Consider the following 113,431-nt stretch of genomic DNA (forward strand, 5'->3'; position numbering starts at 1 on the left):
TGCAGGGATGTTTCTGTGGACGTTTCCGCTATGCATCTAGCGAAGAGAAATTTATACAATCATTCAAGGATTGATAGAGATTTATGATCACCATGACCTTCGAACAACTTCGCACATTTCTTTGGGTCGCGCGCCTTGGTGGCTTTAGAAAAGCTTCTGAAAGGCTGCATTTGTCTCAGCCCGCCGTTTCGACGAGGATATCCAATCTTGAAGACGAGTTGGCGGCCAAGCTGTTCGAGCGCGGCCCGGGTGAGCTTTTTCTGACCAAAAAGGGGCAACAGCTTTTGGGCTACGCCGAGCAGATGTTGTTCGTCGAAGAAGAAATTAAGCAGCGTGTCGCGAACCCTGCAGAGACCGAGGGCCTTTTCCGCCTCGGGGCCTCTGAGACGATCGCACAGGCTTGGCTTCCCTCGTTCATTCAGGCGTTCAGTGCGCAATTTCCGCGGGTCAATGTTGATCTGACTGTCGATATTTCATTGAACTTGCGGACTTCGATTCTGGAGCGCCGACTTGATCTGGCCTTTCTCATGGGGCCAGTGTCCGAGTTCTCAGTCAAGAACGTAGCGCTGCCTCGATTTGACTTGCATTGGTATAAGTCCAGCCAAATGGGGGATGTTGACCTCACTGAAACCCCTATCATATCTTACTCGAACAAGACCCGTCCCTACCGTGAATTAACGTCGGAATTGGCGCAGCGTGTCGGCCCCAAGAGCCGGGTTTTTTCCTCTGCGTCCTTATCGGCTAGTTTGAGGATGATCGCGGCAGGAATCGCCGTTGGGCCTTATCCGCGCGTTCTTGCCACGCCGCACCTTGAGGCCAATGAGGTTGTCGAGTTTGATCCCGGCTTCGTCCCGTCCGCCCTAGAGTTCACCGCATCCTATTTGGCAGAGCCACGGAGCTTTCTTGTTGAAAACAGTGCAGAAATTGCACGTGATGTCGCAACGGAATGGCACGCATCTCACCCAGAATAGGCATTTAAAATACCTATCATTACTGATATAAAATGATAATTTGAATGAATTTACCTCTTGTGAAACTGTTAAAGAACAGGATCGCGAGGAAGCCATGTCGTCTCAACAACCATCAGTTCAAGATGCACAACACTTAACCAGTCAAGAGATCCGCATGCGCATTCGCGCGCAAGCGTATGACACGCATACGTCTGGCTTGGCTCCAGGAAAGCTTCAGTGCAACCTTGCTTTACTCCCCGAGGTTTATGCACTGGACTTTCTGCGGTTCTGTCTGCGCAATCCCAAGCCTTGCCCCTTGGTCGGGGTGAGCGAAACGGGCGATCCAATGTTGCCGACCCTTGGTCGCGACATTGATATTCGCACGGATGTGCCGCGCTACCGTGTTTTTCGAAACGGCGCGTTCGAAGAAGAGGTTTTGGATATTTCCGGCCTTTGGTCTGATGACCTCGTGACCGTTGCCTTGGGGTGTTCGTTCACATTTGAAAATGCGCTCATGCGGGTGGGGATTCCCGTAAGGCATATTGAAACAGGTCGGAACGTCCCGATGTTCCGCACCAATATCGACCTTGTACCTGCCGGCCCGTTTAGCGGCCAGATGGTCGTCACGATGCGTCCTCTACCCGAGAACCTGATTGAGCAGGCAACAACAATCAGCGGCCGCTATCCTCAGGCGCATGGCGCGCCAATCGCTGTCGGCGACCCGGCCGCTATCGGTATCAAGAACCTCGATAAACCTGACTACGGTGATCCGGTCGAAGTTCGTTCAGGGGAAATCCCTGTGTATTGGGCTTGCGGAGTCACCCCGCAAAACGTCCTTAGAGCTGCAAAACTTCCAATCTGCATCACGCACGCCCCCGGACACATGCTGATCACCGATGTCGCGGAAGATGCAGAAACAACAATCTATCAACAAACCACCAACTAGGAGAGAAGACATGAAACGTACCCTTACACTGCTTGCCGCCACGACGGCGCTTGCCGGGCCAGCCTTAGCAGAAGATCTATCCGTCGTCGGCAGCTGGTCCAGCTTGCCACTGCACAACACATATGAAGCGCCCTTCTGGACAGAGACGCTCCCCGCGGCCGGAGATTTCAACGTTGAGCTGACAACGCACAATGCGATGGGCCTTGGCCTGTCTGAGATTTACCCGTTGCTGGGTCAGGGCGTGTATGATGTCGCTATGACAGTGGCAGACTACGCAGTGGGTGACGCGCCCGAGCTTGAGGGCCTTGATGTGCCGCTTTTGGCGCTCACTGCGGATGAGGCGCGCGCAATGGTCGATGCCGCCCGCCCCATGGTGTCCGAAATTTACCGTAACCGCTTTAACGCCGAAGTTCTGGCAATCGCGCCCTATCCGCCACAGGTTGTTTTTTGCAACGCCGAGATCAACAGCTTTGCAGACCTTGAAGGCCTCAAAGTCCGTGCCTCCGGCCGGATGACAGCCCTTTTCCTTGAGGCACTGGGCGCGGAAGGCGTAAGCGTCTCATTCGGTGAAGTCCCCGGTGCCTTGCAAACCGGTACAGTTGATTGCGCTGTCACTGGCGCTGGTTCAGGCTACTCGGCGGGCTGGTGGGAAGTCTCAACGCACCTCCTGCCAATCCCTCTGGGCGGTTGGGACCACGTTGTCACGGCGATGAACGCGGACAAATGGGACAGCCTGTCCGAGGCGGATCAGGCGACGATCCGTTCGCAAATCAGTTCGGGCTTTGAAGAGCCTGCATGGGCCAGCGCCCAAGATGCTTTGGTGAATGACATTGCGTGTCTGACCGGCAACGGCGACTGTCCTTCTGGTGAGGCGCGCAGCATGACGCTTGTCGAGATTTCGGACGCAGATTTTGAAAACGCGCGTGGGATTCTGATCGGTGAGGTTCTTCCCGATTGGGCCGAACGTGCAGGCGGTGATTGGGCAGACCGTTGGAATGCCTCTGTTGGTCAAGTCGTCGGCGTGACCATCGAATAATCCCAATCCAAACTAAAGGACGTAAGATATGGAACTGGCGTTGATAGATACGCTTCGGAAACTTAACCGTGCAATCGCTTTGATTGTCGGTCTGGGTCTTCTGGGAATGGCGGCGTTTGTCGTCGCGGATATCGCTCTGCGTCAGGTCCATGCGTCCTTTGGCGGATCAGAAGAGTTCGCGGGCTATGCGATGGCGCTCGTCAGCTCATGGGGTATGGCCTACGCTCTGTTGGAGCTTGGCCATATCCGCATCGACCTTATTCGCAGTCGCACGGGGCAGACCGCCCGTGCGCTTTTCGATCTGTTTTCCATGATTGTGATGTCTGGCGTTGTGGTCATGATCGCGGTCAAGTGCTGGCCTGTCGTGGAACGCGCAATAGACAACGGCAGCCGCGCCAACACGCCTATGGCGACGCCGCTTGCTTGGGTGCAAATCCCTTGGTTTGTGGGGTGGGTCTGGTTTGCCGTCATGACCTGTTTGGTCACGCTGGCTGCAATCAGTATGCTGGTACGCGGACGCGGCGTTGAGACGGAGGCTTTCGTCGGCGCATCTTCAGAGCAGGATAGCCTCTAATGATTACCTATGTTTCTGCTGGCCTGCTGGCCTTGCTCGCGGTGTCTATTCCTGTGGGGATCGTTCTCCTCCTGCTTGGCTTTGGCGTTGATCAGTTTTTCTCGAACTTTCCGCTTACCCGCGCTTTGGGGAACATGGTCTGGTCGTCCTCAAGCTCCGCAACGCTGATCGCCATTCCATTTTTCGTCCTCCTCGGCGAAGTGCTCGTCCGCTCGGGCGTTGCGACCCGCACCTATGCAGCACTCGACCGCTGGGTCAGTTGGTTGCCCGGGGGACTGGTGCATGCCAACGTCGCCACCGCCACGATGTTCTCGGCCACGTCGGGGTCATCGGTTGCAACTGCGGCAACGGTTGCGACTGTCGCTATGCCGCAAGCGGAAAAACTTGGATATGATCCAAAGTTGTTCTCGGGCGCAATCGCGGCGGGTGGTACCCTTGGCATCATGATCCCGCCGTCGATCAACCTGATCGTCTTTGGCTTCCTGACACAATCCTCCATCCCGCAACTATTTCTGGCGGGTCTGGTGCCCGGCCTGATCCTTGCGTTCTCATTTCTGATGGTCACGGCGATCATCTGCACGATCCGCCCTGATCTTGGTGGGCAACGGCGCGTCTTTCCATTGGCGCAAATGCTGCGCGCGCTGATCGATCTGGTCCCGATCCTGATCCTGTTCGGGCTGATCATCGGATCCATCTATCGCGGTTGGGCCACCCCGACAGAAGCCGCTGCGGTGGGCGTCGCAGGTGCCTTCCTGATCGCTGCCGCATTTGGTGGCGTGAACTGGATAATGCTGCGCGACAGCCTTCTGGGGACGATCAAAATCACCTCCATGATCATGCTGATTATCATTGGGGCGTCCTTCCTGAACTTCACCCTTTCCTCGGCGGGCCTCGGACGTGAGTTGACCAGCTTTATGGAGGGGCTGGGCCTTGGGCCGATCGGGTTCATTCTGGTTGTCGTGGTGTTGTACATTGTGTTGGGCTTTTTCATCGAAACATTGTCGCTGATGGTTGTTACGATCCCCATCATTGTCCCGATGGTTCTGGCACAGGGGTATGACGCGGTTTGGTTCGGCATCCTGATGATTGTCCTGATCGAAATGGCGCTGATCACACCGCCAGTGGGCCTCAACCTTTATGTCGTCCAAGGCGCGCGCAAATCCGGCAATATTGGCGAGGTGATGTTGGGTGCTGCACCCTATGCGCTTGTGATGCTGATCATGGCATTTGCGCTTATTGCCTTCCCCGAGATCGCGCTCTGGCTGCCAAGTTTGCTCGGCTAGCGTTTCGCCCATCAATTTTACTGAAAAAATGCGGCCCCGAGGGCTGCAAACAAAGGAGAACCGTCTCATGTGGCAATTTTGGGTAGATCGCGGCGGCACGTTCACGGACATCGTGGCAAAATCGCCAACGGGTGATCTGCGGACACATAAACTGCTGTCTGAGAACCCCGAAGTCTATCAGGACGCGGCGGTGCATGGCATTCGCGAAATTCTCGACCTGAAAGCAGACGCCACCGTGCCAATCGGCCTGATCGAAGCCGTTAAGATGGGCACAACCGTCGCCACCAACGCGCTCCTTGAGCGCAAGGGCGAAAAGACGGTGCTGTTCATCACCAAGGGCATGAAAGACCTGCTGCGAATTGGGTATCAGAACCGCCCGAAGCTCTTTGATCTCAATATTGTGCTGCCACAGCTGCTTTATGACGACGTTGTGGAGGTCGATGAACGTCTCGATGCGGACGGCAATATCGTCATAGCGCTAGACGCAACTGCGACCCGCGAAGCGCTTTCCCGCGCTTTTGGCAAAGGCTATCGATCCGTCGCTATTGCCTTGATGCATAGCTATCGCTTCCCGGATCATGAACAACGCCTCGGCGACATGGCCAAACAATCTGGGTTCACACAAATCTCGCTCAGTCATGAGGTCAGCCCCCTGATAAAGTTGGTCGGGCGTGGGGATACGGCAGTTGTCGATGCCTACTTGTCACCAATCCTGCGCCGATATGTTGACCAGGTTGCGAACGCTTTGGGCGCACATTCGGGCGGCTGCGAACGGCTGATGTTCATGCAATCCAACGGCGGACTTACCGACGCGCGCTTGTTTCACGGACGGGATGCGATCCTGTCCGGCCCGGCCGGGGGTGTTGTCGGTATGGTTCGCTCTGCTGGTGAGTTGGGCTATGAAAAGCTTATCGGTTTTGACATGGGCGGCACCTCGACGGATGTCTGCCATTACGCCGGTGAATTTGAACGCTCTTTTGAAACCGAAGTGGCCGGTGTGCGGATGCGCGCACCAATGATGTCGATTCATACTGTTGCGGCAGGTGGCGGGTCAATCCTGTCCTACCGCGATGGCCGCATGCAGGTGGGCCCCGAAAGCGCGGGGGCCAACCCTGGTCCGGCTGCTTACCGCCGTGGTGGCCCACTGACCGTGACCGATTGCAACGTGCTTTTGGGCAAATTGAACCCGGATCATTTCCCGCATGTGTTTGGCCCGAACGCCGATCAGCCGCTTGATATCGACGTTGTTTGCGAGAAGTTTGAGGCACTTGCTGCCCAGATCGGTGACGGCAAATCGCCACAAGACATCGCCGAAGGGTTCCTGCGCATTGCGGTTGAAAACATGGCGAACGCAATCAAAAAGATCAGCGTGCAGCGCGGCTATGACGTCACAAAATACACGATGAACTGCTTTGGTGGTGCGGGTGGTCAACATGCCTGCCTTGTTGCCGATGCTCTGGGGATGGAACGTGTTTTCATTCACCCTTTCGCAGGAGTTTTGTCGGCCTTTGGCATGGGGCTTGCCGATGTACGCGCCATGCGAGAGCGTCAGTTTGAAAAACCTCTGGACGACCTTGATGCCGCCGCTGCCTTAGCAACGTTAGCGGAAAGCGCCCGTGCGGAAGTAAGTGAACAGGGTATTAAACCCTCAGACATCGACATCCTGCAACGCGTCCAGATCCGGCCACGCGGCGCGCAACAAAGCCTCGAGGTCGCCTTCGGATCAGCCCCAGACATGGAAGCCGCTTTTGTTGACACGCACCAACAAAGGTTCGGCTTTGCGCCGGACACAAGCGATCTCATCATCGACGTGTTGGTGGTCGAAGCCGTTGGTCGGACCGGTGAACAGGTAAGCCTACCCGATACGCAAGGCGCGGGGTTAGATGAGACGACGGTAGCTGTCTGTTTCGATGGAACATGGCAAGACGTCTCGCTTGTTGACCGCACCACGCTGGCCCTTGGCCAAACCGTTGAAGGCCCCGCGATCCTGACAGAGCCCACCGGCACCAATGTGATTGAACCCGGCTGGCGCGCCACCTGTGCGGCGGGCGGTAACTTAGTCCTTGAACGTACCACAAAGGTCGCCCGCGCCGAGGCGAGCGGCACATCTGTTGATCCCGTCATGCTGGAGGTGTTCAACAACCTGTTCATGTCCATTGCCGAACAGATGGGGGCCACTCTCGCCAACACCGCTTATTCGGTGAACATCAAGGAACGCTACGATTTTTCTTGCGCGATCTTTGACCAAAACGGCGATCTGGTGGCCAATGCCCCGCATGTTCCTGTTCACCTCGGCTCCATGTCTGAAAGCGTCCGCACCGTTCTGCGAGAGAATGCAGGCAAGATCCGGCCCGGCGATGTGTTCATGATGAACAATCCCTTTAACGGTGGCACGCACTTGCCGGACGTGACGGTGATCACGCCCGTTTTTGATGCCACTGGTGACACCATCATCTACACTGTCGCCTCTCGTGGCCATCATGCCGACATCGGTGGAAAGACACCGGGGTCAGCGCCCCCAGACAGCCGGGTTATTGAGGAGGAAGGCGTGGTGATCGACAACTTCCTCCTCGTCGAGCAGGGGCAGTTGCGGGACCCCGAGACGCGTGATTTGCTTGCCTCTGGTACGTATCCTTGCCGCAATGTCGACCAGAACATGGCTGACTTAGCCGCACAGATCGCAGCGAATGCGACGGGCGTTGCAGAATTGCAGAAGATCACGACCCAGTTCGGAATTGAGGCCGTTCATGCCTATATGGGGCATGTTCAAGATAATGCCGAAGAAAGCGTTCGGCGTGTTCTGGACGTTTTGAAAGACTGCTCATTCAGCTATCCGATGGACGGCGGCGCGCAAATCAACGTGGCCATCACGGTCAACAAATCAAATCGCAGCGCGACGATTGATTTCACCGGCACTTCGCCACAAAGCCCGCTGAACTATAACGCGCCGCTTTCGATCTGCCGCGCTGTCGTCCTCTACGTGTTCCGCACACTTGTTGGCCGCGATATTCCGATGAACGAAGGCTGTCTTAAACCGTTGGAGTTGATTGTGCCCGAAGGGTCGATGATCAACCCCCGTGCCCCTGCCGCCGTAATATCTGGCAATACCGAGGTCAGCCAATCCATTGCGGATGCGCTTTACGGTGCACTTGGTGTGATTGCGGGCTCTCAGGGCACGATGAACAACTTTGTCTACGGCAATGACGTGTTCCAGAACTACGAGACCATTTGCGGCGGCACTGGGGCGGGTAACGGTTTTCACGGAACAAGCGCGGTCCATAGCCACATGACCAACACCCGCATGACAGACCCGGAAGTGCTTGAAACTCGTTTCCCTGTCCGTGTTGATGAATTCTCCATCCGACACGGCTCCGGCGGCGCAGGTGCGTTTGTTGGCGGTGATGGCATCGTGCGACGGTTGACCTTTAATGAGGCAATGACCGTCACAACGCTCAGCTCGCACCGCGTTGTCGCACCCCACGGGACACATGGCGGGTCCCCAGGTGCCACCGGTGAAAACGCCGTGCAGCGGTCAAATGGGGCGTTTGAGCTTCTGGAAGGAAACGACCAGGTAGCATTGGAGTCAGGCGATTCATTTATCATGAAAACACCCGGCGGCGGTGGTTTTGGGAAGGCAAACCTATGAAGTTTTATCACTCTGGCTCAGAAATAGACCTTACCGTTGAGCACCTCTACGTTGCCGGTTGGACTGGTCGAAATGCTGATGCAGTGCAGCATCATATCGACGAGCTTGCGGAGATCGGGGTGGCGCCGCCAAGCGAGGTGCCACTCTATTACCGCGTATCCAGCAGTCTTCTCGTTCATGCAAACACCATCGAAGTGCTTGGACCAGAAACATCGGGAGAGGTTGAACCGCTCATCATACAAAGTGCTGGTGCCTTGTGGCTCGGCTTAGCATCTGATCACACTGACCGCGGTTTGGAGGCATATTCAGTCGCGGCTTCAAAGCAGATTTGCGCAAAACCCGCGGCCAAGGACGTTTGGCGATTGTGCGAGGTCGATGCAGACTTGGACACCTTAATACTGCGCTGCTCAATCAAAGAAGACGGAAACTGGGTCAGCTATCAAGTGGGCGCTCTCTCAAACATCTTGCCGTTGCAAAAACTGATCAACGGCTCTGGCATGGGGGACAACTCAGCGATGCTCTGTGGGACGCTTGGGGCAATCGGTGGTGTTAGACCTTCGCATGCTTACAAAATGGAACTTGAAGATCCAAAGCGAAACCGGCGGATTACACTCGAATATTCTGTTCGTAAGCTGCCAACAGTTCTTTAGAAGAACCAGAAGTAGAACCCGCGCTATCAAGCCCAACATAGGCATAAGGCTTTGGTATAGGTCAACGCCAAGCTATCGAATGGCCACTTCGGTGACATTGGTTGCGTCGCAACGACAGGCTTGCTGCATGGGCGAGAGAGTGCTGCGTTAGCGAAGCATGAAAATCGGATGGCGGCTTCGTCCGCATCTTATCAGTTCGTGCACTGTGCAGCGAAAGATCATTTCGAGATCCATAGCGGTTGACCCGTTTTAACGGCCGTGTCGGTGCAATATCGTAAATCGCCAAACAAATATCGCTGCGACTGCGAACAAATGCGGCGTCAGCAGGTTTATCCCGCATACCCCACTTCTGCCTTTTGCGCAGCGAATGTTCGTGCCCCCCAGATCTCCGGATCGCTATTTGTTGAGCGGCAAGAATAGCCGCTAATCCCAGATGTGATTATAAGCTACGAGGTGCGGTCTAGGTGATGGCCCTCCTTCTCAAGTAAAATAACTGACGGGTCATTCGATTTCAGGAACCGCCCAAGTTGCCTCAAATCGGTGGAGCCGCACGATCGGTGATAAGCTGACGAGCGGTGACCCTTTCGCGGTGGATCATGTACAGCCCCGCGCCGACGATGATGACGATACCGGTGAGGGCGAGGGTGTTTGGAAAGTCGCTGAATACGAGATAGCCGAGCAAGGTTGCCACGGGCAGTTCTAGATATTGGAGCGGCGCAAGCGTGGCGGACGGCGCCAAAGACAGCGCATAGGTCATCATCATATGGCTCAGTGTGGCAAAAAAACCGACGCCAAATAGCCAGAGCCATGTGCTGCCTTTGGGCCAGACCAGATCTAGTAGCTCAGCTTCCGTGCCTTGGGCCAATAGTATGATGAGAAAGCAAAGCAGACTTGCGATCAGGCCGGTGTGGAATTGTAAAGTAACGGGATGCACCCGTCGTGATAGTCCGCGTGTGACCAAAATATAGAATGCAAACCCGACAGCTGTGCCCAGCGGAAATAGTGCCACCGGGCCAAAGGCAGCAAAGCTGGGCTGGATGACGAACAAGACACCCACAAAGCCGACCATAGCCGCTCCCACACGTCGCGGCCCTACATCTTCGCTGAACGAGAATTTACCAACCAGCAGCACGATGAAAGGAGCAATGAAGACGATCGCCAGTGCGTCAGCAAGCGGCATGACACGGATTGCCGCGATAAAGCAAAACGTGGAGGCGAGCAAAAGGGCCGCGCGCGAGCAGAGTGCCAGCCATTGGCTCCGAGCGACAGCTAACGATAGTCCCATGATCCAGACAAACGGCGCCATCAATACGCACTGCACGAGAAAGCGTGCAGCAGTGATTTGGCCCACTGGGATGCTGTCCGAGGCCAGCTTGGCCGCCACATCTAGGAGGGGCGCTGTGATGCAGAACCCCAACATTAGGGCGACACCGGCAAGGATGCGGTCGGTAGAGGCGGTGTAGGTGTTGGTACTGCTCATGAGTTGTCCACTGTATGTAATATCGCTCTACGGTCTATTCTTTTAGCGACGCTTGGATGTCGGCCATGGGAAGTTACTTGTGCTGCCAACGGGTCGATAATTGCGCGACCTAAACTTCATGAGCTTCGCGTCATATACACAGTTTCGGATTGGCGCGGTCTAGATCTCCCATTAGCGACCTTCCCAAGGTCGTGACACAGGCACTCCACCCATTACCTTAACCTCACGCATCATGTCCCCAGTTTTCAGGCCTTCCTGCACCCAGCCCAGCGCCTTAATCCAATCGCTATATCCCCGCCGCGCGGCCTCAATCTGCTCTTGGTGGGGAATGTAGGTCACAGGACAAGCTAACACCTCCACGGTCCGCCATTTCCCGCGGGTCAGAATCCGCTCTGTCCCAACCACCATGGTCGTAGCCCGCTCCCCATGCTGGTTGCGTTTGGTCTCAATGGGTACACATTGCGGGACGGCGCCCGGCATCCAGTCCGGCGTCAGCCCAGCGCGCGCGAGCTCTGCCACACGTATGGCCATACGTTTGCCGCCGAGATCATCCGGCATCCCAGAAACGGTCGCCGCAATGACCTCTGCGTCCTCGTGGGTGTAGTCGCCTGTCTTGTACCGGCCGCCGTCTACCTTGCAGCCGAGCACGGCGCGCTGCATGAGGACGTATTCGAGGCCAAAGCCATAGCCATGTTTGCGTTCGGGATCGGGTGGCTCTGGCAGCTCCAGCTGTGCGCATTCGGTGCGAAAGGCCCATTCCAGGGCCTGCTGCACGGTCATCGCACGCTTTGGGCGTCCACTGCGCGTTTGAGGCCCGACGCTACGAGACGAGGGCAGGACGTGCCCGTGCAACTTGCGATCATATCGGCTCATAGCACACCCCGCATCCGCAGCTGGTCATGGGTCACCAGTCCGCGCTCCAGCATGGCTTGGGACATGGCGTTGCTGATCATGCTGGGCGGGAGGTAGCCGTTGCCCTTCACCCGTTCAGCATAGAAGCTTGCGAGCTCGTCAATGCAGGGCGCTGGGCCAGAAGCTGCCGTTCCCCGCCGCGTTTTGCACTCTTGCCTCCTGGGCTTATCCGAAGCCGCTTTGGCCTGTGCCTTGCGCTGGGCGGCGCGCTGCATGAGCCGATCCAGCGCTTTGGGTCCGTCTGGCGGCTCGGGGTGTTCTTGCCTAGACGCCCCGGCGACCTCGAGGATTTCTTCCTCGTTCAGTCCGAGGTCTGCGTGCCAACGTCGAACATGCTCTCGAGGGGGCCAGCCCTGCCACCAGCCGGGAAGATGGCGGTTTGGGTCAAGGCCCAGCGCTGCCAGTAGCGCTTCAAAAAAACTCTCACCGAGAGTTGCAGGCGCTCGCGCGTCCTCCTCCTCCTTTACTGGTTTCCTTAAAGGTTCTCTTACAGGGTTACTGTCCAGATTTTGGACACGGGAAGAAGCATGTTCCGGACACGGGTCAGGGCCAAAATCGGACACGGCCTCGTGTGTGGATTGCGGACATGGGTCTAGGTTATCCACAGGGTTACCCCCAGGATTTGGTATGATTGGGGACCCCTCAGCCTCCGTTGAGCTCGTCTCTTTGTGGCCATGTCCTTTTTTCGGACGCGGGTACGCATGATCTTGCGTAAAGCCCGGCTCGAAGGCCAAAATATAGCGGGTCGGCATCTGCCGCTTGGTGCCAGGGTTTAGCCGCTGTACCCGGCGGATCAGCCCAACTCTTTCCAAGAGTGTAAGATGCCCATTCAACGTCGAGCGGCTGATCTCACAATCATGGGCCAGTCGTGCTTGCGTCGGGAAGCAGCCAAAGTCGGGATTGAACCGATCACAAAGATGCCAAAGCACGATCTTCGTGGTGGGCTTCAGCCCGCGCTGTTGGATGGCCCAGTTGGTGGCGGCATGGCTCATCGCGGAATCCTCCCAGCTGTTGCCGCCACGCGAGTTGTGAACCCGTGATCGACTAATGCGCCCAGCGCGTCGTCAAGAGAACGCACCAGCGCCCAGCCAAGGCCCTGTGCCACAACAGTATCCCGAAACGCCTCCTGTGCGGGGCTCAGCCGCCCTGTGGGGGACTTCAGTTCGAGAAACAGCACCCGGCCCTCACAGAGGACCACCAAGTCGGCAAATCCGGGATAGACGCCCATGCCGACGAGGATCGCTTGTCTGCGTGCGCCGCGCGGGCCAGCCTCCGTCACCTCATTGGCGCTGTGGTGAAGGATTGCGCCTTTAGGGAGCGCAAAGCGCAGAGCTGTCACAACGGCGCGCTGCAGGTCTGCTTCAGGCGTTCTACGCCGCTTCATGAGCGACCCTCCCCAGTAGAGAAGGGCGCAGGAAGCCGCCCTGGCGTCTTGGCATCAAGAACAACGAGAAGGATGCGGGCATCCTCGCGCTCCTCGAAGGTCTCACCATGTGCCACCAGCACGTTACAGGCCATTCGCACGAGGTAATCTGAATGGTGTGCGACATCCGCGATCACCATACGCGCCTCGCGCCGACGCTCATCGAGCCAATCCGCACGCACAGCAGTGCGCTTCTGTGTTTTGGTTTTGCCCATGTATCCCATCAGCGCCGCCCCCGTGAGCGTACAGGACGCTGGGTGTCCGGGCTTGGATCTTGTTCCTGCGCGTCAATCCAAGCGAGCACTGAGCTGCGGCGATAAAGGACCCGGCGTCCTGCCTTCACGCTGCTCGGTCCTTTGCGCTGTCTGTGCCATCGACCGAGCGTATCCTCGGTGACGCAGAGTTCCCGTGCCAGTTCAGCCCGGGTCATCCACTCGCTTAGGAGGGGGACAGGTGTAATTGAGGGGCTCGGAAGGGGATCTAGGGGTATGTCCATGGTCTGCTCCTGTTTGAGACTGCCGATGCGGGGCAGCGCCGTGTCGACGACAGAGCATGAGGGTAGGGGGTGGCAGGGAGGCAGAAGGTGGCGGAAGTCCCCGCCTAATTATGCCACCCCAATAAATATTGGTGTTTTGAGCAGTTTGATTAAGTCTCAAAATTGGGAGCTAAAGCGGCTCATAAGAGTCAAGAACAAAATGTGAACAAATACGGCAAAGTTCGTTTGTCGAATCGCCGGTTCATGCCCGATGTTCAAGCCGTTCCCCAAGTGGAAGCCGTCCAACGCAGTCAGGTGTCCTGGCCGTGTACGCGATTGGTTTGTCTAAATCTGGGGGCATTCAAGGGAGCTGGCGGCACTGGTTCTGCCAATGCGGCTGCAAGATTTAATGTGAAGGAACAGATATATGGGGCTACCAGAGCGGGTATTTTATACAGTGCAAGAAGTGTCGGTGCGGTGGGACTGCCGTTTGACGGATTTGGGCGGTTGGGCTGCCAAGAGTCACTTTGCTATTGTGACCACGATCGCGTCCCATCAAAGCCGCACCCAGCGCATTGATGGATTTGTTGCCATTCCAGTTGGAGATATCATGCCGCTTTTGAGGCAGGGTAGGCGAGCTTTGGTTGAGGTGCCGCTTGGCCGGGTGCGCCCCTTGGAGCAAGAGATATGGATCGAATTTGTGGCGGGCAGTGACGATACACCCAATGTGCATGTGGAAGACCTTTTGATCCTTGCAGAGGATGTCTATCGATTTGAAACAGAACATGATCTGTCGCGCCGACCAACAGCAGGGGTTGGTGCCCCCAAGCGATACGACTGGGAAAGTATGTATGCGGCGCAAATCATACGTATCCACAATGAAGGTATTCCGGAAAGCCAAACGGCCTGGGTAGCAGAGATCCAAGAGTGGTTTGCAAGTGAGGCAGGTGGGGTGGATGTGCCTGATGAGCGTACAATACGGCGACGTCTTGCGCCTATTTGGAAGGCTCTGAGCCAGACATAAGGTTTGGACGGTTCCAAAGCGAGTATGGTTGTTTGGGAGGGGTGGCGTAATTATGACAGGACTTCCGCCACCTTCCGCCTCCCTGTCCAAGAAGGTCGACGTTTAGCTTGATTGAGCGGCGCTTCTACGCGTCATGACAGCTAAACAGGAGATTGGACTATGAAACCAAGGGTAAAGCTTACCGAAAAGATCGTCCGAGATGCAGAGCCAATCCCAGGGCGTGACTATCAGATATTTGACGGGGAGCTGCGCGGGTTTGCTGTGTGCGTGTATCGTGGGGGAGGACGGGCGTTCACCATCGATTATCGGTATGCGGGGCGCCAACGCAGGATGACGCTGGGGCGCTGGCCGGATTGGTCCGTGGCCGCCGCACGCGAGCGGGCGAAGCTGCTCAGGCGCGAAGTCGATGCGGGTATTGATCCGCTGGCAGAACGGGGCGCTTTGCGTGAGGCTCCCCGGATCTGTGATTTGATTGCGCGCTATGAGGCAGAGCATTTGGTCCGCTTGGCACCAACCAATGCGGCGGATCAACGCTCAATGATGGCCAAGCTGATTGCCCCGGAATGGAACAACCGCCTCGTTGAAGACATTTCTAAATCAGATGTGGAGCACTTGCTGGCGAAGATTGCCAAAGGGCGCGCCCGCCCGTCCAAGACCAAGCCGAACAACCGGGCGCGTAAGCTGCAAGGCTCAAAGCCCACACCTATCCGTGCAAACCGCGTGGGCGAGGTGCTGCGCAAAATGTTTAACCTGGCCATAGAGTGGGAATGGCGCACAACCAACCCAGCCAATGGGTTCTATCGCCGGATTGAGAGCCCGCGTGAGCGGTTCTTGACCAAAGACGAGATCGAGCGGTTAGCTTCGGTTTTGGAGAGAGCCGAAGACCAGCGCGCGGCGGGGATTATCCGGCTTTGCATGTTGACGGGAGCACGCGTGGGAGAGGTGCGCCAGTCGCGGTTTGAGCAGTTTAATCTTGATCTCATGATCTGGTCCAAGCCTGCGGCTACGACAAAGCAACGCCGTGTGCACCGTGTGCCAATCTCAGCAGATGTGGCCGCACATGTTCGCCAACGTCAGCTGATTGTGCCCAAGGGCAACCCTTGGCTGTTTCCTGGTGATGTTCCCGGGCAGCCCGTCAAAGAGATACGCAGGTTCTGGACCCGCGTGCAGCGCGAAGCAGAACTGCCGGACGTGCGTATCCACGACCTGCGCCATACGTTCGCGTCGCTTCTTGTTAGTGGTGGCGCCTCGCTTGAGATGATTGGTAAGCTGCTCGGCCACACTCAAATGCGAACCACGCAGCGCTACGCACATCTATTGGATGCGCCCCTGAGGGCTGGGGTGGACGCCGTCGCTGAAGTCTTGCGCCCAAAGCCACGGTTGGTCCAAAGCTGACGTTCACTGCAGTATAAAATTGACGTCAATTTTTTCCGCTGCAGTTTCAACTGATCGCCACAACACAGACCTTAAATTTCCGAAAGCCAATAACCAAGAATATTTGAAATATTAATGATTTAATGTAAGCTGGGATCATTCATCTTTCTGCTTTAAAGGAGGAACAATATGTGCCGTTTATTTGTTGGGGCCGATCCCGATCTTTGGGCAAGCCAGACACGATCAATCCGCATGGATGGGATGGTGACAAGTGTTCGTCTCGAAAGTATGTTTTGGTCAATTCTTGAAGAAATTGCCGCAAAAGACGAATTGAATGTGCCCCAGCTTTTGCATCAACTGTACAATGAATCGATCGATGAAGGTCACGACCTTGGCAATTTCACGTCGTTTTTACGCGTCTGTTGCCTACGCTTTGCCGACTTACAGCTCAAGGGCCTTATCCCGACGTCCACCTCTGTCGGATTCGAAAGCCTGTCTTCAGATGAGATTTTGAAGCAAGAAGCTGAGATTCACCAAGATAGCAAATTGAAACGTGTGGCTACACGCAGGCAACACTGACCAATTTGCAAACCTCAAAATAAAGAAGCCCCGCTTGAAGGCGGGGCTTGCTTAATTTCATCGACGTCACATTAGAGATTGCCTGCTGACATCTCTCTTGCCAGGTGATCCGCTTGACGAATGGCCAACGCTACAATTGTGAGCGTTGGATTTTCGGCAGCGCCAGTTGTGAACTGTGATCCATCCGAGACGAATAGGTTCGCGATATCGTGCGTCTGTCCCCATCTGTTCACAACCCCATCACGCGCGTTCTCTGACATACGGTTCGTGCCAAGGTTGTGCGTGGATGGGTAAGGTGGCGTCGGGAATGTGCGTGTTGCGCCAACCGCATCATAGACTGCCTGCCCCTGCTTATAAGCATGGTTACGCATTGCGATATCATTTGGGTGATCATCAAAATGCACATTCACGACCGGCAATCCATGCTGATCCGTCACGTCAGTGTTGAGTGTGACGCGATTGGTTTCCTGTGGCATGTCTTCGCCTACAATCCACATCCCGGCCATGTTCTCATATTGATCAAGAGCCGTCGTAAACTCGCGACCCCAACCGCCCGGATCAAGGAATGCCGCCATGAACGGCAGGCCAAGTGCCAGTGTCTCAAGCTCATAGCCACCCACAAAACCACGCGATGGATCGTGGCGCGACTCATCCTGAATGATCCCAGCCATCGTTGTACCGCGCCACATTTTCACGGGCTTATCAAAGACCCCGTAAACCGATCCAGTCATATGGCGCATGTAGTTGCGCCCAACTTGACCGGAACTGTTCGCAAGGCCATCTGGGAACATAGATGACGCCGAGTTCAGCAACAAGCGCGGGCTTTCATATGAGTTGCCCGCAACGCAAACAACACGCGCCTTTTGCAACTGAAGGTTTCCGTCTTTGTCGAAATACTCGACACCCGTAACTTTGCCAGCCTCATTGTGAAGAATGCGCGCAACATGGCTCTCGGAACGCACTTCTAGGTTTCCGGTGGCTTCACCTTCCGGGATGTCGACGTAACCCGCAGACCACTTCGCGCCCCATTTGCACCCTTGGAAGCAGAACCCGGTCTGTTGGCACATCTGACGGTCGCGCTTGTCGTCCGAGTTGATGGCCATGCGTCCCGTGTGGACCTGTTCATATCCGAGCGCCCTGGCACCCGCTTCAAAGACTTTGTAGTTGTTGTTTCCGGGAAGACCCGGCCGATCGCCCGTGCGCGTCACACCCAGCTTGTCCTCAGCTTTTGTGTACCAAGGGTCCATTTCATCCGCATCGATCGGCCAATCCAATAAAGATGCGCCTTGAACATCGCCATAGTTTGTCTTGGCTTTCCACTCATGCTCTTGAAAACGCAGCGATGCGCCCGCCCAGTGTTGTGTGGTTCCGCCTACAGACTTCACGATCCAAGCTGGAAGGCCAGAAAAGTCCTTCGCAACGCGCCAGTCACCACTGGTTGTGCGGGGATCAAGCCAAGCGAGTTGACCAAAACTGTCCCACTCATCATTGATAAAGTCTTGCGGCAAATGCCGCCCGCCAGCCTCAAGCGCAACAACGCTAACGCCTTTCTGGGCAAGTTCGTTTGCTAGAACACCGCCGCCTGCGCCGGTGCCAATGATGACAACGACGCTGTCATCGGAAAGTTCAAAAGGTGCCGTCATGGTGCCGTCCTTCCCTTAAATCCAGTTGATGTCATCAAAGCCGCGCTCAAGGTAGCCACCTTGAGAAAAGGACTCACCTTCATACCCAAAAATGGTCCAGACCGCTTTTTGATTATACAGCCCCGTCACAAGGCCGCCCCGAATTTGCTGAAAGAACGGGCTGTCTTCCATAGCGCGCAGGACATCCACACGATCACGTTCCCATCCCATGGCGAGATAGCTTGCATGCCCTCTGCCTTGAGCGGCAGCGTTGAGAGCCGTAATCCCAGCTTCAATATCTTCGGCTGCTTCTTCTGTGTCATACCCCTTTACAGCCGCTACGTAATACTCATCACCCACTTGATCATGTGGATAGATGTCACGCGCCATTTGCATTAATGTTGCCATCGTTTCTGGGGCCAGCACCTTTGTTTCAACTGCCCAAGCAGCATTCGGAGCAGCTATAAAGCCAGTTCCAACTAGAACCGAGGCGCTCACTGCACTCGCTTGCTTGAGCAGGTCTCTGCGCGTCAGCGACTTCAGACCTTTTGATCTTGTCATTTTCTATTCCTCCCGTTTTTTGTTTTTTCCGGCGTTCTGCGGGCCGGGTCCGGCCATTTTCATTTGTAGCGGCCACCCCGCTGCAAGACTTCGATCTCGTAACCATCTGGGTCTACAACAAAGAAGAACCTCGCGATGGTCTTCCCATCCGGGGCAAAATCCACGATTTTCCGGGGGTTCAGACCAGCGGTTACGAACCGACCGTGTTCGGCATCAAGGTCATCTACCGAAACGGCAAAATGCCCGTACCCGTTGCCAAGATCGTATGGTTCGGTTTGATCTTTGTTGACTGTCAACTCGAGCTCAAAGTCGCTTTCTTCGTTCGCCAAATAGACTAACGTGAAAGCCTTGAAATCGAGTCTCTCTACTACGGTAAGGCCAAAAGCCTGATCGTAAAATTGAACTGAACGATCTTCATCCAGAACTCTGATCATTGAATGTATTGATTTTGCCAAAGTGCCACCCTACGCTCTACATCTAGCGTAAAAGCGTAACTTGTAGATTTCGAAAAAAGGTATTAGCGGAATACTACGGTAGCTTTTTTATACATGTTCTGGCGTCCAACAAGCGCGCAACCAAATGCAGTGTTTTTTGGAGATTAGCTTAGCCGTGGATGGCGTGTGCATTTGCCAAAGATGCTAAGAACGAAATGGCTCAAAACTGATCACAGTTTCGCGTCCTTCAGAGAAGTTCGTACGTATCGCAGCTTTGACCAGTTTGGGTTCTTTGACACTTTCGCAGCGTGGTTAACGAGCGACCAATTTAGGTCGTCTGCCTTTAGCTGCACGTGTCCCCAAGGTCAGCTATGCGGGACAAAGCGCTCTTTCGCTGCAGGTACGCCAATGGCCGTTTTCGGAATAACACCTTCGGCGAACAGGCCACAGCTGTCGTATCTGTAGTCCACAAAAAAACGATGGCTCCCTTGCATGATTACAAGTTTGTCTTTTCCGGCCGTTCGGTGCGCAAAAGCTGGCTTTCGCCGTTGGCACCGCTCATGCCGCCGGGTCATGAAATGAAACATAAACCTGCCGCCGACCACGCAAACTCCCGCTTGCTCTGAACCACCGGACCCGTTCACGCAACCATTTTTGCGGAATTGTCTACGGGCCCCTTTGATCGCTTAAAGAACACGTAATACAGCACCGGTGCGGCAACCATCGTCAGCAGGGATGCGAAGGCTAGTCCGCCCATAATGGTTGCGGCCATGGACTGGAAAAAAGCATCCCAAAGAAGCGGCAACATGCCGAGGATCGTCGTTGCCGCCGCAAGAAACACCGGCCGCAAGCGCGATGTCGAAGCGGTTACAATGGCGTCTTCCAGTGGCATGTCGGGGTCGGCCTTTCGTGTGAGGTCGATCTCTTCGACCAGCACGATCCCATTTTTGATCAACATGCCGGACAGCGACAAGAGGCCAAGAAGCGCGGTGAAGGTGAATGGCAAACCAGTGCCCAACAGTGCAAGGCTAACCCCGTTGACCGACATTGGCACCAATAGCCAGATGATAAGCGGCTGACGCAGAGCGTTGAACAGAAGAACGGTGATGAGCACCATAATGATAATGCTCATCGGGAGCTGGGAGCCGAGAGAGGCCTGCGCATCAGTTGAGCTTTCGTATTCGCCCCCCCATTCCATCGTATACCCATCCGGAATGGACATATCTTCAATGGTGGCGCGCACTTCGGCCAGAACTCCGGCTGCCGTCAGGTTGCGGGGGATATCGGCACCAACAGTGATGACATTCGCGCGGTCACGGCGAAATACCAACGTATCCTGCGGCTCGAACCTGAACCCGTCGATCGCCTGCGCCATCGGCACCAAAGTATCGTTGCTTTCGGAATAGATGACGTGGTCCATCAGCGACAGGCCCGCATCCGGCGCGGTGCGCAGAATGATCGGGATTTGGCGGTCGCCCTCACGAAACACGCCAGCCGCGGTGCCTTCGGTGGCGAACTGCAAGATGCTGGTGATGTCGGAGCGTGAAATGCCGGACTCCTGAGCACGGTCTCCGGCATAGATCGGGCGCAGCACCAGTTCTTTTTCACGCCAGTCATAACGGGGGGATATAATGTTGGGGGACGCGGCACTCAGCCGCTCAACGGCTTCGTCCGCCAGATCACGCAGGACCGCCGGATCAGCGCCGGAAAACCGCACTTCGATCGGGGCACCGCCACCGGGGCCGAATGCCAGACGTTTGACGCGGAATTCACCCTGCGGAACTGCTTCCACTGCAAAGGCCTCCAGCTCGTCCATTTCGGACTGGATCACGTCCAGCGTGGTGACGCGGACGATCAGGTGGCCATAGCTGGGGTTGGGGTCTTCGCTGTCGTAAGTCAGCATGAAACGCGACGCGCCCATACCGGAATAGGACGTCACGGCGATCACGTCGTCGCGTTCAACCAGCCAATTCTCCAGCGTTTGCATGTCGCTGGACGTCTGATCGATGCCGGCGCCTTGGGGCAGTTTATAGTTCACGAAATAGAGCGGCGTGTTGCTGTCAGGAAAGAACTGCTGCTTGATTTGGCCAAACATGGCATAACAAACCACCGTCGTGCCGATAAGTCCGACAAGAACCAGCCAGCGCAGTTTGAGGCTGGCACGCAGCAGACTGGCATAGCCGCGGAAGATGGCACCATCGTAGCCGCCGCTCGCGCCCTTTTCACCTTGGCGGAAAAAGTAGTGGCCCAGCAGCGGGGTAACGGTGATTGCCAGAACCCACGACGACATCAGCGAAATGGCAATGACGGCAAATAAAGAGAACAGGAATTCGCCCGTCGCATCGGGACTCAGGCCGATCCCGGCAAAGGCCATGATGCCGATGACCGTGGCCCCGAGAAGTGGGATTTGCGTCTTGCTGGCTGCCTCGGTCGAGGCTTCACGGGATGTCTGGCCGCGCTGCATATTGATCTGCATGCCTTCTGCGACGACGATGGCGTTATCCACCAGCATCCCCATCGCGATGATCAACGCGCCAAGCGAGATGCGTTCCATTTCAATGGAGCCAAGCGCCATGAAGAACAAAGTGCCGACGACGGTGAGTAATAGTGTTACCCCGACAACCACAGCCGCCCGCCAACCCATGAAAACGGCGAGCACGATGATCACGATGGCTACCGACATGGCGAGGTTCACAAGAAAGGAGTTCGAGGCTTCCTCGACGACGACGTGTTGTTGGTAGATGGGTTCGATCGTAATACCGACGGGGATGGATTGTTTTAGCAGTTCCAGTCTTGCGTCGACGGCATGGCCAACTTCGACGATGTTTTCTGTCGAAAGGCCCGCAACGCCAAGACTGAACGCTTCAACTCCATTGTGGCGGAGAATCAGATCGGGGTTGTCTTCGCGTCCACGGTAAACATCTGCGAAATCTGACAGGTTCACGATCTGCCCGCCAACACCAACGGAAAGCGCCGCAATGGCTGAAACACTGTCAGACCCGTCAGGGCGTTGAATAAGTGTGCGGCCTTCGGCGTCCTGAATAGACCCGCCTTCGACAATTTCATCGGCGTTGGCCAGCGCGGCCTGCATCATGGCAGGCGGAATGCCTAGCGATGTGGACAGCGCCAGATCGGGCTCAACATAGATGCGTTCGTTTGGTGCGCCGGAAATCACCGCATCGGCGACGCCCTCAACCGAGAGCACCTCTCGCCGTAAGAAATCAGCCAGATTATTGATTTCACGATCACTGAAGCCGGGCGCGGTGATCGCATAGTAGAGTCCATAAACATCGCCGAAACTGTCATTGACATAGGGCGCGGTTGCCCCGCTTGGTAACGCGGCCTCACTGACCCGATTGCGAAGTTTTGTCCAAATACTTGGCAGCTCGCTGCCGTCGTAATGATCTTCCATCTCCACGGTGATCCACGACAGCGCCGGTTGGTTCATGGTTTCGATCAGCTTGACCTCACCCATCTTTTGAATGGCTGATTCAATAGGCTCGGACACTTCCGTCGCGACTTCTTCTGCAGAGGCGCCGGGATATTGTGTGACAACAATAGCCACTTTGATCGTAAACGCAGGGTCTTCGAGCCGCCCGAGCGATGAGAACCCCCAGATGCCACCCAACAGACACATCAGGATTACGATCCAAGTGTAGATCGGATTAACAATAGAGAAACGAGCAACATCCATGATCGGCCCTTAGCCCCCGAAACCGGTGAAACGGCGTACGTCTTGGCCATCGACAAGTGTAGATGCGCCAACGGCGACAATCTCTTGCCCGACCTCTAGTCCGGACAGGATTTCGACCTCACCACTCTCGGTGGCAGCAATCTCAACGGGCGTATGTGTGACTGTGCCCTCGATGCCGCCCGTCGGAATGAACACCATAACGCTGGTGCTACCGTCATTGCCGATGACAATCGCGGACGCCGGAACGAGTATCGGGGCATCGTCGGCGAACAAGCTAGCCGTGACCTTGACTGACGATCCGGGCCAGACGGTCAAATCATTCTTTGGCGCCATGCCAAGCGTGATTGAATAGGTTTGGCCGACCGCAGCCGTTTCTGCGTTCACTTCCTTTACCGCGAGGGGGTACCGGTTCGGATTACCCGTAAACTCGGCGTAAATCTCGATGTTTGGGTCGCGGCCCGCTTGTTGAAACAAGGTCTCGGGCACTTCGATTTCGATCCGCAGATCGGACATGTCATGCAACCGCACAACCGGCATTCCGGCGCTCGTGGTTGAAAAATTCGGCACCAGACGTGAAGCGACCAGTGCCTCGAAAGGCGCGTGCAAGGTGGCTTGTTCCAGCGCGCGTTCAGCATTGCGCATCGCAACGCTGGCTAGTTCGACTTGCGTTTCGGCGTCCTGAACTGCGGTCTGGCTCACGGCGCTGCCTTCCAGTTGGCGATACCGGTCCAATGTGCGATTGGCCTGATCGCTATTAAGGCGGGCCTCTTCCAGGGCCAGCTCGAACGGGACAAGATCAAGGCTGGCAACCAAACCGCCTTTGGGCACATCAGCGCCTTCATCCACCGGGAAATCAATGATTTGCCCCGAAACCTGAAAGGCCAAATCCACGGTTTCCCGTGCGACGACATGGCCGAAGAAAGTACGGCTGAGACCAGACCCCGAGGCTTCAACGGTTTCAATTTTCACAATGGATGTCTGCGCTTCGCTTTGATGTGGCAACGCCAAGACAAAAGCGGTCGCAATACCTTGCACCACCAGCTTCAACCGTTTCATTTTGACCCTTTCATACCGCAACAGATGACTGGGCTTGGTTCCCGAGTTCAAAAACTAAACTAATCAGTTCAATCCAGCTCAGCAACCATGGATTTGGGCTTTGGGGATAAAGCCGTGTCATTTAGGCCATATGCCTTTTGATCCGCGTGGCTCGGCGACTTCTTTGGTTCTGTTTCGGGTGCAACGCGTTGGGACAACCGTCTGATCACAATTCTATCAAAACAGTCGTTTGTCCTTGAGGCAGCATCGGTCAAAATGGGCTCGTTCCGGGCATTCGCCGCATCCTTTTCAAATGACAGCTTCGGGCCGAAAGTGATCATGGTTAAAGGCATGGCCTTTCGGTTACCTCAACGCCACATCAACCTGTGAACACAGTTTTGGTGCTGTGTTTCTGACTGAATGCCGGTCAAAGCCCGCCAATATCAAGTTGAAAAGGTGGTGAGGTCAAAGGGTTGGTGGGTAAGGTGCTGAATTTAAATGGTTACTGAATTCGTCTGCCCTTGGGCTCATAACCTGAAGGTCGTAGGTTCAAATCCTACTCCCGCAACCAAAAATACCAAGCAATATCAAGATGTTAAACGCCACCTACGGGTGGCATTTTGCGTTGGCGAAAACCGCAATGGAAGCACTGTGGAAGCAGTAAACACAAACTCAAAGCTGTGCCCCCAACGCAACGCTTTGAAAGTCTGCGATAAATATATGCTAATCACGCGGTCCGTCCTGTGCCTGCAGACGGCTTGAAAACCTAATTCTTCATAAGCTCGAGCCCTCAACTATTATGCACAAAGTCCGAAGCGTCTGGAGAACAGAAACTCGGGAAAGAAGTCTACAAAGGAGCCGGGGGAGGTCGCGGACGATCTGATCATCCACGCGAGAAACATGCACTTACTTACCTGTTTGGTGGCTGTGCCAGGCATTGTCGCCGAGGCGGTTGCCTTGACTATTGTCCAGCCGAAACCCGTGAGAAACTAAGAGATGCCGATGGTGCTGATGCGGTATTGTTCCTAGCTCCGAATATACACCCGACGCTCAGCTGTAGATTATGAATTGTCTAACTGTGTAAGATAGGGACGGCGATTGGGTGATAGTCCCTAATGGCCACCTAGGCTTCTTCTCTATGTGAAGACGCAAACTTGGCAGTTAAATGCGCCTACTATTCAAGCCAACTTCAAGTTGCACCGGATCCAGAGAAATAGGCAACCAACAAGCCCTGTATCCCAAAAGTGTAGTATTCAGTGAGCGTGCGCATCCCGCGGAAATCGCTCAATCGCTGGAACTGTCACCAACCACTTCGTAAAGGCCGGAACGTGCCGTTCCTACGCGCCGTATCTTGCCCTCTTCAATGAGCTTCTGAAGCCCACGAAACAGGGTAGGATACGCAATCTCAGCCGTGAGTTTGTGCTTCTTAAGCTCAGCGAGGGAAGCGTGCTGACCGTCTTCAGAGAGCAGTTGCAAAGCATAATAAATATCTTTGCTATGCTCAGGCCAATCAGTGAACCCAAGGTCTTCTTCCATCGCTTTGAGCAGAGCTCTTAATTTTGCAGCCGTTGGCATGTGTACCCGTATGATCTAGCGTCATCTTGCCGCTATTTTTAAGGCTTTGTTATTACAAAGCCATCCTAGTTATCGTCGTTTTGCTCTCTGGAGCAAAGGATTTCAAGTTATATCTTTTGATAATATGCCGTTTCTCACCGAAAGTCTATATCTTAAAGTTCAAGATGAGACTTCGTATCAGGGGTGGTGCAAAGGGCGGTTTTGGTAAGGAAAACGACCATGTGTACCAGTAATGTATTAAGAATTACATTCTTAATCGAGACTATGATCTTCTCTACGGTGTATTTTGCCTTACACGCGCTTGATTTAAGTATCACACTGGTCCTTGTGGGGGAACTGCTGCCGAATACTGACGTGGCTTCCCCTATTTTCTTACCACATGGTCTTAGTGTGCTCGTTGTGTGGCTTTATGGCTTAAAGTCGATCCCCCTCCTGCTACTGTCTGCAATATGGATGCAGTCCTGGCTTAGTGATTCTATCGGTTTTGGATCGATTTCGGGGCATAACCCGCTGCTCTCTCTCGTGGCTATTCCTCTCGTTTTCATTGCTGCACGTAAGCTAGGGCTACGGGTCACAAGCGCTGTGACCGGATTTAACTGGGGCCACATAATGATCAGTGGATTTGTTGCGGGCGCTTTCTGTGCTTACCTCACAAGTCTCATGAATGGACACTCGCTGGAACACTTTGCGTCCTTGGCGCTTGGTGCCATAGTTGGTCAGATTGTTTTCTTCGCTCTTCTTCTACTTGGTTACCGCTTGCTGCGGTTGTCTCCACGGCCGATCTTTACCTCCGCCAAGACAGATCCAGCATAGCGGATTATCTGACTTAAGAACCGTCGTATCAGCTCAACTGCTTTGAGTCCAAAGCTCCATTAAGGATTGGGCGGTTGGCATTCTTGCATCGGCATACACCGCGACTTGAAGCGGCTCCTTACCATAAGCGTTCGCCAGCGAAATCAGTGCGCCACTTTGCACCTCTTGGTGGACCATGCTGAAGGGCAACCACCCGATCCCCAGTCCCGCTAGAATGAGCTCGCGCACACCGCTGGAAAAGGCAGTCACGGTGCAGGAACTCCCGTCCGAACCCGGCACCCCAAATGGCCGGCGACTGTTGTGCAGAACTTTCCCGAAATAGCTGTCTTCAGGGTACACGATTGTGGGGGTGTCAGCATCCACACGACCCTTGTCCCTTACGCGGTACCGAAGCGCGCCTCCGACTACCGGAATAAGATAGTCGTTCCCCCAAACGCCACGCAAAATGTCCGGCCCGAATTGTAGGGGGCCCACACTCTCTGCCTCATAGCAAAGTAACATGCTGGTGTCGCCGCGCAGAAACATCGTCACGCAGTCGTTCAGATTCCCGGCGCGGAGGCGAAACTGAACCCCCGGAAGGGCTGCGCGCGCTCTAAGCGCCATATCCGGAAAGCTTGAGCAGGTGGCGGCATGCTGTGCGGCAATTGCCAATGTGGTGCGGGTTGCATCATAACGCCCAATCTTTGTGCGCAACTCGCGCAGACGTGCAATGAGGGCGCGTATCTCTCCCTCATTCGAAATCAGCGCCTGACTGATGTCCACGCGATTGGTGTGCCGATCCAGCACCTCTACCCCAAGCCAGTCTTCAAACCCCCGAATGCGCCGCGAAAACGCTGGCTGCGTGATGTTTCGGCGCGCGGCTGCACGCGAAAGATTGCCCTCTTCGAGGAGGACAAGAACGTCATCAAGCGACTGTAAGTGCATAAGTCTCCCCCTCTTACTCATACCAACGCTATGAGCAGCCATAGAAAAAAGCACTGTTTTTCTGATTTGGCCCATCAGAAGCTTTCACCAAGCACAAAATTGGGGGGCGCTGTGACAGTAACTGATCAAATGATGAGCCATGATGACACCGAGATCGCGGATCTAACGGCAAGCCGGTGCAAGGATCTTGCGATCCAACTGGCTCGGTTTCCACGGGTTCAATTGGGCCACCTGCCGACACCGCTCGAACCAATGGATCGATTAAGCGAGCTACTGGGCGGCCCGCGTCTGTGGGTTAAGCGGGATGATTGCACAGGGCTTTCGTCTGGCGGCAACAAAACCCGCAAGCTGGAATACCTGATGGCGGACGCCCAGGCCCACGGCGCCGACACGATCATCACCCAAGGCGCAACACAGTCCAACCACGCACGTCAAACAGCCGCCGCTGCAGCCAAGCTGGGCATGGCCTGTCACATACTCCTTGAGGATCGCACCGGCTCAAACGACCCCAGTTATATCATGAGTGGCAATGTTCTGTTGGACCGTCTGCATGGCGCAACCGTCTCCAAGCGGAGCGGGGGCACCGACATGGCGATCGAGATGGAGGACCTTGCCGAAACGCTCCGATCAAAGGGGAAAACTCCCTATGTGATCCCGGGGGGCGGCTCAAACCCCATTGGCGCCTTGGGCTACGTGAACTGCGCCCGGGAATTGGTCGAACAGGCCAACGGTCTGGGCCTCAAGATTGATGCACTGGTACATGCTACGGGCAGTTCGGGCACTCAGGCGGGCCTCGTCGCGGGCTTGGCTGCATTGCAAAGCGATATCCACTTGCTCGGCATCGGGGTGCGCGCCCCACAAGAGAAACAAGAGAGCATGGTCTATGACCTCGCGCAGCGGACCGCGGCGCATCTTGGCGCGTCGGCACAAATTGAACGCTCCAACGTGCGGGCCAACTGTAACTACGTCGGTGCGGGTTATGGCCTACCCACAGACGGAATGGTTTCGGCGATCAAACTGCTCGCCGAAACCGAGGGCCTGCTGTTCGATCCCGTATACTCCGGCAAGGGCCTTGATGGGCTGATCGATCTGGTTCGAAACGGCCACTTTGCGGGGATGGACAATGTTGTCTTTCTCCACACCGGCGGGAGCGCGGCGTTGTTCGGCTATCCGGAAACCTTCGATCTGCCCGGCTACACGACCACCTAAAAATCAAAAATTGACCAACAAGGAGATCCACAAAATGACTATGAAACGTAACTTGATGGCCGCTGCGCTGGTAAGCGTGATTGGTGTGCCCGCCTTTGCGGAAAACGTGAACATTGGCGTTCCATCCTGGACCGGCGCCCAAGCGATTGCCTACGTTCTGGGCGAAGTCGTCACGACCCGCATCGGCGGGACGGTCGACTATGTCCCCGGGAACAACGCCACGATTTTTCAGGCGATGGATCAGGGGGAGGGTGACATCGACGTGCACCCAGATGTGTGGCTGCCCAACCAAGAAAGCTTTACAAAGCAATACGTGGATGAGGCCGGGACCGTGACGCTTTCGTCGAACCCGTATCAGGGCAACCAAGGCTTCTGCGTGTCTAAGGATTTTGCCGCAGCCAATAGCATTACGGACATCGCTGATCTGGGGCGTCCGGATGTGGCGGCCTTGATGGACAGTGATGGCGATGGCCTTGGTGAAATGTGGATCGGCGCGCCCGGCTGGGCCTCTGCCAACGTGAATGAGGTTAAGGTGCGTGACTACGGCCTACTTGATTTTCTGGAGCCGATCCGCGCTGAAGAAGCCGTCAAAACCGCCCGCATCAAGGACAGTATCGCCAAGGGCGAAGGCTACGCGTTCTACTGCTATGAGCCACACGCCGTGTGGTACATGTTCGACGTCACAATGCTGACGGAACCTGCTTATGATCCCGAAAAGTACGTGATGTTCCAACCCTCTGATGACGCGGATTGGTACGAAAAATCCATGGTCGCAAGCAAGGACGACCTCAAGCAGGTGCAAATCGCTTGGTCGAATTCGCTTGAGGGCCGCTCGCCCGCGATTGCGGAGTTCTTTGCCAACTTTGAACTGACCGCAGATGACGTGAGCAGCCTCGCCTTTGAGATCAGCGCCAATGGTCGTGAACCTGCGGATGTGGCGGCGGAATGGGTTGCGGCAAACTCGGACCGCGTGGATGCGATGCTGGGCCTTTAGGGCGGCGTCGCGCAACACAAACGTCGGCACGGGCAACAACCTGTGCCGACATTCCTGACGGTGGGTGGGGCCAATATGAAAAGTGACGACCGCGTCATTGAGATTTCAAACGTCTGGAAGATTTTCGGCGGCAAGCCCAAACTGGCGCTAAGGGCGATCCAGGACCGTGGCCTGAGTAAGGCCGAGGTTCTTGCGGAGTTCAACGCGGTTGTCGGCGTCGCTGACGTCAGCCTATCCGTGAACCGTGGTGAGATTTTCTGCATCATGGGCCTATCGGGCAGCGGCAAGTCGACCCTCGTGCGCCATTTCAACCGCTTGTTGGAACCCACCGCTGGCAAGATTGAGATTGAGGGCACCGATGTAATGGCCCTCGCTCCCAAAGAGCTTCAGGCCTTTCGCAACCGCAAGATTGGTATGGTGTTTCAGAACTTTGCTCTGATGCCGCACCGCTCCGTTTTGGACAACGTGGCCATGCCCCTCGAAATCCGCCAAGTCGCCAAGAATGAGAGGATGCGGCAAGCCGCAGCTATCCTTGATATTGTTGAGCTCGGGGCCTGGGGCTCCAAATTCGCGCATGAACTTTCGGGCGGGATGCAGCAGCGGGTCGGTTTGGCGCGCGCCTTGGCCGCGAACCCCGATGTCCTCCTAATGGATGAACCATTCTCAGCGCTTGATCCTTTGATCCGGCGGCAGTTACAGGACGAATTCATTCGGCTGTCCAAGATCCTCAAAAAGACAACCATCTTTATCACCCACGACCTTGATGAGGCGGTGCGCATCGGCGATCGGATCGCAATCATGCGGGACGGCAAAGTGGTCCAGATCGGGACCGCCGAAGATATCGTGATGAACCCCGCCGATGATTACGTGGCCGACTTCGTGGCGGGCATTTCGCGGCTAAAGGTCGTGCATGCCCATGCGGTGATGCAGCCCATTGCGGCCTACATGGCTCACAACGGCCCTATCAGGGTTGATGCCCCTTGCGTCGATGGACACGAAACGCTCAGCAACTTGATCACCCTTGCGATTGATGACGACGGCCCAATCGTGGTGAACGCAGCTGGGGCGGATGTCGGCATTATTACGCGTGCAGATTTGCTGCGCACGGTCATCGAAGGCACGGAGGTCTCATGATGGACGCGACTGTAAACCCCCTCGACGATCCCAACAGCGACGCGGCCATCGCCTACGCAAAAGAACGGCGCGATAACATCCGCACCTTTGTCCGCACCAACCCGGATTACTACATCAAGAACTTCAACAAGATCGGCGCCTCGGCCCGCTTTACCCCGACGTTCAACCTGATGGCGGGCCTGTTTGGCCCGATCTGGTTTGGGGCGCGGGGGCTTTGGTCATGGGCACTGCCGTTTTTGATCCTTGAGGCTTTGGCCTTGGTACAGATCGCGCGCGGATTGTTCGGAGATTTGGGGGCCGACGCGATGGCGCGGATTGCCTCCATTGAGGGGACGCTCGACTTGCGCCGTCAGCAATTGGCCGCCGCGATCGAAGCAGGCTCCGACCGGGTGGATGCGTTCCGCCGCGCCGTCGAAAGCCTCGAGCAAAATATAGGGGGCATCCGCGAAGAAGCCGCCGCCTTGGCCGCCCAAGGCCCACAGATCGTTTTGATCGGGGTGTGTATTCTGCTGCTCGCCAAGGTCGCGCAGGCCACCGTCGCGAACTGGGCACTAGAGGCGCGCTTTTCGGATTGGGTCTCTGACCGATCTATCCGGTCGGGCATACCTGTGTCGCAAATTGTGTTCAGTGCTGTTTTCATGGCCCTAATCGTGCTCGCCGCTATGCTGCACTACAGCCTGCCGGGGCGATTTACCTTGCTGAGCGCCTTTCCAACGGACCCCGATATCCGCCTAACTAGCATCGATTGGGTCGAGAACTTTTTCAATTGGGCGGTCCTAAACGGCGACGCGCTGTTCGACGGGATTACTTTCGTGATCAGGCTCGTGCTGGACGCGCTTGAGATCGTCTTTGTAAGTACACCATGGATCGTGATCGCGGCGCTGATCATCCTTTTGACGTGGCTCACGGCTGGGGTGCGGATGGCCATCTACTCCGGCGCATTCCTGTCCTACATGGGGCTTCTAGGCTTTTGGGAAAAGGCGATGACGACGCTGGCTCTTTTGGGCACCGCTGCGTGCCTTTCGATCCTGATCGGCATTCCACTGGGCATGTTCGCGGCGCGACGCCCTCGGTTTTATGCCGCGATCCAGCCGGTGATGGATTTCATGCAAACCATGCCCGCGTTCGTGTTCATGATCCCGGTGATTGCGTTTTTTGGCACCGGCAAACCGGCGGCCGTCGTCACCACTATGATCTTCGGTGGTACGCCGGTTGTGCGCCTAACGGTGTTGGGTCTGCGCGGCGTCCCCGAAAGTGTCCGTGAGGCCGCGATCTCTTTTGGGGCGAACAAGTGGTATCTGCTCACGCGCGTGGATCTGCCACTGGCCAGCCCCTCGATCCGGGCGGGCATCAATCAGACGATTATGCTGTCGCTTGCAATGGTTGTGGTGGCCTCGCTGATCGGAGCGAAGGGGCTGGGCGAGGACGTCCTTGAGGCGCTGCAATATGCCAACGTCGGCCAGGGTATCCTTGCAGGCTTTGCCATTCTGTTTTGTGCCATGATTCTTGATCGCATCGTGCAGGGGCAGCGAAAGTGACACCGCTTGTCATGGTGCACGGGTTTCTGGGCGGCAGCGCGCAGTGGCAGGGCCAAGTGGATGCACTGTCGGGCACCTGTGATGTGATCGCGCTGGACCTGCCGGGGTTTGGCCGCAATGCGCATTTGCCCGCGATCCAGTCTATCCCGTCCTTCGCGGACTGGGTGGTGGATCAGTTGGACGCTCTTGGTGTGGATCGTTTCAACCTGTTGGGGCACTCCATGGGCGGGATGATTGTCCAAGAGGTCGCGCGCCGCGCGGGCACGGGGATCGACAAGTTGATCCTATACTCCACTGGTGCGCTGGGCGTTCTGCCGGGCCGGTTCGAAACCATTGCGCAAAGCAAGGCGCGCGCTCAATCGGACGGCCCGCGCACAACCGCCCGACGTATCGCGGCCAGTTGGTTTTTACACGGCGCCCAATCGCCCGGGTATGAAGAATGCGCGGCCATCGCAGAGCAAGCTGGCCTAGACGCAATGCTGGCGGGTTTGGATGCAATGCAGGCGTGGTCCGGCGTGGATGCATTGGCGCAGCTACAGCCCGAGACGTTGGTGATTTGGGGGGATCGGGACCGCACCTATGCGTGGCCGCAAACCGAACAATTGTGGCAGACGGTTCCCCGCACCAGTCTGGCGGTGTTTCCCGATTGCGCACATGCGGTGCATCTTGAAAAGCCAGACGCCTTCAACCGCACCTTGATCGATTTTCTAACAAAGGTTTAGGCCCTGCTAGGCGGTCAGCTCCGCCACGATCCCGGGCAAATCGGCCCAGTCGGTCAGGGTCGCATGAATGGTCAGCGTGGCAGGCGGCACGTGGCAATACCCGTGGGTAAAGAACACGAATGGCACCCCTGCGGCCTTGGCCGTTTCGGCATCGACCTCGCTGTCGCCAATATAGATGCAGTCTGTATGCCCAAGCCGCGCCATCGTTTCACGCAAGGGGCCAGCGTCCGGTTTACGGGTCGCGCATGTGTCACCGCCGACCATAGTTTCAAAGAACGTGTCCAGCCCGAATGTCGCCAACACCTTGCGGGCAGGGGCCTCGGGTTTGTTGGTGCAAACGGCCATCGGATGCCCGCGCGTGCGCAGCTCTGACAGTGCGTCGAACACTCCGGGATAGGCATGCGTTAGTGTTGCGGGCTCCGCGTTATAGTGCGCCAACAACCGCGCGGTCAGATCGGGCACATCTGCGGCTGGCAGGCCATGATGCTCTGCAACCCGACCGCACAAAACGCCGATCCCATTGCCGATGAATGAGATCACAGTTGCCAGATCAAGCGGCTCTTGGCCGATCTCGCCCATCAGGCGATTAACAGCGGCTTGGATGTCAGGCGCGCTGTTCAGAAGCGTCCCGTCGAGGTCAAAGATGATGGGTGTCATGGCGCAATCAAGAACAATGTGATGCCGGGGAAAGCGACCAAAATGATCACCCGCACGATGTCCGAAGCGACAAAGAACAGAACCGACTTATAGGTTTCGATCATGGAGGTGGTTTTATCCATGGCGTTGATAATGAACAGGTTCATCCCAACTGGCGGTGTGATCAGCCCGACCTCAACCACAATCAACACAAGGATGCCGAACCAGATCGCGACATGCTCTGTCGTCATGCCGAAATCCAACGCTGAGATCACGGGGAAAAAGATCGGTACGGTCAACAGGATCATGGATAAGCTGTCCATCAGGCAGCCAAAGATCAGATAGAACACCAAGATCAGGCACAGCACGACCATTGGGGCAAAGCCTTGCTCCACGACAAAGGCTGACAATTCTTGGGGCACCCGCGTCAGTGCAAGGAACCCGTTGTAGAATGCGGCCCCCAGCACGATGAAAAAGATAAACCCAGTGGTTTTCGCGGTGGACAGCAACCCTTCGGTTAACACGCGACTTGATAGCCCACCCTTGGCCAGCGCGATTAGCGCGGTGCCCATTGCGCCCACAGCCGCGCCCTCGGTCGGCGTAAAGATACCGCCATAGATGCCGCCAACCACCGTTAGGAACACCATCAAAACGGGCCAAACCCGCCATAACGCATCAAAGCGCTGGGCCCATGGCACGGCGGGTTTTGTGCCCGCAGCATTCGGATAGAGCCGCACATAAATCGAGATCGTCAGCATGTAGCCCGCCGCCGCCAATAACCCCGGCGCAAGTGCTGCCAGAAACAGCTTGGCGATGTTTTGCTCCGTTAGGATCGCATAGATCACAAGGATGACGGATGGCGGGATCAAAATACCCAGCGTGCCGCCCGCCGCCAACGTTGCGGTCGAAAACCCGCCGGAATAGCCGTAGCGGCGCAGTTCGGGCAGTGCGGTCCGACCCATGGTCGCCGCCGTTGCTAACGATGATCCGCAGATCGCGCCAAAGCCCGCGCAGGCCCCAACAGCGGCCATCGCCACACCACCGCGCCGATGCCCCAAAAATCCCTCAGCCGCCTTGAACAACGCCTGCGACATGCCGCCAACGGTCGCGAAATATCCCATCAACAGGAACATCGGCACAATCGAAAGCGAGTAGTTAGAGAATGTCGTGAAGCTTTCGGATTTGAGCCGAGCGAGCGCCAAGTTCGTGGAACCTGTCACAAGGTACAGCCCCACAAACCCTGTTGAGAACATGGCCAACCCAATCGGGACCCGCAAAAAGATGAGGACCAGCAGGGCCGGAAAGGACCATGCGCCTATTTCCAATGGGGTCATTGTGCGTCGGTCTCCAACAGGCTTTCATCCGCAGTCAGCACGGCCCAAAACCGCAGCACGACCATGTAGCACGCGACAAGTGCCGCAAGGCTCGCGGCAAACAAGCTGGCGAGATAGGCCCACCAGATCGGGAATTGCAGCAGGAATGTCGTCTGGCCCGAGCGCATCTTGGACTGCGTGCCCTCGTAGAGTTGTAGCGCGATAATGACCAAGACCGTGGCAAACAGGACCTCAATTGCAGCCTTCAGGACCCGCAGGCCCCATGGCGGCAGTTTGGAGGTAAAGATATCGACCGAGGCATGTGCCCCCGTGATTTGACACAGCGGCAAGAAGGCAAAGATCGCAAAGGCCATGCCCGCCTCAACCAGCTCAAAGTCGCCGGTGACAGGTCCGATGCCAAGGTCCAACAGGGCTTTGGCCAGTGCAAGGTCGCCCATGCCGTGCAGCACGCCATTCAATGCGCGCCCCATGATCGACACGCACACAAGAGTGATCAGCGCGATTAACACCAACCCGCCGACCAAGGCCATCGCCCGGCAGACTGTCATCATTGCCCGGTGCATCATGCCCGACCCCTCCAAGCGAACGCCCGGCCTTGGACGCTTTAGTTGCCGTGCGCAGCCATAAGGGCCTTTGCTTCGTCAATCAACGCTTGTCCGTCGATGCCCTTGGCCTCCATCTCAGCGATCCACGCGGTGTAGATGGGTGCGGTTTTGGCGACCCAATCGCTGGGATCGGTGATTGTCGTGATCGTGTTTCCGCGTGCAACTGCCACCGCGCGGGCCGGGGCATCTGCGTCCTGTTGGATGCGGCCTGCATTGACCGAAAACTCTAGGCCAGAGTTCGCATCGACCACGGCCTTTAGGTCATCGGGCAGGGCTGCGTAGCTGTCCGGGTTCATCGCCAACACAAAGGTCAGCGTGTACAGCATGTTGCCTTCAAATTCGGTGTGGTTGGATACCAATTCGGGTACCTTTAGCCCGCCGGTGACCTCCCACGGAATTGTTACGGCATCCACTACCCCCTTCGAGAGGGCCTCTGGGATAGCAGGCACAGGCATGCCCACGGGCGTGGCACCCAGTTCGCCCAAAAGCTGGTTCACCATGCGGCTGGCACCCCGTGCTTTGACGCCGGTCATATCCTCGGGCGCGGTAATCGGGGCCTGCGAGTGGATTACCCCGGGGCCATGCACCCATGTGCCCAGCACGTGGACATCGCGAAATTCCGTGTCGCGCATATGGCGTTCGTACATCTGCCAATATGCGCTGGATGCGGCGGCGGCATCGCTGACGAAGAACGGCAGTTCGAACACTTCCGTGCGGGGGAAGCGGCCGGGCGTGTACCCGACCACCGTCCAAATGATATCCGCAACACCGTCAATTGCTTGGTCCATCAGTTCCGGCGGCACACCACCCAACTGCATGGAGGGGAAGCGGTTGATCTGAATGCGCCCGTCTGAGTCTGCCTCAATCGCATCAGCCCAAACGTCTAGGATCAGCTTGGGCACATTGGCTTGTGCTGGCAGAAACTGGTGTAGGTTCAGCGTGACGTCTTGTGCCTGAACGGGGGGCGCAAAGCAAAGGCTGGCGGCGGCGATGACGCCCAAAATGGTGCGACGGTTCATGGCGGTGTCCTCTCATCTCCCCACGGTATCCGGAAGTCTGCCCGAGCGCGCACCACCGAGCCAGCGGTTTTTCAGGCTGGATCAGTGATCGTTAGGTCAACTGGTGCCAGCCCGTTGATCGTGCCGTGCAGCACATCGCCGGGGGTTACGGGGCCAACGCCCGCAGGTGTGCCCGTCAGGATCACATCACCGGGGCGCAGCGTATAAAAGCCGGACAGATGACTGATCAGGTCGGGCACGGACCAGACCATATCCGCAATCGGCGCGCTTTGCTTTTCGGTGCCGTTTTGGGTCAGGGCAATGTGATGGGTGTGGATGTCAGTCACTTCTGCGGCGGGTGTGATGGGCGCCATTACTGCGCCGCCCTCAAGATCCTTGCCTAGATCCCAAGGGCGTTGCTTTTTCCGCTCACGAATTTGCAGGTCCCGGCGGGTCATATCCAGTGCGCAGCCGTAACCAAACACCTCCGTGCCGTTCAAATAAACGGCCATCTCCATTTCGTAGTGAAAATCCTCGGTGCCGGGCGGGTAGGGCAGCGTTGCACCCGTGTGTAGGGCGTTCACAGGGGTCTTGGTGAAATAAAACGGGGCCTCGCGGTCCACCTCGTTACCCATCTCGGCGGCATGGGCGGCATAGTTGCGCCCAACGCAGAAAATCCGGCTCACGGGGAACAGGGTGTCGCTGCCCACAACGGGGACAGCAAAGGGCTTAGGTGCAGGAAAAACGAGGGACATAGGCGCTCCGCTAGAGTGTTTTTCAAAGCCTAGCGCGCGGGTTTCGAAAGGACCAGACGCAGCGGTCTGGACACAAGTGTCTAGACGGATCGAAATTCCGACTCTAGCGTTTCTAAAAACGGACTGATTCTGGGAGGCTTGTCATGAAATCGCACTACCGCGTTGTTGTCATCGGAGGGGGCGTTGTCGGCGCCTCAGTCCTGTATCACTTGGCCAAATTCGGCTGGGATGACGTGTGCCTGCTGGAGCGGTCAATCCTGACGGCGGGGTCATCGTGGCACGCGGCGGGTGGCATCCACGCGCTGAACGCGGACCCCAACATCGCGGCTCTTCAGGCTTATACGATCGACCTTCTGCCCGAGATTGAGAAGGAATCCGGCCAATCCATCGGCCTGCACATGACCGGCGGGCTGACCATGGCGGGCACGCCCGACCGCTGGGAATGGTTGCAATCGGCGTATCGCACATTCCAATCCATCGGGATTGAGGATTGCCGTCTCGTGACCCCCGAAGAGGCGCACGAATTGTGCCCCATCATGTCCACCGACGGCCTTTTGGGCGGCATGTGGGCCGACCGAGAGGGCTATGTTGATACCACCGGCACCGTCCAAGCCTACGCGATTGCGGCCAAGAAACGCGGTGCATCTGTGTTTGAACACACCAAGGTCGAAGCCTTGGAACAGACCCAAGACGGCTGGCGCGTCATTACTGACAAGGGCGTTGTCACGTGTGAGCATGTGGTGAACGCAGGCGGGCTGTGGGCCAAGCAGTTGGGCCGTATGGCGGGAATAGAACTGCCGGTCGCGCCGCTCAAACACCACTATCTGATCTCGGACACGATCCCACAGCTAGAAGAGCTGGATTTCGAGGTCCCGATGACCGTGGACCTAGAGGGCTTTACCTATCTGCGGCAGGACCAAAAGGGCGTTCTGCTTGGTATCTATGAAATTGACCACGAACACTGGGCGCTGGATGGCGCGCCGTGGGATTACGGTATGGAGCTGTTCCAAGAACAGACCGACCGCATCGAGAATGAATTGATCCTTGGTTTTGAACGCTACCCGGCGCTGCAAGAGGTTGGAGTTAAAACGTGGGTCAATGGGGCCTTCACGTTCTCACCCGATGGGAACCCGCTCGTCGGGCCGGTGCGCGGCAAGCCCGGGTATTGGTGCGCCTGTGCGGTGATGGCAGGCTTCCTACAGGGGGGCGGCGTCGGCAAATCACTGGCCGAGTGGATGATCCACGGTGAGCCAGAGGCCGACGTGTTTGGCATGGACGTCGCGCGATATGGCAAGTTTGCCGAAAACCGCCAGTTCATCCGCGAAACGACGGGCCAGTTCTACACCCGGCGCTTTGTGATGACATACCCGAACGAACAACTCCCCGCAGGGCGTCCGCTGAAAAAGGCCTCGGCCTATGATGCGATGTCGGCGGCGGGCGCGCGTTGGGGGGCAAGCTACGGCTTGGAAATGCCCCTCTATTTCGCGCCTGAAGGGTTTAAGGAAACACCCACGCTCAAGCGCTCAAACGCGTTTGATCTGGTGGCTGCGGAATGCAAAGCCACCCGTGAGGCCGCGGGCCTGTTGGATATCTCAGGCTTTTCCCGGTTTGAGGTGTCCGGCCCCGGCGCAGAGGCGTGGCTTGACCGGATCATGGCGTCCAAACTGCCCAAACCCGGCCGCGCGAAACTGGCCCCGATGCTGTCGCCCACGGGCAAGCTGAAGGGGGATTTGACCGTCTTTAACTGGGGCGACGGGACGTGGTGGATCATGGGCAGCTACTATCTGCGCGAATGGCACATGCGTTGGTTCGATGACCACATGGACGACGGCGTGACCGTCACGGACATCGCGGATGCCACCGTCGGGTTCTCGGTCTCTGGGCCGAACGCGCGCAAGATCATGGAGGCCGTGACACAAGACGACATCGCAACGCTGCCGTTCATGGGATGCGGCACGTTCGACATCGGGATGCTGCGGTGCAAGGTCGGGCGCCTGTCGGTCGCGGGTGAGTTGGGCTATGAAATCCACTGCTCGGCGGCGGAACACATCACCCTGCGCGAAACGCTTTTGGCAGCAGGTGCAGCCCACGGCATCAAAGAGATCGGCTTCAACGCGCTCCTGTCCCTGCGGCTGGAGAAAAGCTTTGGCATCTGGTCGGCTGAGTTCACCCAAGGCTACACCGCTGCGCAAACCGGTATGGACCGCTGGATCGACTGGTCCAAGGACTTCGTCGGCAAAGCTGCGGCAGAGGCCGAGCGTGCTGGCTCAGGCCCGGCCCAAGTGCTTGTGACGTTGGAAGTGGATGCCAAGGACGCTGATGCCAGCGGCTATGAACCGATCTGGCGCGATGGTGAAAAGGTCGGTTTCGTGACCTCGGGCGGGTACGGACACACGACGGGCAAATCGCTCGCAATGGGGATGGTGAACCAAGACTGCGCCGCTGAGGGTACGGAATTGACCATGCACGTCGTCGGCGTGGAACGGGGGGCGACCGTGATTGCGGCCTCTCCCTACGACCCGGCGGGCAACGCCATGCGAGGGGCCTGATGCAGGAGCAAGCCCCCCCAATGCGTCGCGGCCGCAAACGCGCGCTGGCTGACACAACGCCACGGCGCACAGTCAACTATCGCCAGTTGCGCAATCCGTTCACGCCGCAAAACGTGTTCTCGCAGGATGAGGTGGCAGAACTGCACGCCACCTCCCTGCGGGTTCTGCGCGAGCTTGGTATCAAGGTTCTGTTGCCAGAGGCGCGGGACCTTTTTGCGGCGGCGGGTGCGCGGGTGGTGGACGATATGGTCTATCTCGATGCAGATATCGTGGATGCGGCCCTCGCGACCGCGCCCAAATCCTTCACGATCCACGGCGGGACTGCGCCGCGCGAAGTCGTCATGGAACTCGGCACGCTTTCGTTTCAAAGCGGGGCAGGTGCGCCGAACGTGACTGATCTCAAGCGGGGCCGCCGCCCCGGCGCGCTGCGTGATGTCGAAGAGCTGACACAGATGGTGCAGCACTTTGACGCGATCCAAATGCTGAGCCCCGGGGTTGAGCCGCAGGATATCGCGCCCGAGGTCCGCCATTACGCCTTTACCAAGGCGCAACTGACCCTCTCGGACAAAGTTCCGTTTGTGTTTTCGCGCGGATCCGAACAGGTGAGGGATTGCTTTGAGATGATCCGCGCGTTCCGCGACCTGTCTGAGGCTGAATTCCGCGCAAAGCCACACTGTTATACGATCATCAACACCAACTCTCCGCGCCAGATAGACATCCCAATGGCGCAGGGGCTGATTGATTTCGCCCGGTACGGTCAGCCGTCTGTGGTTACGCCATTTTGCCTGATGGGGGCCATGGCGCCTGTTACGGTCGCGGGTGCGTTGGTGCTCAGCCATGCAGAGGCCATGGCCGCGATCACCCTGACGCAACTGGCAAACCCCGGCGCGCCGGTGATGTACGGCTCATTCTCATCCAACGTTGATATGAAATCCGGCGCGCCTGCGTTCGGTACGCCCGAGCAGGTAAAGGTCAGCCTCGGGACGGGGCAAATGGCCCGCCACCTGGGCCTGCCATGGCGCAACGCCGCCGGTTGTGCGGCCAATATCAATGACGCCCAAGCCGCCCACGAAACCGAGATCAGCGCTTGGGGTGCGTTGATGGCCGGGGCTACCGTCATCATTCACGCTGCGGGCTGGCTAGAGGGGGGGCTAAGCGTATCCTACGAGAAATTCATCACCGACATGGAGATGGTGCAGGTCATGGCCGAACTGTGCACGCCCACCGCCGCAGATGAGGCCGCGATGGCGTTCGAAGCCCTCAAGGAGGTGCAACCCGGTGGGCATTTCTTCGGCTGCGCGCATACGATGGAACGTTATGCCAGCGCATTCTACGCGCCCGTCGTGGCGGATTGGTCCAACTTCGGCACATGGACAGAGCGCGGCGCGCTCGATGCCTCCACCCGCGCGACGGCCCTATGGCAGGAGATCGTTGCAACCCACAAGCCCCCCGCCAACGTGACTCCCGAACGGCTGCGCGCGCTCAACGCATTTATCGCCGCGCGCACCGCTGAGGGCGGGGCGTTTCCAGTCAGTTGAGCGGTTCAGACACATCCCTCCCCCAGACCAAAGCCACCCGAGAGGATTGGCTGCGGGTTGCGATGGATATCTTGGTCTCGAACGGGGTGCAGGACGTCAAAATCATGAAGATCGGGGCCGCGCTGGGCGTCTCGCGCTCCAGCTTCTATTGGTACTTCAAAAGCCGCGAAGACCTCTTGGACCAACTCTTGGCTGAATGGGAACGGACAAACACCGGCATTCTGATCCACCACGCCAACCTGCCCGCCGCCACAATCACCGAGGCGCTTTGCAATTTTTTCATCTGCGTCGTGCGTCCAGAGGGTTTTAACTATCAACTGGATTTCGCGGTGCGAGAATGGTCACGCCGCGACCCAGCTGTGCGCGCCGTCATCGACCGTAGCGATACGGCCCGCACCGACGCGCTGCGCGATATGTTTGCCCGCTATGATTACAGCCCCGCCGAAGCTGATATCCGCGCCCGCGTGCTATACTACCAACAGATCGGCTACTACGCGCTGGAGCTGTCCGAAAGCCTCGACATCCGCCTCTCCCGCTTGCCCGGCTACTTGTTGGCCTTCACAGGTCAATCCGCAAGCGCGGCTGAGATTGAGGCGTTCCGCAAAGCAATTGCGTGATCGGCTCATTGCGCGGCAGAAATGGCCCCGGTCATTTTATGAGCTGTGATTCGATGCGTTGTCGTGCGTTTTGAACGGCACGCGTTCACGCGAGTACTGCAGCAAACAAGCTATGCCCGTTATGCTACAAGCGATACTTTAGAGAAAGTGGTGAGCCGTACAGGATTCGAACCTGTGACCCGCTGATTAAAAGCCGCGTTTTTGTGCTTCGCTGACTTACGCTTGTGTACGCTAAATTACTGTATTTACTTTGTTATTCTTGACGTCGCTCACGACGGGTTTCTATGCCTTACTCCACGGTTTTCATCCGCCCGCTGCCACTATGCTTCCAAGGTTTCGGGCTGCATTTGGAGAAATAGATTTGCCTAAGATTACAAAACGCGCTGTTGCGGCGCTTCAGCCCAAAACCACACCTTACTTCATGTGGGACACGCTCGTTGTCGGTTTTGGTGTCCGTGTCATGCCGTCCGGCACCAAGACGTTTCAAGTTCAGTATCGCAAAGGTGCTCGAACGCGCCGCGCCGCGTTGGGTCGCTTTGGTGTCGTGTCCGTCGAGCAAGCCCGCGATCAAGCGCGAGAGATGCTCGGTCAGGTCGCAGGCGGTTACGATCCGGTGGAACAGATTGCGATTGAGCGGATGGCTCCCACGGTCTCGGACCTCTGCGACCGTTTCCTCGATGTGCATGTCGCAGTGCATGTGAAGCCGTCCACGGCCAAGGATTATTCCTCCACGATCCGCCGCATGATCCGCCCCGCGCTTGGTATGTTCAAAGTCACCGACGTGCTGCGCAAAGATATTGCCAACCTGCACTACCGCCACCGCGACACGCCGATCCAAGCGAACCGGATGCTCTCGGTCCTGTCCAAGATGTTCAACCTCGCGGAACTCTGGGGGCTGCGGCCTGACGGGACCAACCCCTGCCGCCACGTTCCGAAGTACAAAGAGAACAAGCTGGAGCGGTATCTGACCCAAGCCGAAATCCAGCACCTCGGCCAAATTCTCAAGCGCTGTGAAGACGACGGTTCCGAGACGCCGCATGTTATAGCAGCGTTTCGTTTGCTGCTCCTCACGGGATGTCGCTTGGGTGAGATTCAGACGGCGAAGTGGGAGTATGTGACCGAGCGCGGGCTAGAGCTGCCAGATAGCAAAGTGGGCAAGCGGTGCGTTCCTCTGCCTGCCGCCGCCCGCGCTGTTCTCGATGGCCTTCCCCGCACAGCGGGCAATCCGTTTATTATCGAAGGTAAGCTGCCGGACACGCACATCACCGATATGCAGCGACCGTGGCGACGTATCCGCGAACTGGCGGGCCTTGAGGACGTCAGAATTCACGATTTGCGCCACACCTATGCCTCGATAGCGGTGTCCGGTGGGATGCCGATACAAATGGTGGGCCGCCTCTTGGGACATACACAACTGCAAACAACCCTGCGCTATGCGCACCTCGCCGACGATCCTGTCCGAGCGGCGGCTGAGGAAAACAGTACGGCTATTTTTGCAAGCCTTGGTGCGTCTAAACCGAAGAACCATCTGCGGGTGATTAAGTGAGCGACGACCAGACAAATAGAGACACTTTAATCCAGTTCGTTCAGGCTATGGCTGATGCTGGGGCAGATCCTGAGCAACCCTTCACGACGGACGTTTTCGCTCCGATTGCTCGACGATATGGTTTCTTAGACGCGCTTACTCCGGTGCTGCGATTTACTTTGAACTTTGCCGCAAACGCTACAGGCTTCGAAAAAAGCTACCCAGAAGCTCGGAAAGAACTTGGTGCCTTGCGCCGCACCATTAACAAGCTCGACCGTCAGATAAACATTCTGGAGCCCGAAACCCGTTTTCTGGTCGAACGCGCAAGTGCCTGCCAGAAGCTAATGCCAAACGTCGATATTCTCCAATCCGGCGACTTCGAGAGCATACCGGAGGCGGCTTTGGCGTCTTTCAAGACAATCGCGCAAACGAACCGCGAAGGACTTGCCTTGATCGAAGAATTGTCTGAGTTGTCTGCGAAGCTCGATTGCTACCTTGAAACCGCAGAGAGAGTAGCAAGAGGTCAAGGCGGTCGGCCCGCCAATGAGGACTTGGAACTGTTACTGTTGGCTGCCTACCAAGCCTACGTGAATGGTACAGGCGCGCCATTTACCTTGGATTGGCACACAGACGATGCACCACTGTCCAATGCCGCACGGTTCTGTGTTGATGTTGTGAGCGTCGCTTTTCCCGATGTGTCATTTGCGCAAGTCCGCACTGTCAGCAGGCGGGTGCGAGAAAAATCCATTCCAGTCAGCAACATGCAAAATGCTGCAACTTTCTTGGCGAGTTTCAACAAGCGGGATCGCTAGCTGAATCCACGTATCCTATCGTAGCAAATCCTCATTGAATTAATCGATGAGGATGCGATGACGTTTTTGAATACTAGTGATATTCCCCGCCCGTTTCTAAACGAGAAACAGGTCGCGGACTTAATTTGCCAATCTGTCCGTACGATCCAAAAGTGGCGCATGACAGGTCATGGGCCTGCCTTTCACAAGTTTGGGCAATCCGTGCGTTATCACCAAGCGGATGTCTTGGCGTGGGTCGAGGCACGGCGTCAGGAACATAACCCCCAATGACACGGCCTCCCAATCAGAACAGCGACGCCGCAAGGGCGCACCGCTTGGAACCGCTATCCACCCTGTTCTCAGCGACTGCTTGTGTCGGTTGGTGGGGGAGTGATCACGTCCAAGTCTCAGTTCCGGAGGGACGAACGCAGAGCGCAGAGACGGTAGAGCTTTGCGCCGCGTGTCCTGCAAGACTGCGATTGCCGCCGTTCACCACCACTGCATTCACCTCATCACTGCCGACGATTGCCGTTCAATACGCTGACGCTGGAGCGTGCTCGGGCCGTTCGATGCGTTGAAGTGGCAGGAACACTGCGTGGGGGCGGCGGGCACCAGCCCGCGTGGGTCCGCGCGGTGATCCCGCAAAAAGGGGGGTCTTTGTAACACCCCCCTCTAGAAATACAAAAATAGGAAAAAGATAAATGAATTTAATAAGAAAAGGATTTGATGGTCTCGATGTGTCATTCCCGCTGACCGTCAACGAAGCCGTGGCTGCAAAGCTTCTGGAAGCTCAAGAGCAAAGTAAACTTGCCCAGCAGGACGTGGGCATCTTCACCCATAATGGGCTGACCATGCTCGTTGCCCAAACGGGCGCCAGTGGAGGGTACGCCTATCGATGTAGCACCGAACCCGGCACCCCATTTGGCGAGAATTGGTTTCTGAAACACCCTCGCGACAATGGTGACGAATGGGGCGTTTGGGTTTCCTGCGGTGCGCTCTCGCTCGCCTTGCATGGTCTGCAAAAGGTCCGCGCTGACCTTGAGCAAAAGTTAGAGAGGTTGGAGCTGAACTACGAGCTTGGTTCAGAAAGCATCGGGCGTGTCGATTTCGCCTTTGACTTTCTCGCTCCAGACCTGCGGCCTCAAAGGGACCACTTCGTCACCCACTCCCGTACCAATGTGCGCGACCATGCGGATCCGTCCATCGATGTGGATGGCAAGTCGGGTCGTGTTGAAACGATTACGGTCGGTAAGAACCCCGGCAGGCAAGTGATCTTATACGACAAACGGGCGGAAATCATCGCAAAGCATAAGCCGTATTGGCTGAATATTTGGAATGATGCGCGGGCACGGGACGGTCACGCCCCGCTTGTGATTGAAGATCGTGCACAAAGCGAAGTGTGGCGAATTGAGGTGCGGGCATTTAAAAAACATCTGAAAGAACGCTGGGCTGTCACCACTTGGGGCAACCTCAAAGCGCGCTTGCCACAGATTATAGAGACGGCCTTTGACCAGGTGCGGTTCACGCTCCCGACCTCGGACACCAACCGCTCCCGATGGCCCGATCATCCGATTTGGGTGGCAGCACGTGCCGCGCTTGACGGCGACTTCGACGAGCTAGCGAGCATGGCCGATCCAGATGAAATACGGGAGATTTGCAAGGCGGTCGCAGATGAAACGCTTCTCGCTCAAGTCTCGGGCTGCATGATCGCACGCGCAGGCCTACACGGGGTAAGTGCCGATCAGCTGCAAACATTCATCGCAGGGACTGCCGACCACATCGGACGCGAAATCGGGCGTCACCCTGATCGCGCCACCCAGAAGTTGGAGGCCGCAAGGGCGAGGTATGCCGTTTGTGAAAGCTGTTGAACACAATCGAACGTTTTGATAGCTGACTGCGCAGTAAAGTGGTTTGTCGAAAGCTTGCGTCCAAAAGATAACTGCTTCTTTTACCTGAGTAGATTATATACTAATCGGCGATGATAATAGAATAGACGACTTAAGAAGGGGCCGGATAAGCCTTTTTAATGTGATCCAGCTGGTAGCTTAAATATCGCACGCTCTGTTGCTTTAAGAGGTTGAAAGGAAGGCCGCAAATTTATGATTTATACAAAGCATCGCACGATATTCATCCATATTCCAAAAACTGGCGGCTCTAGTATTGGTCGTGCCTTGAAACCACATCGCGATCTAAAAACGGTTTTGATCCGCCGTGCGAACAAAACGCTAAAAAGTATGCGACTGTCTTACCGGGTGAATAGTATAAACGAAGGTGGACATCCTAGCGCAATCGAGCATCGAGAAGTGTTGGGAGACGAGTATTTTAATTATTTTAGTTTTTCTATTGTTAGCAACCCATTTGATTGGACTTTGTCATATTATAATTATTTCCATAGGAGAAATACGCCTGAGCCGCTTAGCTTTCAGGAATATCTCAAGGTAATGCCGCCGAAGCCGCAAAGCGAGTATATTCTGGATGCTAGGGGGAATATCATGGTCTCATACGTAGGGAGGTTTGAAACGATCAATGAAGATTTTAGAGCCATTTCGAGAAAAATGCATCTAAACGCAGAGCTTCCCCATGTGAACTCCATCAAGAATTTGAACTTAAATACGGGCCATAACAAAGAGACGCGAAAGCTTGTGCAGGAAAAATATCAGCTTGATTTCAAGATTTTCAATTACTCAATGGACTTGTATATCTAGTTGTAGGCGTGCTCTCACTGATCATTCTTTGAGGTACGTTTCTAGTTCTGCAATAGAATGATGGGTTCTAGTGTGTCATAGGGCCAGGCTTGATCTGGGATGATAGGTGGCGTAAGTCTTCAAAAACTAGAAATAGCCCTGCTAGTATGTCATAATTCTCTGTGTGACACTAAGGTAGCTCATATTAATCTAAAAACAGACGTACACTACATTAGATACTTTCATAGGCGTCTTCGTCGATGGTAACTAACATGCCTGGTTTCATGCAGTAGAAAAATATTGGGATAAAAGATGGATATAGCAATACTGCACCAGTACCCTGATTTTAGGCGAACGGTCTTTTACAACTTGCTCCGGCAGGAAAGCCGAACACCTTTACGGGAAGTGGCGGCAGATAAAGCCGCAATCGTAATTTATGGACCTTTTGCTAGAACACCTAAGATCGTAGGTCGCTTTGTGAAGCGAAAAGCTTCTTTCGAACCGAAGCATTTTAGGGGTAGGGTATCACAGCCTATAAGTGTATTTCATTCGATTGAGAATGTGCGGCATGAGAATAAATTCGATTTTTCGATAAGTTATGATTTTTCAACTACAGATTTTGACTATCGTTTTCCCTATTGGATGGAATCTCTTGATTGGAGTCACGAAGGCGTTAGTAGGCCTGATCCACTTCGAATAAGCCGTTACTTTCGGATTAGAGATCTTCTGATGCCGCTAGGAAAATTTTTAAAAGACCGTAATGGTGGATGTGCAGCATTTTTCGGTCAAATCAGGGAGCCTCGTAAAGCACTAATGGAAGCTGTCTCCAGCAGAATGCGGCTTGATACTTATGGCCCTGCTTTTGATGGATCGATAAAGAACAGCGAGTCGAGTGGATCATTTAAAGATATTATTTTGAAGGAATATTCCTATAATCTTTGCCCTGAGAATAGTTTGTATCCTGGCTATTATACAGAGAAAGTGCTTGAAGCTTTCGCTAGTGGTAGCCTTCCAATTACTTGGGCTGATCAGAATATAGGCTGTGATTTCAATCCGAAATCATTCTTGAATCTTCTTGACTATGCGTCTCAAGGATATAACGGTTGGGATGATTTGATTAGTGATCGGCAGTGCGTAGAGCAGTTTGAGAGCGCTGCGTTATTAACGAGTATTCCGTCTGTTGAGCCACTGAGAGACTATGTCAAGCGTATCATTGCCGTGGCTCGATAGGTGTCTAAGTGTTATTTTAGGTACCGGTTGGCCTAGGCAAAAACGATGTCTCATTGTGGGTGCCCTTATATATGTCGGTTTACGTGATGATATAGTGTTTGGGAGGTAAAATGAAAAAGCCCAATAAGTTTCACCGCCGTTTGTCATTTAATCAGTGTCGCAAGCGATTTGGCGCTTTGCGCCACGTTCGCAGCGAATATGATTTTACAGCCATGAGAGAGAATATTATTCAATTAGGTGATGCTGTGCAGACGCGTGGTTCTGAAAAGTCGCTTGATCAACATTTAGATAATTTGCGGCAAGAATTTTCGACTCAGCCAGAATTGTTATGGCACCATGCTAAATTGATTGTATTAATCCGCCGTGAGTTTCAAACTCCCAAGATATATTCGGAGTTTCGGCTGCTTTGGGAGGAGGAGACTGATTTTCTTTGCGAACATTTGAACATGCGGTGGCTCATTGCGGCGAGCGATACATTTGCAGAACATGATGACGATATGGCTGTGCGTGGTGCGGCTATGGTCACTTCAGCGCTCGTGAACACTGTAAAGATGTACGAAAGTGAGCGACTACTTGGACATGCAGATGAATTGGCTCTCGATCCAAAATCATTGGAAAGGGTGCAAAAAGAGCTAGTTCCGCTCTTCGAAGGCATGTCATGCTTTACCGTCGGCACGGATGATACTCTCCGAAATATGCTGTGGCGACTTCAACCGTTTATGACTGTGCAACTTGCAGGACCAATTTTAGCCGAGATCTGGCGTAGGCTGCAAATTGAGGATACTGTATTTCATCGTATGCGCGCTGTGCACAAGCGTGAAAAGACCCGTTGGTGGTAGGCCTGTGAAGTTCTTTTAAAAAGCGCCAGTACGTAGCTCAATCTCGCGGCATTCAGTAACGTGTGCGTATCTGAGTCTGCGAATAGCCATGCGAAGTTGTGCACTAACGCGACGATACCGAAATTGAAGCCCGCCTTTGTCTGTTGGCCCAAATTGGGCAACGTCAATCTGAGATTCCGTCTGAAACTCGGTTCGTATTCCGTATAGCGAAGCACGGTCGAGCTGAACTGCACAGGCTGGTTCGATTTGAAAACTTTTTAGTTCGTATGACTTACATATCATTGCATCCGCGAGGGCGGTCTGTTTCCTCGAGCGCTCGACCAGTTTGCGTGCACCGGAAGGTGAAAGGACGTATGCTGCAGCGCCGCTTCTGTCCTGATACAAACGCAACAAGGAGTGGCTTGGACCAGACGATATCTTTTGCTTGGCCACAACCTTCTTGCGCTTCCGTACTTCGAGTGTGACGTGATCAAACGCACCTTTCGTAGCCAAGCGCCGAAAAACATGCTTTGTCTGACGAGATAGCAAAGCATCATCCTCAAGGATGAGAGTACAGTGGTTATCGTTAGCGACTTGTTTCCATGCTGCTAGATGACTCAGAAAACAAGCTTTTTCGGTGTCCTTTAGCGGTCGCTCCCAACTATTCCAATCAAGTCTGTATTCTGGGTTCGGAAGATCACTGGGCGTTACTGCTTCAATTCTTTGGAACGGTATAGACAGAGCTTCTAGTTGAGAGGACATGAAGGCCATTCGCTGCTTAGCAGTAGCAAGATTAATTACTATGCACCTCATGTTGAAACCGTTCTCCGATTTTTCTAAGCGACGACATGTATATCCTCGGTGTTCAAATGAAGGTGTCGTTTCAAGTTCCCCTCCCATCGGCCATTAACACACTTAACACGAAGATTGAACAGGTTCAAAGTTGAGTTTGTTGGTATTTCCTGTGACGGACTTGCAACATCCCATTCCGCTTCCACGGCGCTTCCACAAGATCGCGGTTCACTAGTCACCAGAGACAGCTCACGCCTAAGTATTTGATTCTAAGATAAAAGTGGTGAGCCGTACAGGATTCGAACCTGTGACCCGCTGATTAAAAGTCAGCTGCTCTACCAACTGAGCTAACGGCCCTCACTGGCGGGGTAGCTATCCGCCACTCCCGCAGTGGTCAACCCGGAATCATCACCTTTTTTGCCCATGGCTAGCAAAAGGTTCACGACAGGCGTATACGCCGCGCCATGCAGTCCACTTCTTTCCCTAATGGCCTGCCCTTCATGAAGATGCATGGGCTGGGCAATGACTTCGTCGTGATCGATGAGCGCGCCACTGGTCCTGTGGTCGACGCAGCTCTTGCACGCGCGATCGGTGATCGGCATCGCGGGGTTGGTTTTGATCAACTCGCGGTCATTCGACACTCCGCGCAGGCGGATGTTGAACTGGTCTTTTGGAACGCCGATGGCTCAACCGCTGGGGCCTGCGGGAATGCCACGCGCTGCATTGCGGCCTATGAAATGGGGCGTACTGGCACGGATACACTGACATTGCGTACGGAACGCGGCATCCTGTTTGCGCGCGATCTGGGGGATGGGATTACTTCGGTGAACATGGGGCCTCCGCTGCTAAACTGGCAGGACGTGCCGCTGGCGCGTGAAATGGATACACTGGAACTGCCCATCGAGGGCCGGCCCACAGCCACCGGCATGGGCAATCCCCACTGCACCTTTTTCGTTGAGGATGCCGAGGCCCTAGACCTCGCGGCCTTTGGTGCCGCCCACGAACATCACGAATTGTTCCCAGAGCGTACGAATGTGCAGATAGCGCACCTGATCGCGCCAGATCATCTGCGGATGCGCGTGTGGGAGCGCGGGGTGGGAATCACTTTGGCGTCTGGCTCTAGCTCTTGTGCGACGGCCGTCGCGGCTGCGCGGCGGGGCCTGACCGGGCGTCACGTGCGTGTCACGCTGGACGGCGGGGATATCGTGATCGACTGGCGCGACGATGGCGTCTGGATGTCCGGGGCCACTGCCCATGTGTTCAACGGGGTCTGGCTATGAACGCCCCGGTATTTTCTAACCACGGCTGCCGCCTGAACGCCTATGAAACCGAGGCGATGAAGGAATTGGCCACGCAAGCCGGCCTAAAGGACGCTGTGATCGTCAACACCTGCGCCGTCACCGCCGAGGCTGTGCGCAAGGCCCGCCAAGATATTCGCAAGCTGCGCCGCACCCATCCCGATGCCAAGATCATCGTCACCGGATGCGCGGCCCAAACCGCACCCGAAAGCTTTGCCGCCATGGCAGAGGTCGACCACGTTGTCGGAAATACCGAGAAAATGCAGCCCCAAACATGGGCCGCCTTTGGGATTGGCGCGACCGAACAAGTGCAGGTCGATGACATCATGTCCGTGACCGAAACGGCGGGCCATCTGATCGACGGCTTCGGCACGCGGTCGCGCGCCTATGTGCAGGTCCAAAACGGCTGCGATCACCGCTGCACGTTTTGCATCATCCCGTATGGTCGCGGCAATTCCCGCTCGGTGCCTGCGGGCGTTGTGGTCGAACAGATCAAGCGGCTTGTTGGACGCGGCTACAATGAGGTGGTTTTGACTGGTGTTGACCTGACCTCATGGGGGGCGGACCTGCCCAGCACGCCGAAACTCGGCGATTTGGTCATGCGAATCCTCAAACTGGTGCCGGATCTGCCGCGCCTACGGATCAGCTCGATCGATTCGATTGAGGTAGATGAAAACCTGATGCAGGCCATCGCGACCGAGCATCGCCTGATGCCGCATCTACACCTTAGCTTGCAACATGGTGCGGACCTGATCCTCAAGCGGATGAAGCGTCGTCACCTGCGTGATGACGCGATCCAATTCTGCCAAGAGGCCCGCCGCCTGCGCCCCGGCATGACCTTTGGCGCCGATATCATCGCAGGCTTCCCGACCGAGACTGAGGCCCACTTTGCCGATAGCCTCAAGCTGGTTGAGGAATGCGATCTGACGTGGCTGCACGTCTTTCCCTATTCCGCGCGCGAAGGCACGCCAGCTGCCAAAATGCCCCCCGTGGATGGCCGCATCATCAAGGACCGCGCCGCCCGGCTGCGCGCTGCAGGGGATGCGCAGGTGCAAAAACATCTTGCGCACTGGGTGGGCACCACGCAGCCTGTGCTGATGGAAAACCCTCGCATGGGCCGCACGCCCCACTTTGCCGAAGTCACGTTTGATGCCGATCACCCCGAGGGGCAGATCGTGCAGGCGCAGATTGCGGGTGCACATGGCGCACAGCTTCGCGGGCAGGGCTGCTAGCGTTGCATCCCAATCCCGCCTTCCGCAAATCCAGTGATACGCGCAATCGGGACTACGCGCGGGAACGCGGATTTGGTGTTCTCAGCCTCAATGGATCTCACGGACCGCTGATCTCTCATGTCCCGTTCCTGCTGAACGCTGAGGGCGATAGCCTCGACCTGCACCTCGTCCGCTCCAACCCGATCCTGCGGCAGCTTAAGAACGGCGCGCAGCCCGCGGTAATCGCCGTGGCCGGCCCGGATGGATACGTCTCACCCGATTGGTACGAAGTCCCGGATCAAGTACCGACATGGAACTATGTCGCCGTGCATCTGCGCGGCATGCTCGATGTTTTGCCCCCGGAGGCCATGCACGAAATGCTAAACCGTCAATCGGCGCATTTCGAAGCACTCCTGCCGCATAAAACCCCTTGGACCACCGACAAAATGACGCCCGAGGTGCTGGAAAGTATGATGCGCCAGATCGTGCCCTGCCGGATGGCCGTTACCACAACCGAAGGCACATGGAAGCTTAATCAGAACAAACCTGATGATGTGCGCCTGCGCGCCGCCGATCAGATGGAGGCCTTTGGCACCGGCTCAGAGGTCCGACTTTTGGCGGCTCTGATCCGCGGACCCTTTTCTCCGTAGGGACACCGCGCTAGCTTACCTCAGGATAAGATTTCCCAGGGAGGGGACATGAAACTTTTGGCGTCTGACGCATCGCCCTACGCGCGCAAAGTCCGCGTGGTGCTTTTGGAAACCGAACAAAGCGACGTAGAGGTCGTGGACACCAAAACCAACCCCATGGCCAACGTGCCCGAGTTGTCTGCGGCGAACCCTGTGGGCAAAATCCCCGCGCTTTTGCGTGATGAGGGGCCCGCGCTGTACGATAGCCGCGTGATCAGCCGGTTCTTGAATGCCCGCGCCGACGGAGCGTTGTACCCCGATGCCCGCCTGTGGGAGACCCTGACCCTAGAGGCCACAGGCGATGCGATTATGGATGCCGCCATTGGCATCGTCTATGAGCAGCGTCTTCGCCCCGCGGAACTGCATTGGCCCGCGTGGTTTGATGCGCAATGGGGCAAGGTTGAGCGCGCCCTCGATGCGCTGGGTGCCCGTTGGATGAGCCACCTGCACGGTCCCGTTGATGCCGGCCACATCGCCGTTGGTTGCGCGCTGGGCTATCTGGACCTGCGCCATGCGGATCGGAACTGGCGCGCTGGGCGTGATGTGCTGGCCGCGTGGGAAAAGGATTTCGCCGCGCGCCCCGCCATGCTGCAAACCAAACCAGCATGAAGGACCAGCCGCACATGCGCGTCGAAGAAACCCACGATATCGCGGCCTGTCAGGCCATCCGCCGCGCCGTGTTCATCGAAGAACAGGGCGTCAGTGAGGCCGAAGAAATGGACGGTCTCGATGACGATTGCCATCACTACCTGTTGTGGGAAGGCGAAATCGCTATCGCCACGCTGCGGGTCAAACCGATGGATGAAACGGCGAAAATTCAACGCGTTGCCGTGCTTAAGGCGCACCGGGGCAAGGGGGCAGGCGCATTGTTGATGCAAACCGTCGTGCGCGAACTGCCCCAAGACGGATTTTCCAAGGCGGTCTTGGGCAGCCAAGTCACCGCGATCCCGTTTTACACCAAGTTAGGGTTTACGGTTTATGGCCCCGTCTACGATGACGCCGGGATCGATCACCGTGAGATGGAAATGACGCTCGCACCCCCCGTTTGGGATTAAGTTACGACCGCTCCGCGACAATCGGGCGCACCTGCGCGCGTTTGTCCGCTGGGCACTGCTCGCTAGGTCCTGCTAGAAGGCACCAAATTTGGGCGCAAAGGGATTCCCGCGCGCCCTGTTTCGTTTGAACCGCTGGGGCGCGCGAGGCGTCCGGTACACAACACGGGAGATACCTACGTGTCACACGCAGACGATCAGACCGACACTCGTCGGGATTTTCTCTACTACGCCACCGCTGGTGTGGGGGCTGTCACGGTTGGCGCCGGGGTTTGGCCCCTTGTTAACCAAATGAACCCATCCGCGGACGTACAGGCTCTGTCCTCCATTGAGGTGGACGTTTCGGGCGTTGTTGAAGGAACGCAGATTAGCGTTCTGTTCTTGGGCAAGCCCGTGTTCATTCGCCGCCGCACAGCCGAAGAAATCGAAGCTGCGCGCACCGTTGAGTTGGGCGACCTGCTTGATGGCGAAGCTCGGAACCGAAATATCAGTGGCGCAGACGCTGCCGATGAAAACCGCGCGCTGGATGAAACTGGCGAATGGCTGGTGATGATCGGGGTGTGTACGCACCTTGGTTGTGTGCCAATCGGCGACGGTGCTGGCGACTACGGTGGGTGGTTCTGCCCCTGCCACGGGTCGCACTACGACACCTCAGGCCGGATTCGCCGTGGCCCGGCGCCCGAAAACCTGCCCATCCCCGTTGCGTCTTTCGTCAACGAAACAACAATTAAACTCGGTTAATCAGGGAGAAATACGACCATGTCCGGAATTCCCCACGACCACTACGAACCAACAACCGGCGGTGAAAAGTGGCTGCACAAGCGGCTGCCAATCGTAGGTTTGTTGTACGATACACTGATGCTGCCCACCCCCAAGAACCTCAACTGGATGTGGATCTGGGGCATCGTGCTGACTTTTACGCTGGCACTGCAGATCATCACCGGTATCGTTCTGGTGATGCACTATACGCCCCACGTGGACTTCGCGTTCGCCTCCGTTGAGCACATCATGCGCAACGTGAACGGCGGTTGGGCACTGCGGTATCTGCACATGAACGGCGCGTCGCTGTTCTTTGTTGCGGTGTACCTGCACATCTTCCGCGGCCTCTACTATGGCTCGTACAAAGCACCCCGCGAAGTCACGTGGATCATTGGTATGCTGATCTATCTGTTGATGATGGGGACTGCGTTCATGGGTTACGTGCTGCCATGGGGCCAGATGTCCTTCTGGGGCGCGACCGTGATCACCGGCCTGTTTGGCGCCATCCCGTTCATCGGTGAAGGCCTGCAAACATGGCTGCTGGGCGGACCCGCCGTGGACAACGCCACGCTGAACCGTTTCTTCTCGCTGCACTACTTGCTGCCGTTCGTGATTGCCGGTCTCGTGATCGTGCACATCTGGGCCTTCCACACCACGGGTAACAACAACCCAACCGGTGTCGAAGTCCGCCGTACGTCCAAAGCAGAAGCTGAAAAAGACACGCTGCCATTCTGGCCCTACTTCGTGATCAAAGACCTGTTCGCGCTGGCCCTGATCCTGGCTGTGTTCTTCGCCATCGTGGGTTTCATGCCCAACTACCTTGGCCACCCGGATAACTACATCGAAGCCAACGCTCTGGCGACGCCCGCACACATCGTGCCCGAATGGTACTTCTTGCCGTTCTACGCGATCCTGCGCGCATTCGATGACACGGTCTGGCTTGTGCAGCTTGTGGGCTTCCTCACAGGTGGCATCGTCGATGCGAAATTCTTCGGTGTGGTTGCGATGTTCGGCGCGATCGTAGTGATGGCTCTGGTGCCATGGCTCGACACGTCCAACGTCCGCTCCGGCCGCTACCGCCCGATGTTCAAGTGGTGGTTCTGGATCTTCGTGGTGAACTTCGTGGTTCTGACTTGGGTTGGCGCAATGCCCGCCGAAGGCATCTACCCGGTCATCGCTCTTATCGGTGCAACATACTGGTTCGCCTACTTCCTCGTGATCCTGCCCCTTCTGGGCGTCCTCGAGAAGCCAGACGTTCAGCCTGCAACGATCGAAGATGACTTCAACGCCAAATTCAAGTCCTCGGATGGCAAAGACGGCGCTCCTGCCGCCTCGCCAGCCGAATAAGACAGGGGACTCTGACACATGTTCAAGAAACTTGCGATCACCGCAGCGGCGCTTACGGCCTTGGCAGGAACTCCTGCCATCGCCGCCGGTGGGGCTGGTTATGTGACCGACTACGCCTTCTCCTTTGAGGGTCCATTCGGTAAATTTGACCAAAACCAACTGCAACGCGGCCTCAAGGTCTACACCGAGATCTGCGCCTCCTGCCACGGCCTTCAGTACGTGCCTTTCCGCACACTGTCGGACGAGGGTGGCGTTGGTCTCCCCGAAGACCAGATGAAAGCCTACACCTCAAACTTCGAAGTCTGGGATTCGTCCCTGAACGACGGCGAAGGTGACTTCCGTCAGGCGGTTCCGTCCGACAACTTCCCCGCCGTGAACGGCGTTGGCGCACCTGACCTGTCGCTGATGGCAAAGGCACGCGCTGGTTTCCACGGCCCCTACGGCCTTGGTACGAACCAGTTGTTCAAAGGCATGGGCGGCGCGGAATACATCGCATCCCTGCTCGCGGGCTACACCGGTGAGGAAAAAGAAGAAGCTGGCACCGTTTTGTACGAAAACAAAGCGTTCCCCGGCGGCTGGATTTCCATGGCCCCCCCACTTTGGGGCGACGACCTTGAGTTCGACGATGGTGCGGCAACGGACCTGGAATCGATCTCGCAGGACGTCTCCGCATTCCTGATGTGGACGGCTGAGCCCAAGATGATGGCACGCCAACAGATGGGTCTGACCTCTGTTCTGCTGCTGTCTTTGCTGACGGTTCTGCTCTACCTCACCAACAAACGCCTCTGGGCGCCGGTGAAGAAGAAAGCCAAAGCTGCTGGCCAACCCGCTGAATAAGCGCGTTAGGTATGATTGAAAAAGGGCGCGGGCTGGTCTCGCGCCCTTTTTTCATGTTGAGGGCCTGCCTGCTGCCCGCTAGACCAATGCTCGCAAAGGAGCACTGCCCATGTCGATGAATTCTTTCGGACATCTCTTCCGCGTCACCACTTGGGGCGAAAGCCACGGGCCCGCCTTGGGCGCCACGGTTGACGGCTGCCCCCCCGGTATCGCGGTGGATGAGGCGTTCCTTCAGCAGTGGTTGGACAAGCGAAAGCCCGGCCAGAACAAGAACACCACCCAGCGGAAAGAACCCGATGCCGTGCGCATCCTGTCCGGCATGTTCGAGGGCCGCACAACGGGTACGCCGATCCAACTGATGATTGAAAACACCGATCAGCGATCCAAGGATTACGGCGATATCGTCGAGAAATTCCGTCCCGGCCACGCGGACATCACCTATTGGCAGAAATACGGCATCCGCGATTATCGCGGGGGCGGTCGGTCCAGCGCGCGCGAAACGGCCGCGCGGGTGGCAGCGGGCGGTATTGCCCGCGCGGCCCTTGCGCAGATGGTGCCGGACCTGCAGATCACGGGCTATATGGTGCAGATGGGCGCGCTTGGCATTGATCGCGCGCAGTTTGACTGGGATGAAATCGGGCGCAACGATTTTTGGTGCCCCGATGCACAAGCCGCCAGCGCATTTGAGGCGCATCTCGATTGGCTCCGCAAGGATGACCACAATTCCGTCGGCGCCGTGATTGAGGTCACCGCACGCGGTATGCCCGCCGGCCTCGGTGCGCCGATCTATGGCAAGCTAGACACCGATCTGGCCGCCGCGATGATGTCGATCAATGCCGTCAAAGGCGTTGAGATCGGTGAGGGCATGGCCGCAGCCGCGCTCACGGGTCGTGACAACGCAGATGAGATTTTCATGGGTCCAAACGGGCCAGAATACAGCTCAAACCACGCAGGCGGTATTCTCGGTGGGATCAGCACGGGCCAAGACGTCGTTGTGCGGTTCGCCGTCAAACCAACGTCGAGCATCCTGTCGGAGCGGCGCACAATCACCAAGTCCGGCGAAGAGACGACGATCATCACCAAGGGTCGCCACGACCCCTGTGTCGGTATCCGCGCTGTCCCTGTGGGTGAGGCGATGATGGCTTGCGTCCTGTTGGATCACATCCTGCTGCACCGTGGCCAAGTTGGCGAAAACCAAGGCGCAATTGGCTAGGTGCTAGGCGCGCATCCGGCTGACCTGTACGGCTAGAATACCACCGGCGATTACAACAACGCCCACGGCGTCCGCGATGCCCATACGCTCACCCAGCAATAGGGCCGCGACGACCACGCCAAAGAACGGGTTGAGAAAGTGAAACGTCGCGGCAGGTGTCGCGCCGATCCGGTCGACTAGCGTGAACCAAACCCACGTCGCGGCCAGCCCCGGCACCAGCGTGGTATAGGCCAGCGCCGTGATCAGCCGCGGGGTCCACGTGACGTCCCATGTCTCAAGCGCAAAGCCGAGCGGTGTCAGCACGGCAGAGCCCACCAGCATCTGCAATCCCACGACCATCATCAAATTGCCGCCGCCCGACACGCCCCGCATCGCAAGCGTTGCGGCCGTCAATGCCATGACACCGATCAGGCAAAACACGATGCCCAGCATATCCGCGCCGCCTTGCACCCGCGTGCCCATAATCAACGCGACACCTAATGTGCCCGCGATCAACCCGGCCACGCCGAGCGGGCGGGTGCGCTCTCCGAACAAGACCCAGATACAGACAGCGACCAGCAGGGGCATGACGCTTGCGACGATCGCGGCAAGGGACGCTTCGATCCACTGCATCGCCACAAAATTCAGGCCTAGATACAGCGCGTTTTGACAGATGCCGAACACGACGACCGCGGTCCATTGCCCGCGTGTCAGCCGCGCGGTCTGCCCCATAGCCAACGCCAAGGCCACACCAACGCCACCCGAAATCGCGAACCGCAATGCAAGCGATAGGATGGGCGGTGCCTCGGCCACGATGATCCGCGCCGACGTAAAGGCCGACGACCACATTAGCGCAAAGGCCAGTCCCAGAAAGAGTGCGCGAAAATCCATAGGTTTCTATCACATGGATATCTGCAAAGAAAAAGGGCCGCCCGAAGACGACCCTTAAATTCTACGATCAAGAAGCGATTAGCCGTTCACGCTGTCTTTCAGCGCTTTGGCGATGGTCATTTTCACAACCTTGTCTGCGTCTTTCTTGAACTGCTCGCCAGTGGCGGGGTTGCGAACCATACGCTCGGGACGCTCACGGCAGGCGATTTTGCCGATGCCGGGCAGGGTCACTGCGCCACCGCCGGAAACTTCGGTTGTGATCAGTTCGCAGATTGCGTCCAATGCGGCGCCTGCGGACTTTTTGTCCGTGTCCATCTTCTCTGCCAATGCGGCCACAAGCTGGGTCTTTGTCATTGGTTTAGTTGCCATGTCGATCTCCTCAAAGCTTTAACCCTGGCGGTTGTTTCATGTGATTCTAGCCGAATGATGTGGGGACACACAACAAGTTGTGTGCCCTGACCCCCAGTTTTCTACGTTATTTTGCCCTTTTAGAGGAAAGCGGTCTCTTCAAAGCTGCGCAATTTGCGCGAATGCAGCCGTTCGAGGGGCATTTCGCGCAAGCTTTCCATGGCGCGGATCCCAATCAGCAAATGCCGACTGACCTGCGACTTGTAGAAACTCGACGCCATTCCGGGCAATTTCAGCTCTCCGTGGAGGGGTTTGTCCGACACACACAGAAGCGTTCCATAGGGCACGCGAAAGCGGAAACCGTTGGCCGCGATGGTCGCGCTTTCCATGTCCAGCGCGACGGCTCGCGACTGGCTCAGCCGCTTGACGGGGCCGGATGTCTCTCGCAATTCCCAGTTTCGGTTATCAATCGTGGCGACGGTGCCCGTGCGCATGATCCGCTTTAGCTCATACCCCTCCAGCTCGGTCACCTCGGCCACGGCCGTTTCCAGCGCGATCTGCACCTCTGCCAAGGCAGGGATCGGCACCCATACCGGCAGGTCATCGTCCAGCACATGATCTTCACGTAGATAGGCGTGCGCCAACACGAAATCGCCCAGTGACTGAGAATTTCGCAGCCCCGCGCAATGCCCGACCATCAGCCAAACATGGGGGCGCAATACGGCAATATGGTCCGTCGCGGTTTTGGCGTTGGACGGGCCCACACCGATGTTGACCAGCGTAATGCCCGCCTCTTTGCCCCGCTTTAGGTGATAGGTGGGCATTTGGGGCATTTTGGCAGGCTCGGGCAGATCACCGTCGGGGTCCGTCAGGACCACGTTGCCCGGCCCCACCAGCGCGGTGTACCCCGATGCAGGATCCCGCAGGGCTGCACGGGCATAGGCCACGAACTCATCCACATAGAATTGGTAGTTCGTGAACAGGACGTGGTTTTGAAAATGCTCCGCGTCGGTCGCGGTGTAATGCGCCAACCGCGCGAGCGAATAATCAATCCGTTGCGCCGTAAAGGGCGCCAGCGGTTTTGCGCCATCCTCAAACGCAAAACCCACGCCATTGGCGATATCGTCGTTCGTGGTGCTTAGGTCCGGGACATCGAAAATATCGCGCATCAAAAACGGCAAAACCCCGTCTTGGGGCACGCTGAGGCTGTCGTCGTTTAGCACTGCAAAGTGGATCGGGATTGGTGTCTGCGACCACCCGATCCAGACGCCCACATCATGGTTTTTGATCAACAGCGCGATCTGTTGCGTCAGGTAATGCGCAAACAGATCGGGGCGGGTGATCGTGGTCGCATAGACCCCGGGTTCGGCCACATGCCCAAAGCTGAGGCGGCTGTCAGCATGCCCGTAACTGCGCGTCGTTAAACGAATTTCCGGGTAATAGGCGCGAAAACGGCAGCCGGGATCACCCTCCGCCGTTGCGCGGTTGAATGCGCCGTTCAAAAAGCCGGTGGCCTCGGTGTAAAGCCGTTGAAGCTCGGCCACAGCGGCGGCAGGATCGGTGAAGCGTTTTGGCTCCGCGTCAGGCGGGCTAGAGATTTTGGTCGTCGCGCGGGGGGCGTTCATAGGGTCAATTCCGTAAGCTCAAATTTCGTGACATCCACCAGCCCAAGGTCACTGATCCGCAGGGCGGGGATGACCACAAGAGCCAGCAGAGAATGCTGCATATAGGCGTTGTTCAGGGTGCAGCCGCAGGCCTGCATCGCGGCCACCATGGCGTCTGCTTTGGCCGCGACTTCATGGGCGGGGCTGTCGGACATGAGGCCCGCGATGGGCAGTTCAACCAAGGCTAACTCGCGCCCGTCCTGCCAAACGGTGACCCCGCCGCCGACCTGCGCAAGGCGGTTCGCCGCCAGTGCCATATCCGCGCGCGATGTGCCCACGACGATCATGTGGTGACTGTCATGCGCCACGGTCGAGGCCATCGCCATTGGTCCGCTATAGCCAAAGCCTGCGACGAACGCGTTGCTCACGCCGCCCGTGCCTTTGTGCCGTTCCACAAGCGCGATTTGGCAGGTATCGCCCGTGCCCTCAATCAGGTCGTCGCGAACGGGTAGCTCGCGGATCAAGGCCTCGGTGGGGGCTTGGTTTTCGACCACGCCAATTACGCGGCAGGTGGCGGTATTGCCGCTGCCAGTGATCTCAAAATCATGCGCAGTCAGGGGGTTACCCAGGTGAACGGTGTTTCGCGCAGCCGTGGGCCAGTCGATATGCGGGCAGGTTGCGCGCAGCTTGCCGCCCTCTGCCACGACCTCGCCGAGGGCGATGACCGTCTCAATTGGCAGCTCTTCCAGCGAGGAAGTCAGGATCAAATCTGCACGCCGCCCCGGCGCAATGGAGCCTAATTCCCGTTCCAGCCCGAAATGCGTGGCGGTGTTGATCGTGGCCATTTGCAGGGCGATCAATGGGTCGCATCCGCAGGCAATCGCGTGGCGCACAACCCGGTCCATATGCCCGTCATTCACCAACGTGCCAGAGTGGCAATCGTCCGTACACAGGATGAAATTACGCGGATCAAGGCCGCGCTCCGTGATTGCGGTGATCTGGCTCTCGACATCATACCACGCCGAGCCGAGCCGCATCATCGACCGCATCCCTTGGCGCACGCGGGCGACGGCGTCGTCCTCACAGGTGCCCTCGTGGTCATCCGCCGGGCCGCCCGCCGCATAGGCATGAAACGCAGGCCCCAAATCCGGTGAGGCATAGTGCCCCCCGATGGTTTTGCCCGCCCGCGCGGTCGCAGCCATTTCGGCCAGCATCTTGGGGTCGCCGTTCACGACGCCGGGAAAGTTCATCATCTCACCCAGACCAATGATGCCGGGCCACGCCATCGCCTCGGCCACATCGTCCGGAGTGATCTCATGGCCGGTGGTTTCCAGCCCGGGCGCAGAGGGCGCGCAGGAGGGCATCTGGGTGAAAATGCTGATGGGCTGCAACAGCGCCTCATCATGCATCAAGCGCACACCGCTCAGGCCCAAAACATTCGCGATTTCATGGGGATCGGTGAACATAGAGGTCGTGCCGTGGGGGATGACCGCGGCGGCAAATTCAGCCGGGGTCAGCATCCCGCTTTCGATGTGCATATGGGCATCGCACAGACCCGGAATGACATAGCGTCCGGCCGCGTCGATCACGTGGGTATCTGGGCCAATACAATGGCTTGCGTCGGGGCCGACATAGGCAAAACGCCCTTGCGCGATGGCAATGTCCCACTCAAGGATTTCACGGGTGTGCACGTTCACCACGCGGCCGCCACGGACCACGGTTTGCGCGGGCGTTCGCCCGGCGGCTACGGCGACTAATGTAGGGGCGCAGTCCGCCCAAGACGTAATATCTTTTGCTTGCATAACTTAGGCTGACACGGGCAGGCTAAAGGCGCAAGACGGGAGCGCGGCCAATGGACTATGATACGATCTCTGCCGAGGCGTTCGGCGCGGGTCTGCGTGGTTTCGGGATCAACCTTTTGGTTGTGGATGTCGCCGCTGAGGTGGCGTTCTTGACCGAGGTGTTTGAGATGACCGCCCACCGCGTATCGGATGATTTCGCGATTTTGGTATCGGGGGGAACGGTGCTTCAGCTGCACAGCGATGGCACCTATCATGCTAACCCTTTGCTGGGTCTGGTGCCCGAAAATCCACCGCGCGGGGGCGGGGCGGAATTGCGGCTGTACGACATTGCGCCAGAGCCCGCGGTGGCCCGCGCGACGGTTCGGGGCGACGTGATTTTGCAGTCTCCGACGGACAAACCCCACGGTCTTTGTGAGGCTTACATTCTATCGCCCAGCGGGTACGCTTGGGTGCCATCAAGGCCCCTGAAAAGCTAGGGCCACAATGTATACATTAATGTATACATTAAACGGGAGGAAAAACATGGACGTTGCCGGCGCGAATATCGGGAATTGGACGGAGCGGGTGGATATGGCTGCGGCCTTCCGCTGGACGGCTCGGATGGACATGCACGAAGGGGTGGCCAACCACTTTTCACTGTCGATCAATGAGGACGGTTCCAAGTTTTTGATGAACCCGAACATGATGCATTTTTCGCGCATCCGGGCGAGCGATCTGATCGTCGTCGATGCAAACGATCCCGAGACATTGCAGGGCCCGAATGCCCCCGATGAAACGGCGTGGGGGTTGCATGGCGGATTGCACCGCCTGTGCCCGCACGCGCGGTGCGCGATGCATGTCCATTCACCCTATGCGACGGTTCTGGCCTGCCTCAAGGATCCGGTCCTGCCCCCGCTGGAACAGAACGCTGCAATGTTCTTTAACCGGATCGCGGTGGACCCTGCGTATGGCGGCTTGGCGCTAGAAGAAGAGGGCGCGCGCTGTGCCAAACTGTTGGACGACCCGCGCAAGAAGGTCCTCGTGATGGGCAATCACGGCGTGATGGTGATTGGCGACACCGTGGGTGAGACGTTTGGCCGGCTCTATTATTTTGAGCGCGCCTGCGCCAACTATATCCGCGCCCTGCAAACCGGTCAGCCGCTGAACATCCTGTCCGATGAGATTGCCGAAAAAACCGCCCGTGAGATTGAAGAGTATTCTGGCGACGATGAGAAATTCTTGTCAGAGCTAAAGGCGCTTCTTGACGCAGAGGGCGATGCCTACGCGACTTAGCGGTTCAATTCTGCCGCGAAGTGGCGGATTATAACGATGATTTTTCACCCGCGCGGAGGTCTGCGCGGGGTTAACAAGGAGCCTATTATGCATTTGAGAACCATTGCCGCCGCTACATTGACTGCCGGTGCGCTCAGCACCACTGCCGCATTCGCCGATTGCGGCGAGGTTTCGATCACCGAGATGGACTGGGCCTCTGCGGCGGTGGTCACATCGGTGGCGAGCTTCTTGATCCAACAAGGCTACGGCTGTGACGTGACCGTGGTGCCCACGACAACGGTGCCCGCCATGGCGTCCGTTGCGGAAACGGGTCAGCCTGACATTCTGACGGAATTGTGGACCAGCTACACTGAGGTTTATGACGACCTGATTGCTGAGGGCAAATTGACCGAAATGTCCAAAGTCCTGTCGGATGGCGGCGTTGAGGCATGGTGGGTCCCCGCCTATTTGGTGGAAGAACACCCCGAGTTGGCTACCCTAGAAGGCATCCGCGCGAACCCCGAACTGGTCGGTGGGATGTTCCACGATTGTGTCACGGGTTGGGGTTGCGATGTGACAAACTTCAACAATCTCAAGGCCGCAGGGCTGGTTGATGCGGGCATTGAGCGGTTCAAGCACGGCTCCGGTGAGACCTTGGCCGCCGCATTGGCCGCCGCCTATGAGGCGCGTGAGCCGTGGTTCGGCTACTATTGGGCGCCGACATCGGTGCTGGGTAAATACCCGATGGTGCAGGTCGAATTCCCGCCCTACGACGCGGAGATTCACACCTGCAATGGGCTAGAGGATTGCGCCACGCCTGGCCTTTCGGCTTATCCCCGGGCCAACGTTGTGACCGCCGCGACCACCGCATTCGCGGAGCGGGAGCCTGCGGTTGCGGAGTTCCTGACCAAAATGTCCTTTACCAACGCTCAGATGGGGGCGGTTTTGGCCGCTCAAGAAGCCGACAGCCTGTCAAACGAAGAGGCGGCTGTGCTGTTCCTGACGACCTACCCCGAGGTTTGGTCCGCATGGCTGAACGACGAGGCAAAGGCCAAATTGGCCGCGCTGATTAAGTAAGCGCGTGGCATACGAGGGGGTTTTTGACGGGCTGGGCCTGCGGGCCTGGTGCGATGCTGCGGGGGACAATGCGCCCCTGTCGATGGCCGATTTGTTGGCCAGCACAGGTGCGGAAAATGGGGGGGGCGGCGTGCCGTTCCCCTCGCTTGATGTGTTGCATGAGGCCTGCCCCCAGATCGCCCAAACCCGCGATGTGACCGCCGCGCTAGAGGACGGATTTCTAGCGATGCGGCCCGAGCTAAAGCTGGTGCTGGACCCGGTGACGCAGCCCCTTTCGTGGATGCTGGATAGCGCGTTGTGGTTTTTCACGAGTGTGCCGTGGTGGGTGCTGTTGCCGGCGTTGATTTATCTGGCGTGGGCTGTGTCGCGGTCCCGTGGGGTGACGCTGTTTGTGGCGCTGTCGTTCTTGGGGCTTGGGGTGATTGACCACCTTGAGGTCGCGCTTGAGACGCTCTCGATTATCTTTGTTTGTACGTCGATATCGGTGGTTTTGGGTGTGCCCATCGGCATCGCGATGTCGCGCAGCAAAGCGGTGCAGAGGGGCATTTTGCCTGTGTTGGACCTGCTGCAAACGCTGCCGACGTTTGTGTATCTGATCCCGCTGATATTCCTGTTTTCAGTAACGGAATCAAAGCTGTATGGGATTGCGATTATTCTATACGCGATTGTCCCAGTGATCCGATTGACGGACCTTGGCATTCGTTTGGTGGACCGCGATGTGATTGAGGCAGCGGACGCCTTTGGCATGTCGCAGCGTCAAAAGCTGTGGAAAGTGCAACTGCCGCTCGCGCTGCCGAACATCATGGCAGGAGTGAACCAGACCATCATGATGAGCCTTGCGATGGTCGTCATTGCCAGCCTTGTATCCGCACCGGGATTGGGTGTGCTGGTCCTGCGCGGCATTCGCAATCTAGAGCTTGGCGTGGGGCTGGTGGCGGGCATCGGCATCGTGTTGTTGGCGGTCATTCTGGACCGCACGTCCAAGGCGGCGTTAGCGCGTGTGGACCGGGCAGGAAAAGCTGAATGAGCATGCCGAAAATTGCCCTGCGTGGGCTGTACAAAATCTTTGGTCCCGATGACGCGGCGATGATGGCGCATGTTCGCGCGGGCATGGGCAAGACCGAGCTTTTGGAGCGGCACAAACACGTGCTTGGGTTGCAGGATATCTCGGTCGATATGCAGCCCGGAGAGATCACGGTCGTGATGGGTTTGTCTGGCTCTGGCAAGTCGACGCTGATCCGCCATTTGAACCGGTTGATTGAGCCGACGGCTGGCGAAATCCTTTTGGATGGTGAGGATGTGACTGCGCTGGGTCCGGATGCGCTGCGCCAATTGCGCCAAAAACGCATGTCGATGGTGTTTCAGAAGTTTGCTTTGCTGCCGCATCGGACGGTTCTGCAAAACGCAGCGACCGCGTTAGAGGTGCAGGGCGTTGACCGCCCGACCCGTGAGGCGGAGGCGCAAAAGTGGCTTAAACGCGTGGGGCTGGATGGCTATGAGGGGCGGTATCCCGCGCAGCTTTCGGGGGGGATGCAGCAACGTGTCGGTATCGCGCGGGCGCTGACCTCAAACGCTGATATCATGCTGATGGATGAGGCGTTTTCCGCGCTGGATCCGTTGATCCGGACGGATATGCAGAACCTGTTGCTGGAGCTACAGGTTGAGCTGCAAAAGACGATTGTCTTTATCACGCATGATCTGGATGAGGCCCTGAAGCTGGCGGATCATTTGGTGATTCTGAAGGACGGCGCGGTGGTCCAGCAGGGTGAGCCGCAGGGGATTCTGCTGGCCCCGGCTGATCCGTATATCGAGGATTTTGTGCGCGATATTAACCGCGCGCGGGTGCTGCGTGTTCGTTCAGTTATGGGGCCGGTGCAGGACTGCACCTGTGCGGGTGACGTGGACCCGGACGACACGCTTGAGGCGTTGATTACCCGCTCTGGCGGAGAGACAAGCCTATGCTACCGCGTTGTAAAAAATGGTGAAATTCTGGGTCAGATTGACATGCGGGACCTCGTGCGCGCCTTGGTGCCACGCGGGGTGACGGGGACCCATTAACCCCAAAAGTTACAGAAAACCGCCGCCGATCACGGGCCTGAATTTTTTTCTTGATCGGTTTTGAAATTGGCCCCATATGCGCGATTATAGACGCCAACGCACGCGCCTCTGGCGAGGTGGGCATAGCACCCACGCGGTTACGTAGCGACGGTAACGTCTCTGTTTGGAAGTGAGCGGTCTGAGCCGGGGGAACCCGGAATGGCCGGGTCTGATTGGAGATGACCATGAACGCATACGTAGCCGACCTGTCGGGTCGCACCCCTATCCGTGCGCGCACCCGCGCCGAAACCTATATCGACACAAACAGTTTTGATCACCCGACCCTTGTGGTGGACGTGGACGCAGTTGAGACGCAGTTTCGCGCGTTGGCGGCGGGCCTTGGGCGCGCGCATATCCATTACGCGGTCAAAGCGAACCCTCATGAAGCGATCTTGGCCCGTTTGGTTGCGCTTGGATCCGGGTTTGATGCTGCGTCACGCGGTGAGATCGCGATGTGCCTTGATGCAGGCGCGCGCCCCGATCAAATTTCCTTTGGGAACACGATCAAACGCGCCTCGGACGTGGCGTGGGCCCATGGTGTGGGCATCTCCTTGTTTGCGGCCGACGCAGAAGAAGAGCTTGAGAAAATCGCCGCCAACGCCCCGGGCGCGCGGGTGTATATTCGTGTGATTGTCGACAACCCAGAGGCTGATTGGCCCCTTTCGCGCAAGTTCGGCTGCGCAGCGGATAAGGTTTTGTCGCTGCTGGCTCATGCGCGGATGCTGGGGCTAGACCCGCACGGGCTGTCGTTTCACGTTGGTTCGCAAACGCGCGAGGCCCGCATGTGGGAGGGCACTTTGGATCAGGTGGCGGCCATTTGGTATCGTGCCTTGGACGAAGGGTTTGCGTTGGAATTGTTGAACATTGGCGGTGGTTTTCCTGCGTTTTACGGCCAGGATATTGAGGCCCCAACCGCCTATGCCACCCGCGTGATGGAGCGTGTGACCGCTCGCTTTGGTGACGTGCCGCATATCATGGCAGAGCCGGGTCGCGGCCTTGTGGCAGAGGCCGGGGCGATTGCTGCTGAGGTGATGCTGGTGTCTCGGAAATCGGACGATGACCTGCACCGTTGGGTGTATTTGGACATCGGCAAGTTTTCAGGGCTCGCGGAAACCATTGATGAGGCGATCCGGTATCAATTCATCACGCCCCGTGACGGGGATGAGGTGGGGGCCTGCGTTTTGGCGGGGCCGTCGTGCGACAGCGCCGATGTGTTGTATGAAAACCGCCCGATCCAATTGCCGCTGTCGCTGCAGGCGGGGGATAAGGTGATTATCCGCAATTGCGGGGCCTATACCTCGACCTACAGCTCGGTTGGGTTCAACGGGTTTCCGCCGCTGGATGTAGTTGTGATCTAGGCGAAGGCCGCCTCAAGCGCGATTTCGACCATGTCCCCAAAGCTTGATTGGCGCTCCTGCGAGGGGAGCGCCTCATGCGTCAGGAGGTGGTCCGAGACCGTTAGGACAGAAAGCGCGCGACAGCGGTGGCGGGCGGCAAGGATGTAAAGTTCTGCCGTCTCCATCTCAACCGCGAGAATGCCGTGGCGGGTCATCTGCTCATTCAGGTCGGGGCGTTCATCGTAGAACGTATCAGAGCTATAGATGCCACCGACGTGGACGGTGCTGTTCTTGGCCTTGGCGGCGGTGTGGGCGGCGTTCAATAGGTTGAAATCGGCGCAAGGGGCGAAGTTGAGCTCCTTGAAGATGGTCGAGGACGGGGTGGAAACCGTGCTTGCTGTCATCGCAAGGATCACGTCACGCATGCCGACATTTTCTTGCATCGCGCCGGTTGAGCCGATGCGGATCAGCGTTTTGGCGCCGTAGGTGGTGATCAGTTCATTGGCATAGATCGAGAGGCTGGCCATGCCCATGCCAGAGCCGTGGATCGTGACGGGGTTGCCGCGCCATGTGCCCGTATAGCCCAGCATGCCGCGCACCGCGTTGACCTCTTTGGGGGCGTCGAGAAAGGTTTCGGCGGCCCATTTGGCGCGCATCGGGTCGCCGGGCATCAGGACGGTTTCGGCGATATCGCCGGGTTGGGCGGAAATATGAGGGGTCATGGCGCGTCTCCTGTTGTTGGACCACGTCTAGCGGATTGCGCTAGTCTGGCAAACAGGCCGCGAGGGCTTCGAAACTTTGCTCGATGCTTAGGTGCCGCCCGTCGCCGAAAAACGCCTCCAATTTGGGGAGGGCGGCGATCGCTTGGTCCAGTTGAGGGTCGTTGCCCCGTTCATAGAGGCCGGATTGCACCATCATTTCGGCCCGATCATAGGCGCCAATAAGGCGACGCGCTTGGCTGAGCAGGGTATTTTCCGGTTCGGTCGCGGCGTCGGGCAAGCACCGAGAGACGGAGCGCAGCACGTCAATTGCGGGGTATCGGCCCCGTTCTGCGATGTCGCGGTTCAGGAGGATGTGCCCATCAAGGAGCCCGCGCAGGATGTCGGCCACGGGTTCCTCCATGTCGGAGCCCGCGACAAGAACGGACATCACCGCCGTGATCATGCCCTGACCCTTTGCGCCCGGTCCGGCCCGTTCGCTTAGCGCGGCGAGCGCGTGGGTCAGGCTGGGGGGGAAGCCGCGCATATTGGCCTCTTCGCCGGCGGAAACGGCCACCTCGCGGTAGGCTTCGGCAAAGCGGGTGAGGCTGTCGGCAAGGAAGAGGACATGCGCGCCCTGATCGCGGAAATGTTCGGCGATGGTCATCGCGGTCCAAGCCGCGCGGCGGCGCAGGTTGGGGGCCATATCAGAGGTCGCGGCGACGATAATGCTCCGTTCCATCCCTTCGGGGCCGAGGGCCTTTTGGATGAATTCCTGTAGCTCGCGCCCGCGTTCGCCAATCAGCGCGATGACCGTGACATCGGCAGGCACACGTTTCGCCAGCCGCCCCAAAAGCGTCGATTTTCCCACGCCAGAGCCTGCAAAAAGGCCGATCCGTCGCCCCTTGGCCAAGGGGAGAAAGGTGTCCATGACGCCGACCCCGGTCTGGAGCCGTTCGCCCATGATCTGACGCGCGTGCGCGGGGGGCGCGGGCGCGTGGACGGATTTTGACAGGGGGCCCATCCTGACCGTTGAGCCATCCATCGGGACACCGAACGGGTCCAGCACGTGGCCAATCCAGCTGTTGTCCGGGGCCAAAAGCGGCGCGCCCAACAGTTTGACAGGGGTGCCAATCGCCACGCCGTCAAGCGATCCGTAGGGCATGATTGTCACGGTGTCCGTGCTGAGCCGGGTGATCTCACCGTGATGATTCTGTCCATGTTCCGCTGAAAAGCTGACCTCGTCGCCCTGACGCGCGACCTTTGACAGCCCCGCAACCACAAGGGCGTTGGCGTTGATTTCAGTGACATATCCCAAATCATACACAGGCTTCAGGCGCGCGACTTCCTTGCGCAAGGTCGTGAAAAGCTCGGCGGTAACCATAATGATGTTTTCCGTTTGTTCCTTACTCTTTCTAAAGGAATCACAGTTAAGGCTTGGTTGAGATTAATCGGAGGAGAAGCCCCGATGCTTGAGAAAATTGGAATACTAAATCTAGCGACTGACAAAGCCCGCCATGCAGCGGCCCGTCAGGAAGTTGCGGCACGTAATGTCGCCAACGCCGACACCCCGGGGTACCGCGCCCGGGATGTGACTGAGTTCAAGGCTGAGCTTGATCCAGGCTTTCGGGCGCGTCGCACCCATCCTGCACATTTTGACTTTTCTGCGCCGCGTAATGAGTGGCGTGAGATCGACGCCGGTGGCGCGGCTGATCCCAATGGAAACAGCGTTTCCTTGGATGAAGAGGTGCTGCGATCCGTTCAGGCGGAGCGTGACCATAGCCGCGCTATCACCGTTTATCAGGCTTCGCTTGGCGTTTTGCGCGCCGGGCTAGGCCGTAGGTAAGGAGTTTAGATCATGGGTTTTTCCAACACACTTGAGGTTCTTGCGAGCGGCATGAAAAGCCAGTCCCAGCGGCTGCGGCATGTCTCTGAGAATATCGCGAATGCCGATACCCCGGGCTACCGCCGCAAGATGGTGTCGTTTGAGGCGATGGTGAAGGCTGGTGAGAAGTCCGGCGCGGTTCAGTTGGGGCCGGTGCAGTTGGATCAGAGCGACCTTCCAAAGGTGCATGACCCTTCCCATCCGTTGGCGAGCGAAACGGGCCATTATGACGGGTCCAACGTCGATCTGTTAATTGAATTGGCCGACGCCCGAGAGGCGCAACGGTCCTATGAAGCCAACCTCAAGATGTTTGAGCAGACACGCAAGATGTCGAACAAACTCAATGAGATAATGAGACAGTAAGGGGGAGATGAGAGATGGATATTCGTTCTTCTTTTGCGCAGCAAGCCTACGGCGCTGGGCGGTCAATTGCGCAGCCCAAGCCCCAAGAGCAAACGCCTGCAGGACCTGACTTTGCAAAGATCGCGCAGAACTTTGCGCAGACTGTTCAGCAAGGTGAGGCGCAGGCCCAAGCGGCCATGACAACCGGGGCCGACCCGCATGCTTTGGTCACCGCTTTGGCCGAAACCAGCCTTGCGGTCGAGACGGCCGTGACCGTCCGCGACAAGGTCGTCGAAGCCTATCAAGAAATCTTGAGGATGCCGGTATGAGGGGTCTGTTTCATGGATGAGTTTATCTTTTTCGACACGATGCGGCAGGGGCTCTGGGCAGCACTTTTGATGTCCACGCCGATCCTGACCGTGGCCCTTGTTGTGGGTTTGATCATCGGCTTGGTCCAAGCGCTGACGTCTATTCAGGAAATGACCCTGACCTTTGTGCCAAAACTGGGGGCCATTATGGTCGTGTTTTGGGCGACGATGGGCTTCATGAGCACGGTCCTTACGGACTTTTTCGGGGATACGATCATTCCCCTGATCGTGAGCATCTGATGTCAGACGGGATTTATACCACGCTGACGCGGCAGTCCGGCCTGATGCGAGAAATGAGCATGGTGGCCAACAACATCGCCAACGCCTCGACGACGGGTTACCGCGCTGAGGGGCTGATCTTTTCGGAGCATGTGAAGGATTTGGGCGAGGGGCAGCCTTCGCTGTCGATGGCTACGGGCAACGGGCATGTCACCCGCTCGGTGCAGGGTGCGCTGAGCCAGACGAATGGCACCTATGATTTGGCCATCGAAGGGGATGGTTTTTTCCAAGTTGAGGGCCCCGAGGGCGAGATCCAATTGACCCGCGCGGGTGCGTTTTTGCCCAATGATGCCGGGGATCTTGTCACGCCCGAGGGCTTGCGGGTGTTGGATGCTGGTGGTGCCCCGATCTTTATCCCACCCGACGTGAGCGATGTGCACATCAGCATTGATGGCACGCTTAGCGCGGATGGCCGGCTGCTGGCGCAGATCGGTTTGGTGATGCCCGAAGATATCAACTCTCTCGACCGGACGAATGGGGTGAGCTTCACGACCGACGGCGCGCTTGAGCCGGTTGAAAATGGGCGCGTCCTGCAAGGGTTTCTTGAGGGATCAAATGTCGACGCGGTCTCTGAGATTTCTCGGATGATCCAAGTGCAACACGCCTACCAGATGGGCCAAGGCTTCATGGAGCGGGAGGACGAGCGGATGCGCTCTGTGACCCAGCTCATAGGCCGATAGAAAAAGGAGACCAACATGCGTGCACTCCAAATCGCAGCCACGGGCATGAGCGCCCAGCAGACACGAGTCGAGGTGATTTCCAACAACCTCGCGAATATGAACACCACTGGTTATAACGCCCGACGGGCTGAGTTTGCGGACCTGCATTATCAACAGGTGACGCGCGCGGGCTCTATCGCCGCGTCTGATGGGACGGTTGTCCCTGCGGGTGTGCAGTTGGGGCTGGGGGTGCGGCCGACCGCTGTGACGATGAATGTGAACCAAGGGGCGCTGTCCGCAACGGGCGGCGATCTGGACCTCGCGATTGAGGGCAAGGGCTACATTGAAGTGACGCTGCCCTCGGGTGTGTCGGGGTTCACCCGCGATGGCGCGCTCAAGATGACGGGCGATGGCCAACTTGTCACGAGCGATGGCTACCCTGTGGTACCCGACATCACGGTGCCCGAGGACACACAGTCGCTATCGATTAACCCTGAGGGTGAGATTTACGCCTATTTCAACGATCGGACTGAGCCGGAGCTTTTGGGTCAGCTGACGCTTTCGGGGTTTTCGAATGAAAAGGGTCTTGAGGCGATTGGTGGCAATCTGTTCCGAGAAACCGGAGCGTCTGGGGCGCCATTGGTGGGCACGCCCGGTGAAAACGGGTTGGGGTCCTTTCGCCAAGGCTACCTTGAGGACAGCTCCGTTGATGCGGTGAAAGAAGTTACCGACCTGATCGAGGCGCAGCGTGGGTATGAGTTGAATGCCAAGGTCATCACTGCGGCGGACCAAATGCTTAGCGCGACAACGCAGATCCGGTGATATCATGAAACTAATCTTAATGATGTTTGTCTTGTTAATGCCCGCCGCGGCTCGCGCGGATGCCGTGTTGGCGGCCATGACAATTCGCAGTGGTACGATCCTAACGGCGGATCACCTCAGCCTCAGCGAGATGACGTTGCCCGGTGCGGCCACCGACCCCAAGGCACTGATCGGTATGGAGGCGCGCGTGAACCTGTATGCGAACCGCCCCATTCGCCCCGAAGACGTTGGGCGCCCCACTTTGGTCGAACGCAACGCAATCGTGCCGCTGGTTTTTAACGCGGGTGGTCTTTTGATCACGACCGAGGGGCGCGCGCTGGGCGCCGCGGGTGTGGGCGAAACCCTGCGCGTCATGAACCTTGCCTCTCGATCCACTGTCTTCGGCACCGTGACTTCTGACGGTTCCGTCATCGTTAACCCCAACAGATTTTAATTGGACCTTCCCATGCTTTTGAAACGTTCCCTGCTTATCCTGTGTGCATTGTCTGTAACGGCCTGTGATCGCCTGTCCGAGGTGGGTAAGGCGCCGGAATTTACGCCCATTACGGGCGGTTATGAACACAGCGCCATGGTCAGCAACAGCTTTCCAGAGATGGCCGAGCGAAGGCCGGGGGTGCAGCGGGCCTCGCTTTGGTCCGGGGATCGGCAATCCCTATTGGGAGATCGTCGGGCCAGCCGCCGGGGCGATATCATGACCGTTGTGATTGAGATTAACGATCAGGCTGAGATTTCGAATAGTACGGATCGCTCGCGCTCTGGTTCGGAGGCGATGGCGATTCCGCAGTTCCTTGGGCTGCCACAGTTGATTGATCGTCAACTGCCGGGTGACGCGACCCTTGGCAATGGTGTGAATGCGAGCGGATCCAGCTCATCTTCGGGCGATGGGTCTGTACGGCGCAACGAAAAGCTGACCCTCCGCGTGGCTGCGACGGTTGTTGATGTGCTGCCCAATGGGGTCGCCCGGATCGAGGGGTCGCAGGAGGTGCGCGTTAACTTTGAAGTCCGCGAGTTACTGGTTAGCGGATTTGTGCGGCCTGAGGATATCTCACGGCAGAATGAGATCACCTACGACAAGATCGCTTCGGCGCGTATTTCCTACGGTGGTCGTGGGCAAATCTCTGACATGCAGCAGCCGCGCTATGGTCAGCAGGTTGCCGATATTCTTTTACCGTTCTGAGGTTTGACATGATGAAATTCATTCTCCCGCTTTTGTTGGTGGTTCTTGGCGTCGGGGGCGGGGCGGCCGCTGGGTTTTTCTTAAAGCCTGCCCCGGTGGAGGTTGTCGATGAGGATGGCGCGCATGATTGCCTGCCGTCAGAGACCACTCAGACGCTCAAGGCCGTAGAAGCTGAGACGCCATCGGAGTTGGAGTATGTTAAGCTTAACAACCAGTTCGTTATTCCAGTGCTGAAATCTGGTCGGGTGGCCGCGCTGGTGATCCTCTCGCTGAGTGTCGAGGTCAGCGGTGATCAGGATGCGACTGTCTATGAACGTGAGCCAAAGTTGCGCGATCTGTTCAATGAGGTGCTGTTTTTTCACGCGAATACTGGTGGTTTTGATGGCGTTTTTACGGATTTCAGCAAGATGGAGATGCTGCGAAAGGGTCTATCTGAGGCTGCGCACAAGGCGCTGGGCGGTACCCATGTTGGGGTGTTGATCACGGATATCGTGCGTCAGGACGCATAGGGCCTTAGGTCGTCGGCAGTGAACAGAAATGCTTTGCCAAAGCCGCCGTTCAGGAAAGCGTCATCAAGGCCAAAGTCGAACGCGATGAAGTCGGTGAAATCGAAATAGAGGGCTGATTTGGGCAGGTGGGTTAACCATGCGTCCCGGATGGTGGCTTTATCGACGGGTTCAGGTTGGACGTGCAGGGTGGCCCGCGGTGCCGTCAATGCGTCGCCCTTGGCCGCGGGTTCCCCGACCAATAGGGCGCATTTTGCGCCAGATTGTAGGGCGGGTGTGTGCAGAGATAGCTCCGACACCAGTGTGACGAGGCCGTGCCCCGGCAGGCAGAGAAGTGCAATTCGGCTGGCCGATGGCGTTGCGCGCTTTGGGTCTAGGTAAGACAACACGCCATGCCGCATTTCGGCAAGCAACCTGTCCATGGTTGCGCGGGCATCGTCATCAACTGGGCGAAACGGGTCGGTCATACGAGGAAGATGGGCCACAGTCGCTACGCGGGCAAGCGGCAAACGTCTGATGCATATCAAAGACGTTTCTTTGGGCTCGATTATTGTGAGGGAACTAGAAAGAGGGATTAATCATGTACTCCAATATCCTTGTTCCGATCGCATTTGACGATAAACGTGATGTTTCGCAGGCCTTGAACGTGGCGCGCAAGTTGCTTGATGAGGGCGGCAAAATCACGGCCATCCACGTGCGTGAGCATCTGCCATCCTATGCGACCGAATACCTGACCAAAGAGCAAATGGAGGGAAATCGGGCTCAGCTGGTGAATGGGTTGCGCGAAAAAACTGGCAATAGCCCAGATATTGATGTGGTCGTGGTGGAGGGCCGCTCGGGCCATAGAATTTTGGAGGAGGCCGAGCGTCGTGAGACGGATTTGATCGTGATCGCCTCGCATTGCCCGTCGGTCCAGGATTATTTCCTAGGCTCTACCGCTGCGCGTGTGGTCCGGCACGCGAAATGTTGCGTGCATGTTGTGCGCTAAAGGGCTGTGATTGGCCACCCGAACCTCTGGGCTTGAGCCGCCCCGACACCGCGCCTAAGCTCCGCCCAAATAGGGGAGGCGCAGATGGCAACGGGTACAAACATTCGCACATATTTTGAGGGCCGCTGGCACGACGGCGACGTGCCCGTTATGCGCGCGGCTGATCATGGGATGTGGCTCGGGTCGAGCGTGTTTGACGGCGCGCGGTGGTTTGAGGGCCGCGTGCCCGACCTTGCGGCGCATTGCGAACGGGTCAACCGATCCGCCGAAGCGTTGATGATCACGCCCACGGTTTCCCCCATAGATATGGTGCAAATCGTTGAGGAAGGGTTAAAATCCTATGGCCCCAATGACGCCGTTTATATCAGGCCAATGTATTGGGCGCTGGAGGGTGGCCCGCTGGGCGTTTTGCCCAAAATGGGTGCCACGGGGTTTGCGATCTGCCTTGAGCAAATTCCAATGGCCCCGCAGGACACGACCACAACCCTGACCATGACCCAATTCCGCCGTCCCGTCCTTGAGGATGCGGTGTGCAATGCTAAGGCTGGCTGCCTTTATCCAAACAATGCGCGCATGTTGGCAGAGGCTACGCGCAAAGGGTTTGGCAACGCGTTGGTCGCGGATGCCATGGGCAACGTGGCCGAAACCGCCACCTCAAACGTGTTCATGGTGCGTGACGGTGAGGTGTTCACTCCCATCCCCAACGGCACATTCTTGGCGGGCATCACGCGGGCGCGGCACATGGATAACCTGCGCCGTGACGGGGTTAAGGTGCATGAATGTGTGCTTAGCTTTGATGATTTTCGCAGCGCAGATGAGGTGTTTTTGACCGGCAATATGACCAAGATTACGCCGGTGACAGCCTTTGATAACGTCCAATATCAAGTCGGCCCCATCGCCCGCCGCGCGCGTGAGTTGTATTGGGATTGGGCGCTGAGCGAGGCCTAACCCGCGTATTTGCCATTGCCAGAGGTGGCCGGAGCATGCACAGTCCGAGCCGATCAATCGGGAGGATCCGATGCGCAAGTTTCTTGTTGTGCTCGACGACAGCCGTGAATGTTTGAATGCGATCCGCTTTGCCGCGATGCGCGCCGCCAATACGGGGGGCGGGGTCGAAGTGCTGGCCGTGATCCCGCCAGAAGAGTTTAACCACTGGATTGGTGTGGGCGACATCATGCGCCAAGAGGCGCGCGAACGGATTGAGGCACATTTCGAAGTATTCGCAAAATGGATGCGGGACCGTCAAAATATCGATCCCGAGTTGGTCATTCGTGAGGGCGAAGTGTTCGATGAAATCCTCGCTCAGGTAAAGGCGGACACGGATATTGGGGTCCTTGTTTTGGGCGCTGGCATCGACAAAAACGGTCCCGGTCCGCTTGTGACACAACTGACGCGGATTGCGGGCAACCTGCCCATTCCCGTGACGATCGTCCCCGGTGAGATGTCGAAAGAGCAGCTAGAAGCTGTAACCTAAGTTAGAACCGTTCCAAATATCTTGACCTTTTGCCTTTGGATTTGCATATAAGAAGTCCAATCGAAGGAAGCTGCCCATGTTTATCCAAACGGAATCGACGCCAAACCCTGCGACCTTGAAATTCCTGCCCGGTCAGCCCGTGATGGACCTAGGCACTGCGGATTTTACCACTGCTGAGGCGGCACAGACCTCTCCGCTTGCGACCCGTTTGTTCGGGGTTGAAGGCGTGACGGGCGTGTTCTTTGGCACGGATTTTGTGACCGTGACCAAGGATGAGCCCGTAGAGTGGGATCATATCAAACCCTCGATTTTGGGTGCGATCATGGAGCATTACCAGTCCGGCGCGCCCATCATGGAAGGCGATGCGGGCTCGGGCCACACGGATGTGGATCACGGTGAGGACACTGTCATTGTTGGCCAGATCAAAGAGTTGCTGGACACACGCGTGCGCCCAGCGGTGGCCCAAGATGGCGGTGATATCACGTTCCACGGCTTTGACCGGGGTGTGGTTTATCTGCACATGAAAGGCGCCTGCGCGGGCTGTCCGTCTTCGACCCTGACGCTCAAGATGGGGATTGAGAATTTGCTGCGCCACTACATCCCAGAGGTGCTGGAGGTCCGGCCCGTTGCCGTCTGACCCCCTTGTTTTAGGCTTTGACACATCGGCCGCGCATTGCGCGGCCGCTTTGCTTTGCGGTGACCGTGTTGTGGCCTCGGTTCACGAGGATATGGGCCGTGGGCAGGCGGAGCGCTTGATGCCTCTGCTCGAAGATGTCCTTGGACAAGGCGGCACGACATGGGCCGCGTTGGATGCGATCGGCGTGGGGACTGGCCCTGGAAATTTCACGGGTATTCGCATTTCTGTTGCGACGGCGCGGGGGCTTGCGCTGGGCCTAGGGTGCCCTGCGATAGGGGTGAACGGGTTTGATGCCTTGGCGTGCGGCGCGCGCGATGTGACAACACTTTGCGCTGTGGCGGCCCCACGTGATCACCTGTATTTGAGCGCTGACGCGGATTTGCCTGCGCGGCTTGCCCCTGTTTCGGATGCGGCGGAGCGGACTGTTATTTGCGCCACGGACACCCCTGCCATGGCGGCGGCTGGCCTACGAGTTATCGCGCCCGCGCATCCCATTGCCGAGGCTATAGCACGAGTTGCAATGGCGCGAATTGGACAAGACGTATTGCGCCCGGTGCCACTGTATATTCGTCCTGCGGATGCGGCGCCTTCGCGCGAAGCGGCCCCTATTATTCTGCCGTAATGATGATGCCCGAGGATATGGCGGCTTTGCACGCGCAGTGTTTTCAGGCTGCACCGCGACCATGGTCTACGCAGGAATTTGCGGCCTATGCGCAGGATGCGAACGCTTTGATTCACTGCATTGAGGGCGGCTTTGGCGTGGTGCGCGTGATCGCGGATGAGGCTGAGTTGCTAACGCTTGCGGTTGATCCAGCGCAGCGGCGGCAGGGTGTGGGCGATGCGTTGGTGCAGAGCCTTTGCAAAGTGGCAAAGATGGCGGGCGCGCAGGACATGTTCCTAGAAGTTGCTGCTGACAATGCCGCGGCTTGCGCGCTTTATGCCAAGCATGGCTTTGCGCAGGTGGGTCGTCGTCCTGCCTATTATGCGGGCACAGACGCATTGGTTCTGCGCCGGGCGATGTAACGGCACGTCGGTGGAGAAATTAGTCAAAAAGCAGTTGACCCTTCCCGGTTGCTGCGGCCTTATTCTGCGCATGCTCGCGAGGGGTGGCGCCCGTCTGGTTGCGCCCTCCGTTTGAAAACCTGGGAGATACAAATGAACCTTAAGCAGAAATTTCTTGGCGCTGCTGCCATGCTTGCACTCACGGCGGGTGCCGCCGCTGCGGAGCCGGGCCTGATCATCGATCTGGGCGGTAAATTCGACAAATCCTTCAACGAAAGCGCGTTCAACGGCGCACAGCGTTGGGTGGCCGAGACCGGTGGCGAATACGTCGAAACCGAGCTTGCGAATGAGGCTCAGCGTGAGCAAACCATGCGCCGGATGGCCGAGCGGGGCGCGAACCCGATCGTCGTTTTGGGCTTTGCGAACGCCTCTGCGCTCAGCGAAGTGGCGCCCGATTATCCCGACACTAACTTTGCGATCATCGATGTTGACTGGCTTGGTGATCTGCCAAACGTGCGCCAAATCGCATTTTCCGAGCATGAGGGATCGTACCTTGTGGGTATGATGGCGGCAAAAGCGTCTGAGACCGGGACGGTTTCGTTCGTTGGCGGCATGGACGTGCCGTTGATCCGAAAATTCGCCTGCGGCTACGCCCAAGGTGTTCTGGCCGCGAACCCCGAGGCGACTGTGATCGCCAACATGACCGGTACAACGCCCACCGCTTGGAACGACCCGGTGCGCGGCGCCGAATTGACGCGCAGCCAGATCAGCCAAGGCGCAGATGTGGTTTACGCAGCGGCGGGCGGCACAGGTATTGGTGTGCTGCAAGCAGCCGCAGATGAAGACATTCTGTCCATCGGCGTCGATAGCAACCAAAACTTCCTGCACCCCGGTGAGGTTCTGACATCCATGCTGAAGCGCGTGGATAACGCCGTTTATGACGTGTTCTCTGCCGGTGCTGAAGGCTTTGAGGCTGGTGTCGTGCGGATGGACCTGTCCAACCGTGGCGTTGGCATTGCGCTTGACGGGTTCAACGAGGCCATCGTGCCGTTTTCCATGCTGTCAGAGGTGTATGCCGCCGCTGATCAGATCGTGAGTGGCGGGTTGACGGTGCATGACTACACCAGCGACGACAGCTGCCCCGTTTTGACGTTCTGATAGGGCATGTCTGACGTGCAAACTCTTCAACAGGGGCGGTCCGACGGGGCCGCCCTTGCTATTGAATTGAGGGGAATTTCCAAGTCCTTTGGGCCCGTGCAGGCCAACAAGGATATCTCAATTCAGGTCGCAAAAGGCACGATCCACGGGATTATTGGCGAAAACGGTGCGGGTAAATCCACGCTGATGTCGATCCTGTATGGGTTCTACAAAGCCGATGCGGGCGAGATTTTTGTCGGTGGTCAAAAGACTGCAATCCCCGACAGTCAGGCGGCGATTGCTGCGGGCATCGGGATGGTGTTCCAGCACTTTAAACTGGTTGAGAATTTCACAGTTTTGGAAAACGTGATCCTAGGTGCCGAGGAGGGCGGGCTGTTGAAGCCGTCCCTTGGCAAGGCGCGCAAACTGTTGGGCCAGCTGGCCAAAGACTATGAGATGGACGTTGATCCCGACGCGGTGATTGAGGACCTTTCGGTCGGTCTGCACCAGCGAGTTGAGATCCTGAAGGCGCTGTATCGGCAGGCGGATATCTTGATCTTGGATGAGCCGACGGGCGTGTTGACCCCGTCTGAGGCAGATCATTTATTTCGTATTCTCAAAGGGCTACGCGATCAGGGCAAGACGATTATTCTGATCACCCACAAGCTGCGTGAGATCATGGATATCACGGATACCGTGAGCGTGATGCGCCGTGGTGAGATGACCGCGACAGTTAAAACACGCGACACCAGCCCCGAGCAATTGGCGGAATTGATGGTGGGGCGCAAAGTGCTTTTGCGGGTCGACAAAGTGCCCGCCACCCCGGGCAAGACAGTGCTTGAGGTTGAAAACCTGCGGGTGCGCGACGCTCAGGGGGTTGAGCGGCTAAAGGGCGTGAGTTTGGATATCCGCGCGGGTGAGGTTCTGGGCATTGCTGGCGTGGCTGGCAACGGTCAGTCCGAGCTGTTGGAGGTATTGGGCGGATATGCCACCGGTGATGGTGTCGTTCGGCTAAATGGACAGGCGATTGATCTGTCTGGGCGGTACTCTGATGGTCGGTCACGCCGCGCGAGCGGCATTGCCCATGTGCCCGAGGATCGCCAGCGTGAAGGCCTGATCATGGACTATCATGCGTGGGAAAACACCGGTTTTGGCTATCATCACGATCCTGCGTACAGCAGCGGCATTTTCATGAATAATCGGGCTCTGAAGCAGGACACGATCGACAAGATGGAGCGGTTTGACGTGCGCCCGCCCAACCCGAATTTGCAGGCCAAAAGTTTTTCTGGTGGCAATCAGCAAAAGATCGTTGTCGCGCGTGAGATCGAGCGTAACCCGGACCTTTTGTTGATCGGTCAGCCGACGCGCGGCGTGGATATCGGGGCGATTGAGTTCATCCACAAGCAGATCGTGGCCCTGCGTGATGCAGGCAAGGCGGTGCTTTTGGTGTCGGTCGAGCTGGATGAAATTATGGCTCTATCAGACCGCATCGCAGTGATGTTTGACGGCCAAATCATGGGCGAACGCCTACCGTCCGAGACCAATGAGACAGAGCTTGGCCTGTTGATGGCTGGCGTTCAGCAGGGAGCCGCGTGATGCCCAAATGGGTTGATATCCTTTTGATCCCGCTGATCAATTTGGCTTTGGCCTTGTTCGTGTCCGGGCTGGTTGTGGCCTATATCGGTGAGAACCCTTTTGAGGCCGTTGCGATCCTTGTGAAGGGGGCCGTCGGGTCTCCCTATGGCTGGGGTTATACGCTGTATTACACCACCAATTTCATCTTCACCGGGTTGGCCGTCGCCGTGGCATTCCATGCGCGGTTGTTCAACATCGGGGGCGAAGGCCAAGCGGGCCTTGGCGGGCTGGGCGTGGCGTTGGTGCTGCTGGCTTTGCCGTGGCCGCACTGGTCCATCGCGCTTTTGGCGGCGATGGTGGGGGCAATGGCGTTCGGCGCATTTTGGGCTGCGATCCCGGCCTATTTGTTGGCCAAGCGGGGCAGTCACATCGTGATTACCACGATTATGTTTAACTTTATCGCATCCGCGTTACTGGTCTATTTGCTGGTTAACGTGATTAAGGTCCCAGGCTCCATGTCGCCCGAGACTGCACGGTTTGGCGTGTCGTTGCCCAACGCAAATGACGTGCTGCCGTGGGTTGGTTTCCCCCGGTCAACGCCATTGAACGTTACATTCGTCGTGGCGTTGCTGGCCTGTGTTGCGGTTTGGGTTTTGATCTGGCGCACGCGATTGGGCTATGAGATCCGCGCCTACGGACATTCGGAACCTGCGGCCTTGTACGCAGGTATTTCGCCGGTTCGGATCATCATGATGACGATGCTTATTTCGGGCGGATTGTCCGGGTTGATGGCGATCAATGCGGTCATGGGAGAGGCCGAACGGCTGGTTCTAGACCCTGTGCAGGGCGCGGGATTTGTGGGCATCGCAGTGGCGCTGATGGGTCGCTCGCATCCTGTTGGTGTTTTCCTCGCGGCGCTGCTGTTTGGGATGTTGTATCAGGGCGGGGCCGAGTTGGAATTTGAACGACCCGCGATCACCCGTGAGATGATTGTGGTCATTCAGGCTTTGGTCATTTTGTTTACCGGTGCGCTCGACAATATGGTGCGCTCTCCGGTTGAACGGTTCTTTGTGAATCTGAACAAGAGGGCCGCATGATGGACCTGCTCGGAGTGCTTCAAATCTTGGACAGCACGGTGCGTATGGCGACACCATTGCTGTTGGCGTGTCTTGCGGGATTGTTCTCAGAACGGGCTGGGATTTTCGACATCGGGCTCGAGGGCAAGATGCTGATGGCCGCGTTTTTTGCAGCTGCCTTTGCCGCCTTTACAGGCAATGTCTGGATCGGGCTTCTGGCGGCTATCGTGGCGTCGCTTGCTCTGTCGCTGTTGCACGGTTTGGCGTCCATTACCTTTCGGGGGAACCAGCTGATTTCGGGCGTTGCGATCAACTTTCTGGCGGCGGGTGTGACGGTTGTCATCGGGCAGGCGTGGTTTGATTTGGGGGGACGTACCCCAGCCCTAGAGGGGGGCGGCCGGTTCCAAGAGGTGACGCTTCCCTTCGCAGACGCCTTGGCGCCAGTGCCGGTTCTTGGCCCCATATATGCCGAGCTGATCTCAGGTCATTCACCACTCGTTTATGTGGCGCTTTTGTTCGTTCCGCTTAGCTGGTGGGTCCTGTTTCGCACGCGGTTTGGCCTGCGCCTGCGCGCGGTGGGTGAAAACCCCGCAGCGGTGGATACCGCAGGTGTCTCGGTTGTTGCTTTGCGGTTCTATGCGGTTGGGATTTGTGGCGTTTTGTGCGGTATTGCAGGGGCTTATCTTGCGACTGGCCTTGCGGCGGGCTTCGTTAAGGACATGTCTGCTGGGCGCGGGTTCATCGCGCTTGCGGCGCTGATTTTTGCGAAATGGCGGCCGTGGTATGCGCTTTATGCGTGCTTGTTGTTTGGTTTCCTTGAGGCCATTGGCAACCGCTTCCAATCAATCGAACTGCTGGGCATCGCGGTTCCGTCGCAGTTCATGCAGGCGTTGCCCTATATCCTGACGGTTGTGATCCTCGCGGGTTTTGTGGGCAAGGCGATCCCGCCCCGCGCCGGAGGTGAGCCTTATGTCAAAGAACGCTGAGGCACTGGCCGCCCAGATCCGCGCGATTGCAGGTGATGCGCCGGTACGGTTTGGGCTGATCCTCGGCTCTGGCCTTGGTCATTTGGCGGAGGCTGTGGACGGGGTCAGTATCCCGTATGACGAGCTAAATGGCTTTCCGCACGCTGGTGTCTCCGGTCACTCGCCGCACCTTGTGATCGGTGAGTTGGAGGGTCAGCGCGTCGCGATCTTCGGCGGCCGGGCACACTACTATGAAAACGGACGCGGCGACGCGATGCGCTTGCCGCTTGAGGTGCTGAAGGCGCTTGGCGCTGAGGCCGTTTTGCTGACGAACGCGGCGGGCTCACTTCATCCAGAGATTGATCCCGGCGACATCATGTTGCTGTCGGACCACATTAACTTTTCTGGGCTGAATCCGTTAATTGGCGAACCTACCGATGCGCGCTTTGTGCCGATGACGGATGCCCATGACACGACCCTAAGGGCACAGCTGCGGGCAGCAGCGCAGGCGCAAGACGTTGACTTGGCCGAAGGCGTCTACGCTTGGTATTCGGGCCCGTCATTTGAAACCCCCGCCGAAATCAGAGCCATTCGTACGCTTGGGGCTGACGCTGTTGGCATGTCGACGGTGCCCGAAGTAATCCTTGCTCGGTTCTTGGGGCTACGAGTGGCCGCGATCTCAACGATTACGAACAAGGCCGCTGGCCTGTCGAATGAAAAGATCAGTCATGAGCACACTAAGGCGATGGCTCCTCTTGGCGCGGCCAAGCTAGAAAAGGTCCTCCGACAGTTTTTGCGCGACTTTTAGGTCCAGTTTCTGCGGGCCCATCGTGCCACTTTAGAAATTGAGGCGCTGCGTCTCATTTTCCCGGCGGTTGGGTTTGCTTTTCATCCGGTAATCGGCTTTTAAGGGGAAAAGCCACGCCTGGTGGACCCAGCCAATGCAAATTTACCTGCCAATTGCCGAAGTTTCGGTGAACGCCTTCCTCCTTTTGGGATTGGGAGGGATCGTTGGAGTGCTGTCCGGCATGTTTGGCGTGGGCGGTGGGTTCCTTATGACGCCGCTGCTGTTTTTCATCGGCATTCCCCCCGCTGTGGCCGTGGCGACTGAGGCGAACCAGATCGTTGCTTCGTCCTTTTCCGGGGTGTTGGCGCACCTGAAACGACAGACTGTCGACCTCCGAATGGGCGGGGTTTTGCTGGTTGGCGGCCTTGTGGGGGCAGCCGTCGGTGTGGAGGTTTTCACGCTTTTGCGCGAAATGGGCCAAGTCGATCTGCTGGTTAAGCTGTGCTACGTCGTCTTCCTGGGGCTTATCGGCGGCTTGATGTTCATCGAAAGCCTGCGCGCGATCCGGCGGTCCCGGGCGCCGGGCACGACCAAGGTCATTCGCAAACAGCGTACATGGATCCACGCGCTGCCGTTCAAGATGAAGTTCCGCACATCTGGTCTCTATATCTCGGTCATTCCGCCGCTTGTTGTGGGTGTTTTGGTCGGGATTTTGGCTGCGATCATGGGTGTTGGCGGCGGGTTCATCATGGTGCCGGCGATGATCTATATCCTTGGTATGCCGACAAAAGTCGTTGTTGGAACGTCGCTGTTCCAGATCATTTTTGTGACCGCGTTTACCACGCTGCTGCACGCGACGACGAACTACACGGTCGACATGATCCTTGCGGTTCTGTTGTTGATTGGCGGCGTGATCGGCGCGCAAATTGGTGCGCGGATTGGCGTGAAGCTGAAGGCGGAGCAGTTGCGTATCCTGCTCGCGATCATGGTGCTGGCGGTATGCGGCAAGCTGGCGTTGGATCTACTGCTCACACCGGCTGAAATCTATTCAATCGGAACAGGGGGGCACGGCTGATGCGCAGGCTGTTTGCCCTTCTTTGCCTGTTGTTGCCCGCGCAGGCCCACGCCTTTGCGGCTGAGGATGTCGTGGCCGATCTGAGCCAGAACCGCGTGTCGATTAACACCAGTTTTGATGGCTCTGAAATCCTCGTGTTTGGCGCGGTCAAACGGTCCCGCCCGGTGCCGGTTGGCACGCCCCCGCTTGAGGTGATCATCACCGTCAGTGGCCCGTCTGAGCCGGTTACCGTGCGGAAAAAAGACCGGCGGTTAGGGATTTGGGTCAACACGGAGTCGGTTGATATTGATGCCGCGCCAAGCTTTTACGCGGTCGCGACATCCGGTGCGCTAGGTGATGTGTTAACCGAGACCGAAGATCAACGTCACAAGGTGTCTGTTGCGCGTGCCATTCGGTCCGTTGGTGCGCCTGCCTCCATTTCTGACGCGCAGTCCTTTACCGAAGCGTTAATGCGTATTCGCGCCAATGATGAGCTGTATGTTACCTCCGAAGGCTCGGTCGAACTGGTACAAGAGACACTGTTTAATACAGAAATTCGATTGCCCGCCAATCTGGTAGAAGGCGCCTATGAGACCCGGATTTTCCTGACCCGCGGGGGTGAGGTTACGGCCATTTACAATGATGTCATTGAGGTTAGCAAAGTCGGGCTAGAGCGTTTCATTTACAATCTCGCGCACGAACAGCCGCTGATTTACGGCTTGCTATCATTGTTTATTGCGATTTCGGCAGGGTGGATGGCCTCTGCAGTGTTCCGATTTATTCGTTGAAAATCAACGTTCTGCGTTAAATGTAAATATCGTTAACAGCCTGTTAATCCTTCAGCCTTAAAACCGAAAAACGGTTCATGGGAAAAGGCTTGGATGTTTGGAACAGCATTGGACTAGGCTCAGAGGCCAAAGGCTTCTTAATAAGGCGTTTTTACCCGCTTGGATCGTGTTTGGGGTCTTTTTGATCAGTTTTGCCTTCATCGAACGGCAAACCGACATCATTCATTCGCAGGCAGAACGCGCTGAGGTGCGCAAATCCGTTGGTGAGGTGCAATCCCGAATGGAGGGCATCATTCATTCCGACGTACAGCTTTTGCGTGGCCTAGTCGCCAGCGTGTCACTGCATCCCGAGATGAACCAAGAGGAATTCAGCGCGCTCTCGCACCTGGTTGTTGATGGTAATGAGGATTTCTACGGGATCGCGATTGCCCCCGATTTGGTCGTCACGCTCGTTCATCCGATCGAAAGGCATCAAAATGTTATTGGGCTGAACTATAACGAAAATGCCGCAATTTCCAAGTTGGCCGAGCAGGCGCGTATCACGCGAGATCTGGTGTTTTCAGGTCCGATTGAGTTGTTGAAAGGCGGGGGCACAGGTTTCGTCGCGCGGTTCCCCATTTTTGTCGAACGCGACGGGGTTGAGGTATTTTGGGGCATCGTTTCTAGCGTCTTAGATGAATACCAATTGTACGAAAGTGCGGGGCTTTTGGACCCTGAGCTAGGGTTGTCTTTCGCGATACGTGGACGAAACGGTCTAGGCGCCAGTGGTGATGTTTTTTTTGGCGATGAAGAGATTTTTAACTCTGATGCGGTACTCAGCACGATCAATCTGCCGGTGGGGTCATGGCAGCTTGCGGCTATTCCGCAGGCTGGCTGGTCCACGTCGCATTTTGCCAGTTGGTGGGTGCGTGTGCCCGTCATTTTGGTTGGGCTTTTGGTGCTGGTTCCCACATTTTTGATGTGCAGTATCTCACAGCAGCGAAATGTGATGGTCAAATCGTTGTCTCGCAACGAACGCCAGTTGCGCGAACAAAGCCAAGAATTGAAAAAGCTGTCTACGGTGGTCGAATCCGCGTCCGATAGCATCGTGATCAGTGATAAGTTCGGCCGCATTCAATGGGTGAATAAGGCGTTTACGGTCTTAACAGGCTATAGCTTTGACGAGGCCATTGGAAAGACGCCTGCGCAAATCCTCAATGGTCCGGAGACCAGTCAAGACACGATTAAGCAAATCCGGGAACATTTGGCGGCGGGTCACCCTTATCGGACCGAAATCCTAAACTACACCAAGGATAGACGTAAACTCTGGATAGAGACGTATTTGGTGCCGACCCGGGACGAAACAGGTGAGGTGATTTTCACCGCTGCGATTGAGCGAGATATCACCGCGACAAAGCGTCAGGAACACGAGCTTGCCGAGGCAAGGAATGTTGCCGAGAGGGCGACAGAAGCCAAATCCGCGTTTATCGCCACCATGAGCCACGAAATTCGCACGCCCATGAACGGGATCATCGGAATGTCTGACCTGCTGAAGGAAGCCAAGCTTCCGGCAGAGGCGCGCGGGCATGTCAAAATTGTCCATGAATCCGCTCAGTCGTTATTGGCCATCATTAACGATATTCTCGATCTTTCTAGCCTTGAGGCCGGCAAGCTAGAAATCTCATCGCATGATTTTGACCTCAGAAAATGTATCGAAGGGGCCGTGGGGCTGGTGCGCGCGACAGCCCTGAACAAGGGATTGAAGATTGCGGTCGAGATGTCTGATGACCTCCCGTATTTTGTGTCTGGTGATGATGGGCGTATCCGTCAGATTATGCTGAACCTTCTGGGAAATGCGGTGAAGTTCACCTCCGAAGGTCAAATCACCTTGCGCGCAAACAGTGATAAGAAAGACCCCCATCGATTACACATTGAGGTTGAGGATACCGGTATTGGCCTCTCGGATGAGCAGATACCCCATGTGTTCGACCGCTTTGCGCAGGCCGACGCAGGTATTGCGCGGAAATTCGGGGGAACAGGCCTTGGTTTGTCGATCGCTCGCCATTTGGTTCATCAAATGGATGGCGCGATTTCGGTGCGCTCGGCGCTGGGTAAGGGGACGTGCTTTTCCTTCACGATCCAAGTGGCGCCAGCGGTTGATGTACCGATCATTGAGGCCGTCGAACGCCCTATCGATCTGAGTGTTCTGCGGGGTCTGCGCCTGCTTTTGGTTGAAGACAACGGCACCAACCGCTTTCTCATTCACCGCTTTCTTAAGGATGCAGGGCTCGAGATTTGGGATGCAAAAGACGGGTTGGAGGGGATTGACGTCTTTGAGCAGGTCCAGCCTGACATTGTGTTAATGGATATGTCGATGCCCAAGCTGGACGGTGTCGAGGCGACGCGCCGCATTCGTGCGATGAACCTGCCGCAACCGCCGATTATCGCCCTTACGGCCAATGCGTTTGAGAGTGACCGTGAAGCATGTTTGAACGCAGGCATGAACGATTTCCTGTCCAAGCCGCTGCAAAAAAAGCAGTTATTGGCAACGCTTATTGAATGCCTCGAACATCACGAGAGGCATTTTGATATTCCACAGGCGCAGGCCGTGAATTAGCGTTTAGCGCACCATCCCAACGATCTCGTAGGTTTGCTTGAGGATCGGCTCAGAAAGTTCGCGGGCACGTTCCGCGCCGCGCGCAAGAATGCGGTCAATCTCGGCAGTGTCTTCCATCAGGCGACCCATTTCCGTGGAAATCGGCGCGAGTTTGTCCACGGCGATTTCGGCCAAGTCTTGCTTGAAGTAGCCAAACAATTTGCCCGCATTGGCCTCTACGACTGCGGCGGGGGTTTCTTCGGTCAAGGCGGCCCAGATGTTCACAAGGTTGCGTGCCTCTGGCCGCGCGTCGAGGCCATCCAGCGTTTCGGGCAGCGGGTCGGGATCAGTCTTGGCCTTTTTGATCTTTTTCGCGATTTGGTCGGCCGTATCCGTCAGGTTGATCCGGGTCATGTCCGATGGGTCCGACTTTGACATCTTCTTGGTACCGTCGCGCAGGTTCATCACCCGTGTCGCAGCCCCTTCAATCACTGGCTCAGTGATCGGAAAGAAATCTACGCCAAAGTCGTGGTTGAACTTGGCGGCGATATCGCGCGTCAGCTCAAGGTGTTGTTTTTGGTCCTCACCCACGGGGACGTGCGTTGCGTGATAGATCAGAATGTCAGCCGCCATGAGCGCGGGATATGCGAACAGCCCAAGGGACGCGCCTTCCGCATTTTCGCCTGCTTTGTCTTTCCACTGAGTCATGCGGCCCATCCAGCCCATGCGCGCCACACAATTGAAAATCCAAGCCAATTGCGCGTGCTCGGGGACTTGTGATTGGTTGAACAGGATCGATTTTTCGGGGTCGATCCCGCTGGCGATAAAGCCCGCGCACAATTCCCGCGTGTTGTGGCGCAATGCGGCAGGATCGTTCAGCACGGTCGTGATCGCGTGTAGGTCCACCATGCAATAGACCGTTTCGAATGAGCCTTCGTTTTGCATATCCACGAACCGCTTCATCGCGCCCAGATAATTGCCCAGCGTCAAACCGCCCGACGGTTGGATGCCGGAAAAAACGCGCTTGGTGAATTGGGCTTCGGACATGGTGGCCTCATGGAACGGATCGAAAGTGGTCCTTTCGCTTAGCGAGGCGGTGCTGGGGCGTCAACCAAAGGGGCAGGCTGCGACTGGTCTTGGGGGGCATTCCGCGCTAGGCGTGGGCCAACACTCGCACAGGACCCGTATGTATGAACGCCGATCCAAACGCCTCTCCCTTTCTTGATGTGCCGCGCACTGTTGTCGCCTTGGCGGCGGTTATCGGCGGGGTCGAGGGGATGTTTTCCCTCGCGCAAGCAGGATATTTGGGCGGAGATGGCGGCATCGGTTGGCGGATCAACGCCATCAGCGACTTCGGCTTTAGCGGCGAAATCCTGGATTGGATGATCACGACGGGGCAATTCCCGCTCGAACATTTGCGTCGGTTTGTGACCTACCCGTTCCTGCACCTCAGCTTCACGCATGTGCTGTTTTCGGTGGTGTTTATCCTGGCCATAGGCAAGGCGATTTCGGGTGCGTTCGGGGGATGGCGGCTACTTGCCGTCTTCTTCGGCGCCTCAATCTTTGGCGCGTTCGTCTACGGCTATCTGTTTGAATTCCTGACGCCCTTGGTCGGCAGTTACCCGGGCATTTACGGGTTGATCGGCGCGTTCACTTTCCTGTTGTGGGTGCGCGCGCGCGTTATGGGTGAGGCCCCCATGAAGGCATTTTCCCTGATCGGTTTCCTGTTGGGTATTCAGCTTTTGTTCGCAGCACTTTTCGGATCAACCGGGGATTGGACGGCGGATTTGGCGGGTTTCGTCGCAGGCTTTGGGATGTCGTTTTTCTTGATCCCGGGCGGATGGGCCCGGTTGCGCGACAGCCTGCGTCGCTAGCGCCGTAACGCCGCCCGCAGTTCGCGCAACCGGAATGCGCCGCATAGCTGGCCTGCGATTGCGTATGTTGCGATGCCTACTGCGACCAAAATGGCCAAGCCGAGATACCGCCAACCGTCCATGCCCAGCACTGGGCCAAGGGTAATTTCGGCGAACCACAAAACTGCGCCCATGATGAGTGACGCAAAGATCACGCGCCAAATGCGGCCTTTGAATTGGGCGTCAAAGGTTGCGGCCTGCCCAATATCGCGGCTGCCGCGCCACAACAGCCAAACCATGCTCCATCCCGCGAGCGTGGTCCCAAGTGCAGCGGCCATGAAGCCGATGAACGGAGCGAGGCCAATGGCGACAGCGGCGTTAATGAACAGTGAGATCACCGCATAGCGCAGGGGGGCTTTGGTGTCTTCGCGGGCGAAAAACAGGGGCTGAAACACCTTTTGCAGGACAAAAGCAGGCAGGCCCGCGCCATAAACGATTAGCGCGAGGGCGGTAAAGGCGGTGTCGTCGGCGTTGAAGGCTCCGCGCTCAAACAAGACGGACACAAGCGGGACAGCCAACACCACGAGGGCGACGGCTGCTGGAATGGTCAAGAGTAGAGCAAACTCTCCCGCGCGGGAAAACGCTTCTTGGCCGCCAGCTTCATCCTCGGCGCGGACACGGCGCGCCAGATCGGGCAGGAGGACCACGCCGATTGCGACGCCCACAACCCCCAACGGCAATTGGTATAACCGGTCGGCATAGGCCAGCCACGCGACCGCGCCTTCAAAATAGCTGGCGACTTGGCGACCGACCAACAGGTTGATTTGCATAACGCCGCCCGCCAAAGCTGCGGGCCCTGCGATGATGGCGAGCCGTTTAAGTTCCGGCGTCATACGGGGGCGGCGGATCGTAAGCGTGTGGCCCGCCCGGCGTGCCGCCCAATAGACCAAGCCCAATTGGGCCATGCCGCCCACAGGCACGCACCATGCCAGCGCGATACCGATGGCCGATGGTGTTGGCGTGCCAAAGACCGCCACACCCAGCATGCCCGCAATGAACACAAGGTTGAGCAAAACAGGGGCCGCCGCCGCCGCCAAAAACCGGCTGTTGGCATTCAGTAGTCCTGATACCAGTGCGGCAAGTGAGATCATAAGGATGTAGGGAAACGCGATGCGCCCGTAGATCACCGCAAGAGAAAACCGTTCATCCGCCGTAAAGCCAGAGGCCATTACCCAGACCAGCGCAGGCATGAACACCATGCCCAAAACGGAGAACACCGATAGGATGACGAATAACCCCGTGAACGCATCGCGGGCAAAGTCATCCGCGTCCTCACCGCCCTCTAACTTTTTGGCGTACATCGGCACAAAGGCCATGTTGAACGCGCCTTCTGCGAAAAACCGGCGGAACATGTTGGGCAGGGAAAAGGCGATCAGGAACGCCTCGGCCACGCCGCTTGTCCCTAGAAATCGCGCGATAAAGATGTCGCGCATGAAGCCCAGCACGCGGCTGGCCATTGTCCAGCCTCCGACAGTCAGGAACCCTCTTAGCATGTCTTAGGCGCCCGCCCGTTCCTTGACGCGCGCAATCGCGGCGCGCAGTTTTTTCTCGAGATCGGCTTGTTTAGACTTGGAATGTAGCTTGAGCCCGAACATGTCCTTTACGTAGAACACGTCTACCACCTGCGCGCCGTAGGTCGCGATGGTGGCGGTGGCGATGTAGATATTCGCGTCCGCGAGGGTGCGTGTCAGGTCATACAGCAGGCCGGGGCGATCGCGTGTGTCGACCTCAACGATTGTGTAAATCTCTGAACCTTCGTTATCGAAGGTGATCGACGTGGGCACCGCAAAGGGCCGCTCGCGTTTCTTGATTTCACGCCCCTGAAGCGCGTCAGAGGTGATGACCTCGCCGCGCAGGGTCTTTTCGATCATGCCGCGCAGGCGGGGCAGGCGGTTGGCCTCATAGGGGTGACCGTCGCCGTCTTGGAGCCAGAACACCGACGTCGCGTATCCATCCTTAGAGGTAAACGTACGGGCGTCGATGATGTTGGCCCCCACGAGCGACAGCGCACCCGCAAGCCGGGTGAACACGCCGGGGTGGTCTTCGTTGGCAAACAGCGCGCGGGTCGCATCGCGCTCCTCATCGGGTTCCAGCTCAACCTTGAATTCGTCGGCGGCAATGTCCTGCAACATATGGGCAAAGCGCACTTGCGCCCCGGTGGGCAGGCCCTGCCAATAGGTGCCGTAGTGGCGCCCAATCTCGGCGCGGAGGCGCGTTTCGGTCCATGTATTGGGCATCGCATCGCGGAACAATTTGCGGGCCTTGGCCTCACGGGTTTCGCGGTTCACGTCCTCTAGCCCGTTCTCTAGCGCGAGGGCCGTGGCACGGTGCAGGGCGCGCAGCATCTGCGCTTTCCAGTTGTTCCACACGTTGGGGCCAACGCCGCGAATGTCACACACGGTGAGTACAGTCAGCAGGTCGAGCCGCTTGCGCGTTTTGACGGCTTTGGCAAAATCGCGCACTGTGCGGGGGTCGGAAATATCCCGCTTTTGCGACATGTCGGACATTAGCAGGTGATAACGCACCAGCCATTCGACGGTTTCGACTTCTTCTTTGCGCAAGCCAAAGCGGGGGGCCACTTGGCGGGCGATCTGTGCCCCAAGGACCGAGTGATCTTCGGGCCGCCCTTTCCCGATGTCATGCAGCAGCATCGCCACGTACAGGACCCGGCGGTTAACGCCGTCCTTTAGGATGGATGAAGCCAGCGGCAGGTCATCGCGCAGCTCTTCGCGCTCAATCTCTGCAAGGTTTGAGATGACCTGTATCGTATGCTCATCAACCGTGTAGCTGTGATACATATTGAACTGCATCATCGCGACGATAGGCGCGAATTCCGGCAAGAACGCGGCCAAAACGCCCAGCTCATTCATGCGCCGCAGGGACCGTTCGGGATTGCCGTGTTTGAGCATCAGCCCAAGGAACAATTTGTTCGCCTCGGGTGTTTCGCGCATCCGCTGGTCGATCAGGTGCAGGTTGGCCGAGATCAGCCGCATCGTATCGGGGTGCAGCAAAAAGCCAGTGCGCAAGGCCTCTTCGAACACGCGTAGCAGGTTCAGCGGGTCGGACAGAAACGCGGCCTCATCCTCAACGTTGATGCGTTCTTGGTGCAGCACGTAGGGGGCTTTTAGTTTCTTGGGGCGTTTGCCACGCAGGAACCCAAAGATGCCGGGCTTTGATTTGGTGTTGTCGGCCTCAAGTGCCGTGAGCACGATGCGCGTGAGCTCACCCACCTTGGTTGCGTGGCGAAAGTAGGCCTGCATAAAGTGTTCAACGCCGCGTCGCCCGCCCCGGTCGGTATAGCCCAAGCGCGCGGCAACCTCGACCTGCATGTCGAACGTCAGGTGATCGGCGGCGCGGTTTGTGACCAGATGCAGGTGACAGCGTACGGACCACAAGAACCGCTCTGCGGCTTCGAAGCTTCTGAATTCTTCGGGACGAAAGACGCCCAAATCCACAAGGTCTGCGGCGTCGCGCACGCCGTAGCGATACTTTGCGATCCAATACAGCGTCTGAAGGTCCCGAAGGCCGCCCTTGGCCTCTTTGACGTTCGGCTCCAGCATATAACGCTGACCGCCTTGTTTGCGGTGCCGCTCGCTGCGTTCGATGAGCTTTCCTTCAACGAACTCGGGGATTGTTTGGGAAAACAACTCAGCCCACAGCCGGTCCCGCAGGTCCGTGGCCAAGGCGCCGCGTCCGCAGATAAGTCTTTGTTCTAGAAGTGCGGTGCGGATGGTCAAATCCTCACGCCCAAGGCGAAGGCAATCCTTTACGGTGCGACTGGAATGCCCGACCTTCAGCTTCAAATCCCACAGCATGTAGAGCATGGATTCAATCACGCTCTCGACCCAAGGGGTCATTTTGTAGGGCGTGAGAAATAGCAGATCGACGTCGGAATGGGGGGCCATTTCGCCGCGCCCATAGCCGCCTACGGCCAGCACCGCGATCTGTTCGCCCTCAGTTGGGTGCGGGTTTGGGTGTAGGATGCGGGTGGCGACGTGAAACACGCATTCCACGATGCAATCCGTCAGAAAACTGTAGGCATGGGTGACGCGGCGGGCGCGGCTTGGGTCGGCCTCAAACCCGGCGGCAATGGCGTCGCGGCCAAGGGTGCGGGCGTCGCCCAACGTCTCAACGGTTGCCTTGCGGACCGCGCCGCTGTCGGGCGCGTTGGCAAGCGCTGCTTCGAGCGCATCGAGCATAGGCTCGACGTCAAATATCCTGCGTGCCTCAACGATCAGGTCGCTGGGGGCAAGTGTGCTTAGGTCCCGCGGTAAACGGCGGGGGGCGGAGGTCTTAGAGACCCGAGGTTCCGAAACGTCTTGGGGCAGGGGAGATCACCTGAACTTGGCCGTCAATGATTTGCGCGATGGCTAAGGCACGTTCGTTGGTGCCATCGGCTCGCAGCCGGAATACCCCGTTCACGCCCGCAAAGCCAGAGGGCTGCGTCAATGATGCGGGGCCGATTTCGCCTGCATCGCGGACGACGGCGCCAATCGCGGATATGCCGTCAAATGCGAGGCCCGCAAGGGGGTGGGGCGCGCGGGCAAAGGCGGCTTGAAAACGGCTGTCGAATTGGGCCGAAAGCCCTTGGTCCGGTAGGGCGAACCACCCGCCCTGTAGTCCTGTGAGGCTGAGTGCCTCTGATGGGACATCCCAACGTGCGAGGCCCATGAACTGGACATCACCGGGCTGAATGCCGTTTTCGGGCAGAAGTTGTGCAAAGATCGGCAGCGCGCCGGAATAGGCCGAAGTGAAGAAAACCGAATTGGCACCGGCCTCGCGGACAGCGTCGCGCACGATGGGCACGGCATTGAATACGCCCTCTTGCGACAGCTCATATGGGATCGCGGCCACAAGAGTTGCGCCTGATTTACCGACAGCGGATTGGACGGCAGCTCGGGCGATACTGCCTGCCGTATCGTTGGCATGCAGGACTGCCACGCGGTTGCGCCCTTGGGCCGTGGCGTAGCTGATCACGCGATCTGCGGTGTTTTCAAACGTGTTGCCAAGGACATAAACATTGCCCCCCGCGACGGAAGTGTTGTTGGAAAAACTCAGGACTGAGACGTTGTCGTTCGCCACCGCGACGCCCACTGCGGCGGCAACATCTGCATAAAGCGGCCCAAGAATGACCTTGGCTCCGTCATCTACGGCGCGCGTGGCGGCGGCGGCCCCAATGGCTGCGTCACCTGCTGTTTCATATACTCTCAGGTCAAGGCGGACCCCTGCAAGATCACCGATTGCAAGGCGTGCGGCGTCCTCTAGGGCCTGTGCGACGACACTGTCACCGGCGTTGGCGGAGCCGTAGGGCAACAAAATGGCAACCGGCACGGCACGATCAGCGGAAACCGCGCGGGAGCCCCCACCGGGGAAGTTGGCCTGACACCCCGCAACCGCCAGCGCACCCAAAACCAACATCGCGCACCGCGAAACACGAGAAAAAAGCCACCCGATCATGAGACCCACCCTTTGAATTAATGCGGGAATTCATCGAAATCCCATAGACCTTCCGTCGAAACTAGAGCCTATAGTCAGCCAAGTAAACGATGCGAAGGGAATTGAGCATGACGCGCGCCACATCGCCACTGAGCGCGAGCCTTGCCCCGGGGCTTTACCTTGTTGCCACGCCAATCGGTGCTGCGCGGGATATCACATTGCGGGGTCTCGATATACTGGGGGCGGCAGATATGCTTGCAGCCGAAGATACGCGAACCGCGCGCAAGTTGATGGAATTGCATGGGATTTCACGCGATGGTCGCCAGATCGTGGCCTATCACGATCACAATGGTCCCACTGCGCGCCCCCGGTTGTTGGCAGCCTTGCAGGAGGGAAAATCCGTGGCCTATGTGTCAGAGGCAGGCACGCCCATGGTTGCGGATCCGGGCTATCAGTTGGTGCGTGACGCGCATGATGCGGATGTGCCGGTGTTTGCGGCACCCGGTGCCTCGGCCGTGTTATCGGCGCTGTGCGTCGCGGGATTGCCAACGGATCGGTTCTATTTCGCGGGGTTCCCACCGAACGCGGCCAAAGCGCGTGAGACGTTCCTGAAGGGGTTGAAGTCGATCCCGGGGACGCTTGTTTTGTATGAAAGCCCCAAGCGCATTAGCGAATTGTTAAAAGCCTGTCTGATAGTTTTAGGGGATCGCGAATGCGCGTTGTGTCGCGAGTTGACCAAGAAATTTGAAGAAACACGCCGTGGTATGATGTCTGACGTTTTGGCCTCTGTGATCGATCACCCTCCGAAGGGGGAAATTGTTCTCGTGATCGGTGAGGGTGTTGTTGAGGTCGCCTCTGAGGGGGATATCGAAGCGGCGCTGCGCGAAGCACTTCAAACGCTAAAAGTCAAAGAGGCGGCCGCGATGATCGCGGAGGATTTCTCGATTTCACGAAGGGATGCGTATCAAATGGCTTTGAAATTGGGCGATAAATGAGAAGTCTTACCAATTACTTTGCCGGTTTGGCCGCAGAGCAGTCGGTTGCCATTCGATACATTCGCGGCGGTCACACACTGTTGGGGCATCGCTGGCGTGGTATTGGGGGTGAGATTGACCTCATTTTTGAAAAAGCGGGCACCTGTATTTTTGTCGAAGTCAAGAAAAGTAAAGCGCTTGCACGTGCTGCGGAAAGTCTAGGCCCCCGACAGATCCAACGTCTTTTTGGTGCGGCGGCTGAATTCCTGTCTGGTCAGCCGAAGGGTGATCTTACTCCATCACGGTTTGACGTGGCGCTAGTCGATCAATCTGGCCAAATAGAGGTCATCGAAAACGCATTGTGCGCTTAACGGCGTATACTTGTGCGTTGCGCGGCCCGTCCGACTGCGCCATCTAGGCAAAGATGTTTAAGTGGAGACGGACATGGCGCTGCGTGTAGCATTCCAGATGGACCCGATTACGGGTGTCGATATTAACGCGGATTCCAGCTTTCGACTGGCGCTAGAGGCTCAGGCCCGTGGGCATGAGCTGTTCTATTACCCACCGACCGCATTGGCGTATGACACAGGCCGCATCATGGCCCGTGGCCACGGAATGGAAGTCCGCAATGTGGTGGGCGATCATGTTACTCTGCAGCCTGAAACTGAGCTCGATCTTGCATCCATGGATGTGGTTTGGCTGCGCCAAGACCCGCCGTTCGACATGGGCTACATCACCACAACACATGTGTTGGATCGCCTCAAGGGTGAGGCGCTGGTCGTGAATGACCCGACTTGGGTGCGGAACTGGCCGGAAAAGCTGATGGTTTTGGATTTTCTAGAGCTGACACCGCCAACGATGGTGACCCGCGATTTGGAGACTTTGAAAGCCTTCCGTGCGCGGCATGGTGACGTCATTCTTAAGCCGCTTTACGGCAACGGCGGCGCGGGCGTGTTTCGCCTAACCCCCGAAGATCGTAATCTTAATTCACTGCATGAGCTGTTTTCATCCGTGAATAATGAACCGCTTATTATGCAGAAATTCCTGCCCGCCGTGAGCGCGGGGGACAAACGGATTATCCTTGTGGATGGGGAACCGATTGGCGCAATCAATCGTGTCCCTGCTGAGGGTGAAACGCGATCGAATATGCACGTTGGTGGACGGCCTGAGCCGGTTGGAATGACCGACCGTGACCTTGAGATTTGTGCAGCCATTGGGCCAAAGTTGCGTGAAGCAGGTCAGATTTTTGTCGGGATTGACGTGATTGGCGACTACCTGACCGAGATTAATGTGACTTCCCCCACCGGCTTGCGGGAGCTTGAAGCATTTGACGGCGTCAATGGCGCGGCACTGATCTGGGATGCGATTGAGCGGAAGCTGGCGGACTAAACTTTAGGGGCGGCGACCAGTCGATATGATAACGCCTCACCTATGTGCGGGGTGTCGACATCAACGTCCCCTGCTAAGTCAGCGATGGTGCGCGAAACTCGCAATACCCGGTGATACCCCCGCGCACTGAGCGAAAATCGCTCCGTCGCGAGGTCGAGCATCGCTTGCCCGGCCTGTGTTGGGCGGCACACATCCATCAAGACTTCGCCCTCACAATCCGAATTGGTGTGGGTGTTGTCGATGCTGGCGTAGCGTTCAGTTTGGATCGCGCGCGCGGCGGCAACGCGCTCAGCCACCTCAGCGGAGCTGTCGCCGGTTGGTTCGCGTTTCAGTTCATCGGCAGGAACTTGTAGCATTTCGATCCTCAGGTCGAAACGATCTAGCAGCGGACCTGAGATTTTTTCGATGTAGTCCGCGCCACAGATTGGGGCGCGGCCGCACGCGAGGTTTGCGTCATAGAGGTGTCCGCAGCGGCATGGGTTGGCGGCGGCGATCAGCAAAAACCGGCAAGGATATCGGACATGTGCATTCGCGCGTGAGATGACGACTTCGGCATTCTCAAGGGGTTGGCGTAGCGATTCGAGTGTTTGGCGCTGATATTCTGGGAACTCGTCCATGAACAAAACACCATTGTGCGCGAGTGAGATTTCACCCGGTCCGGCGCCTTTGCCACCACCAACCAGCGCGGGCATTGAGGCTGTGTGATGCGGATCGCGAAAAGGCCGCGTTCGGGCGATGCCCCCTTCACCAAGCAGGCCTGCGATTGAGTGAACCATTGATGTTTCAAGCGCTTCGGCCGGTGTGAGGTTCGGCAAAATAGACGGTAACCGGGCCGCGATCATGGATTTGCCGCACCCCGGGCTGCCGACCATTAGCAGATGATGCCGGCCAGCGGCTGCAATTTCGAGCGCGCGTTTCGCACGGGCTTGGCCTCGAATATCGCGCAAATCGCGATCATGCTGAATGGGGGCGAGGTGGGCCGGATGCGCCTGCGCGAGGGGTTTGGCCCCGGTGAAATGTGCCAGAAGCGCCGCTAAGCTAGACACGCCAAACACCCGCGTGGCGCCGACCCATGCGGCTTCAGTGCTGCATTCTTCGGGGCAGTATAATTCTGTTTCAAGTGTGCCAGCTGTGACCGCGGCAGGTAGCGCGCCCTTGATTGGGATCAGTTTGCCAGAAAGAGATAACTCTCCCAATGACATTATGCGCGCGACTTTATCCTGTGGGAGCATATCAATCGCAGCGAGGATCGCGGCGGCGATTGGCAGATCGAAATGCGCGCCTGATTTTGGCAGGTCCGCTGGGGAAAGGTTGATCGTGATCCGCTTGGATGGCATCGCCACATTCAAGTGCGCGAGTGCGGCGCGCACTCTGTCCTTTGCCTCACTAATGGCTTTGCTGGGAAGCCCAACGATTGAGAATGACGGCAGCCCGGGCGCGAGCGCGCATTCTACCTTAACCGGTCGTGCGACCAATCCATCGAAAGCGACGGTATATGTACTTGCGAGCATTGCGGCCCCTCGATGGCATCTTGGGACAGGATTAGCGGCAAGGTGTTTACGATTGGTAAAGCTTCATGAAGGCTGGCCATGCTTCTGGATCGGCGCATGTTTTGTCTCGGCAAGTTGCATTGCAGAAGCCAAAGACCCGTCCTTTAAGTTCAAGAAAATGGGTTACTGGTTCACCGGAATATGGGCAGATGTCATTCCCCGAGGGACCTTTTGCAACCGGCTGGGCAGAGAGCGATTTTGGCCCAGGCCAGGGTCCTTTGGGGAGGCCCTTGTCGTATTCGCTCAGCGTTCGATTACGTGCCTCACCCATGGCGCGCCAGCGGCGGAAGGAGGGGTCATGTAGATGCGCGCTCACATACTCTGAGGCGGCTTGGTCGACTGGCAGCCCGTATCCCGCGATGCGAGCAGCGACAGGTGCATAGAAGGCATCAACCGCCCCGTATTCGCCAAATAACCAAGGTCCCTGTCCAGCTAGACTGCGCGCGTGATCCCACAGCATGATGATGCGTTTGATATCACGCATAACTGCTTCTGAAGGTCGAAAATCCTGCCATTTATGCCGCAAATTCATGGGGCAGTCACCGCGCAACGCCATGAAACCACTGTGCATTTCAGCCATGAGCGACCGCGCAGCACTCCGACTTTTGGGATCTTTGGGAAGCAATGGCAGCTCAGGGTTCGCCTCAATAATTCCTTCAAAGATTGCGAGGGAATCTGTCCAAACTGCCCCAGAAGGCGCGCGCACCGCAGGGACGGTTGCCGCGGGAAACCACGGCTTCAGGTCTTCCGCAAACCCCGGTTGATAGAACTCAGTGGTGTGAATGTTCACAGGAATCCCAAAGCGTTCAAACAGCAGCCAAGCACGCAGGCTCCAGCTTGAATACGATTTATCGCCGATCAAAAGGTCATATGTCATGAGCTAAGCATAGCCCTGTTAAATGCCGACGCGCCAATGATGTTTTTACGGCATCTCTATCACGGATGGTGATTGGCGAAATCACCCTCGAATTTATTGCCGTCCCATGTGATCCGCGTGATCGAGAGCGGCTCAATTACCTGTCCAAGGGCCTCATATGGTGTGATGTTGAGCGCGCGCGCCCATTGCGTGAGGATTACCCCCATATGGGCAACAATAATAATGTCAGAATAGGTGCCTGTTAACACATCGCAGCCGGCATTTACCCTTTCGGTGACGTCATTCCAGCTCTCGCCACCGGGTGCTTTTTGCGTACCGGGGGCATCAAAGAAGGCACGGCATTCGGGGCTGTCGATTGCGTCAAACGTTTGGTTTTCCCATTCGCCATAGTGAAATTCGCGAAAGCGTTTTTCATGCGTGAGCCGGAATCGCGTGCCTTGTATCGCGTCTGCGGTGGTCCGGGTGCGGAGCAGATCGCTGCTTATAATGGGCGCGTCAGGCAAAGCGGCGCTGACGCGCGCGATCTGATCGGTGTTTGACAGATCGGCTGGTAAATCGGTCCAGCCAACCATCGTCTTTGCATGGGTCGGGCCGTGACGTACCCACCAAAAGCGGGTCATTGCGACACCTTCGGCAGTGTTCCTTTGAGGGCAAAGGGCAGGCCCGACATAACGGCAATCACGCTGTCGGCTTGCCGTGCTGCTGCTTGATTGAAACGCCCTTGGATATTGCGAAATGCGCGCCCCATCGAGGTGTCTGGCACGATGCCTTGCCCCACTTCGTTGGTCACGATGACGAACGGCGTGGGTGACTGGCTAAGGGCACCTAACACTCGCGGGACTTCATCAGCGGGGTCGCCGTCCGCCATAATGATTGCCGTCAGCCACATTGTGGCGCAATCAATTAGGACGGCCTCATCCGGGACCGTCGCGTGGATTGCAGCCACTAGATCAGTGCCCGTCTCAACGGTATCCCAGCCATCGCCTGCACGGCTTGTACGGTGCGCGCGGACTTTTTCCGCCATTTCATCATCCCAAATTTGTGACGTTGCGAAATATTTTTTCGGCAGGCCGGAGCTGGCTATAAGTCGCTCTGCATAATCGCTTTTTCCAGATGCAGCTCCGCCAGTCACTAGGGTTAGCTTTGGTAAAATCAACATTAATTATGCCCCCTGGTGATCCAACGTCGTGTGCCCCCCGTATCACTTACAAAACCAAACCAACAGTCTTCAGGGGGCGATCATGGCCTTGGATTTCAACAGCGATACAACACTATCCCGTCGTGCGATGAAGGCAGAGCTGCTGGATGCCGAAACGGAATTGCAGCTGGCCTACGCGTGGCGCGATCAACGAGACGAGGCGGCCTTGCACCGGCTGATCACTGCGTACATGCGGCTCGCGATCTCAATGGCTTCGAAGTTCCGCCGCTATGGTGCGCCGATGAACGACCTGATCCAAGAGGCTGGTTTGGGTCTCATGAAAGCTGCCGACAAATTTGACCCCGACCGTGGAGTGCGCTTTTCGACCTATGCTGTGTGGTGGATCAAGGCCTCGATCCAAGACTATGTGATGCGGAACTGGTCTATGGTTCGGACCGGTTCGACATCCTCGCAGAAGTCGCTCTTTTTCAACATGCGTCGCGTGCAAGCCCGTCTTGAGCGTGAGGCGCAATCCGCTGGCGAGAACCTGGACCGGCACCAATTGCGCCAAATGATCGCGACAGAGGTCGGTGTGCCGCTGCACGATGTTGAGATGATGGAAGGACGTTTGTCCGGCTCCGATTTTTCATTGAATGCCACGCAATCATCCGAGGATGAAGGCCGTGAGTGGATCGATGCGCTTGAGGATGATGGCGCGCAAGCCGCTGAAACCGTAGAGCATCGTCACGACACCGATACGCTGCGTGAATGGCTGTTGTGCGCTCTCAACGCTCTTAACGAACGTGAACGGTTTATCGTGCGCGAGCGGAAGCTCCGCGATTCACCCCGGACGCTCGAAAGTCTTGGCCAAGAACTGAAGCTGAGCAAGGAACGCGTGCGCCAGCTTGAAGCCGCTGCTTTCACCAAGATGCGCAAGAGCCTTGAAGGTCAGTCCAAAGAGGTTCGAGCCTTTTTCGTATGATTTATAGCAATCTGTTGCTTGTTGGGGTCGCGTTGGCATGTGCAAGCGCGACCCTATCTACGTCTGCTGGGGCGCAAGGTGATTGGATCGCGCGTTTGACTGATGCTGACGTGGCTTTGTTGGGCGAAATTCACGACAATCCGGAGCATCACATGCGACAAGCAGAGGCGATTGCGTCCCTTGCGCCGTCAGCCGTCGTGTTTGAAATGTTGACGCCAGAGCAAGCCAAAACGCTGTCGGCGGGCGTGCCGGACCGGGCCGAGGATGTGTCCGAGCTGTTGGAGTGGAACGCCTCTGGCTGGCCGGATTACACGATGTATCATCCGGTCTTTATTGCGGCGAATGGTGCTGCAATTTATGGTGCTGCCCTGCCACGTGACCAAGTCCGCGCTGCAGTTTCTGGCGATATAACAGCCATTTTCGGTGATGGTGCCGACGCGTTCGGACTGCATCAGCCGCTTGATCCATCTGAACAAAAAGCCCGCGAGGCGATGCAAATGTCGGCGCATTGTGATGCGTTACCAGCCAACATGTTGCCCGGCATGGTCGCGGCGCAACGCTTGCGCGATGCACATTTTTCGCGTGTGACGCTCCAAGCGCTGGATGAAACGGGCGGCCCGGTTGTCGTCATCACGGGCAATGGCCATGCGCGCAAAGACTGGGGCATGCCGGTCTACCTCGCGGCAGCGGCGCCCGAGGTGACAGTGCGCACGCTTGGCCAGTTTGAAGACGCCCCCGCCGTGGACGCGCCATTTGACGTCACCCTTGTTTCAAGCGCGGCAGAGCGTCCCGATCCCTGTCTGGCCTTTCGCTGATCTTGCTCCTTGCGGCGGCGCACCGTAACGTCCAGCCAACTCAACTGCCGCGGAACGCCAGCCATTATGCTCCAAAACAAGAAAATCCTTCTGATCATTGGCGGCGGTATAGCGGCGTTCAAATCCTTGGATTTGATCCGCCGCGTCCGAGAGCAAGGGGCCGAGGTTATCCCGGTTCTAACCCGCGCGGGTGAAGAATTCGTAACGCCCTTGTCAGTGTCCGCATTGGCGGCAAACAAAGTCTACCGCGATCTTTTTGACCTGACCGATGAGGCGGAGATGGGCCACATAGAGCTAAGCCGCGCTGCGGATTTGGTCGTGGTTGCGCCCGCTACTGCGGATCTGATGGCCAAGATGGCTCAGGGCTTAGCGAATGATCTGGCCTCTACGCTTTTGCTCGCGACGGATACGCCCGTGCTAATTGCCCCCGCAATGAATGTAAAAATGTGGGAACATCCTGCCACGCAGCGCAATGTCGCGACGTTGATGGGGGACGGGATTGGTTTTGTTGGGCCGGACGATGGCACAATGGCCTGTGGTGAATTTGGCCCGGGTCGGATGGCTGAGGTGCCTGATATTATTACAGCGATGCAGAGGTTCTTCATTGCGGGACCTTTGGCTGGGCGCAAGGTCCTTGTGACTTCTGGTCCGACGCATGAACCCATTGATCCTGTGCGCTATATCGCGAACCGCTCATCCGGTGCGCAGGGTGTTGCGATTGCTGGCGCGTTGCGGGACTTGGGGGCCGAGGTGGTCTTTGTGACCGGCCCGGCTGCCGTTCCGCCGCCGCATGGGGTAAGGGTTGTGCAGGTCGAAACGGCGGCTCAGATGCTGTGCGCGGTTGAGGCCGCACCGACAGTTGACGCAGCGGTCTTTGCCGCCGCCGTTGCGGATTGGCGCGTGGACAACAGTTCAGCCCACAAGATGAAGAAAGACGGCACTGGCAAGGCCCCGGCTTTGGCGTTTTCGGAAAATCCAGACATTCTGAAAACCGTATCTGGCTGGGGTGACAAACGGCCTAAGTTGGTCGTTGGCTTTGCGGCCGAAACGGATGACGTGGTCGCCAACGCGACCGCGAAACGGACCCGAAAGGGTTGTGACTGGATCGTGGCCAATGATGTGTCCCCCGAAACTGGAATTATGGGCGGCACCGAAAATGCGGTTACTTTGGTCACCGAAACCGGGACGGAGGCATGGCCCCGCATGAGTAAATCAGAGACCGCGCGCAAGCTGGCGGATCGTATCGCAAAGGCCTTAGCATGAATGTTCGGATCGCGGTCGTGCGTGCAGATTGGGCGGACGCGTCTGTCGCTTTGCCCACCTACGCCACACAGGGGGCGGCTGGCGCCGATGTCCGCGCGAACTTCCCGGCCGAGCATCGCGAACAGGGTCGCACCCTAGCGCCCATGAGCCGTGCAATCCTGCCCACCGGGCTGCGCATCGCGATCCCTGAGGGGTATGAGTTGCAGCTGCGCCCACGCTCTGGTCTTGCCTTCAAACAGGGGCTGACGCTGATCAACACGCCCGGCACAATCGACAGCGATTATCGCGGTGATGTGGGTGTTTTGATGATTAATCTTGGGGATGAGCCAGTCACTATTGCGCACGGCGATAGGATCGCCCAAGCCGTGGTTGCCCCGGTGCATCGTGCTGAATTCGATCCGGTCGACGACTTGGATAATAGCGCGCGTGGCACAGGTGGTTTTGGCTCAACAGGGGTCCGCTGATATGATTTTGGTTCTTGGTGTTGCGGCTCTAATTTGGAGCATTGGGCACATTTTGCGGCTGCCTATGCAGGCGCGCTGGTTGATGTTGGGGCTTTTGTATATCGCCGTTCTTGGCCTGCAATTGGCGATGCCTGCTGGCATGCCATTGCGCGAGGCTACGGGCGGCAGTGCGTCCATGTGGTTGATCTTTGGCGGGCTGGTCGGGCTGATTTGGCTTTATCGTGAGGTGCTGAGCAAGCTGCGAGCCCGCGCCGACGAAACCCAGAAAAACATTGCCCAAGAACAATCGCCGCCCCCATCGGCTGGTATGTCTGAGGTTGAGCTGGAGCGGTATGCACGCCACATCGTGATGCGCGAAGTGGGTGGTCCTGGCCAAATGCGGTTGCGTGGGGCAAAGGTTCTGGTGGTTGGCGCAGGTGGTCTAGGCGCGCCGGCGTTGATGTATCTGGCCGGAGCGGGCGTTGGCACGATCGGTGTTATCGATGACGATATCGTCTCGCTGTCCAACCTTCAGCGGCAGATTATCCATACTGACGACCGCTCTGACATGCCCAAGGTTTTCTCAGCCGAGACGGCGATGAAGGCTTTGAACCCGCACGTAAATGTACGCCCATATCAGCGTCGGCTCACCGCAGATATCGCCGAGGAGTTGTTCGCGGATTACGATTTGATCCTTGATGGATCAGACAGTTTTGCCACGCGCCAGATGGTGAATGCAGCGGCCGTGGCCACGGGCACTCCGTTGGTTGCTGGTGCAATTTCCCAGTGGGAGGGGCAGGTGACGGTCTATGATCCCGCCGGTGGGGCTCCGTGCTTGGTATGTATTTTCCCGCAACCGCCTGCCGCAGGGCAGGCCCCATCCTGTGCTGAGGCCGGGGTAATCGGTGCATTGCCTGGTGTTGTGGGGTCTATGATGGCTCTAGAGGCGATCAAAGAGATCACCGGCGCTGGTGAGGCGCTGCGTGGTAAGATGTTGATTTATGACGGTCTATACGCCGAAACGCGCAGCATCAGCATCAAGCGCCGCGCGGATTGCGCCTGCTGCGGAAATATCTGAACCATCACATCTGCGACATCCTGTCGTTCCCTCTATTCTTGGGGTAAAATTTGGCCTATCTGGTATTTCAGAAATTTCTGAAATTACTGTGTGATGGGAAAATAGATGAAAATGGCGCCCCTTCTTCAAGAGTTTGTTCTCCACTTTGGTGAGATGGGCAGTCGTTGGGGGATCAACCGAACGGTTGGCCAAATCTACGCGGTTTTGTTTCTGTCGAAAACGCCGCTCAATGCCGAGGAAATCACCACCGCACTGGGCATCAGCCGCTCAAATACGTCCATGGGGTTGAAGGAGTTACAGGCATGGAACCTTGTCCGCCTGCGCCACCTGCCCGACGATCGGCGTGATTATTTTACCACCCCCGATGACCTGTGGGAGATCGTCCGTACCCTTGTCGCGGAGCGGAAGAAACGCGAAATCGATCCGACCCTGACCAAGCTCCGTGAACTGGAAATGCAGGGCGCACAGGGCGATCCCTACGCCGAAGCCCGCATCGCTGAGTTGCGCGAGTTGATTGAGATGATGTCCACCTTCTATGAGGACATGAACCGGCTTGAGACTGAGCGTTTGGTTCAATTGATGACGCTCGGCGCCAAACTGGGCGGGTTGGTCGAAAAAACCAGCCGCCTAAACCCATTTACCCGCACCAAAGGCTAGACACATGATGGACACCCTCCTTCTGTCGCGCATCCAATTCGGCGCGAATATCTCGTTTCACATTCTGTTTCCTACGATCACCATTGCGATGGGTTGGATGCTGTTGTTCTTCAAACTGCGCTTCCAATGGACTGGCGATGAAAAGTGGATGGAGGCATATCGCTTCTGGGTGAAAATCTTTGCCCTAAGCTTTGCCATGGGAGTCGTCTCCGGCATTACGATGTCGTTCCAATTCGGCACGAACTGGCCAGGATTTATGGAGAAAGTCGGCAATATCGCGGGGCCGCTACTGGCTTATGAGATCATGACCGCGTTCTTCCTAGAGGCGGTTTTCATCGGCATCATGCTTTTTGGGGCGTCTCGTGTGCCGGTTTGGCTGCACACGACTGCCACGTTCCTCGTGGCCTTTGGGACCACGGTCTCAACGTTCTGGATCATCGTGTTGAACTCTTGGATGCATACGCCTCAAGGGTTTGAAATGATTGATGGCGTGGCGCACGCGACCGATTGGTGGGCGATCATTTTCAACCCCTCGATGCCCTACCGGTTTGTGCACATGCTGCTTGCGTCGGGGCTGACCGTGTCCTTCCTGATCGCAGGGATTAGTGCGTTTCGCTACCTTTTGGGGGATCGGTCGCGCAGCGTTGCGGCGACACTGCGCACGGGGCTAGTCTTTGGTGCGCTGCTCATCCCCGTTCAAATCCTTGCGGGTGATTTTCATGGGCTGAACACGCTGGAACACCAGCCCGCCAAGGTTGCCGCGATGGAGGGCAACTGGGACACGCGCTCCAACGTGCCGCTGGTGGTGTTTGGCCTTCCGAATGAGGAAACGCGGACCAATGACTTCGCGATTGAAATCCCGAATCTTGCGTCGATTATCCTGACCCACAAGGCTGACGGTGTCGTACCCGGCCTGAATGATTTCGTCGCAGAGGACGGCACGATTTTGCACCCTCCGGTGGATAAAGTGTTTTGGTCGTTCCGCGTTATGGTTGGCACGGGCATGGCGATGCTGCTGCTAAGCTGGGGTACGCTCGCCCTTATGGCGCGGCGTGATGAACTGGGCCGACGGTTTCAGACTGGTAGCATTCCCACGCCGATCATGCTGTTCATGGTACCCTTCGCCTTTTCGGGCTGGGTCGCGACATTGTCAGGCTGGTACACCACCGAAATCGGCCGTCAGCCATGGCTGGTCCAAGGCGTGATGAGCACGGCCGAGGCCGTGGCCGACGTGCCCGCGCCGATGGTTCTTGGCACTTTGATCGCCTATCTCGCGATCTATGCGGCATTGCTGACTGCGTACATCAGCGTAATTTTCTACCTCGCGACCAAAGCGACCAAGGGCGACAGCATCCGTATGGCAGTGCGTGGTTCTGGTGAAGCGCAGGTCAAAATCCTGACCCCGGCGGAGTAATCCAATATGTCCATTTTTGATGATCCATCCGTCTGGTTGCCGCTCGTTTTTGCGGGGCTTATGGGGCTTTCGATTCTAATTTACGTGGTGCTAGATGGCTTTGATCTGGGCGTCGGCATTCTGTTTCCCTTTGCGGAGGACGCCGAAAAAGACCGCATGATCGCGTCCATTGGCCCGTTCTGGGACGCAAATGAGACATGGCTCGTTCTAGCCGTCGGGCTGCTCTTGGTGGCGTTTCCATCAGCGCATGGGGCTATTCTGACGGCGCTATATTTGCCCGTTTTTGTCATGCTCGTGGGTTTGATTCTGCGCGGTGTCGCCTTTGAATTTCGGGCCAAGGCACGGGCCAAACGCAAGGATATGTGGAACCGCTTCTTTTGGATCGGTTCGACCATGACCTCGCTGGCGCAGGGCTACATGTTGGGCATCTACATCATGGGCTTGCAGCAAACGTGGCTGACGATGGCATTCGCACTCGTGACGGCCGTGTTCCTGACGGTTGGATATAGCTTCATTGGGGCCGCGTGGTTGATCCTCAAAACTGAAGGCGCGTTGCAGCGCAAAGCAGTCGCTTGGGCTAAGGGGGGCGTCTGGGGGCTGGTACTCGGGTTTGGGGCGATCTCCCTCGCGTCTCCCGCGGTATCGCCACGCATTTTCGACAAGTGGTTCAGCTTTCCAGAAGCGCTCTACCTCGCGCCGCTGCCGCTGATGTCGTTGGGGTTGGTGGGTGTGCTGTGGTTCTCGCTCCGTCGTCTGCCAGCCCAAAACGACTACTGGTCATGGGTGCCGTTTGTGACGTCCTGTGCCTTGTTTGTGTTGGCTTTTGTTGGACTGGCCTACAGTTTTTACCCCTATGTGGTGCCCGAACAGATCACGATCTATGAGGCCGCCTCGGCACCTGAATCCCTGATGATCATTCTCATCGGTGCTTGCGTCGTCGTGCCGACAATCCTTGCCTACACTGTCATGGCCTATGTGATTTTCCGCGGCAAAGCGACGGAACTCCGATATGACTGAGTCCGCGCAATAATGCACATCAGCTATATATTCTGAATAGTTGCGTTTGCTTGCAAACATGCCAAATGAAGGGGAAGCAACCCAACTCACCGAAGGCTTCCCCATGACCCAGACTGTTTTGCACATTGATAGCTCTATCCGCGCCGAAGGCTCCGTTAGCCGCGCGCTGTCGCAAAAAATCACCTCTCGCTTTGAGGGCGCGACTGTCCTGCGCCGCGATCTGGCGGACGGCGTACCGCTAATTGATGGGGCGTGGATCGGCGCGAACTTCACCCCGGCTGCCGACCGTACGGATGAGCAAAAAGCCGTGCTGGCCACATCAGACGCGATGGTGGCAGAGCTTCAAGCCGCCGACGTGATCGTCATCGGGACGCCGATCTACAACTTTTCGGTGACTGCGGCGATGAAGGCTTGGATCGATCTGGTCGCCCGCGCTGGCGTGACGTTCCAGTACTCCGAAACGGGCCCCAAAGGTCTGCTGACTGGCAAACGCGCAATTATCGCAATCGCTTCGGGTGGTACGCCCGTCGACAGTGAGATCGACTTTGCTGGCCGCTACATCCGCCACATCATGGGCTTCATCGGGATCACCGATGTTGAGTTTGTGAAAGCTGACAGCCTAGGCAACGGCGGCGATGAAAAGATCGCGGAAGCGAACGCTCAGGTCGACGAAATCGCAGCCTAAAAATCAGCCGTGACGTCCGGCAGGTTCAGCGCGTGGACAAGATCCCGCACTTCCTGCCGGGCGGCAATATTGGACATGTTCATGTTGGCGATGCCAATGTCGCGCAGGTCCAAAAGGGTCATGCCGCGGGGGAACAGCTCGCGAAAGATCACCCGCTCGGTAAAGCCGGGGGCAACGCGAAAACCGATGCGCTTGGACAGTTGATCCAATGCCTCACCCACTTTGCGTTTGTTGTGCATCTGCTGTGCGCCCAAACGGTTCCGCAGCACCAGCCAGTCAATCGGCTTTAGCCCCGCTTTTGCGCGCAGTTGCCGCGCGTGCCAGACCATCTCGGAATAGACCGAAGGCCCCTCAATCTTGTTGGTATCCGGGTCCACTTTGGCCAGTAGGTCAAAGTCGACAAAGCTGTCGTTCAGTGGGGTGACCAGCGTGTCTGCCAGCGAGTGGGCCACCTGGCTCAACCGCGTGTGCGAGCCGGGACAATCGATCACAATAAAGTCGCTGTCTTTTTCCAGCTCAGCCACCGCAAGTGACAGAGATTTGTCGAACGGGTTCTCATTCTCGTTCAACGTCGCCCGATCCACCTTGGGCAGTTCGATAAAGCGGGGCGTGGGCAGAGTGACGCCGTTTTTCTCACCATAAGACAGGCGGTTTTCCATGTATCTGGTGAAACTCTTCTGGCGTAGATCCAGATCAAGCGCGCCAACGCGTTTGCCCATCCGGGCAAGGGCCGTGGCCATATGCATGCAGGAGGTGGACTTACCCGAGCCGCCTTTTTCGTTACCGAATACGATGATGTGTGCCATGCGGGCGTTTCCCCAAGATATGCTTATCAGCCACTATAGGTAGGAAGTGCAGGCGGGGGAAGCGGCTGCACAGTCAGATTACGTCGCTTTTTGTCGGCTTTGGGCTGGGAATGCCGAAAAGAGCCTGCCAGCCTATGACTATTGCACGCCTTTGGAGGGTACGTCATGGCCAACGCCTTCACGGAGTTTCTACATGATACCAAGCTGACGGACATTCCACCCCAGATGCAGGCCCTTGGTCGGCAGTGGTTGTTGGATTTGTTGGGGGTCGCGGCCGCAGGCACGCAGACAGAGCTTTCGCGCGTGATCCATCGTCATGCCACGGCGCATTTCGGGCCGGGGGCGAAATCGGCGACGGTGCTGTTTGACGGTCGCGCCGCGAGCGCGCCGGGGGTGGCCTTAGCAGGGGGCTGCACGATTGATGCCGTGGATGCCCACGATGGACACAAGCTGACCAAGGGCCATACGGGCTGCGGTGTGCTACCGGCCCTTGCCGCCCTCAGTGAGGCCGAAGGGATGGAGGATGACCAAGAGTTCCTCGCGGCGTTTATTGTGGGCTATGAACTCGCGACCCGTGCAGGCATCGCGCTGCACCGAACGGCCAGCGATTATCATACCTCGGGGGCTTGGGTTGCGGTGGGTGTGGCGGGCCTTGGCGCGCGCGCGATGGGGCTGACGGCGGATCAGACGCGCCATGCCATCGGGATTGCGGAATACCACGGGCCGCGCAGCCAGATGATGCGGGTGATTGATCACCCTACCATGCTAAAGGACGGATCAGGATGGGGGGCCATGTCCGGGGTTTCGGCGGCCTATTTGGCGGCAGACGGGTTCACCGGTGCGCCCGCGATAACGGTTGAAGGTGCGGATGTGCAGGACCTGTGGCAGAGCCTTGGCCAACGGTGGTGCATCGCGGAGCAGTATTTCAAACATTTCCCCGTCTGCCGTTGGGCGCAGCCCCCGGTACAGGCGGTTCTTGATGTGCGTCGCGCACATGGGCTGCGGTCTGAGACGGTGGACCATATCGCGATTGAGACTTTTCATCACTCGAAGCGGCTTGCTATGCGGGACCCCAAAACCACCGAAGAGGCCCAGTATTCGACGGCCTTTCCCGCCGCCGTCGCCCTTGTTCGAGGGCGGGTAGACCCGGCAGACGTGGCTGATGCCGCACTAAACGACCCAGAAATCGCGCGGATCGCGCAGGGCATGCGGATCGACGAAGAGGCGGGCTTTACCGCAGCGTTCCCCGAGCGTCGGATCGCGCGGGTGACGGTTGTGCTAAAGGATGGGCAACGCCTGACATCAGCGGACACAGAGGCCCCGGGCGACCCGGAAAACCCTGTTAGCAACGCAGACGTCCGGGCGAAATTCTATGCCTATGCAGAGCCCGTTCTAGGCAAGAACCGAGCCAGTGTGGTTGAGGCGGCAGTGGACGGTTTGGGCAAAGGAGGCGGGCTAGGCGCCCTGCGCGCCGCAATCCTGCCAGCGCCATAGTCCCCAACGCAAAACGCCGCCCCAAAAAGGGACGGCGTTTCGTTAATCCGAAGATCAGCCGTCTTAGAAGCCCAGACCTGCGTATTTGTTTTTGAACTTGGACACGCGGCCGCCGGTGTCCATCAGGCGCGAGTTGCCGCCGGTCCATGCAGGGTGCACGGAGGGGTCGATGTCGAGCGCCAGCTGGTCGCCTTCGGCGCCCCAAGTGGATTTCATTTCTACAACAGTACCGTCCGTCATTTTGACGTTGATCGTGTGGTAGTCGGGGTGGATCTCTTTTTTCATGACAAAAGCTCCTTACGCGTCTGCGGATGCGCTTTTGGGCGCTTTGTAGTTGGTCACTTCGGCGATCCGTGCGGACTTACCGCGACGCGAACGCAAGTAGTACAGCTTGGCGCGACGGACGCGGCCGCGGCGCACAACAGTGATGCTTTC

Annotated in this window: 115 protein-coding genes and 1 tRNA gene (1 of these 116 cut by a window edge); 78 read left to right on the plus strand and 38 right to left on the minus strand. The window is 57.3% G+C overall.

Annotation, left to right across the window (positions count from 1 at the left end; translation table 11 throughout):
* Positions 1-92 precede the first annotated feature (92 nt).
* The 7 genes from PM04_RS03820 to PM04_RS03850 all read left to right on the plus strand — a co-directional run bounded on the left by PM04_RS03820 (position 93) and on the right by PM04_RS03850 (position 9,085).
* Positions 93-971, plus strand: coding sequence for a LysR family transcriptional regulator (locus PM04_RS03820; protein ID WP_038005038.1), 879 nt, complete (start codon positions 93-95; stop codon positions 969-971).
* 94 nt (positions 972-1,065) lie between these two features.
* On the plus strand, positions 1,066-1,896 hold the full coding sequence (locus PM04_RS03825) for a putative hydro-lyase (protein WP_038003953.1): 831 nt from the start codon (positions 1,066-1,068) through the stop codon (positions 1,894-1,896).
* A 10-nt stretch (positions 1,897-1,906) separates the two neighbouring features.
* On the plus strand, positions 1,907-2,932 hold the full coding sequence (locus PM04_RS03830; protein WP_038003954.1) for a TRAP transporter substrate-binding protein: 1,026 nt from the start codon (positions 1,907-1,909) through the stop codon (positions 2,930-2,932).
* Between the two features lie 28 nt (positions 2,933-2,960).
* Positions 2,961-3,506, plus strand: a complete 546-nt coding sequence (locus tag PM04_RS03835; RefSeq protein ID WP_038003955.1) for a TRAP transporter small permease subunit — start codon at positions 2,961-2,963, stop codon at positions 3,504-3,506.
* Positions 3,506-4,789, plus strand: a complete 1,284-nt coding sequence (locus PM04_RS03840; protein ID WP_038003956.1) for a TRAP transporter large permease — start codon at positions 3,506-3,508, stop codon at positions 4,787-4,789. The genes PM04_RS03835 and PM04_RS03840 overlap by 1 nt, the downstream gene beginning before the upstream one ends.
* A gap of 67 nt (positions 4,790-4,856) precedes the next feature.
* Positions 4,857-8,435, plus strand: a complete 3,579-nt coding sequence (locus PM04_RS03845; protein WP_038003957.1) for a hydantoinase B/oxoprolinase family protein — start codon at positions 4,857-4,859, stop codon at positions 8,433-8,435.
* The gene (locus tag PM04_RS03850; RefSeq protein ID WP_038003958.1) at positions 8,432-9,085 is read left to right on the plus strand and encodes a DUF2848 domain-containing protein; all 654 of its coding nucleotides are present in this window, start codon (positions 8,432-8,434) and stop codon (positions 9,083-9,085) included. The genes PM04_RS03845 and PM04_RS03850 overlap by 4 nt, the downstream gene beginning before the upstream one ends.
* Before the next feature lie 532 nt (positions 9,086-9,617).
* Here the strand turns inward: PM04_RS03850 and PM04_RS03855 are convergent.
* The 6 genes from PM04_RS03855 to PM04_RS17595 all read right to left on the minus strand — a co-directional run bounded on the left by PM04_RS03855 (position 9,618) and on the right by PM04_RS17595 (position 13,396).
* Positions 9,618-10,565: a DMT family transporter gene (locus PM04_RS03855; RefSeq protein WP_038003959.1), complete on the minus strand. Its 948-nt coding sequence runs from the start codon at positions 10,563-10,565 to the stop codon at positions 9,618-9,620.
* A gap of 171 nt (positions 10,566-10,736) precedes the next feature.
* Entirely contained in the window at positions 10,737-11,438 is a 702-nt protein-coding gene (locus PM04_RS03860) for a hypothetical protein (RefSeq protein ID WP_235281425.1), read from the minus strand.
* A complete protein-coding gene (locus tag PM04_RS03865; RefSeq protein WP_038003960.1) occupies positions 11,435-12,469 on the minus strand; it encodes a helix-turn-helix domain-containing protein in 1,035 nt (344 codons plus the stop codon). Before PM04_RS03865 ends, PM04_RS03860 begins: the two co-directional genes overlap by 4 nt.
* A complete protein-coding gene (locus PM04_RS03870; protein WP_038003962.1) occupies positions 12,466-12,861 on the minus strand; it encodes a nuclease in 396 nt (131 codons plus the stop codon). Before PM04_RS03870 ends, PM04_RS03865 begins: the two co-directional genes overlap by 4 nt.
* Positions 12,858-13,115, minus strand: a complete 258-nt coding sequence (locus PM04_RS03875; protein WP_038005044.1) for a hypothetical protein — start codon at positions 13,113-13,115, stop codon at positions 12,858-12,860. Before PM04_RS03875 ends, PM04_RS03870 begins: the two co-directional genes overlap by 4 nt.
* An 8-nt stretch (positions 13,116-13,123) precedes the next feature.
* Positions 13,124-13,396, minus strand: a complete 273-nt coding sequence (locus tag PM04_RS17595; RefSeq protein WP_084212694.1) for an AlpA family transcriptional regulator — start codon at positions 13,394-13,396, stop codon at positions 13,124-13,126.
* A gap of 406 nt (positions 13,397-13,802) precedes the next feature.
* Between PM04_RS17595 and PM04_RS03880 the strand changes: the two genes are divergently transcribed.
* The 3 genes from PM04_RS03880 to PM04_RS03890 all read left to right on the plus strand — a co-directional run bounded on the left by PM04_RS03880 (position 13,803) and on the right by PM04_RS03890 (position 16,352).
* Positions 13,803-14,399, plus strand: coding sequence for a hypothetical protein (locus PM04_RS03880; RefSeq protein ID WP_038003964.1), 597 nt, complete (start codon positions 13,803-13,805; stop codon positions 14,397-14,399).
* A 159-nt stretch (positions 14,400-14,558) separates the two neighbouring features.
* On the plus strand, positions 14,559-15,794 hold the full coding sequence (locus PM04_RS03885) for a site-specific integrase (protein ID WP_038003966.1): 1,236 nt from the start codon (positions 14,559-14,561) through the stop codon (positions 15,792-15,794).
* Between the two features lie 168 nt (positions 15,795-15,962).
* Positions 15,963-16,352, plus strand: a complete 390-nt coding sequence (locus PM04_RS03890) for a ribbon-helix-helix domain-containing protein (RefSeq protein ID WP_038003967.1) — start codon at positions 15,963-15,965, stop codon at positions 16,350-16,352.
* Between the two features lie 71 nt (positions 16,353-16,423).
* Here the strand turns inward: PM04_RS03890 and PM04_RS03895 are convergent, their stop codons facing one another.
* From PM04_RS03895 to PM04_RS03930, 6 genes are all read right to left on the minus strand, one after another.
* Positions 16,424-17,995 carry a GMC family oxidoreductase gene (locus tag PM04_RS03895; protein ID WP_038003969.1) on the minus strand — a complete coding sequence of 524 codons (1,572 nt, stop codon included), beginning with the start codon at positions 17,993-17,995 and terminating at the stop codon, positions 16,424-16,426.
* 15 nt (positions 17,996-18,010) lie between these two features.
* Positions 18,011-18,535 (minus strand): twin-arginine translocation signal domain-containing protein, encoded by a 525-nt coding sequence (locus PM04_RS03900; RefSeq protein WP_038003971.1) that lies wholly within the window; start codon positions 18,533-18,535, stop codon positions 18,011-18,013.
* A 59-nt stretch (positions 18,536-18,594) separates the two neighbouring features.
* Entirely contained in the window at positions 18,595-18,990 is a 396-nt protein-coding gene (locus PM04_RS03905) for a VOC family protein (protein ID WP_038003973.1), read from the minus strand.
* Positions 18,991-19,609: 619 nt separating this feature from the next.
* On the minus strand, positions 19,610-22,663 hold the full coding sequence (locus PM04_RS03915; protein WP_048599815.1) for an efflux RND transporter permease subunit: 3,054 nt from the start codon (positions 22,661-22,663) through the stop codon (positions 19,610-19,612).
* A 9-nt stretch (positions 22,664-22,672) separates the two neighbouring features.
* Positions 22,673-23,719 (minus strand): efflux RND transporter periplasmic adaptor subunit, encoded by a 1,047-nt coding sequence (locus tag PM04_RS03920; protein ID WP_038003978.1) that lies wholly within the window; start codon positions 23,717-23,719, stop codon positions 22,673-22,675.
* Positions 23,720-24,982: 1,263 nt separating this feature from the next.
* Positions 24,983-25,273, minus strand: a complete 291-nt coding sequence (locus PM04_RS03930; RefSeq protein ID WP_038009375.1) for a hypothetical protein — start codon at positions 25,271-25,273, stop codon at positions 24,983-24,985.
* A 219-nt stretch (positions 25,274-25,492) separates the two neighbouring features.
* On the opposite strand from PM04_RS03930, the gene PM04_RS03935 reads away from it, so the two are divergent.
* A complete protein-coding gene (locus PM04_RS03935; protein ID WP_038003985.1) occupies positions 25,493-26,086 on the plus strand; it encodes a hypothetical protein in 594 nt (197 codons plus the stop codon).
* 33 nt (positions 26,087-26,119) lie between these two features.
* Here the strand turns inward: PM04_RS03935 and PM04_RS03940 are convergent, their stop codons facing one another.
* On the minus strand, positions 26,120-27,010 hold the full coding sequence (locus PM04_RS03940; protein ID WP_038003987.1) for a LysR family transcriptional regulator: 891 nt from the start codon (positions 27,008-27,010) through the stop codon (positions 26,120-26,122).
* 132 nt (positions 27,011-27,142) lie between these two features.
* On the opposite strand from PM04_RS03940, the gene PM04_RS03945 reads away from it, so the two are divergent.
* The 5 genes from PM04_RS03945 (at position 27,143) to PM04_RS03965 (ending at position 32,607) form a co-directional block, all read left to right on the plus strand.
* On the plus strand, positions 27,143-28,219 hold the full coding sequence (locus PM04_RS03945) for a D-cysteine desulfhydrase (RefSeq protein ID WP_052068193.1): 1,077 nt from the start codon (positions 27,143-27,145) through the stop codon (positions 28,217-28,219).
* Positions 28,220-28,253: 34 nt separating this feature from the next.
* The gene (locus tag PM04_RS03950) at positions 28,254-29,213 is read left to right on the plus strand and encodes a glycine betaine ABC transporter substrate-binding protein (protein ID WP_038003991.1); all 960 of its coding nucleotides are present in this window, start codon (positions 28,254-28,256) and stop codon (positions 29,211-29,213) included.
* 75 nt (positions 29,214-29,288) lie between these two features.
* The gene (locus PM04_RS03955) at positions 29,289-30,347 is read left to right on the plus strand and encodes a glycine betaine/L-proline ABC transporter ATP-binding protein (protein WP_038003994.1); all 1,059 of its coding nucleotides are present in this window, start codon (positions 29,289-29,291) and stop codon (positions 30,345-30,347) included.
* Entirely contained in the window at positions 30,344-31,885 is a 1,542-nt protein-coding gene (locus tag PM04_RS03960) for a proline/glycine betaine ABC transporter permease (RefSeq protein ID WP_038003996.1), read from the plus strand. Before PM04_RS03955 ends, PM04_RS03960 begins: the two co-directional genes overlap by 4 nt.
* Positions 31,882-32,607 carry an alpha/beta fold hydrolase gene (locus PM04_RS03965; protein ID WP_038003998.1) on the plus strand — a complete coding sequence of 242 codons (726 nt, stop codon included), beginning with the start codon at positions 31,882-31,884 and terminating at the stop codon, positions 32,605-32,607. The genes PM04_RS03960 and PM04_RS03965 overlap by 4 nt, the downstream gene beginning before the upstream one ends.
* A 6-nt stretch (positions 32,608-32,613) precedes the next feature.
* On the opposite strand, the gene gph is transcribed toward PM04_RS03965, so the two are convergent.
* From gph to PM04_RS03990, 5 genes are all read right to left on the minus strand, one after another.
* Positions 32,614-33,264: a phosphoglycolate phosphatase gene (gene gph / locus PM04_RS03970; RefSeq protein WP_038004001.1), complete on the minus strand. Its 651-nt coding sequence runs from the start codon at positions 33,262-33,264 to the stop codon at positions 32,614-32,616.
* Positions 33,261-34,577, minus strand: a complete 1,317-nt coding sequence (locus PM04_RS03975) for a TRAP transporter large permease (protein WP_038004004.1) — start codon at positions 34,575-34,577, stop codon at positions 33,261-33,263. The genes gph and PM04_RS03975 overlap by 4 nt, the downstream gene beginning before the upstream one ends.
* Entirely contained in the window at positions 34,574-35,143 is a 570-nt protein-coding gene (locus tag PM04_RS03980) for a TRAP transporter small permease (protein WP_369793294.1), read from the minus strand. Before PM04_RS03980 ends, PM04_RS03975 begins: the two co-directional genes overlap by 4 nt.
* A gap of 38 nt (positions 35,144-35,181) precedes the next feature.
* Complete coding sequence (locus PM04_RS03985) at positions 35,182-36,201, minus strand: TRAP transporter substrate-binding protein (RefSeq protein WP_038004007.1); 1,020 nt, start codon at positions 36,199-36,201, stop codon at positions 35,182-35,184.
* A gap of 71 nt (positions 36,202-36,272) precedes the next feature.
* A complete protein-coding gene (locus tag PM04_RS03990) occupies positions 36,273-36,935 on the minus strand; it encodes a fumarylacetoacetate hydrolase family protein (protein ID WP_038004010.1) in 663 nt (220 codons plus the stop codon).
* 143 nt (positions 36,936-37,078) lie between these two features.
* Here PM04_RS03990 and PM04_RS03995 point away from each other — a divergent pair, with 143 nt between their 5' ends.
* The 10 genes from PM04_RS03995 to PM04_RS04035 all read left to right on the plus strand — a co-directional run bounded on the left by PM04_RS03995 (position 37,079) and on the right by PM04_RS04035 (position 48,708).
* Positions 37,079-39,484, plus strand: a complete 2,406-nt coding sequence (locus tag PM04_RS03995; RefSeq protein WP_038004013.1) for an FAD-dependent oxidoreductase — start codon at positions 37,079-37,081, stop codon at positions 39,482-39,484.
* 20 nt (positions 39,485-39,504) lie between these two features.
* Positions 39,505-41,022, plus strand: a complete 1,518-nt coding sequence (locus PM04_RS04000; protein ID WP_152593954.1) for a trimethylamine methyltransferase family protein — start codon at positions 39,505-39,507, stop codon at positions 41,020-41,022.
* Positions 41,019-41,639 (plus strand): TetR/AcrR family transcriptional regulator, encoded by a 621-nt coding sequence (locus tag PM04_RS04005; RefSeq protein ID WP_038004020.1) that lies wholly within the window; start codon positions 41,019-41,021, stop codon positions 41,637-41,639. The genes PM04_RS04000 and PM04_RS04005 overlap by 4 nt, the downstream gene beginning before the upstream one ends.
* 361 nt (positions 41,640-42,000) lie before the next feature.
* Positions 42,001-43,185, plus strand: a complete 1,185-nt coding sequence (locus PM04_RS04010) for a site-specific integrase (protein WP_038004026.1) — start codon at positions 42,001-42,003, stop codon at positions 43,183-43,185.
* Entirely contained in the window at positions 43,182-43,976 is a 795-nt protein-coding gene (locus PM04_RS04015) for a hypothetical protein (RefSeq protein WP_152593955.1), read from the plus strand. Before PM04_RS04010 ends, PM04_RS04015 begins: the two co-directional genes overlap by 4 nt.
* Positions 43,977-44,033: 57 nt before the next feature.
* Positions 44,034-44,246 carry an AlpA family transcriptional regulator gene (locus PM04_RS04020; RefSeq protein WP_052068194.1) on the plus strand — a complete coding sequence of 71 codons (213 nt, stop codon included), beginning with the start codon at positions 44,034-44,036 and terminating at the stop codon, positions 44,244-44,246.
* A 410-nt stretch (positions 44,247-44,656) separates the two neighbouring features.
* Positions 44,657-45,823, plus strand: coding sequence for a hypothetical protein (locus PM04_RS17325; protein WP_052077288.1), 1,167 nt, complete (start codon positions 44,657-44,659; stop codon positions 45,821-45,823).
* 231 nt (positions 45,824-46,054) lie between these two features.
* Positions 46,055-46,660: a sulfotransferase family 2 domain-containing protein gene (locus PM04_RS17600; protein WP_084212695.1), complete on the plus strand. Its 606-nt coding sequence runs from the start codon at positions 46,055-46,057 to the stop codon at positions 46,658-46,660.
* 291 nt (positions 46,661-46,951) lie between these two features.
* Complete coding sequence (locus PM04_RS17605) at positions 46,952-47,869, plus strand: glycosyltransferase family 10 domain-containing protein (RefSeq protein ID WP_084212696.1); 918 nt, start codon at positions 46,952-46,954, stop codon at positions 47,867-47,869.
* Between the two features lie 110 nt (positions 47,870-47,979).
* Positions 47,980-48,708, plus strand: a complete 729-nt coding sequence (locus tag PM04_RS04035; protein WP_038004036.1) for a hypothetical protein — start codon at positions 47,980-47,982, stop codon at positions 48,706-48,708.
* 15 nt (positions 48,709-48,723) lie between these two features.
* Here the strand turns inward: PM04_RS04035 and PM04_RS04040 are convergent, their stop codons facing one another.
* Together PM04_RS04040 and PM04_RS04045 are read right to left on the minus strand one after the other, a co-directional pair.
* Complete coding sequence (locus PM04_RS04040) at positions 48,724-49,587, minus strand: glycosyltransferase family 25 protein (protein ID WP_324618312.1); 864 nt, start codon at positions 49,585-49,587, stop codon at positions 48,724-48,726.
* Between the two features lie 173 nt (positions 49,588-49,760).
* Positions 49,761-49,836, minus strand: a tRNA-Lys gene (locus PM04_RS04045).
* Positions 49,837-49,943: 107 nt separating this feature from the next.
* Here PM04_RS04045 and dapF point away from each other — a divergent pair.
* The 9 genes from dapF (at position 49,944) to aroC (ending at position 57,885) form a co-directional block, all read left to right on the plus strand.
* Positions 49,944-50,759, plus strand: coding sequence for a diaminopimelate epimerase (dapF, locus tag PM04_RS04050; RefSeq protein WP_038004037.1), 816 nt, complete (start codon positions 49,944-49,946; stop codon positions 50,757-50,759).
* The gene (mtaB, locus tag PM04_RS04055; RefSeq protein WP_038004038.1) at positions 50,756-52,009 is read left to right on the plus strand and encodes a tRNA (N(6)-L-threonylcarbamoyladenosine(37)-C(2))-methylthiotransferase MtaB; all 1,254 of its coding nucleotides are present in this window, start codon (positions 50,756-50,758) and stop codon (positions 52,007-52,009) included. The genes dapF and mtaB overlap by 4 nt, the downstream gene beginning before the upstream one ends.
* Positions 52,010-52,011: 2 nt before the next feature.
* Positions 52,012-52,638 (plus strand): FMN-binding negative transcriptional regulator, encoded by a 627-nt coding sequence (locus PM04_RS04060; protein WP_038004039.1) that lies wholly within the window; start codon positions 52,012-52,014, stop codon positions 52,636-52,638.
* A 48-nt stretch (positions 52,639-52,686) separates the two neighbouring features.
* Positions 52,687-53,286: a glutathione S-transferase family protein gene (locus tag PM04_RS04065; RefSeq protein WP_038004040.1), complete on the plus strand. Its 600-nt coding sequence runs from the start codon at positions 52,687-52,689 to the stop codon at positions 53,284-53,286.
* Positions 53,287-53,300: 14 nt separating this feature from the next.
* Positions 53,301-53,732 carry a GNAT family N-acetyltransferase gene (locus PM04_RS04070; protein WP_038004041.1) on the plus strand — a complete coding sequence of 144 codons (432 nt, stop codon included), beginning with the start codon at positions 53,301-53,303 and terminating at the stop codon, positions 53,730-53,732.
* Positions 53,733-53,909: 177 nt separating this feature from the next.
* Positions 53,910-54,470 (plus strand): ubiquinol-cytochrome c reductase iron-sulfur subunit, encoded by a 561-nt coding sequence (petA, locus tag PM04_RS04075; RefSeq protein WP_038004043.1) that lies wholly within the window; start codon positions 53,910-53,912, stop codon positions 54,468-54,470.
* 18 nt (positions 54,471-54,488) lie between these two features.
* Entirely contained in the window at positions 54,489-55,835 is a 1,347-nt protein-coding gene (petB, locus tag PM04_RS04080) for a cytochrome b (RefSeq protein WP_038004045.1), read from the plus strand.
* Positions 55,836-55,853: 18 nt separating this feature from the next.
* On the plus strand, positions 55,854-56,672 hold the full coding sequence (locus PM04_RS04085; RefSeq protein WP_038004046.1) for a cytochrome c1: 819 nt from the start codon (positions 55,854-55,856) through the stop codon (positions 56,670-56,672).
* Between the two features lie 109 nt (positions 56,673-56,781).
* Positions 56,782-57,885, plus strand: coding sequence for a chorismate synthase (gene aroC / locus PM04_RS04090; RefSeq protein ID WP_038004047.1), 1,104 nt, complete (start codon positions 56,782-56,784; stop codon positions 57,883-57,885).
* 3 nt (positions 57,886-57,888) lie between these two features.
* On the opposite strand, the gene PM04_RS04095 is transcribed toward aroC, so the two are convergent.
* The 4 genes from PM04_RS04095 to ade all read right to left on the minus strand — a co-directional run bounded on the left by PM04_RS04095 (position 57,889) and on the right by ade (position 62,509).
* Entirely contained in the window at positions 57,889-58,755 is an 867-nt protein-coding gene (locus PM04_RS04095; RefSeq protein ID WP_038004048.1) for a DMT family transporter, read from the minus strand.
* 78 nt (positions 58,756-58,833) lie between these two features.
* Positions 58,834-59,124 carry an HU family DNA-binding protein gene (locus tag PM04_RS04100; protein ID WP_038004049.1) on the minus strand — a complete coding sequence of 97 codons (291 nt, stop codon included), beginning with the start codon at positions 59,122-59,124 and terminating at the stop codon, positions 58,834-58,836.
* 119 nt (positions 59,125-59,243) lie between these two features.
* Positions 59,244-60,728, minus strand: a complete 1,485-nt coding sequence (locus PM04_RS04105) for an AMP nucleosidase (RefSeq protein WP_038004050.1) — start codon at positions 60,726-60,728, stop codon at positions 59,244-59,246.
* Positions 60,725-62,509: an adenine deaminase gene (gene ade, locus PM04_RS04110; RefSeq protein ID WP_038004051.1), complete on the minus strand. Its 1,785-nt coding sequence runs from the start codon at positions 62,507-62,509 to the stop codon at positions 60,725-60,727. Before ade ends, PM04_RS04105 begins: the two co-directional genes overlap by 4 nt.
* A 50-nt stretch (positions 62,510-62,559) precedes the next feature.
* Between ade and PM04_RS04115 the strand changes: the two genes are divergently transcribed.
* The 6 genes from PM04_RS04115 (at position 62,560) to PM04_RS04140 (ending at position 68,292) form a co-directional block, all read left to right on the plus strand.
* The gene (locus tag PM04_RS04115) at positions 62,560-62,985 is read left to right on the plus strand and encodes a glyoxalase/bleomycin resistance/dioxygenase family protein (protein WP_038004052.1); all 426 of its coding nucleotides are present in this window, start codon (positions 62,560-62,562) and stop codon (positions 62,983-62,985) included.
* A gap of 46 nt (positions 62,986-63,031) precedes the next feature.
* A complete protein-coding gene (locus PM04_RS04120) occupies positions 63,032-63,781 on the plus strand; it encodes a class II aldolase and adducin N-terminal domain-containing protein (RefSeq protein ID WP_038004053.1) in 750 nt (249 codons plus the stop codon).
* A gap of 87 nt (positions 63,782-63,868) precedes the next feature.
* The gene (locus PM04_RS04125) at positions 63,869-64,837 is read left to right on the plus strand and encodes a glycine betaine ABC transporter substrate-binding protein (RefSeq protein WP_081945916.1); all 969 of its coding nucleotides are present in this window, start codon (positions 63,869-63,871) and stop codon (positions 64,835-64,837) included.
* A gap of 4 nt (positions 64,838-64,841) precedes the next feature.
* Positions 64,842-65,864 (plus strand): proline/glycine betaine ABC transporter permease, encoded by a 1,023-nt coding sequence (locus tag PM04_RS04130; RefSeq protein WP_038004055.1) that lies wholly within the window; start codon positions 64,842-64,844, stop codon positions 65,862-65,864.
* Positions 65,861-66,895 carry a glycine betaine/L-proline ABC transporter ATP-binding protein gene (locus PM04_RS04135; RefSeq protein WP_038004056.1) on the plus strand — a complete coding sequence of 345 codons (1,035 nt, stop codon included), beginning with the start codon at positions 65,861-65,863 and terminating at the stop codon, positions 66,893-66,895. The genes PM04_RS04130 and PM04_RS04135 overlap by 4 nt, the downstream gene beginning before the upstream one ends.
* A gap of 224 nt (positions 66,896-67,119) precedes the next feature.
* Entirely contained in the window at positions 67,120-68,292 is a 1,173-nt protein-coding gene (locus PM04_RS04140) for a type III PLP-dependent enzyme (protein ID WP_038004057.1), read from the plus strand.
* On the opposite strand, the gene deoD is transcribed toward PM04_RS04140, so the two are convergent.
* Together deoD and PM04_RS04150 are read right to left on the minus strand one after the other, a co-directional pair.
* The gene (gene deoD / locus PM04_RS04145; protein ID WP_038004058.1) at positions 68,289-68,993 is read right to left on the minus strand and encodes a purine-nucleoside phosphorylase; all 705 of its coding nucleotides are present in this window, start codon (positions 68,991-68,993) and stop codon (positions 68,289-68,291) included. The two genes, PM04_RS04140 and deoD, sit on opposite strands and share 4 nt — an antisense overlap.
* A gap of 40 nt (positions 68,994-69,033) precedes the next feature.
* Positions 69,034-70,353 (minus strand): FliI/YscN family ATPase, encoded by a 1,320-nt coding sequence (locus PM04_RS04150; protein WP_038004059.1) that lies wholly within the window; start codon positions 70,351-70,353, stop codon positions 69,034-69,036.
* Positions 70,354-70,437: 84 nt separating this feature from the next.
* On the opposite strand from PM04_RS04150, the gene PM04_RS04155 reads away from it, so the two are divergent.
* The 9 genes from PM04_RS04155 to PM04_RS04195 are packed head-to-tail and all read left to right on the plus strand — an operon-like array spanning position 70,438 to position 75,010.
* Positions 70,438-70,815 carry a FlgB family protein gene (locus tag PM04_RS04155; protein WP_038004060.1) on the plus strand — a complete coding sequence of 126 codons (378 nt, stop codon included), beginning with the start codon at positions 70,438-70,440 and terminating at the stop codon, positions 70,813-70,815.
* Positions 70,816-70,824: 9 nt separating this feature from the next.
* A complete protein-coding gene (gene flgC, locus PM04_RS04160; RefSeq protein ID WP_116904364.1) occupies positions 70,825-71,217 on the plus strand; it encodes a flagellar basal body rod protein FlgC in 393 nt (130 codons plus the stop codon).
* 14 nt (positions 71,218-71,231) lie between these two features.
* Positions 71,232-71,525 (plus strand): flagellar hook-basal body complex protein FliE, encoded by a 294-nt coding sequence (fliE, locus tag PM04_RS04165; protein ID WP_038004062.1) that lies wholly within the window; start codon positions 71,232-71,234, stop codon positions 71,523-71,525.
* A gap of 12 nt (positions 71,526-71,537) precedes the next feature.
* Entirely contained in the window at positions 71,538-71,804 is a 267-nt protein-coding gene (locus PM04_RS04170; protein ID WP_038004064.1) for a flagellar biosynthetic protein FliQ, read from the plus strand.
* A complete protein-coding gene (locus PM04_RS04175; RefSeq protein ID WP_038004065.1) occupies positions 71,804-72,523 on the plus strand; it encodes a flagellar hook-basal body complex protein in 720 nt (239 codons plus the stop codon). The genes PM04_RS04170 and PM04_RS04175 overlap by 1 nt, the downstream gene beginning before the upstream one ends.
* A gap of 15 nt (positions 72,524-72,538) precedes the next feature.
* Positions 72,539-73,324 carry a flagellar basal-body rod protein FlgG gene (gene flgG, locus PM04_RS04180; protein ID WP_038004067.1) on the plus strand — a complete coding sequence of 262 codons (786 nt, stop codon included), beginning with the start codon at positions 72,539-72,541 and terminating at the stop codon, positions 73,322-73,324.
* Between the two features lie 4 nt (positions 73,325-73,328).
* Positions 73,329-73,757, plus strand: a complete 429-nt coding sequence (gene flgA / locus PM04_RS04185; protein ID WP_038004068.1) for a flagellar basal body P-ring formation chaperone FlgA — start codon at positions 73,329-73,331, stop codon at positions 73,755-73,757.
* A 12-nt stretch (positions 73,758-73,769) separates the two neighbouring features.
* Positions 73,770-74,501: a flagellar basal body L-ring protein FlgH gene (gene flgH, locus PM04_RS04190; RefSeq protein ID WP_038004069.1), complete on the plus strand. Its 732-nt coding sequence runs from the start codon at positions 73,770-73,772 to the stop codon at positions 74,499-74,501.
* An 8-nt stretch (positions 74,502-74,509) separates the two neighbouring features.
* Positions 74,510-75,010, plus strand: coding sequence for a hypothetical protein (locus tag PM04_RS04195; protein ID WP_038004070.1), 501 nt, complete (start codon positions 74,510-74,512; stop codon positions 75,008-75,010).
* Here PM04_RS04195 and PM04_RS04200 read toward each other — a convergent pair.
* Entirely contained in the window at positions 74,998-75,492 is a 495-nt protein-coding gene (locus PM04_RS04200) for a pyridoxamine 5-phosphate oxidase (protein WP_234702804.1), read from the minus strand. The genes PM04_RS04195 and PM04_RS04200 overlap by 13 nt on opposite strands.
* A gap of 95 nt (positions 75,493-75,587) precedes the next feature.
* Here PM04_RS04200 and PM04_RS04205 point away from each other — a divergent pair, with 95 nt between their 5' ends.
* The 14 genes from PM04_RS04205 (at position 75,588) to PM04_RS04270 (ending at position 89,086) form a co-directional block, all read left to right on the plus strand.
* Positions 75,588-75,995: a universal stress protein gene (locus PM04_RS04205; protein ID WP_038004072.1), complete on the plus strand. Its 408-nt coding sequence runs from the start codon at positions 75,588-75,590 to the stop codon at positions 75,993-75,995.
* Between the two features lie 84 nt (positions 75,996-76,079).
* Entirely contained in the window at positions 76,080-76,943 is an 864-nt protein-coding gene (locus PM04_RS04210) for a branched-chain amino acid aminotransferase (protein ID WP_038004074.1), read from the plus strand.
* 70 nt (positions 76,944-77,013) lie between these two features.
* A complete protein-coding gene (locus PM04_RS04215; protein ID WP_038004075.1) occupies positions 77,014-77,469 on the plus strand; it encodes a universal stress protein in 456 nt (151 codons plus the stop codon).
* 76 nt (positions 77,470-77,545) lie between these two features.
* A complete protein-coding gene (locus tag PM04_RS04220; RefSeq protein WP_038004076.1) occupies positions 77,546-78,106 on the plus strand; it encodes a NifU family protein in 561 nt (186 codons plus the stop codon).
* The gene (tsaB, locus tag PM04_RS04225; RefSeq protein WP_038004077.1) at positions 78,096-78,728 is read left to right on the plus strand and encodes a tRNA (adenosine(37)-N6)-threonylcarbamoyltransferase complex dimerization subunit type 1 TsaB; all 633 of its coding nucleotides are present in this window, start codon (positions 78,096-78,098) and stop codon (positions 78,726-78,728) included. The genes PM04_RS04220 and tsaB overlap by 11 nt, the downstream gene beginning before the upstream one ends.
* Positions 78,728-79,129, plus strand: a complete 402-nt coding sequence (gene rimI / locus PM04_RS04230) for a ribosomal protein S18-alanine N-acetyltransferase (protein ID WP_052068196.1) — start codon at positions 78,728-78,730, stop codon at positions 79,127-79,129. Before tsaB ends, rimI begins: the two co-directional genes overlap by 1 nt.
* 132 nt (positions 79,130-79,261) lie before the next feature.
* Positions 79,262-80,266 (plus strand): BMP family protein, encoded by a 1,005-nt coding sequence (locus tag PM04_RS04235; protein WP_038004079.1) that lies wholly within the window; start codon positions 79,262-79,264, stop codon positions 80,264-80,266.
* Between the two features lie 6 nt (positions 80,267-80,272).
* On the plus strand, positions 80,273-81,841 hold the full coding sequence (locus tag PM04_RS04240) for an ABC transporter ATP-binding protein (RefSeq protein WP_038004081.1): 1,569 nt from the start codon (positions 80,273-80,275) through the stop codon (positions 81,839-81,841).
* A complete protein-coding gene (locus PM04_RS04245) occupies positions 81,841-82,917 on the plus strand; it encodes an ABC transporter permease (RefSeq protein WP_038004083.1) in 1,077 nt (358 codons plus the stop codon). Before PM04_RS04240 ends, PM04_RS04245 begins: the two co-directional genes overlap by 1 nt.
* On the plus strand, positions 82,917-83,882 hold the full coding sequence (locus PM04_RS04250) for an ABC transporter permease (RefSeq protein ID WP_038005058.1): 966 nt from the start codon (positions 82,917-82,919) through the stop codon (positions 83,880-83,882). The genes PM04_RS04245 and PM04_RS04250 overlap by 1 nt, the downstream gene beginning before the upstream one ends.
* A complete protein-coding gene (locus PM04_RS04255) occupies positions 83,866-84,669 on the plus strand; it encodes a purine-nucleoside phosphorylase (RefSeq protein ID WP_038004085.1) in 804 nt (267 codons plus the stop codon). Before PM04_RS04250 ends, PM04_RS04255 begins: the two co-directional genes overlap by 17 nt.
* 133 nt (positions 84,670-84,802) lie before the next feature.
* Positions 84,803-85,723: a sulfite exporter TauE/SafE family protein gene (locus tag PM04_RS04260; RefSeq protein WP_038004087.1), complete on the plus strand. Its 921-nt coding sequence runs from the start codon at positions 84,803-84,805 to the stop codon at positions 85,721-85,723.
* Entirely contained in the window at positions 85,723-86,490 is a 768-nt protein-coding gene (locus PM04_RS04265) for a TIGR02186 family protein (RefSeq protein ID WP_081945917.1), read from the plus strand. The genes PM04_RS04260 and PM04_RS04265 overlap by 1 nt, the downstream gene beginning before the upstream one ends.
* A gap of 181 nt (positions 86,491-86,671) precedes the next feature.
* Positions 86,672-89,086 (plus strand): ATP-binding protein, encoded by a 2,415-nt coding sequence (locus PM04_RS04270; protein ID WP_152593957.1) that lies wholly within the window; start codon positions 86,672-86,674, stop codon positions 89,084-89,086.
* A gap of 3 nt (positions 89,087-89,089) precedes the next feature.
* Here PM04_RS04270 and trpS read toward each other — a convergent pair whose 3' ends face one another.
* Positions 89,090-90,112, minus strand: coding sequence for a tryptophan--tRNA ligase (gene trpS, locus PM04_RS04275; protein WP_038004091.1), 1,023 nt, complete (start codon positions 90,110-90,112; stop codon positions 89,090-89,092).
* Positions 90,113-90,255: 143 nt separating this feature from the next.
* Between trpS and PM04_RS04280 the strand changes: the two genes are divergently transcribed.
* Positions 90,256-90,939 (plus strand): rhomboid family intramembrane serine protease, encoded by a 684-nt coding sequence (locus PM04_RS04280; protein WP_038004092.1) that lies wholly within the window; start codon positions 90,256-90,258, stop codon positions 90,937-90,939.
* Here the strand turns inward: PM04_RS04280 and murJ are convergent.
* From murJ to PM04_RS04295, 3 genes are all read right to left on the minus strand, one after another.
* Positions 90,936-92,471 carry a murein biosynthesis integral membrane protein MurJ gene (gene murJ, locus PM04_RS04285; RefSeq protein ID WP_038004093.1) on the minus strand — a complete coding sequence of 512 codons (1,536 nt, stop codon included), beginning with the start codon at positions 92,469-92,471 and terminating at the stop codon, positions 90,936-90,938. The two genes, PM04_RS04280 and murJ, sit on opposite strands and share 4 nt — an antisense overlap.
* A gap of 3 nt (positions 92,472-92,474) precedes the next feature.
* Complete coding sequence (locus tag PM04_RS04290) at positions 92,475-95,177, minus strand: [protein-PII] uridylyltransferase (RefSeq protein WP_234702805.1); 2,703 nt, start codon at positions 95,175-95,177, stop codon at positions 92,475-92,477.
* A 94-nt stretch (positions 95,178-95,271) separates the two neighbouring features.
* Positions 95,272-96,435, minus strand: a complete 1,164-nt coding sequence (locus tag PM04_RS04295; RefSeq protein WP_234702806.1) for a penicillin-binding protein activator — start codon at positions 96,433-96,435, stop codon at positions 95,272-95,274.
* Between the two features lie 107 nt (positions 96,436-96,542).
* Between PM04_RS04295 and rsmI the strand changes: the two genes are divergently transcribed.
* The 3 genes from rsmI (at position 96,543) to gshB (ending at position 98,777) form a co-directional block, all read left to right on the plus strand.
* Complete coding sequence (rsmI, locus tag PM04_RS04300; RefSeq protein ID WP_038004097.1) at positions 96,543-97,409, plus strand: 16S rRNA (cytidine(1402)-2'-O)-methyltransferase; 867 nt, start codon at positions 96,543-96,545, stop codon at positions 97,407-97,409.
* Positions 97,406-97,759 (plus strand): YraN family protein, encoded by a 354-nt coding sequence (locus PM04_RS04305; protein WP_038004099.1) that lies wholly within the window; start codon positions 97,406-97,408, stop codon positions 97,757-97,759. The genes rsmI and PM04_RS04305 overlap by 4 nt, the downstream gene beginning before the upstream one ends.
* Positions 97,760-97,838: 79 nt before the next feature.
* Positions 97,839-98,777 (plus strand): glutathione synthase, encoded by a 939-nt coding sequence (gene gshB, locus PM04_RS04310; RefSeq protein ID WP_038005060.1) that lies wholly within the window; start codon positions 97,839-97,841, stop codon positions 98,775-98,777.
* Here the strand turns inward: gshB and PM04_RS04315 are convergent.
* From PM04_RS04315 to cobU, 4 genes are read right to left on the minus strand one after another with little or no spacing between them, the layout of a single operon-like run.
* Complete coding sequence (locus PM04_RS04315) at positions 98,774-100,288, minus strand: YifB family Mg chelatase-like AAA ATPase (protein ID WP_038004101.1); 1,515 nt, start codon at positions 100,286-100,288, stop codon at positions 98,774-98,776. The two genes, gshB and PM04_RS04315, sit on opposite strands and share 4 nt — an antisense overlap.
* Positions 100,289-100,334: 46 nt before the next feature.
* A complete protein-coding gene (locus PM04_RS04320) occupies positions 100,335-101,204 on the minus strand; it encodes a glutathione S-transferase (RefSeq protein WP_038004103.1) in 870 nt (289 codons plus the stop codon).
* A 59-nt stretch (positions 101,205-101,263) separates the two neighbouring features.
* Positions 101,264-101,824: a histidine phosphatase family protein gene (locus PM04_RS04325; RefSeq protein WP_038004104.1), complete on the minus strand. Its 561-nt coding sequence runs from the start codon at positions 101,822-101,824 to the stop codon at positions 101,264-101,266.
* The gene (gene cobU / locus PM04_RS04330; RefSeq protein ID WP_038004106.1) at positions 101,821-102,363 is read right to left on the minus strand and encodes a bifunctional adenosylcobinamide kinase/adenosylcobinamide-phosphate guanylyltransferase; all 543 of its coding nucleotides are present in this window, start codon (positions 102,361-102,363) and stop codon (positions 101,821-101,823) included. The genes PM04_RS04325 and cobU overlap by 4 nt, the downstream gene beginning before the upstream one ends.
* Before the next feature lie 82 nt (positions 102,364-102,445).
* Here cobU and PM04_RS04335 point away from each other — a divergent pair, with 82 nt between their 5' ends.
* The 9 genes from PM04_RS04335 (at position 102,446) to PM04_RS04375 (ending at position 110,696) form a co-directional block, all read left to right on the plus strand.
* Positions 102,446-103,324: an RNA polymerase factor sigma-32 gene (locus PM04_RS04335; RefSeq protein ID WP_038004107.1), complete on the plus strand. Its 879-nt coding sequence runs from the start codon at positions 102,446-102,448 to the stop codon at positions 103,322-103,324.
* Positions 103,325-103,419: 95 nt separating this feature from the next.
* Positions 103,420-104,139 carry a ChaN family lipoprotein gene (locus PM04_RS04340; RefSeq protein WP_324618313.1) on the plus strand — a complete coding sequence of 240 codons (720 nt, stop codon included), beginning with the start codon at positions 103,420-103,422 and terminating at the stop codon, positions 104,137-104,139.
* A 66-nt stretch (positions 104,140-104,205) separates the two neighbouring features.
* Positions 104,206-105,402, plus strand: coding sequence for a bifunctional phosphopantothenoylcysteine decarboxylase/phosphopantothenate--cysteine ligase CoaBC (gene coaBC / locus PM04_RS04345; protein WP_038004109.1), 1,197 nt, complete (start codon positions 104,206-104,208; stop codon positions 105,400-105,402).
* Entirely contained in the window at positions 105,399-105,866 is a 468-nt protein-coding gene (gene dut, locus PM04_RS04350; protein ID WP_038004110.1) for a dUTP diphosphatase, read from the plus strand. The genes coaBC and dut overlap by 4 nt, the downstream gene beginning before the upstream one ends.
* A gap of 1 nt (position 105,867) precedes the next feature.
* Complete coding sequence (locus tag PM04_RS04355; protein ID WP_038004111.1) at positions 105,868-106,923, plus strand: HesA/MoeB/ThiF family protein; 1,056 nt, start codon at positions 105,868-105,870, stop codon at positions 106,921-106,923.
* A 105-nt stretch (positions 106,924-107,028) separates the two neighbouring features.
* Complete coding sequence (locus PM04_RS04360) at positions 107,029-107,580, plus strand: GbsR/MarR family transcriptional regulator (RefSeq protein WP_038004113.1); 552 nt, start codon at positions 107,029-107,031, stop codon at positions 107,578-107,580.
* Positions 107,581-107,584: 4 nt separating this feature from the next.
* Positions 107,585-108,994 carry a cytochrome ubiquinol oxidase subunit I gene (locus PM04_RS04365; RefSeq protein WP_234702807.1) on the plus strand — a complete coding sequence of 470 codons (1,410 nt, stop codon included), beginning with the start codon at positions 107,585-107,587 and terminating at the stop codon, positions 108,992-108,994.
* Between the two features lie 6 nt (positions 108,995-109,000).
* Positions 109,001-110,011 carry a cytochrome d ubiquinol oxidase subunit II gene (locus tag PM04_RS04370; protein WP_038004115.1) on the plus strand — a complete coding sequence of 337 codons (1,011 nt, stop codon included), beginning with the start codon at positions 109,001-109,003 and terminating at the stop codon, positions 110,009-110,011.
* Positions 110,012-110,114: 103 nt separating this feature from the next.
* Positions 110,115-110,696 (plus strand): FMN-dependent NADH-azoreductase, encoded by a 582-nt coding sequence (locus tag PM04_RS04375; RefSeq protein ID WP_038004116.1) that lies wholly within the window; start codon positions 110,115-110,117, stop codon positions 110,694-110,696.
* Here PM04_RS04375 and PM04_RS04380 read toward each other — a convergent pair.
* Complete coding sequence (locus PM04_RS04380; RefSeq protein WP_038004119.1) at positions 110,693-111,502, minus strand: division plane positioning ATPase MipZ; 810 nt, start codon at positions 111,500-111,502, stop codon at positions 110,693-110,695. The two genes, PM04_RS04375 and PM04_RS04380, sit on opposite strands and share 4 nt — an antisense overlap.
* Positions 111,503-111,667: 165 nt before the next feature.
* On the opposite strand from PM04_RS04380, the gene PM04_RS04385 reads away from it, so the two are divergent.
* Positions 111,668-112,996, plus strand: a complete 1,329-nt coding sequence (locus PM04_RS04385; RefSeq protein ID WP_038004120.1) for an MmgE/PrpD family protein — start codon at positions 111,668-111,670, stop codon at positions 112,994-112,996.
* Positions 112,997-113,059: 63 nt separating this feature from the next.
* On the opposite strand, the gene rpmE is transcribed toward PM04_RS04385, so the two are convergent.
* Both rpmE and rplS read right to left on the minus strand, forming a co-directional pair.
* Positions 113,060-113,281 carry a 50S ribosomal protein L31 gene (rpmE, locus tag PM04_RS04390; RefSeq protein WP_038004121.1) on the minus strand — a complete coding sequence of 74 codons (222 nt, stop codon included), beginning with the start codon at positions 113,279-113,281 and terminating at the stop codon, positions 113,060-113,062.
* A gap of 12 nt (positions 113,282-113,293) precedes the next feature.
* Positions 113,294-113,431, minus strand: partial view of a 50S ribosomal protein L19 gene (gene rplS / locus PM04_RS04395; protein WP_038004122.1) — the final stretch only. It continues 252 nt past the right edge of the window; 138 of the gene's 390 nt are visible here — the last part of the coding sequence; its start codon lies off the right edge, out of view; its stop codon occupies positions 113,294-113,296.

Source organism: Thalassobacter sp. 16PALIMAR09 (assembly GCF_000765485.1).
GTDB lineage: Bacteria > Pseudomonadota > Alphaproteobacteria > Rhodobacterales > Rhodobacteraceae > Thalassobacter > Thalassobacter stenotrophicus.

Bases quoted from the DNA above. Each gene is read 5' to 3' on its own strand.
- gph (WP_038004001.1), bottom strand. From the start codon at position 33,264: ATGACACCCATCATCTTTGACCTCGACGGGACGCTTCTGAACAGCGCG.
- PM04_RS04155 (WP_038004060.1), top strand. From the start codon at position 70,438: ATGCTTGAGAAAATTGGAATACTAAATCTAGCGACTGACAAAGCCCGC.
- PM04_RS04220 (WP_038004076.1), top strand. From the start codon at position 77,546: ATGTTTATCCAAACGGAATCGACGCCAAACCCTGCGACCTTGAAATTC.
- PM04_RS17595 (WP_084212694.1), bottom strand. From the start codon at position 13,396: ATGGACATACCCCTAGATCCCCTTCCGAGCCCCTCAATTACACCTGTC.
- PM04_RS04195 (WP_038004070.1), top strand. From the start codon at position 74,510: ATGATGAAATTCATTCTCCCGCTTTTGTTGGTGGTTCTTGGCGTCGGG.
- PM04_RS04065 (WP_038004040.1), top strand. From the start codon at position 52,687: ATGAAACTTTTGGCGTCTGACGCATCGCCCTACGCGCGCAAAGTCCGC.
- rpmE (WP_038004121.1), bottom strand. From the start codon at position 113,281: ATGAAAAAAGAGATCCACCCCGACTACCACACGATCAACGTCAAAATG.
- PM04_RS17325 (WP_052077288.1), top strand. From the start codon at position 44,657: ATGAATTTAATAAGAAAAGGATTTGATGGTCTCGATGTGTCATTCCCG.
- PM04_RS03835 (WP_038003955.1), top strand. From the start codon at position 2,961: ATGGAACTGGCGTTGATAGATACGCTTCGGAAACTTAACCGTGCAATC.
- PM04_RS03920 (WP_038003978.1), bottom strand. From the start codon at position 23,719: ATGAAACGGTTGAAGCTGGTGGTGCAAGGTATTGCGACCGCTTTTGTC.
- PM04_RS03890 (WP_038003967.1), top strand. From the start codon at position 15,963: ATGTGCCGTTTATTTGTTGGGGCCGATCCCGATCTTTGGGCAAGCCAG.
- deoD (WP_038004058.1), bottom strand. From the start codon at position 68,993: ATGACCCCTCATATTTCCGCCCAACCCGGCGATATCGCCGAAACCGTC.
- PM04_RS04215 (WP_038004075.1), top strand. From the start codon at position 77,014: ATGCGCAAGTTTCTTGTTGTGCTCGACGACAGCCGTGAATGTTTGAAT.
- PM04_RS04210 (WP_038004074.1), top strand. From the start codon at position 76,080: ATGGCAACGGGTACAAACATTCGCACATATTTTGAGGGCCGCTGGCAC.
- PM04_RS03870 (WP_038003962.1), bottom strand. From the start codon at position 12,861: ATGAAGCGGCGTAGAACGCCTGAAGCAGACCTGCAGCGCGCCGTTGTG.
- rimI (WP_052068196.1), top strand. From the start codon at position 78,728: ATGATGATGCCCGAGGATATGGCGGCTTTGCACGCGCAGTGTTTTCAG.
- PM04_RS03880 (WP_038003964.1), top strand. From the start codon at position 13,803: ATGGGGCTACCAGAGCGGGTATTTTATACAGTGCAAGAAGTGTCGGTG.
- petB (WP_038004045.1), top strand. From the start codon at position 54,489: ATGTCCGGAATTCCCCACGACCACTACGAACCAACAACCGGCGGTGAA.
- PM04_RS04370 (WP_038004115.1), top strand. From the start codon at position 109,001: ATGTCCATTTTTGATGATCCATCCGTCTGGTTGCCGCTCGTTTTTGCG.
- rsmI (WP_038004097.1), top strand. From the start codon at position 96,543: ATGACGCGCGCCACATCGCCACTGAGCGCGAGCCTTGCCCCGGGGCTT.
- PM04_RS04385 (WP_038004120.1), top strand. From the start codon at position 111,668: ATGGCCAACGCCTTCACGGAGTTTCTACATGATACCAAGCTGACGGAC.
- PM04_RS04305 (WP_038004099.1), top strand. From the start codon at position 97,406: ATGAGAAGTCTTACCAATTACTTTGCCGGTTTGGCCGCAGAGCAGTCG.
- ade (WP_038004051.1), bottom strand. From the start codon at position 62,509: ATGCAAGCAAAAGATATTACGTCTTGGGCGGACTGCGCCCCTACATTA.
- PM04_RS04105 (WP_038004050.1), bottom strand. From the start codon at position 60,728: ATGAACGCCCCCCGCGCGACGACCAAAATCTCTAGCCCGCCTGACGCG.
- cobU (WP_038004106.1), bottom strand. From the start codon at position 102,363: ATGTTGATTTTACCAAAGCTAACCCTAGTGACTGGCGGAGCTGCATCT.
- PM04_RS03900 (WP_038003971.1), bottom strand. From the start codon at position 18,535: ATGACAAGATCAAAAGGTCTGAAGTCGCTGACGCGCAGAGACCTGCTC.
- PM04_RS04020 (WP_052068194.1), top strand. From the start codon at position 44,034: ATGACGTTTTTGAATACTAGTGATATTCCCCGCCCGTTTCTAAACGAG.
- PM04_RS04135 (WP_038004056.1), top strand. From the start codon at position 65,861: ATGAGCATGCCGAAAATTGCCCTGCGTGGGCTGTACAAAATCTTTGGT.
- dapF (WP_038004037.1), top strand. From the start codon at position 49,944: ATGCAGTCCACTTCTTTCCCTAATGGCCTGCCCTTCATGAAGATGCAT.
- PM04_RS04120 (WP_038004053.1), top strand. From the start codon at position 63,032: ATGGACGTTGCCGGCGCGAATATCGGGAATTGGACGGAGCGGGTGGAT.
- PM04_RS04235 (WP_038004079.1), top strand. From the start codon at position 79,262: ATGAACCTTAAGCAGAAATTTCTTGGCGCTGCTGCCATGCTTGCACTC.
- PM04_RS04240 (WP_038004081.1), top strand. From the start codon at position 80,273: ATGTCTGACGTGCAAACTCTTCAACAGGGGCGGTCCGACGGGGCCGCC.
- PM04_RS17605 (WP_084212696.1), top strand. From the start codon at position 46,952: ATGGATATAGCAATACTGCACCAGTACCCTGATTTTAGGCGAACGGTC.
- PM04_RS03895 (WP_038003969.1), bottom strand. From the start codon at position 17,995: ATGACGGCACCTTTTGAACTTTCCGATGACAGCGTCGTTGTCATCATT.
- PM04_RS04040 (WP_324618312.1), bottom strand. From the start codon at position 49,587: ATGGGAGGGGAACTTGAAACGACACCTTCATTTGAACACCGAGGATAT.
- mtaB (WP_038004038.1), top strand. From the start codon at position 50,756: ATGAACGCCCCGGTATTTTCTAACCACGGCTGCCGCCTGAACGCCTAT.
- PM04_RS03915 (WP_048599815.1), bottom strand. From the start codon at position 22,663: ATGGATGTTGCTCGTTTCTCTATTGTTAATCCGATCTACACTTGGATC.
- PM04_RS04175 (WP_038004065.1), top strand. From the start codon at position 71,804: ATGTCAGACGGGATTTATACCACGCTGACGCGGCAGTCCGGCCTGATG.
- PM04_RS04295 (WP_234702806.1), bottom strand. From the start codon at position 96,435: ATGATCGGGTGGCTTTTTTCTCGTGTTTCGCGGTGCGCGATGTTGGTT.
- PM04_RS03940 (WP_038003987.1), bottom strand. From the start codon at position 27,010: ATGCACTTACAGTCGCTTGATGACGTTCTTGTCCTCCTCGAAGAGGGC.
- PM04_RS04375 (WP_038004116.1), top strand. From the start codon at position 110,115: ATGACCCAGACTGTTTTGCACATTGATAGCTCTATCCGCGCCGAAGGC.
- PM04_RS03825 (WP_038003953.1), top strand. From the start codon at position 1,066: ATGTCGTCTCAACAACCATCAGTTCAAGATGCACAACACTTAACCAGT.
- PM04_RS03865 (WP_038003960.1), bottom strand. From the start codon at position 12,469: ATGAGCCATGCCGCCACCAACTGGGCCATCCAACAGCGCGGGCTGAAG.
- PM04_RS03840 (WP_038003956.1), top strand. From the start codon at position 3,506: ATGATTACCTATGTTTCTGCTGGCCTGCTGGCCTTGCTCGCGGTGTCT.
- PM04_RS03860 (WP_235281425.1), bottom strand. From the start codon at position 11,438: ATGAGCCGATATGATCGCAAGTTGCACGGGCACGTCCTGCCCTCGTCT.
- PM04_RS04150 (WP_038004059.1), bottom strand. From the start codon at position 70,353: ATGGTTACCGCCGAGCTTTTCACGACCTTGCGCAAGGAAGTCGCGCGC.
- PM04_RS03960 (WP_038003996.1), top strand. From the start codon at position 30,344: ATGATGGACGCGACTGTAAACCCCCTCGACGATCCCAACAGCGACGCG.
- PM04_RS04335 (WP_038004107.1), top strand. From the start codon at position 102,446: ATGGCCTTGGATTTCAACAGCGATACAACACTATCCCGTCGTGCGATG.
- PM04_RS04260 (WP_038004087.1), top strand. From the start codon at position 84,803: ATGCAAATTTACCTGCCAATTGCCGAAGTTTCGGTGAACGCCTTCCTC.
- PM04_RS04380 (WP_038004119.1), bottom strand. From the start codon at position 111,502: ATGGCACACATCATCGTATTCGGTAACGAAAAAGGCGGCTCGGGTAAG.
- PM04_RS04070 (WP_038004041.1), top strand. From the start codon at position 53,301: ATGCGCGTCGAAGAAACCCACGATATCGCGGCCTGTCAGGCCATCCGC.
- PM04_RS03990 (WP_038004010.1), bottom strand. From the start codon at position 36,935: ATGTCCCTCGTTTTTCCTGCACCTAAGCCCTTTGCTGTCCCCGTTGTG.
- flgA (WP_038004068.1), top strand. From the start codon at position 73,329: ATGAAACTAATCTTAATGATGTTTGTCTTGTTAATGCCCGCCGCGGCT.
- PM04_RS03820 (WP_038005038.1), top strand. From the start codon at position 93: ATGACCTTCGAACAACTTCGCACATTTCTTTGGGTCGCGCGCCTTGGT.
- PM04_RS04125 (WP_081945916.1), top strand. From the start codon at position 63,869: ATGCATTTGAGAACCATTGCCGCCGCTACATTGACTGCCGGTGCGCTC.
- PM04_RS04250 (WP_038005058.1), top strand. From the start codon at position 82,917: ATGGACCTGCTCGGAGTGCTTCAAATCTTGGACAGCACGGTGCGTATG.
- PM04_RS04265 (WP_081945917.1), top strand. From the start codon at position 85,723: ATGCGCAGGCTGTTTGCCCTTCTTTGCCTGTTGTTGCCCGCGCAGGCC.
- PM04_RS04085 (WP_038004046.1), top strand. From the start codon at position 55,854: ATGTTCAAGAAACTTGCGATCACCGCAGCGGCGCTTACGGCCTTGGCA.
- PM04_RS04115 (WP_038004052.1), top strand. From the start codon at position 62,560: ATGGACTATGATACGATCTCTGCCGAGGCGTTCGGCGCGGGTCTGCGT.
- PM04_RS03985 (WP_038004007.1), bottom strand. From the start codon at position 36,201: ATGAACCGTCGCACCATTTTGGGCGTCATCGCCGCCGCCAGCCTTTGC.
- PM04_RS04280 (WP_038004092.1), top strand. From the start codon at position 90,256: ATGAACGCCGATCCAAACGCCTCTCCCTTTCTTGATGTGCCGCGCACT.
- PM04_RS04170 (WP_038004064.1), top strand. From the start codon at position 71,538: ATGGATGAGTTTATCTTTTTCGACACGATGCGGCAGGGGCTCTGGGCA.
- PM04_RS03950 (WP_038003991.1), top strand. From the start codon at position 28,254: ATGACTATGAAACGTAACTTGATGGCCGCTGCGCTGGTAAGCGTGATT.
- PM04_RS03955 (WP_038003994.1), top strand. From the start codon at position 29,289: ATGAAAAGTGACGACCGCGTCATTGAGATTTCAAACGTCTGGAAGATT.
- dut (WP_038004110.1), top strand. From the start codon at position 105,399: ATGAATGTTCGGATCGCGGTCGTGCGTGCAGATTGGGCGGACGCGTCT.
- PM04_RS03930 (WP_038009375.1), bottom strand. From the start codon at position 25,273: ATGCCAACGGCTGCAAAATTAAGAGCTCTGCTCAAAGCGATGGAAGAA.
- PM04_RS03980 (WP_369793294.1), bottom strand. From the start codon at position 35,143: ATGATGCACCGGGCAATGATGACAGTCTGCCGGGCGATGGCCTTGGTC.
- PM04_RS03935 (WP_038003985.1), top strand. From the start codon at position 25,493: ATGTGTACCAGTAATGTATTAAGAATTACATTCTTAATCGAGACTATG.
- PM04_RS04035 (WP_038004036.1), top strand. From the start codon at position 47,980: ATGAAAAAGCCCAATAAGTTTCACCGCCGTTTGTCATTTAATCAGTGT.
- PM04_RS17600 (WP_084212695.1), top strand. From the start codon at position 46,055: ATGATTTATACAAAGCATCGCACGATATTCATCCATATTCCAAAAACT.
- PM04_RS04140 (WP_038004057.1), top strand. From the start codon at position 67,120: ATGAACGCATACGTAGCCGACCTGTCGGGTCGCACCCCTATCCGTGCG.
- PM04_RS04355 (WP_038004111.1), top strand. From the start codon at position 105,868: ATGATTTTGGTTCTTGGTGTTGCGGCTCTAATTTGGAGCATTGGGCAC.
- PM04_RS04320 (WP_038004103.1), bottom strand. From the start codon at position 101,204: ATGACATATGACCTTTTGATCGGCGATAAATCGTATTCAAGCTGGAGC.
- coaBC (WP_038004109.1), top strand. From the start codon at position 104,206: ATGCTCCAAAACAAGAAAATCCTTCTGATCATTGGCGGCGGTATAGCG.
- PM04_RS04255 (WP_038004085.1), top strand. From the start codon at position 83,866: ATGTCAAAGAACGCTGAGGCACTGGCCGCCCAGATCCGCGCGATTGCA.
- flgG (WP_038004067.1), top strand. From the start codon at position 72,539: ATGCGTGCACTCCAAATCGCAGCCACGGGCATGAGCGCCCAGCAGACA.
- flgH (WP_038004069.1), top strand. From the start codon at position 73,770: ATGCTTTTGAAACGTTCCCTGCTTATCCTGTGTGCATTGTCTGTAACG.
- fliE (WP_038004062.1), top strand. From the start codon at position 71,232: ATGGATATTCGTTCTTCTTTTGCGCAGCAAGCCTACGGCGCTGGGCGG.
- PM04_RS03855 (WP_038003959.1), bottom strand. From the start codon at position 10,565: ATGAGCAGTACCAACACCTACACCGCCTCTACCGACCGCATCCTTGCC.
- PM04_RS03850 (WP_038003958.1), top strand. From the start codon at position 8,432: ATGAAGTTTTATCACTCTGGCTCAGAAATAGACCTTACCGTTGAGCAC.
- PM04_RS03875 (WP_038005044.1), bottom strand. From the start codon at position 13,115: ATGGGCAAAACCAAAACACAGAAGCGCACTGCTGTGCGTGCGGATTGG.
- trpS (WP_038004091.1), bottom strand. From the start codon at position 90,112: ATGTCCGAAGCCCAATTCACCAAGCGCGTTTTTTCCGGCATCCAACCG.
- PM04_RS04360 (WP_038004113.1), top strand. From the start codon at position 107,029: ATGAAAATGGCGCCCCTTCTTCAAGAGTTTGTTCTCCACTTTGGTGAG.
- murJ (WP_038004093.1), bottom strand. From the start codon at position 92,471: ATGCTAAGAGGGTTCCTGACTGTCGGAGGCTGGACAATGGCCAGCCGC.
- PM04_RS04290 (WP_234702805.1), bottom strand. From the start codon at position 95,177: ATGCTCGATGCGCTCGAAGCAGCGCTTGCCAACGCGCCCGACAGCGGC.
- PM04_RS04100 (WP_038004049.1), bottom strand. From the start codon at position 59,124: ATGGCAACTAAACCAATGACAAAGACCCAGCTTGTGGCCGCATTGGCA.
- PM04_RS04095 (WP_038004048.1), bottom strand. From the start codon at position 58,755: ATGGATTTTCGCGCACTCTTTCTGGGACTGGCCTTTGCGCTAATGTGG.
- PM04_RS04245 (WP_038004083.1), top strand. From the start codon at position 81,841: ATGCCCAAATGGGTTGATATCCTTTTGATCCCGCTGATCAATTTGGCT.
- PM04_RS04365 (WP_234702807.1), top strand. From the start codon at position 107,585: ATGATGGACACCCTCCTTCTGTCGCGCATCCAATTCGGCGCGAATATC.
- PM04_RS04325 (WP_038004104.1), bottom strand. From the start codon at position 101,824: ATGACCCGCTTTTGGTGGGTACGTCACGGCCCGACCCATGCAAAGACG.
- aroC (WP_038004047.1), top strand. From the start codon at position 56,782: ATGTCGATGAATTCTTTCGGACATCTCTTCCGCGTCACCACTTGGGGC.
- PM04_RS03945 (WP_052068193.1), top strand. From the start codon at position 27,143: ATGAGCCATGATGACACCGAGATCGCGGATCTAACGGCAAGCCGGTGC.
- PM04_RS03975 (WP_038004004.1), bottom strand. From the start codon at position 34,577: ATGACCCCATTGGAAATAGGCGCATGGTCCTTTCCGGCCCTGCTGGTC.
- PM04_RS04315 (WP_038004101.1), bottom strand. From the start codon at position 100,288: ATGCTCGCAAGTACATATACCGTCGCTTTCGATGGATTGGTCGCACGA.
- PM04_RS03995 (WP_038004013.1), top strand. From the start codon at position 37,079: ATGAAATCGCACTACCGCGTTGTTGTCATCGGAGGGGGCGTTGTCGGC.
- PM04_RS03830 (WP_038003954.1), top strand. From the start codon at position 1,907: ATGAAACGTACCCTTACACTGCTTGCCGCCACGACGGCGCTTGCCGGG.
- PM04_RS04000 (WP_152593954.1), top strand. From the start codon at position 39,505: ATGCGTCGCGGCCGCAAACGCGCGCTGGCTGACACAACGCCACGGCGC.
- PM04_RS03845 (WP_038003957.1), top strand. From the start codon at position 4,857: ATGTGGCAATTTTGGGTAGATCGCGGCGGCACGTTCACGGACATCGTG.
- PM04_RS03885 (WP_038003966.1), top strand. From the start codon at position 14,559: ATGAAACCAAGGGTAAAGCTTACCGAAAAGATCGTCCGAGATGCAGAG.
- PM04_RS04205 (WP_038004072.1), top strand. From the start codon at position 75,588: ATGTACTCCAATATCCTTGTTCCGATCGCATTTGACGATAAACGTGAT.